Raw genomic sequence first — 109,332 nt, forward strand, 5'->3', positions numbered from 1 at the left:
GCAGGTGATCGACCAGGTTCACGGATTCGGCGCGGGCGCTTTCCTCGGCCAGTTGCGCGATGCCGCGCGTGGCGACCTGCTCAAGCAGGCGCAGGGACTGCCAGCCCATGATGGAGGCCACCACCACCGTGGACAGCCCCAGCAGCAGGGCGATGCGCAGGAACACGGACTGAAAGGCGCCGCTCAGCCTGTAACCGAGATCCGATGGTTTCATGGTATTTTCCTGCCGATCACATCAGGTGCGCGGCATCGACGCCGACGGTGATGGCGCCGATCGGCTGACCGGTCGCGGGGTCGGTCACGGTCACCGAGATCTGCGCCTGATAGGTCTGGCTGGATTCATCGAACTCAACCTCGCCGAAATGCACGGCACCGGCGCCCTTGCCGTAGGTTTCGGTGAATTTCGCCTCGTCACCCTGCCAGTAGTCCGAAGTCAGGCCGGAGGCCGCGACGTTCAGGCCCTGCGCATCCATGATGAAGATTTCCGTGATCGCCCCGGCGGAGGCGCCGACCCGTTCGCGCAGGAAATCCGCCGCGGCACCGGTCAGCACCGGGGTGATGGTCGGCATGGCCGCCGCGCCGATTTCCGCGCGCCATGCATTGTCGAGGTCGATCACCCGGGCCTGGTCGTAGCCGCCGGTGACGGCATTCTGCGCCCCGATGGCGCCGACGATGGCGGGATCCTCGGCCCAGGTGCGGATTTCGGTTTCCAGGTAGCTTTCCATCGCTGGACGGAAATCCACGGCCATGGCCGGGCCGGCAACGAGGGCGGCAAACGCCGTAGCGTAAACGAATTTCATGTCAGGATCTCCTTCAAAGCGGCCCCGTGGCCGACCATCCGGGGGCAATCTAGACCCGAATCCCTGACAGCAGGTTAAGCCGCGCCGCTGCCCGCAGGGACTGGCGGAGCCCTTCGCGCGATGCCAGACAGGGGCACCGCGTCCATGCAGGAGATCCCGTGCCCTATCTCATCCTTGCCTTCGCCGTGCTGGCCGAAACAATCGGGACATCCGCCCTGCAGGCCAGCCAGCAATTCACCCGCCCCCTGCCCGCCGCGATCACCGTGGTCGCCTACGCGCTCGCCTTCTGGCTGCCCTCGCTCGCGCTCAGGACCTTTCCGGTCGGCATCGCCTACGCGATCTGGTCGGGACTCGGGATCGTCTTCATCGCCGCAATCGGCTACCTGGTCTTCGGTCAGAGGCTCGACTGGCCCGCGGTGACGGGAATGGGGCTGATTCTTGCCGGGATCCTCGTCATTCACCTGTTTTCCGGCGCCTCACCGCATTAAGGTATGGCCTTTCCGCGCTGCGGCGGCTACCTCCGCGCGCGAAACTCCAAAAAGGCATATCCCATGGACCTTCGCAATATCGCGATCATCGCCCACGTGGACCACGGCAAGACCACGCTCGTCGACGAGCTGCTGAAACAATCGGGCGCGTTCCGCGAAAACCAGGCCGTGGCCGAGCGCGCGATGGATTCCAACGACCTCGAACGCGAGCGCGGCATCACCATCTTTGCCAAGCCCACCTCGGTCGAGTGGAAGGGCACGCGGATCAACATCGTCGACACCCCCGGCCACGCCGATTTCGGCGGCGAGGTCGAGCGCATCCTGTCCATGGTCGACGGCGTGGTGCTGCTGGTGGACGCCGCCGAAGGCCCGATGCCGCAGACCAAGTTCGTGACTTCCAAGGCGCTGGCGCTCGGCCTGCGGCCCATCGTGGTGCTGAACAAGGTCGACAAGCCCGACGCGGAACCGGACCGCGCGCTGGACGAATGTTTCGACCTCTTCGCCAACCTCGACGCCGACGAGGACCAGCTCGATTTCCCGCACATGTATGCCTCCGGGCGCAACGGCTGGGCGGATGCCGAGCTCGACGGGCCGCGCAAGGATCTTTCGGCGCTGTTCAAGCTGATCGTGAACCACGTCCCCGCCCCCCGCCAGATCAAGCGCCAGGACGAGGATTTCCGGATGCTGGCGACGACGCTCGGCTCGGACCCCTTCGTCGGCCGCCTGCTGACCGGCCGCGTCGAATCCGGCAAGGTCAAGGTCGGCCAGACGGTGCAGGCGATCAGCCGCATCGGCCAGAAGATCGAGCAGTTCCGCGTCACCCGCGTGCAGGCCTTCCGCGGCCTGTCGCAGTCCGACATCGAGGTCGGCATGGCCGGGGACATCGTGTCGCTGGCCGGGATGACCAAGGCCACCGTGGCCGACACGATCTGCGCCCTCGCCGTGGACGTGCCGCTCGACGCGCAGCCCATCGACCCGCCCACCATCACCGTGACCTTCGGCATCAATGATTCCCCCCTCGCGGGGCGGGACGGCAAGAAGGTGCAGTCGCGCGTCATCCGTGACCGCCTGATGAAGGAGGCCGAGGGCAACGTCGCGATCAAGATCAAGGACACCCCCGGCGGCGAGGCCTTCGAGGTTTCCGGGCGGGGCGAACTCCAGATGGGCGTGCTGATCGAGAACATGCGCCGCGAAGGGTTCGAACTGTCGATCTCGCGCCCGCAGGTGATCATGAAGGAGATGGACGGCGACCTCATGGAGCCGATCGAGGAAGCCACGATCGACGTCGACGACGAATATTCCGGCGCGGTGATCGAGAAGCTGACCGGCGTGCGCAAGGGCGAGCTGGTCGAGATGAAGCCCGCGGGCGCCGGCAAGACCCGGATCATCGCGCATGTGCCCTCGCGCGGCCTGATCGGCTATCACGGCGAATTCCTCACCGACACCCGCGGCACCGGCGTGCTGAACCGTGTCTTCCACGGCTGGGCCAAGCACAAGGGCCCGATCGAGGGCCGTCGCGCGGGCGTGCTGATCTCGATGGAGAACGGCGAGGCGGTGGCCTATGCGCTGTGGAACCTAGAGGATCGCGGCAAGATGTTCCTCGGTGCGCAGGCGCCGGTGTATACCGGCATGATCATCGGCGAGCATTCGCGCGACAACGATCTCGAAGTGAACCCGCTGAAGGGCAAGAAGCTGACCAACGTCCGCGCCTCGGGCACGGATGAAGCGGTGCGCCTGACGACGCCGGTCACGCTGAGCCTCGAAGAAGCCATCGCCTATATCAACGACGACGAACTGGTCGAGGTCACGCCGAACGCCATCCGCCTGCGCAAGCGCTATCTCGACCCGCACGAGCGCAAGCGGCAGTCGCGCCAGCCCTGAGGGAGAAAGGGGGCGCTGCCCCCGTCCGTCTGCGGCGGACTCCCCCGGGATATTTCGGGCCGGAAGAAACGGGGAAGGCCGGGCCATGGTGCCCGGCCTTCTGCCGTCATGCGAAGGGGCCGCGGAAGATGAAGAAGGCGCCGAGCGCGATGAAGCCGAAGCCGACCGCGTGGTTGAGGGTCAGCGGTTCCTTGAGCCAGAGCGTCGAGAAGGCCGCGAAGACCGCCAGGGTGATGACCTCCTGGATGGTCTTGAGCTCGGCGGCTGAATAGACCTGATGACCGATGCGGTTGGCCGGGACCGCGAGCCAGTATTCGACCAGGGCGATGCCCCAGCTGACCATGACCACGGTCCGCAGCGGTGCCGAGGGCCATTTCAGATGGCCGTACCAGGCCGCCGTCATGAAGACGTTCGAAGCGATCAGAAGCAGGATCGGCAGGACCCGGGCCGACACGGCAGGATCATTCGGTGATTTCGACGATCACCAGGTCGCGTTCCGACGCGCCGCGCGCATGGGACAGGGCCTCCTGGTAGTCGGGCGAATTGTAGCAGGCCTCGGCGGCTTCGACGCTCGGGAAGCGGGCGACGACGTTGCGGGCGCGGTCCCGGCCTTCAAGCTGCACGTAGCGTCCGCCGCGGGCGACGAAGCTGCCGCCATGGGCGGCGATGGCCGGACCGGCGAGCTTGGCATAACGGCCGTAGGCTTCGGCGTCGGTGACGGTCACATGAGCGATCCAGAGGGCGGGCATGTCAGACTCCTTCCACGATGACGAGATCGCGCGTGCTTGCCGCCAGCGCGATGGTCCTGAGCTGCTGGTATTCCGCCGAGTCGTACCACGCGCGGGCCGCCCCGGCAGAGGGGAATTCGATGAGCACGTGACGCTCGGGCGCCGTGCCCTCGAGGATCTCCTGGGTGCCGCCCTTGGCGCGGAACACCCCGCCGAAGGTCGCGGCGGAGGCCACGGTCCGGGCGGCATAGGCCTTGTAGGCCTCGGGGTCGGTCACGGTCACCCGGGCAATGACATAGGCGGTCATCAGCCCTCCAGCACGGCTTCCGCCGCCCTGATCGCCTCGTCCGAGCGGCTGATGTCCTTGGCCCCGCCCTGGGCGAGATCCGGCCGGCCGCCGCCGCCCTTGCCGCCGAGCGCGCCGACCGCCGCCTTGACCACGTCCACCGCCGAGACCTTGCCGGTCAGATCCTCGGTGACGCCCGCCGCCACCGCCGCCTTGCCGTCGGCATCGGCGATCAGCAGCACCACGCCGGTGCCGAGACGGCCCTTGTGCTCGTCGATCAGCGGCGGAAGATCCTTGCCGGACACGCCGCTCAGAACCTGCGCGACGAACCGGACCCCCGCCACGTCGCGCACGTCGACGCCGCCGCCCTGCCCCGCACCACCGGCCATCGCCAGTTCGCGGCGCAGCTGTGCGACCTCGTTGCTCAGCGCCTTGCGCTCGTCGAGCAGCGCCGCGACCCGCGCCACCACGTCGGCGCCGCGGGATTTGACCAGCCCCTCGACCTCGCCCAGCACCAGATCGCGCCCGCGCAGTTCGGCCATCGCCGCCTCGCCGGTCAGCGCCTCGATCCGGCGCACGCCGGCGCTCGACGCGGTTTCCGAGGTCAGCGCGAAGGTCCCGATATCGCCGGTCTGCGCCACGTGGGTGCCGCCGCAGAGTTCGAGGGAATAGGTCTGCCCGTCCGCACCCTTGCCGGAGCCCGGCAGGGCGCCCATGGACACGACGCGCACCTCGTCGCCGTATTTCTCGCCGAACAGCGCCTGGGCGCCGATCGCCCGCGCATCGTCGGGCGTCATGATCCGCGTGGTCACCGGGCTGTTCTGCCGGATGAAGGCGTTCACCTCGCGCTCGACCTGCGCGATTTCCTGCGGGCTCAATGCCTTGGCATGGGAAAAGTCGAACCGCAGACGGTCCGGCGCGTTGAGCGAGCCGCGCTGCGCCACGTGATCGCCGAGCGCGCGGCGCAGGGCCTCGTGCAGCAGGTGGGTGGCGGAGTGATTGGCGCGGATGGCGGAGCGGCGGTCGTGATCGACCTCCAGCGCCACCGCCTCGCCCCTCGCGAACCGGCCCGAGGTCACGGTGACCTGATGCGCGAAGACCTTGCCGCCGCCCATCTTCTGGGTCGCCGTCACCTCGGCCACGTCGCCCTCGTTCTCGAGCCGCCGCAGCCAGCCGGTGTCACCCACCTGGCCGCCGCTTTCGCCGTAGAACGGCGTCTGGTTCAGCACGATCCAGCCGCTCTCTCCGGCTTCGAGCGCCTCGACCGCCTTGCCGTCGCGCACCAGAGCCAGCATCTGGCCCTCGGCGGTCTCGGTGTCGTAACCGAGGAAATCCGTCGCGCCGTGGGTCTCGGCAATGTCGAACCAGATCGCCAGATCCGCCGCCTCGCCGGAGCCGGACCAGGCGGCACGCGCCTTGGCCTTCTGCTCGGCCATGGCCGCGTCGAATCCCGCCGTCTCGACCTCGCGGCCGCGCTCGCGCAGCGCATCCTGGGTGAGATCCAGCGGAAACCCGTAGGTGTCGTAGAGCTTGAAGGCCGCCTCGCCGGGCAGCTTCGCGCCGTCACCGAGGCCGGTCAGCTCGTCGTCGAGCAGCTTCAGCCCGCGATCCAGCGTCTGCTTGAAGCGGGTTTCCTCCAGCTTCAGCGTCTCCTCGATCAGCGCCTGCGCCCGCACCAGCTCCGGATAGGCCGCACCCATCTGGCGCACCAGCGCCGGAACCAGCCGGTACATCACCGGGTCCCTGGCGCCGAGCATGTGCGCATGGCGCATCGCGCGGCGCATGATCCGGCGCAACACGTAGCCGCGCCCGTCGTTCGAAGGCATCACCCCGTCGGCGATCAGGAAGGAGGTCGAGCGCAGATGATCCGCGATCACCCGGTGATGGGTCTTGCCGGGACCGTAGGGATCGGTGCTCGTCGCATCGGCCGAAGCCTCGATCAGCGCCCGGATGAGGTCGGTGGCATAGTTGTCGTTGGTGCCCTGCAACAGCGCCGCGACCCGCTCGATCCCCATGCCCGTGTCGATGCTCTGCGCATCCAGCGCGCGCATAGAGCCGTCCTCGAACTGCTCGTTCTGCATGAAGACGAGGTTCCAGATCTCGACGAAGCGATCCCCGTCCTCCTCCGGCGATCCGGGAGGGCCGCCCCAGTACTTGTCGCCGTGGTCGAAGAAGATCTCCGTGCAGGGGCCGCAGGGCCCGGTCGGCCCCATCATCCAGAAGTTGTCATTGGTCGGAATGCGGATGATCCGGTCGTCGGAAAGCCCCGCCACCTTCTTCCAGATCTCGGCCGCCTCGTCGTCGGTGTGATAGACCGTGACCAGCAGCCGGTCCTTCGGGATGTCCAGTTCCCTGGTGATCAGCTCCCAGGCAAAGGGAATCGCATCCTGCTTGAAATAGTCCCCGAACGAGAAATTTCCCAGCATTTCAAAGAAGGTATGATGCCGCGCGGTATATCCCACATTGTCGAGATCGTTGTGCTTGCCCCCGGCGCGCACGCATTTCTGCGCGGTGGTGGCGCGCTTGTAGTCGCGGGTTTCGACCCCGGTGAACAGGTTCTTGAACTGAACCATCCCGGAGTTGGTGAACATCAGCGTGGGGTCGTTGCGCGGCACCAGCGGGCTCGACGGCACGACCTTGTGGCCCTGTTTCTCGAAATAGCCCAGGAAGGTGGAGCGGATATCGTTCAGCGTCGGCATGTCTATGGTCTCTCAGCGCCTGATGGCATCGGTTCGCACCGATGTATCGCCCCGCCCGGCCCCTGTCCATAACCGCCTGACGATTCCCCGCCCCGCTTCTTCGGTTCGGCAAATATCCCGGGGGAGTCGCCGCGCATGCGGCGACGGGGGCAGAGCCCCCGGACGAAACGGGCGCCGCAATCGCGACGCCCGAACCCCTGCGCGATCTCGCCGGCCTCAGCCGTCCATCACCTCGTCGTCCGACCCGTCGCCGTCTTCCTCGGACATGTGGAAATCCAGCCCGTGCGCGGCACGGATCTTGTCCTCGATCTCCAGCGCGATGCGGGTGTTCTCCTTGAGATAGGTCTTGGCGTTCTCCCGCCCCTGCCCGATCCGCTCGTCGCCGTAGGAATACCACGACCCCGACTTGTCCACGACGCCCGCCTTCACCCCGAGATCGAGCATCTCGCCGGTCTTGGAAATGCCCTCGCCGTACATGATGTCGAATTCCACCTGCTTGAAGGGCGGTGCGACCTTGTTCTTCACCACCTTCACGCGGGTCTGGTTGCCGACCACCTCGTCGCGGTCCTTGATCGACCCGATGCGGCGGATGTCCAAGCGCACCGAGCTGTAGAATTTCAGCGCGTTGCCGCCGGTCGTGGTCTCGGGCGAGCCGAACATCACGCCGATCTTCATGCGGATCTGGTTGATGAAGACCACCATGCAGTTCGAGCGCGAGATCGAGCCGGTGAGCTTGCGCATCGCCTGGCTCATCAGGCGGGCATGAACGCCGACGGAGCTGTCGCCCATGTCGCCCTCGAGCTCGGATTTCGGTGTCAGGGCCGCGACCGAGTCGACCACCACGAGGCTGACCGCCCCGGAGCGCACCAGAGTGTCGACGATCTCCAGCGCCTGTTCGCCGGTGTCGGGCTGCGAGATCAGCAATTCGTCCAGATCGACGCCCAGCTTGCGGGCATATTGCGGGTCGAGCGCATGTTCGGCATCGACGAAGGCGCAGACGCCGCCCTTCTTCTGCTCCTCGGCCACCACGTGCAGGGTCAGCGTGGTCTTGCCCGAGCTCTCGGGGCCGTAGATCTCGATGATCCGCCCCTTGGGCAGGCCGCCGATCCCCAGCGCGATGTCGAGACCGAGCGAGCCGGTCGAGGTCGATTCGATGTCCTTGAGGACATTGTCCCCGCCCAGCTTCATGATCGAACCCTTGCCGAACTGCCGTTCGATCTGGGCCAGGGCCGAGTCGAGCGCCTTCTGGCGGTCCGCGTTGCGCTTGCTGTCCATAGTCAGAAGATCTGCCGTTGCCATGAGTTCCAATCCTTATTTCACACGCGCCCGGGCGCGGCAATGACTGCTTTCGTTCGCCTCTTGTTCTCATTTCCATATGAGACCAAAAAGAGAACATTTCAAGTCGAATATTCTGGCCCCACTTTTCCGCCTGTTGGTTAAGGAGTAGTTTACGGCAACGGCGAATATGCGGGCGGGAGGCGGGATGCTGGTATTCTGGAAGGCGCGGCTGGTCATTCTGGCGGTGCCCAAGACGGGAACCTCCGCCTACGAGGCGGCGCTGGCGCCCCATGCCTCCATGGCCGTTCTCGACCCGCCCGAGCTGAAACACGCGCCGCTCTACCGCTACAACCGCTTCTTCCGTCCGATGTTCGACAAGGTCGGCGGCGAAGAGATGGAGCTGATGGCCGTGGTCCGCGAGCCGGTGTCCTGGCTCGGCTCCTGGTTCCGCTACCGCCAGCGCGGATTTCTCGACGGGCGGCCGGTCTCGACCCGCGGCATGAGCTTCGACCGCTTCGTCGAGGCCTACCTGCAGGACGCCCGCCCCCCCTTCGCCGATGTCGGCAGCCAGGCGACCTTCGTGGAACCGCGTCCGAACGGCACCTCGGTGCGCCACCTCTTCCGCTACGAGCACCAGGAAAGGATCACCGGATTTCTCGAAGACCGCCTCGGGCTCCGGCTGGAGCTGCCGCGCTCGAATGTCTCGCCGCAGGGCGACCCGAGCCTCTCGCCCGCGATCCGCGCCCGGCTGCAGGAGGTCTGCGCGGCGGATTTCGAGGTCTGGAACCGCGCCCTCTGACGGGCGCATCCCCGCGCGGGCCGGTCCGCGGGCCTAATGGAACTGGCTGTGAACCGTTTCCGTCAACTCGTTGAGAGAAAACGGTTTCGGCAGGAAGACCGAGTTCGGTACGACCTCCTGTCCATCGCCGAAGGCATCCTCGGCATAGCCCGACACGAAGACCACGCGGGTGTTCGGTCTGACCTTCAGCGCCTGGCGCACCCAAGTCGGCCCGTCCATGCCCGGCATCACCACGTCGGTCACGAAGACGTCGACGTTCACGGCGGGATCTTCGAGCTTTTCCAGCGCATCCTCCGCCGTCTCCGCCTCGATCACGGTGTAGCCGCGCAGCCGCAGGGCGCGCGCGGCGAAGGCGCGCACCGGCGCCTCGTCCTCGACCAGGAGGACGACGCCAGCGCCCTTCTGCGGCAGCTTGCGCGGCTCGGCGGCGACCTTGGGAACGGCCATGGCCGCCTCGACCTCGTGCGAGGGGAACAGCAGGGTGAAACAGGTGCCGCTGCCCACGACGCTGTCGACGAAGATGAACCCGCCGGTCTGCTTGACGATGCCGTAGACCGTCGACAGGCCCAGCCCCGTCCCCTCGCCCGTGCGCTTGGTGGTGAAGAAGGGCTCGAACACCTTCTGAAGCTTGTCCTGCGCGATGCCGCAGCCCTCGTCGATGACCTTGACCGAGACATAGGAGCCCGGCTCGACCGAGGCGCGGTCGCGCTTCATCTCCTCGTGCAGCACGAGACGCTCGGTCTCGATCACGATCTCGCCGCCGTCGGGCATGGCATCGCGGGCGTTGACCACGAGGTTCATCATCACCTGTTCCAGTTGCCGCCGGTCGCCGCGGATCGCGGGCAGCACCGGATCGTGGCGCAGGGTGAGATGCACCTTTTCCCCCACCAGCCGGTTCAGCAGATGGGTGAGGTCGGACAGCGCGTCCCGAAGATCCAGCACTTCGGGCCGCAGGGTCTGCTTGCGCGAGAAGGCGAGCAGCTGCCCGACCAGCGCGGCGGCGCGATTGGCATTCTGGTTGATCTGCACGAGGTCTGCATAATCCGGATCGCCCTGGTCGTGCCGCAGCAGCAGCAGGTCGCAATGGCCCGAGATCGCGGTGAGCAAGTTGTTGAAATCATGCGCGACACCGCCGGCGAGCTGACCGATGGCCTGCATCTTCTGGCTTTGCACGAACTGCGCCTCGAGGGTCTTGAGCTCCGTCGCGTCGTTCAGCACCGCCACCAGTTCGGCGCGGCCCGCCTGCATCACGCGGTTGAGCGTGACCTGCACGAAGACCTCGCGGTCCGGGCGGGTCAGGCGCAGGAATTCCGAGCGGTGCAACCCGCGCCCGGCGGCCGCCTCGCTGAGCCAGTCGGTGATCGAGCGGCCCAGCCCCTCCATGTATTCGCCGACATTGCGCCCGTCCGCCGTGTCGACGTCGAGCATCGCGCAGGCGCCCGGATTGGCGCGCAGGATGCGGCCGTCCGGCGCGACGCGCAGCAGCGGGACCGGCAGGTCGTCGAAACTGGCCGTCGCGGTTTCGCCGACCTCCGGCTCCGTCACCGCCTGCAGGACGATTTCCTGGCGGCCGACGCCGGCTTCGCCGCAGCGCACGAGAAAGGTCTGCGGGCCCTCTGCCGTCGCGAATTGATGGGGCTTTCCGGGGCGCAGCGGAAGATCCTGAAGAACGTCCTCCAACCGCTTGATACGGCGACCGAAAACGGTTCTGGCCTGGGCGTTCATGTAGAGCACGGCACCGCTGCGGCCGACGGTCAGCACCGGCGGTTCGGGCATGTCCTCCTCTCCGGCGCGCTTGGGCATCGGCTCGACCCGCCAGAAGAAATGCCCCGCGTCCACCGGGCGCAGCGCCAGCCGGAACCGACCGGCATGGGTCACCACGTCCTCCCGCGCGGAGCCGTGTTCCCCCGCGCGCACGCGCAGCCGGTGCAGCACCCCTTCGGAGCTCGCGATGACATTGCCGAGAAGCTGCGCAAGGTCCTGCCCGCTCGACGCCTGGAAATTGGACCGTGCCGCGGCGTTGGCAAAGATCAGCACCCCGGACTGGTCGGTGACCATGACCGGCGCCGGATCGGTTTCGGCGAATTCGTTGAGCACCGCAAGGTCGTGGCGCTTCTGACCGCGGCGGAAGAGATGGAACAGCGTCGACAGCAGCGCCATCACCACGAAGGCGACCGCCGCCGCGAGAAAGCCGTACTGCATTTCCTGGACGGGCGAGAGGCCGGCAAGCGCCACGCAGCCCAGACCGAAGCCGAACAGCATCAGGGCCGTCTTGACCACACCGGGGGCCCATCTGGGGCGGTCATGATTGGTAAACATCGGTCCTGCCACGCTTCGCCCGTTTACGACACTCCAACTGACTGTGTCGCACATTGCGGATTAACCGGAGGTAAACCAAATCCACATTCACCCACAGGTTGATGCGAACAAGAACATCTCAAGCTTAACGCGTCAAGCGGGCGAGGAAAAAACCGTCCCCGCCGTCGCCCGGCAGGAATCTGTGGCGCGCGCCATCGCTCCAGGAGCCGTGTCGGCCGAGAAAGGCGTCGATCTGCGCGTCGTTTTCCGGTGTCAGCACCGAACAGGTGGCATAGGCCAGCGTCCCGCCGGGGCGCACCAGCGTGCTCACCTCGTCGAGAATGGCGGCCTGGGTGGCGCGCAGCACATCGAGCCGGGCGGCATCCAGCGCCCATTTCCCTTCGGGAGACCGCCGCCATGCACCGCTGCCGGAACAGGGCACGTCGCAGAGCACGAGGTCGTACTGGCCGCGCGGTGCGCTCACCGGCTCGACCACGGCACCCGCCCGCCGGGCGCGCGCGGGCAGGTCGGACATGCGGCGGGGGTCGGCGTCATGCGCCTCGACCGGGCCGCGCAGGAGGGCGGCCATGGCCAGAGCCTTGCCACCGCCGCCGGCACAGAAATCCAGCACCCGCATGCCGTGCACCAGCGGCAGCGCCGCGACCACGGCCTGGCTTGCCGCGTCCTGCAGTTCGACCAGCCCGGTCTCGTAGGCGCGCGACCGGGCGATCCCGCGCGCGCCTTCGGTGACCTCTAGCGCGGTGGCGGCCAGCGGGTGGACGCGGGCGGCGATGCCGTCCTCGGCAAGCGAGGCGATGGCGCGGGGGACATCGCCGCGCAGCAGGTTCACGCGCAGGAAGGCGGGCGCGCGGTGACGCATCGCCTCGGCCACGGCAGGCGCCTCGGGGCCGAGCGAGCTTTCGAAGAGCGGGATCAGCCAGTCGGGAAGGTCGAGCGCGTCGGGACCCGTCGCCGGAGCCCCGGCCGCCGCCTCCTCGTCGCTTTGCGGGGCGGGCGCGTGCCCCTCGCCGGAGAACAGCGCCGCGACATCCCCGCCGGTCTGGCGCAGCAATCCCAGCATCCGGCCCCGCCCGGTCGCGGCGCCCCCCGCCACGGCGGTCGACCGCCAGCGGCGCAGCACGTCGAAGACGTGATCGCGCACGGCGGCGCGGTCCTTGGACCCCGCATAGCGCGCGCCCCGCGCCCAGTTGGTGAGCGCCTGCTCGGCCGGAGCCCCCGCGCCGATGCGGTCGAGGATCTCCGCCGCCGCCTGAACCCGCGCCGCAGGGGTCATCCGATGCGGTAGTTCGGGGATTCGCGGGTGATCTGCACGTCGTGCACGTGGCTTTCCTTGAGCCCCGCGTTGGTGATCTTCACGAAGGTGCAGTTCTGCCGCATCTCCTCGACCGTGGCGCAGCCCGTGTAGCCCATCGCCGCGCGCAGACCCCCGACCAGCTGGTGGATCACCGCGCCGGCGGAGCCCTTGTAGGCCACCTGCCCCTCGATGCCTTCCGGCACCAGCTTGTCGCTGGCCGCGTCCTTCTGGAAATAGCGGTCGGCCGAGCCGCGCGCCATCGCGCCGAGCGATCCCATGCCGCGATAGGCCTTGAACGAGCGGCCCTGGTAGAGGATCACCTCGCCCGGGCTTTCGTCCGTGCCCGCGATCATGCTGCCGACCATGGCGCAGGAGGCCCCGGCCGCGATGGCCTTGGCGAAATCGCCCGAGAACTTGATGCCGCCGTCGGCGATCACCGGAACGTCGCCCGCCGCCTTCGCGCAGTCCATGATGGCGGTGAGCTGAGGCACGCCGACGCCCGCGACCATCCGCGTCGTGCAGATCGAGCCCGGCCCGATGCCGACCTTGACCGCATCCGCGCCCGCATCGATCAGCGCCCGGGTCGCCTCGGCCGTGGCGACGTTGCCGGCGATCACCTGCACCTCGTTCGACAGGCGCTTGGCGCGGGCCACCGCCTCGATCACGCCGCGCGAATGGCCGTGGGCGGTGTCGATCACCACGATGTCGACGCCCGCGTCGACCAGCGCCTCGGTCCGCTCGAAACCGCTGTCCCCGACCGAGGTCGCCGCCGCCACCCGCAGGCGTCCGAGATCGTCCTTGCAGGCGGTGGGGTTGAGAACCGCCTGCTCGGTATCCTTCAGCGTCAGCAGGCCGGTCAGCTTGCCGTTGCGGTCGGTCACCAGCAGCTTTTCGATCCGGCGTTCGCGCATCAGGCTGATCGCCATGTCGCGGTCCGCGGGCTCCTGCAGGATGGCGAGATGCTCCGAGGTCATCATCACCCGCACCGGGGTTTCGTCCTTCTGGGCGAAGCGCATGTCGCGGTTGGTCACGATCCCCACGACGCGGTGCTTTTCATCGACCACCGGGAACCCGGTGAAGCCGTAGCGTTCGGTCAGTGCCTTGGCGTCGGCCAGGGTCTGGTCCGGCGTCAGCGTCACCGGGTTGTAGACGATCCCGCTCTCGAACCGCTTCACGCGCCGCACTTCCTGCGCCTGCCGCTCCACGTCGAGGTTCTTGTGGATGACCCCGATGCCCCCCGCCTGCGCCATGGTGATCGCCATGCGCGCCTCGGTCACGGTGTCCATCGCGGAACTCAGCAGCGGAATGTTGAGCGCGATGGCGCGGGTGACGCGGGTGCGGGTGTCCGCCGTGCTGGGCAGCACGGAGGATGCGGCGGGAACGAGAAGGACGTCGTCGAAGGTGAGGGCCTCGCGAATCTCCATGGGGTCGGCTCCTTGGGAGGGGATCGGTTGGCGCGTCCCTATCGCACGGATGGCCGGGAGGGGAAAGACCCAAACCGGCGCGGCCTCATACCCCGGAATACCCCGCCACCAGCGCATCGAACACCGCACGCACGCGCGGCACCCGCCGCAGGTCGCCATGGGTGACGATCCAGACCCCGAGCCGGGCCACCGTCACCTCGGGCAGGACGCGGCTCAGGACGGGGTCGCGCTCTCCCGCCGGGACCTGGATCACCGCGATGCCGATCCCGGCGCGCGCCGCGGCGATCTGGGCGGGATGGCTGTCGGTGCGCAGAACGAAGCGCGCCGGGCCGAGATCCGGCGCGAGCCGGGCCGCCACTTCGAGGTCGGGAAGACTGCGGTCCGGGCCGATCAGATCATGCGCCGCAAGATCCGCGACCGATCCCGGCCGCCCGCGCCGGGCGAGGTAGTCGCGCGCCGCGAAAAAGCCCAGCGGGATCTCGGCGACCCGTCGCGCCACCAGCGCCTCCTGCTCCGGGGCGACGGTGCGCACCGCGAGATCGACCTCGCGCCCGAGAAGATCCGCGCGCGCATTGCTCAGCGCCAGTTCGACGACCAGTCCGGGATGGCTGTCGCGCAGCGGGCGCAGCATCGCGGGCACGACCTCGACCCCCATGAACTCCGGCACGCTGAGCCGCACCCGCCCCGCCGCCTCGCCCGCGGGGGCCGAGGCCTGGCGCAGAAACTCCTCCGAGGCCAGCGCCATGCGCCGCGCGCTGTCCCGCAGCGCCAGCGCGACATCCGTCGGGGCCAGCCCGCGCGCCGAACGGGTGAACAGGACCGTGCCGAGCGCCGCCTCCAGCGCGTCGATCCGCGCCCGAACGGTCGGATGCGAGAGGCCGAGCCGGCGCGCGGCGCCGGACAGGCTGCCTTCGTCCAGAACGGCGAGGAACAGGCGCTGATCGTCCCAGGAAATCCGGTTGTTCATAAATTTCTTTCTATCTTCTGACGGATTATTTGCAATTATCTTTCACCCTCTCCGGCGCCATCCTCTCCCCATGACATTCCCCCCCATGCAGGAGAGACCCATGACCCCCACACCCCCGCGCACGGCCCTCGTTCTCGGCGCAACAGGCGGTATCGGCGGCGCGATCGCGCTGGCGCTGCGCCGTCACGGCTGGGAGGTGCACGGCATGGCGCGGCGCCTGCCCGAGACCGGTCCGGCCGGGCTGCACTGGCACCGGGGCGATGCGCTGTCGCCCGGGGATGTCCGCGCCGCCGCCGAGGGGGCGGACGTCATCGTCCATGCGGTCAACCCGCCGGGCTACCGCGACTGGGACCGGCTGGTGCTGCCGATGCTCGACAACACCCTGCAGGCCGCGCGCGGGACCGGCGCGCGCATCGTCCTGCCCGGCACGATCTACAACTACGATCCGGCCGGGACTCCGGTGGTCCGCGACACGACACCCCAGCACCCCCGCAGCCGCAAGGGCGCGATCCGGGTCGAGATGGAGCGGCGGCTGGAAGCCGCGGCGCCGGAGGTGCGCACCCTGATCCTGCGGGCGGGCGATTTCTTCGGCCCCGGCGCGCGGTCGTCCTGGTTCGGGCAGGCCATGGTCGCGCCCGGCAAACCGCTGCGCCGCATCGTCGATCCGGCGGTGGGCGCCGGGCATTCCTGGGCCTACCTGCCCGATCTCGCCGAAACCTTTGCCCGCCTGCTCGACCTGCCGGGACTGCGCCCGTTCGAGCGGCTGCAATTCGAGGGGCTGCACGACGACACGGGCCGGGTGATGACCGACGCGCTGCGCCGCATCGCCGGGCGCGACCTGCCGGTATGGCGGTTTCCCTGGTGGCTGATCGCCGCGCTCGCCCCCGTCGCCCGCTTCCCCCGCGAGGCGGCCGAGATCGCGCCCTTCTGGCGTCACCCCATGCGGCTCGACAACACCCGGCTGCGCGCGCTTCTGGGAGAGGAGCCGCGCACCGCGACCGACACCGCGCTCCGGCGCACGCTCGAAGCCATGGGCAGCCTGCCCGCCGACGCCGCGACCCCGGCGCAGCGGGCCGCCTGAACCGGGCACGGCGGACCTTGCCCGCCCGCGCCTTTCCGGCCAGAGTCCGGCAAACCTCGCCACGTCGTCGGAAGGAAACGGATATGGGCCATGGCTATCAGGGCGGGCGGCTGGATCTGCCCTTCACCGGCATCTGCACCTTTGCCCGCAAACCCCACGTTCCGGACTGGACCGCGCTCGACTGCGACGTCGCGATCCTCGGCGCGCCCTTCGACGCGGGCACCCAGTGGCGGGCCGGGGCGCGGTTCGGCCCGCGCGCGGTCCGCGAGGCCTCGACCCTGTTTTCCTTCGGCCACGCCGGGGCCTACGACCACGAGGACGACGCGACCTATCTCGGCGAGGACGTGCGGATCTTCGACATGGGCGACGCCGACATCGTGCATACCGATACGATCAAGAGCCACGCCAACATCCGCGCCGGGGTCGAGGCGGCGCTGGCGGCCGGGGCGCTTCCGGTGGTGATCGGGGGCGATCATTCCGTCAACATCCCCTGCATCGAAGCCTTCGAGGGACAGGCGCCCTTTCACATCCTCCAGATCGACGCGCACCTGGATTTCGTCGACGAACGCCACGGGGTGACGCGCGGCCACGGCAACCCGATGCGCCGCGCGGCCGAGAAACCCGTGGTCAGCGGGCTGACGCAGGTCGGCATCCGCAACGTCTCCTCCACAGCGCGCGAGGGCTACGAGGATGCCCGGCGCATGGGGTCCGACATCCTGTCGGTACGCCAGGCCCGCCGGATAGGCCCCGGCGGCGTGGCGGCGCGCATTCCGCAGGGGGTGCCGGTCTACATCACCCTCGACATCGACGCCTTCTGCCCCTCCATCGCGCCGGGCACGGGCACGCCGTCGCACGGGGGGTTCCTGTACTACGAGGTGCTGGAACTGCTGCAGCACGTGGCGCGCGCGCATCCGGTGGTCGGCATCGACCTTGTCGAGATCGCGCCGGATCACGATCCCGCCGGCTCGACCGCGATCCTCGGGGCGCAGGTGCTTATGAACCTGCTGGGGTTCATCTTTCACGCCCGCGCCGCCGCCTGAGACCTGCCCGCGGATCGGGCATCTGCCGCAGCAAGGGCACAGGATCGGCGGAACCGGGCGCATCCGGCATTCCGCCCTTGCGAGCCCCCGGCGAGTTCTGAGACTCTGCCCCCGAGCAGCCCGACCACATGAAAGATCCGACCATGTCGCTTCCCCTCGCCGGCATCACGGTCCTCGATTTCACGCGCATCCTCGCCGGACCCTTCGCCACGATGACCCTTGCCGATCTCGGCGCGACGGTCATCAAGATCGAACGCCCGGGGCGCGGCGACGGCGCGCGCGCCATGCCGCCGCTCAAGGACGGGCGCAGCGCCTGGTTCGCCGCCGTCAACCGGGGCAAGAAATCCCTCGCGCTCGACCTCGACCTCTCCGCCGACCGCGAGATGCTCGACGCGCTGCTGGAACGATCGGACGTGCTGGTCGAGAATTTCCGCCCCGGCATCATGGCCCGCTTCGGGCTGGACTGGGCGGCGCTGCACAAGGACCATCCGGGGCTGGTCTATGCCTCGCTCACCGGCTACGGCCAGACCGGGCCGGATGCGAAGCGCCCCGCCTACGACACCGTGATCCAGGCGCGCGGCGGGCTCATGGCACTGACGGGGGCCGCCGGGCAGGCCCCGGTGCGCGCGGGTGGGTCGCCCGCCGACGTGGCCGCCGGGCTCTACCTCGCGCTCGGGGTGCTGGCGGCGCTGACCGACCGGGCCCGTACCGGGCGCGGCCGGCGGGTCGACGTGGGGATGCTCGACGCGCAGGTCGCGGTGCTGGGCGACATGCTGGCGATGACCTCGGCCGGTGCGCCGCCGACGCCCGCCAGCACCCGGCACCCCGCCTTCGCCCCGTCCGAGGCGGTCTCGGCCGCCGACGGGGCCTTCGTGCTCGCGGCGGGCAATGACGCGCTGTTCGAAAAGCTCTGCCTGACGCTGCAACTGCCGGTGTCGGGCGATCCGCGCTTTGCGGACAATGCCGCGCGGGTGGCCAATGCGCGCCTGCTGAAACGGCTGATCGAGGCGGTGACGCTGGAACATCCCCGCGCCCACTGGCTCGCGCGGCTCACCGCCGCCGGCATTCCCTGCGCCCCGGTGCAGGGGCTGGACCAGGTGCTGAAGGACCCGCAGGTGCTGGCCCGCAACATGGTGATCGACGTGCTCGACCGCTACGGGCGCACCGCGTTCAAGGCAGCGGGCAACCCCGTCAAGATGTCGGACATGGAAGACAAGCCGACCCGCACCGCCGCGCCCGATCTCGACGCCCACCGGGGCGAGATCCTGCGCTGGCTCGATGGCGCCTGACCGCCCGTCCCCGCGCAACGGCAGCCCTGCCGCCTTCGCATTCCGGACCTGTCGCGCCGCTTCCCGCCTTTCCCTCCGCGCGTCAGCCGCTATGGTCGCGCCAAAGAGCGCCACAGGACCCGACATGACCAAAGACCCCCTCGTCGTCTTCACCCCCTCCGGCAAACGCGGCCGGTTTCCCGCAGGCACGCCGGTTCTGACGGCCGCGCGCCAGCTCGGGGTGGATCTCGATTCGGTCTGCGGCGGGCGCGGCATCTGCTCGAAATGCCAGATCACCCCGGCCTGGGGCGATTTCTCCAAACACGGCATCACCTCTGCCGAGGGCGCGCTGTCGCAGTGGAACGCGGTCGAGCAGCGCTACGACGACAAGCGCGGGCTGAAGCCGGGGCGGCGGCTGGGATGCCAGGCGCAGATCCTCGCCGACGTGGTCATCGACGTGCCCCCCGAAAGTCAGGTCCACCGCCAGGTGGTGCGCAAGGCCGCCTCGGCCCGGGTGATCGAGATGGACCCGGCGACCCGCCTCTACTACATCGAGGTCGACGAGCCCGACATGCACGAGCCGACCGGCGACGTCGAACGCATCGCGCGCGCGCTGTCGGCGCAATGGGGTATCGAAAAGATATCCACAGACTTTTCCACACTTGCACTTCTGCAACCGATCCTGCGCAAGGGCGGCTGGAAGATTACCGTTGCCCTGCACAATACCGACACCGAAAGCCCGCCCCGCCTTGTCGCCGCATGGCCCGGACTGCACGAGGGCGGGCATTTCGGCCTCGCCATCGACCTCGGCTCGACCACCATCGCGGCGCATCTGACCAATCTCGAAACCGGCGTGGTGATCGCCTCCTCGGGGATCATGAACCCGCAGATCCGCTTCGGCGAGGATCTGATGTCGCGCGTCTCCTACGCCATGATGAACCCCGGCGGCGACCGCGAGATGACCGCCGCCGTGCGCGAGGCCATCGCCACCCTCGCCACCGCAATCGCGCAGGAGGCCGGGATCGACCCGTCGCTGATCCTGGAACTGACCTTCGTCTGCAACCCGGTGATGCACCACCTGCTGCTCGGGATCGACCCGGTGGAACTTGGCCAGGCGCCCTTCGCGCTTGCCACCTCCTCGGCGCTGAACCTGACGGCGGCGGATCTGCGGCTCACCACCCTGCCCGCCTCGGCGCAGGTCTACATCCTGCCCTGCATCGCGGGCCATGTCGGGGCGGATGCCGCCGCCGTGGCGCTCTCCGAACAGCCCGACAGGTCCGAAGACCTCGTGCTCGTGGTCGACGTCGGCACCAATGCCGAGATCCTGCTCGGCAACACCTCGCGCGTGCTGGCCTGTTCCTCGCCCACCGGGCCGGCCTTCGAGGGCGCGCAGATCAGTTCCGGTCAGCGCGCCGCGCCCGGTGCCATCGACGCCATCCGCATCGACCCCGCGACCAAGGAACCGCGCTTCCGCGTCATCGGCTGCGATCTCTGGTCCGACGATCCGGGCTTTGCCGAGGCGACGGCCGCGACCGGCATCACCGGGATCTGCGGCTCCGGCATCATCGAGGCGGTGGCGGAAATGCGCATCGCCGGCCTGCTCGATTCCAAGGGGCTGATCGGCTCGGCCGAACAGACCGGCACGGCGCGCAGCCGCCCCGAGGGGCGCACCCATGCCTATCTTGTGCATGACGGCAGCGCCGACGGCGGCCCCGTCATCACCGTGACCCAGGGCGACATCCGCGCCATCCAGCTTGCCAAGTCCGCGCTCTATGCAGGGGCGCGGCTGCTGATGGACGAGATGGGCGTGGACAAGGTCGACCGCGTGGTGCTGGCCGGTGCCTTCGGCGCGCATATCTCGCCGCTGCACGCGATGGTGCTGGGGATGATCCCGGACGTGCCGCTCGACAAGGTGACCTCGGCGGGGAACGCCGCGGGGACCGGCGCGCGCATCGCGCTCTGCAACCTCGCCGCCCGTCGCCAGATCGAGGCCGAGGTGCGCCGCATCACCAAGGTCGAAACCGCCATCGAGCCGCGTTTCCAGGAGCATTTCGTCGCCGCCAACGCGATTCCCCACGCCACCGACGGCTTTCCGGAGCTGGCGAAGATCGTGACCCTGCCGCAGGTCGCCTTCAACGCCGGTGGCAGCGGCGAGGACGGCGGGCGCCGCAGGCGGCGGCGGGGGTGATCAGACCTCGGCCGCGATCCGGGTGCAGAGGTCGCGCAGATCGCCGAAATAGCCCTCGGAGCGGGCCGGCTGCGTCGGGTCCGAGGTGATCGCGACGACCAGCGACCGCTCGGGCACCACCGCCAGCATCTGCCCGCCGTAGCCCCGCCCGTAGGCGGCGGGGGTGCCGTCCATCGTGGTCAGGAACCAGCCGTAGCCGTAGCGGTCGCCGGAAAACGGCGAGCGGCCGCGCGGCTCCCAGCTTGTGGCAAGCCAGCCCTCGGGCAGGACCGCCGTGCCGTTCCAGCGCCCGCCGCCCGCCGCCATCGCGCCGATCCGCGCCAGGGCGCGCGGCGACAGCGCCATCTCGTTGCCGCCGAGGTAGCGCCCCTGCGGATCGCGGACCCAGGGCGCGAAGTCGATGCCGAGCGGCGCGCCGAGCCATTGCCGGGCCAGCGTCAGCAGGTTGTCCCCGGTCACTTCGGACAGCACGGCGCCGAGCACGTGCCAGCCGCCGGTGGAATAGATGAACCGACCGCCGGGCCGGTCGACCAGATCCGCCCCGAGCGCCGCGCCGACCCAGTCCGGGCTGGAGACCCAGGCGCCGTAGCCCGCCCCCGACACGCTTTCGAGACCGGTCTGCATCGACAGCAGGTGGCCCACCGTCAACCCGTCCCGCGCATCGCCCGCGGGCCCGCGCCCGAGCAGCGGCAGAACCGGCGCGTCGATGGCGACCAGCCCGCGCCCGATGGCGATGCCCGCCAGCAGCGACACCAGCGTCTTGGAGACCGATTTCACGTTGGCGACCCGGTCGAGGCCCGGCCCCCGGAAGGCGCGGGCAAAGACCTCCTCCCCCGCGCGCAGCACGACGAGCGAATGCAACTGGTCCAGGGTCGCGGCCCGCGCGGCAAACCCCGCCTCCTGCGCCCGCAGGACGGCGGGCGCGAACAGCCCGGCGGCAGCGCCGGAAAGCAGCATCAGGCGGCGGGTCGGATGGTCGGGCATGGGCATCTCCTTTGCGCCGATCATTGCCCCGGCGGCGGCGGCCGCAACCCACGGCGCTTCACGACCGCGTGGGGCCCGCGATCCCGCTGCCATCGCGCTGCAATCCACTTGACGAGGCCCGCCAAGGCAGACTATCTCCGGTGGGCGTCGCGGCGGGTATGATGTAATGGTAGCCTGTCAGCTTCCCAAGCTGAACGCGCGGGTTCGATTCCCGCTACCCGCTCCAAAGCCGCGCCTTTCCTCTCCTATATCCTCGACCGAAGATGGCGCACGCCGTCGCGGATCCCGTCCCGGATCGGGCCGTGGCGCGGTTCGTCCCGGAGGGTGGTCAGCATCTCCGGCGCGGGACGGCCCCGGCGCGACCAGTCGAGCCCGCGCAGATGCGCCTCGGCGGTCTCCGGCAGACGGTCGGGGATCTCCTGTCCCGACAGGGTCGCCCAGACCCCGGCCCAGCAGCGCGCCACGGACCAGGGGTTGTAGCCGCCGCCGCCCGCCAGCACGAGTCGCGGCGCGAGATCGCGCAGCGCCGCGACGGCCGAGAAATGCGCGTTGTTCGACAGTGCCAACCGCGCCAGCGGATCCTCGAGCAGCGCATCGGCGCCGCATTGCAGGTAGACCGCATCGGGGCGGAAGGCTTCGACGGCGGGCAGGATCATCTCTTCCAGCACCAGCGCGAATTCGCTGTCGTTGAAGCCGCGCGGCACCGGCAGGTTGAAGGCCGCGCCGCCGGCCGTGTCGCCGAGCGCCCCGGTGAAGGGCCAGCGCCGCGCCTCGTGGACCGAGATCACCCGCACCGCCTGCGAGCCGGAAAAGGCCAGTTCCACCCCGTCGCCGTGATGCGCGTCGATATCCACGTAGACCACGCGCCGCGCCCCGAGGCGCAGAAGGTGCAGGATGGTCAGCACCGGCTCGTTGAGAAAGCAGAAGCCGCTGGCGCGGTCGGGCAGCGCGTGATGGGTGCCGCCGCCGGAATTGTAGACCGGCCCCTGCCCCGCCATCACCAGTTCCGCCGCCAGCAACCCGCCGCCGACGGCGGTGGCGGGACGGCGGAACATCTCGGGGAAGACCGGGTTCGACACGGTGCCGAGCCCGTGCTTCAGCCGCATCGCCTCGCTCACCCGGCCCTCGGCCTCGGCGCGTTGCAGCGCGTCGATGTAGGGCGCGGTGTGAAAGGCCCGCAGCGCGGCGGGGCGGGCCATGGGGCTGGTGCGGAACCGCCCGCGCGGCAGCCAGCCGAGCAGCCGCGCGAGGTCGGTCGCGGCGGGCACCCGTTCGATGGACAGCGGATGGCGCACGCCGTAGCGCGAGCCGCGATAGATCTCGGAGCCGATGAAGGTTGCCTGCCTCATGCCGCCACCCTGACGTTTCGCGCGCCGCTGTCCAGAGCCGCCATGACGCGAAAGCCCCCGCGCCCCGTTGCACCTGCCGAAAACTTCGGCTTATGTCGCGGCCATGACCCTCTCCTCCCTGTCGCTCCGGATGATCGCCACCACGGCCCTGCTGCTGGTCGCGGGCGGCGTCGGCGGATTGCTGGCGCAGTGGGCGCATCTGCCGATGCCCTTCATGCTCGGCAGCATCGCGACCTCGGGTGCCGCGGTGGCCCTGCTGCACGACCGGGCGATGACGGATTACGCCTTTCCGCTGAAATTCCGCACCTTCTTCATCGGCCTGATCGGGGTGATGATCGGCACCCAGGTGACCCCCGAGATCCTCGGCCTCGTGCCCGAGCTTCCGGCCACCCTCGGAGCGCTGGCGGTCTTCGTGGTGCTGGCGAACGGCGGCAACTACCTGATCTTCCGCCGCATCGGCGGGCTCGACACGCGCACCGCCTATTACGCTGGCGCGCCGGGCGGGCTGATGGAAAGCCTCGTCCTCGGGGAACGGGCGGGGGCCGATCTGCGGGTGCTGACGGCACAGCAGTTCCTGCGCATCATCATCGTGATCACCATCCTGCCCTCGGCGCTGTCGATCTGGCTGGGTCATCCGGTGGGCAGCGCGGGCGGACTCGCCCCCACCAGCAAGGGGCCGGTGGGCTTCGAGACGCTGCTGCTGATCGCGGGCGCGGCGGCGGTCGGGCTGCTGGCGGCACATTACACCCGCCTGCCCGCGGGACAGATCACCGGCCCGATGCTGCTGTCGGCGGCGGTGACGCTGTCGGGCTCGGTCGATCTGCACCTGCCGTTCTGGCTGATCGCCATGGCGCAGGTGGTGGTGGGCACCTCGCTCGGACTGCGGTTCGGCGGCATTTCCGCCGCGATGCTGCGCCGCTCGGTCGGGCTGAGCCTGCTGTCGGTGCTCTGGATGCTGGCGCTCGGCGGCGTCTTTGCCGTGGCGCTCGCGGCGATCACCGGCATCCCGTTCCTGCACCTGATGATTTCCTTTTCGCCCGGAGGCGTCACCGAGATGTCGGTGGTCGCGCTGTCGCTCGCGGCGAATCCGGCGCTGGTCAGCCTGCATCACGTGGTGCGCATCCTGCTGACCGTCGGACTGATGGTGCTGGTCGACCGGCGGATGCGCGCGCCCTAGGCGGCGTGGCCCACCGGCCCCCGGCCTCAGCCATCAGCCTTCAGCCCTCGGCCCGCTCCGCGAGATCCAGCCATTCCTCCTCGGCGGCGGCGAGCTTCTGCTGCCGTTCGGTCAGCGCCTCGGTCGCCTTGCGGAACTTCACCGGCTCGCGGCTGAACAGCTCCGGGTCGGCCATCAGCCCTTCGAGCTTGCCGATCTCGCCCTCGAGCCGCGCGATCACGCCGGGCAGTTCCTCGAGCCGGTGCCTTTCGGTAAAGCTGAGGCCGGGCTTGCCGGGGGCCTCCTTGTCCACCGCCGGTTTCGGGGCGGATTTCGCCGCCGCCCGGCCCGGTTTGTCGGCGGCGGTCGGCGCGGCACTTTCCTGACGCTGGGCGCGGTAGTCGCTCCAGCCGCCGGCATAGACCACGGCGCGGCCGTCCCCCTCCATCGCGATGGTCGTCGTCGCCACCCGGTCGAGAAAATCGCGGTCGTGGCTGACCAGCAGCACGGTGCCGTCATATTCGCCGAGCAGATCCTGCAACAGGTCCAGCGTTTCCACGTCGAGATCGTTGGTCGGTTCGTCGAGCACCAGCAGGTTGCTTTCCCGCGCCATGATCCGGGCCAGCAGAAGCCGCGCCTTTTCCCCGCCCGACAGGGACTTGACCGGCGCGCGCGCCTGGCGTTCGTCGAACAGGAAATCCTTGAGATAGCCGACCACGTGGCGCGGCTGTCCGCGCACCAGCACCTGGTCGGCCTTGCCCGAAACCCGCATCTCGGGATCGCCGGTCAGGCTCTCCCAGAGCGACATCTCGGGATCGAGCCGGGCACGGGCCTGGTCGAAGACCGCGATCTCGAGGTTGGTGCCGAGCTTGACCGTGCCGCTGTCGGGCGCGGTCTGGCCGGTCAGGATGTTGATGAGCGTGGTCTTGCCGGTGCCGTTCGGCCCGACCAGCGCCAGCCGGTCGCCGCGCTGCACGGTGAGCGAGAAGTCCCGGACGATGGTCTTGTCGCCGAAGGCCTTGGAGATGTCGCGGGCCTCGATCACCTTCTTGCCGGAGGCGGGGGCCGAGGCCAGATCCATCGCCGCCGTGCCCTGGCGGCGGATCATCGCGGAACGTTCCTGCCGCAGCGCCTTGAGCGCCCGCACGCGGCCCTGGTTGCGGGTGCGGCGGGCCGAGATGCCCTCGACCGCCCACTTGGCCTCGGCCTTGATCTTGCGGTCGAGCTTGTGACGCGCGTCGTCCTCGTCGGACCAGATCTTGTCGCGCCAGTCCTCGAAGGCGGCAAAGCCCTGCTCCTGGCGCCGCACCGCGCCCCGGTCGATCCAGAGCGTCGCGCGGGTCAGGGTTTCGAGGAACTTGCGGTCGTGACTGATGAGGACAAAGGCCTTGCGGGTGCCGCGCAGCTCTTCTTCGAGCCAGCCGATGGCGGAAATGTCGAGGTGGTTGGTCGGTTCGTCCAGCAGCATGACGTCGGGATCGCCCGCCATCAGCCGGGCCAGCGCCGCGCGCCGCCGCTCCCCGCCCGAGGCGGTGGCGACGGGGCGCGCCGGATCGAAGCCGAGCCCCTCGCCTGCGCGCTCGACCCGGTACATCTCGGCCGGGTCCAGACCCTCGGCGGCATAATCCCCGAGGGTGGCAAAGCCCGAGAGGTCGGGATCCTGCTCCATGTAGCCGACGCCGATGCCCGCGGGCACGGTGCGCGCGCCGGTGTCCGGCTCCACCAGTCCCGCCATGACCTTGAGCAGGGTCGATTTGCCCGAGCCGTTGCGCCCCACCAGCGCGACGCGGTCGCCGGGCTGGACGGTCAGGGAAAGGTCGGAAAACACCGGCTCTCCCCCGAAGGTGAGCGCGATGTCGGTGAGCTGGAGAAGGGGTGCCTGTGCCATGCCGCTGCGCTAGAGCGGCGCGCCGCCAGCGTCAAGGCCCCGCGCGCGGCGCCCGGGGCGGCACCGATTTTTCGACGACGGATCGCGCCTCCCCCCGGGGCGGGTTCAGGACGCGATGGCGCGCAGGGCACGGGCCCGCGCGGGGGGAATCGCCGCCGTCTCGACCCCGGTGAAGACGTGCAGCGTGTTCATCTCCCGGTCCACCACCGCATGGTCGCTGACCCAGCCGCCCATGGAGAGGTAGGTGCGCAGCAGCGGCGGCATCTGTTTCATCGCCGCCCGGCCATCCCCCGGCCCCGGCCCGAGCCGCACCACCTCCGGCGCCTTCACGCCGATCCGGCGGCGTTCGGGGGCGGCGTGGTGCGCGCCGAGCCGCGCCAGCGCATCGCCGTAGGGCGCGGGATCGGTGCCCCGGAAGCTGACGCAGCCGAACAGCATCCGCCCGGCGCGCGCATCCACCAGTGCCGTGATCGCCCCCCAGGCGATCCGCAGGACGTCCGGGTCGGTCAGCCCCGGCCGGACGCAGAATCGCCCCAGCTCGAGCAAGGGGCCGTCGAGCGCCGACAGCCGGTCGAGATCGTAGAACCGCGCGGCATAGCTGCGCCCCAGCGCCGCCCCGTCCGGCAGCCAGAGGCAGCGGAAGCAGGCGACCGGCGCCTCCTCCTCCGCCGCCTCGATCAGCACGTGGTCGCAGAGATCGTCATGGGCGTCGCGATCGGCCCGGCCGCCCGGACCGAAGAAGGCCAGCCCGCGCAGCGCCTGCGCGGCGGCGACGTCGCGCGCATCCGCGGCCAGGCGCGCCCGCAGGCGGCCACGCGACAGAAGGATGCCTCCGGCAGCCCCCGCATCCTGATCGGTCTGACGGGGGATCATCCGGCGACTCCCTAGTTTTCCAGCATGTTGCCCAGGTTGAGCCCGCCGATGTTGCCGAACAGCCGGCGGATGAAGCCGAGATCGCCATCGGTGGTCTTGGTGATCCGCCGGGTCAGCGGCACGACGTTGCCGTCCTGCAGCCCGTAGCGCGTGATGTTTTCCACCACGCCCGCGGGATCGAAGGTGATCGCCAGCACTTCGCGGTCGATCACCTCGGGTGCCTGCCAGGCAAAGGTGCGCACATCCGTCTTGATATAGTAGAAATCGCCCTCGTTCAGCACGCCCGAGGTCGAGGGCACGCCGATCACGTCCTCGACCGTGCCGCGCGTGTCGACGCCCGGAACGATCTGCTGAAGCTCTTCCTCGGACGGCGTATAGCCATGCGAGCGATACTGCGCCGTGCAGGCCGTCAGCCCGATTGCGGCGATTCCCGCCATCAGCGCGATTCTCAACCCTCTAGCCATCGCCACCCGTTCCTGCCCCGCCTTGCCTCTTGTCTTGACCTTAGCGGCCTTCTATCCCCGATTACATAACCCAAACAAGCCGTTCAAGCAAAGGAAGGTGCCAGTGGCAGACAGATCGGGCAAAGCAGGCACGCGATACCGCGTGGCAGCCCTGAAATCCGGAACGCCGACTCCCTTCGATCTGCGCCCCGATGCCGAGGTCTGCGCCGCCATCGCGCAGGATCTGGACCTGCTCGGGCTGCGCAAGCTGCGCTTTGCCGGGCAGATCGCGCCGGAGGGCCGCGAGGGCTGGCGGATCGACGCCACGCTCGGTGCGACCGTGGTGCAGGCCTGCGTCGCGACCCTCGCCCCCGTCACCACGCGCATAGAAGAGCCGGTGGCGCGCAGCTTTCTGCCGGAGGAGCGCCTGAACGAGCCCGGCGACGGTACCGAGATCGAGACCCCCGAAGACGACGTTGAGGCCCTGCCCGACGTCATCGACCTGCGCGAGATCCTGACCGAGGCGCTGAGTCTCGCCCTGCCACCCTACCCGCGCAGCCCGGATGCGCCCGAACACGAAGCGCCGCCGCCCGCGGCGGACGAGGCCGGGGAGCGCCCAAATCCCTTTGCCGCTCTGGCAGGCTTGCGCGACAAGCTGGCCGGCGATGACGACGAAACCCCCTGATCCGCGGTGAAATCCCCCTTGCGATTCGGCAATAAACTTCTATTTTCGCGCCTTCATCGGAATTCCGGGTTGCTTCACCCCCCGCCTTGCGACTATGAGGCCGGGCACGCCCGAACGAACCGGGCAAAAGGTTTGCCCCACACGCTTGATATCGAGGTTGAGACATGGCTGTCCAACAGAACAAAGTTTCCAAATCGCGCCGCAACAACCGTCGGGCGCATGACGCCCTCGTTGCGGCCAACCCCAACGAATGCAGCAACTGCGGCGAGCTCAAGCGCCCGCATCACGTCTGCCCGTCCTGCGGCCACTATGCCGACCGCGAGGTCGTGGCACAGGCCGACGAGATCGAGCTGGACGAAGACGCAGCCTGAAGACCTGAAGGCCCTGCCGCCGCATGACTTCCGCTGAAGATCAACGCAAGGCGAATGGGCCTTTGGTCCTTTCCATCGACGCCATGGGCGGCGACCGCGGACCGGCAGCCATCGTTGCCGGTCTGGCTGCGTTTGCCCGCAAGCATCGTGACGTGCGTTTCATCGTGCACGGCCCCGAGGCCGAGCTTGCCGCGCTGATCGAAAAGCGCCGCGAGCTTTCCGGCGCTTGCGAGATCCGCGATGCCGCCGGTGTCGTGTCGATGCAGGACAAGCCCAGCCACGTGATGCGCAACGGGCAGAACACCTCGATGTGGTCCGCCATCGATTCGGTGCGCGAGGGCAAGGCCGCCGTCACCGTCTCGTGCGGCAACACCGGCGCGCTGATGCTTCTGTCGATGGTGCGCCTGCGCAAGCTGCCGGGCGTCAACCGCCCCGCCATCGCCGTGCTCTGGCCCTCGCGCAATCCGCAGGGCTTCAACGTGATGCTCGACGTCGGCGCCGATATCCGCGCCGATGCCGAAGACCTGCTGAAATACGCGATGATGGGGGCGTCCTACGCCCGCAACGGTCTCGCGCTCAAGCGGCCGCGCATCGGTCTGCTGAACGTCGGCACCGAAGAGCACAAGGGCCGCCCCGAGCTCAAGGCCGCGCACGAGCTGATCGCGGCCCATGCCGACCGGGGCGAATTCGACTTCGTGGGATTCGTCGAGGGCGGCGATATCCCCGGTCAGCGCTGCGACGTGATCGTCACCGACGGCTTCACCGGCAATATTGCGCTCAAGACCGGCGAGGGCACCGCCTCGCTGATCGGCGCCCTCCTGCGCGAGGCCTTTGCCTATTCCCCGCTCTCCCGTCTCGCGTCCCTGCTGGCGCTGACCTCTCTCAAACGCCTCCAGGCCCGCATCGACCCGCGCCGCAAGAACGGCGGGGTGTTCCTCGGCCTGAACGGCACCGTGGTCAAGTCGCACGGCTCCGCGGACGCGACGGGTGTGGCAGCCGCCGTCGAACTGGCCTACGATCTCGCACAGTCGGGCTTTGCCGAAAGACTGGCCGCACGGCTGGCCGCCGCGACCGAGGCGATGGGCGCCGACGCGAGCCAAAAAGAAAAGAAAGACGGAACGGATCCATGACGATACGGGCACAGGTTGCAGGCATCGGGCACTATCTGCCCGAGCGCGTGGTCCCCAATGCCGAGTTCGAAACGAAACTCGACACCTCCGACGAATGGATTCGCACCCGCTCCGGCATCGAACGCCGCCATTTCGCGGCCGAGGGTCAGACCACGTCCGACCTTGCCACCCGCGCCGCCAATGCCGCCCTTGCCGATGCCGGGCTCACCGCCGCGGACATCGACGCGCTGATCGTCGCCACCTCGACCCCCGATCTCACCTTCCCCTCCGCCGCCACCATGGTGCAGGCGCGTCTGGGCATGAACCAGGGCTTCGCCTTCGACATCCAGGCGGTCTGCGCGGGCTTCGTCTACGGTCTCTCGACCGCAAACGCGCTGATCGTCTCGGGCCAGGCGCGGCGGGTCATGGTGATCGGGGCGGAAACCTTCTCCCGCATCCTCGACTGGAACGACCGGTCGACCTGCGTGCTTTTCGGCGACGGCGCCGGGGCGCTGATCCTCGAAGCCGGCGAAGGCGGGAACACCAAGTCCGACCGCGGCATCCTCGCCGTCGACCTGCATTCGGACGGCCAGTTCCGCGACCTGCTCTACGTCGACGGCGGCGTTTCGACCAATTCCATCGGCCACCTGCGGATGGAGGGCAAGGAAGTCTTCCGCCACGCGGTCGAGAAACTTGCCGCAACCGCCCGGACCGTCATGGAAAAGGCCGATATCACGCCGGAGGAGGTCGACTGGATCGTCCCCCACCAGGCCAATATCCGCATCATCAACGGCACCGCGAAAAAGCTCGGCCTGTCCATGGATCACGTCATCGTCACGGTCCAGGATCACGGCAACACCTCGGCCGCGTCGATTCCCCTTGCCCTGTCGGTGGGCAAATCCGAGGGCAAGATCGCGAAGGGCGATCTGGTCATCACCGAGGCAATCGGCGGCGGGCTGGCCTGGGGCGCGGTCCTGCTGCGCTGGTAGACGTGAATTTCACGCGAATTCGGGCACTTGGAGCCTGATCCCGAGCAGCAGTTGTTGACTCGGAATTTTCCGCGACCGTATGCTGCCCCAAACCGGGAGGGATGGTGATGAGCGACAAGACTCTGACGCGCATGGATCTGAGCGAGGCGGTATTCCGCGAGGTGGGCCTGTCCCGCAACGAAAGCGCCGACCTCGTCGAGTCGGTGCTTCAGCACATGTCCGATGCGCTGGTCGACGGCGAGCAGGTCAAGATTTCGTCCTTCGGCACCTTCTCTGTGCGCGACAAGGCGGCGCGCGTGGGCCGCAACCCCAAGACCGGCGAAGAAGTGCCGATCCAGCCGCGCCGCGTGCTGACCTTCCGCCCTTCGCACCTGATGAAAGAGCGGGTCGCCGACGGCAACAAGGCGTAGCGGCCATGAGCAAGTCCCGCGATGCCTTCCGCACCATCAGCGAGGTCGCGGACCTTCTGGAAACCCCGGCCCACGTGCTGCGTTTCTGGGAAAGCAAGTTCACCCAAGTGAAGCCGGTGAAGCGCGCCGGCGGGCGCCGCTACTATCGCCCCGGCGACATCGAACTTCTCGCGGGAATCAAGCAGTTGCTTCATGATGACGGCATGACCATCAAGGGCGTGCAGAAGGTCCTGCGCGAACAGGGCGTGAAGCATGTCGCCGGCCTCGTGCCGCTGCCGGGCGAAGAGGGCGACTCCGCCGCCCCGATCGAGGAAGCGCCCTTCATCGAAGTGCCGCAGGAAAGCGCCACGGTGCTGCCCTTCGCGCCGCCCGAATCCCAACAGCCCGCCCCGCCCGAGCCTGCGGCGGAAGACCTTTCCGAGCCCGAAGAAGAGACCGCGGTCGAGGCCGTCGCTCCCGATGAGGAACCCGCCTTGGAAGAGAGCGCGCCCGTCGACCTCGCCCCCCAGGACGAATCCCCGGAAGACGTCGATCCCGAGGGGACCGCGACGCCCGAAACAATTCCCGAGGACGAGGCAGCGGACGACACGCCCGAATACGCCGCCGTCGAGGACACCCCCTTCGTCCCCCTGCCAGATCCCGCCGCAGATCAGACCGCGGAGGTCGAAGACGCCGCGCAGGACGCCCCCGCAACCGTGCCGGAGCCGGACGCGCCCGAAATCGCCCTTCGGGAGGAGACACCGGAGGATCCCGTGGCGCCAACCCCGGAAGACGCCGCGACCGGGGCACCGGAGGCCGACGACGAACCGACCGATCAGCCCCCCTTTGCGCCGGACCCCGAAGAGGTCGCGGCGCAGGCCCCAGACGACGCTCCGGAGGGCGCAGACGTGACCGAAGACGCGGAACCGATCGTGCAATTCTCCCAGCCCGAGCAACCGGCGGACCTGTTTTCCTACACCACGACCCCGGATGCCAAGGATACGCCGGTCGAAGAGATCGCGCCCCCCGACGCGGCCATCTCCGACGCCGAGCCCGAGCAATCCCCGCTCGCGGAACAGGATGCGGCACCCGAGGCGGAACACGCGGACGATCGCGCCGAGGCGGCTCTCGAAACGCCGGAGCCCGCGCCGCGCCCGATTCCACCCGTGCCGGACGAATCCACGCTCCCAGATCCGATGCCGGGCGTCCTTGCCCATCTCGCCTCGGGACACAGGCCGCCAGCCGAAACGCTGCGGCGCTTCGCACCGGAATATGCCGCGCTCCGCGCCCTTGTCGCCGCGCACGGCGACGCGCCCCGAACCTGAGCGCCGCCGCGCGGTTATTCGCGAAAAAGGGGTTGCCCCTCCCCGCAAAACCGGTAAGAAGCGGTCCACAAGTCGGGCTATAGCGCAGCCTGGTAGCGCGTCCGTCTGGGGGACGGAAGGTCGCAGGTTCAAGTCCTGCTAGCCCGACCAAATCTCTTATCCCCGTTTGCGACTTGTCCCTGTTTCCATCCGCGAAACAGAGGGTTTACGGATCTCCGGGAAATTGACCGTCACCGGCATTGCAACCGGCGCGCGCAGCCGTACACTTTCTGTTAGTGTTCAGTGGGGACTGACTGCGGCGATCGCCATCTGCCATCCGACCGGATGCGTTGTGCGCCCGTCCGCCCGGCCCCGCCGTGATTGTCCGGGGCGCCGCGCCGCCCGCAGTGCGAGTGCCCGCCATGCCGACCAGCCTGTCCCAGTATTATTTCGGAAATTCCCTGGTGAACTTCGCCGAGGGAGGCTCCGCCACCAACCTTCCCGTCTGGCTCGACCTTCTGGCCGAAAGCGCCGGAAATTCCTATGCGATGAGCGGCGGTTACGGATTCCTGCGGGATTTCGCCGACCGTCCCGAACCGCTGTCGCAATGGGGATTCGAGGGCGTGCAGCCAGCCTGGGACAGCGCCATGCAGAGCTTTGCCGAGGCCCCCGTGGACATGATCCTTATCGCCCCGGCGAACTTCATCCAGGACCGGGCGCCGGATGCTGCCTATGCCGGCGACAGCCGCTCGCCCTTCGATGCGGTCATGGACATCGTGACCGGTCTCGGCTCCGACCAGCCGCAGGCCACGATCTGGATCTACGAAGGCTGGGCCGACCTTTCGGCCTTCTCCGCCTTTCCGCCGGACGACACGGCGCTGGCCGCCTATCACGACTACAACGCCGGGGCCTATCACGACTGGTACCTCTCGCTGATCGACATGGTGAACGACGCGGACCCGGACGCGCAGGTGCAACTGCTGCCGGTGGCCTCGATCCTGTCCGACCTCTACAGCTCCGTGCTCTCGGACCTGCCCGCGACCGCGCTCTACGTCGACGACGCGCCGCACGGCACCGAAACCACCTATTTCCTCGCCAGTCTCATCGTCTACAACGCCGGATACGGCACCCCCGCCCCGGCGCCGGATCAACTCCCCGACAGCATCCATCCCGCCGTGGCCGAGCGCTACGACGACATCCTCGCCACCATCGAAACCGGCCTGCAGGAGGCCGGGATACTGGCCGATGGCGGCAGCGATGCGGAGCCGGGTGTGGAGGACATGGACGACGGCGACGAGGACGGCGAGGATGACGCGCCGACCGATGACACGCCCCCCGAAACCACACCTCCGGAAACCTCAGCTCCGGACCCCGGTGAAGCTCCGACTCCCGGCGAGGACCCCACGGATATGCCCGGCACCATCACCGGCGCCCCCCCGAGTGTCACGGACCCGCTCCCCGAACCCGGCGACGAGGCCTCGACGGAGTGTGACGACACGCCGGTCGACTGTGAACCGCCCGTCCCCGCCGCCCTCTGCATCGAGGAGACCGACTGTGTCGAGCCCGAACCCGAGACCGATGCCGAGCTCGCCCCGTGCGACGAACCGGAGGACGGCGGCGGCAGCCGGCTCTACGAAACCCTGATGCGCGACACCCGCGAGCCGGATCGCGATCTGATGGAGATGATGATCGCAGAAGAAGAATGCGCCCCCCGCCCGGCCGAGGATGAAGAAATCGAGTGCTGAGCCCCTTCGCGCGAGCTAAGCCGTTCCCCTGACGTTTTCCGCTTGATAAGGAAAACCGGATACATGGGGGACGACTGACATGACCGGGGTGCTTGCTTGCCAGCAGATCGAAGGCCTCATCGCCGAGGGGGCCATCGGGCTGCAGCGTGACCTGACCGCCGGACAGGTGCAGCCGGCGAGCCTGGATTTGCGGCTGGGGACCGAGGCGATCCGCGTGCGGGCCTCGTTTCTGGCCGGAGCCGGGCGACGGGTGAGCGACCGCCTCGCCGAATTCGAGATGCATCGCGTCGACCTCACCGCCGGGGCGGTGCTGGAAAAGGGATGCGTCTATGTCGTGCCCCTGATGGAGCATCTCGACCTGCCGCGGGGGCTGTCGGCCATCACCAATGCCAAGAGTTCGACCGGGCGGCTCGACCTGCTGACCCGCACGATCACCGATGGCGGCACGGAATTCGACCGCGTGGCCGAAGGTTACAGCGGCCCGCTCTATGCCGAGATCTGCCCCCGCAGCTTTTCCGTGCTTGCCCGCGCCGGGATGCGTCTGAACCAGATCCGCTTCCGTCACGGGCAATCGGTGCTGAGCGATTCCGAACTGGCCGCGCTTCACGAAAGCGACACCCTCGTCAGCGGCGGGCCTGCGGTGATCGACCAGGGGCTGGGCTTTTCCGTGGATCTCGAGCCCGAACGCGGCACGCTCGTCGGGTGGCGGGCGAAGCCGCATACCGGGGTGATCGACCTCGACCGCATCGGCCACTATGCGCCGGAGGAGTTCTGGGACCGGCTCGACACGGATCGCGGACAGCTCATCCTCGACCCCGACGCCTTCTACATCCTGATGAGCCGCGAAGCGGTGCACATCCCTCCCTCCTACGCTGCCGAGATGGCGCCCTACCTCGCCATGGTCGGCGAGTTCCGGGTGCATTATGCCGGGTTCTTCGATCCGGGCTTCGGCCATGCCGGAGCGGGCGGCAGCGGGTCGCGCGGCGTGCTCGAAGTGCGCTGCCACGAAGCGCCCTTCGTGCTCGAACACGGGCAGATCGTCGGGCGGCTGGTCTACGAACGGATGGAGCATGTCCCGGACCTGGTCTACGGCGCGGGCATCGCGTCGAACTACCAGGGTCAGGGGCTCAAGCTTTCCAAGCATTTCCGCGGCTGAGCCGCCGCTCCGCCCCCGGCGGGGCCGGGCATCGCGCGGTTCCGCGGAACCGACGGATCGCGGCCGGGCGGCAGCGATGGGATCAGGCGACCGCGATCAGGTGGCCTTTGGCGCCGCCCTTTTCCTCGCGCAGGCTCCGGTTGGCACGGTCCACGGCCGGGGCGAGGCTGCGATCGCCGGGACGGGAACAGGCCGAGCTTGCGAGCGCGAGGATGCTCTTCACCTCGCCCTCCGGGTCGCGAATGGCGCCGAGCTGGTCCCTGAGCGCCGTGGCGCGGGCTTCGAGCACCTGCGCCTCGATCCCGTGACTGAGCAGCAGGAACTGCGCGCCGCCCCAGCGCACCAGCAGTTCCGTGGGTTCGAGTTGATTGCGCAGCAGCTTGCCCGCATCGGCGAGAATGCCGTCGCCGACCGCGTAGCCGTGGGATTCGTTGACCTGCTTCAGCGGAGCGATCTCGAACAGGATGACCCCGACGCGGGACATCGGGCCGAAGGCGGCGAAATAGACCTCGGCCGCGGCGCGGGTATGCGCCTTGGTCAGCGGATCGCACATCACCGCCTCGAACAGGCGGCGTTCGATGCGGCGCTGGTTCGCCGCCGTTTCGTCATGCTTGCTGGCGAGATAGACGATGCAGCCCAGCATGGCGAGCGCGCTGACCACGGTGAGCACGATTTCGGCGAGGCCGCTCGATTCGGGCAGCCAGCGCACCACAATCGCCGCCACGACCAGCCAGCCCATCCAGAAAATCAGCTGCGTGCGCGCCACGCGGCCCACCGGTGAGGAACTGACGAGCGGCCGCATCGACCGGCGCCGCGCGAAACGGACGGAGTTGGCGCCGCTGAGCGCCAGAAGCAGGATGGCGGTGGGCAGCGACATCGCCCCGACGAGGAACATCTCCCAGTTGAGATAGCCGAGCAGGCCGAGAAACGGAGGCCCGAACGACATGATGTAGACCGGAAAGGCAAAGCGGCCCAGCCTGCGGTAGCCGAACTGGCTGACCGCCAGAAGCAGGAAGCCGAGCGCGGTGTTGGACCCCATCGTTCCCGACCCGATCCGGACGCCCCGCGCCTGCAGCATCTGGGCGCCGAGGCAGACGCAGATCACCGCGAACCACATGAGCCATTCGACATATTCCGGCTGTCTGAGCGGCCGCTGCATCAATGTCGCCATCATGGCGAAGAATCCGGCCGCCAGCGTCGGCAGCGACAGGACGCTCGATCCGACCACGGAGTAGAGCGCCGGGATGTGGTAGAGATGCCCTTCCAGCGTGATCAGCAGGATCAGTCCCGCCACCAGAAGGCAGGCGGAACGTGCGCGGGCGAGCGGGCGCAGATTGGGGAAATCGGCCATCGGGAAAACGGATTCCGCGGCGGCGGCCCGCATCTCGGATCGTTGGTGCGCTTTCACGGGATGGCTCACTCCAATGGACGGCGCGGCACGGGGGTGCCCCGGCGCGCGCGATGTCCTGGAGATGTTAGGGACGGTGGCTTAAGAAACCGTTACGGGGTGCCGAAGCCGTTCAGAAGCGCCCCGCGCGGCGGGCCATGCGCGCCGCCTGTTTCGCCCGGCGGGCCGCCTGCCGCTGCGCCTTGGCCTGGCGGCGTTCCTCGGGCGTCATGTCCTGCAGGTCAGCCCCGCGACCGGCGCCGGTGCCGAGGGTCCGGTCGATCCCGGCCTTCACGCCGCGATTGACCAACCGGCGCAGGACCATGCGGCCGATCATGTTCAGAATCTGGTTCGCATTCATGTCGCGGTTCCCTTGCTGCTCACGGAGAGTATAGCGCAGAAAGCGGCGGATTTCAGGCCCCGCCCCGACCCTTTTCGCGGCCTGCGAAATAACATGAACACCGCACCACAAGACCCTGACAAGGTTCGATTTTCCGGAAAATCAATCCTCGAACAACTCGCTCTGGCCGGGGGCTTCGTCCTCGTCGTCTCCGGACGGCTCGCCCAGGCCCGTGCTTCCCGGCGGCGGGCGGTTGTCGAGCAGGCCCGCGGCGCGCAGCTCCTTCAGCCCCGGCAGGTCCCGGGCGCTTTCCAGACCGAACTGGTCGAGAAAATCCTGCGTGACCACGAAGGTGACGGGGCGCCCCGGCGTCATCTTGCGACGGCCGAAGCGGATCCACTCCATCTCCAGCAACTGATCCACGGTCCCGCGCGAGACGCTGACGCCGCGGATCTCCTCGATCTCGGCGCGGGTCACGGGCTGGTGATAGGCGATGATGGCCAGGGTCTCGATCGCGGCGCGCGACAGCTTGCGGGTCTCCACGGTCTCCTTCTGCATCAGGAAGCCGAGGTCGGGCGCCGTGCGGATCGCCCAGGCGTCGCCCACCCGGACCACGCGCACGCCGCGCCCCTCGTAGCGCCGGCGCAGGTGCGCCAGCGCTTCGGCGGGATCGCAGCCGTGCGGCATCCGGTCGGAAAGCTCGCGCACGGTCACCGGCTCGGCGGAGGCAAAGAGAATGGCCTCGACCATGCGCTCCTGCTCGCCCATCACGGGCGCTTCGAACAGGCTGTCGCGCGGCGCGGCGGCCTCGGGCGCGGGCTCGGCCTCGGGCGCGAGGCGGTCTTCGGACTCAGTCATGGCGGCCCTCCCTCCGGCGCAGCTGGATCGGGGCGAAACTTTCGGACTGGCGGATCTCGGCCTTGCCTTCCTTGACCAGTTCCAGCGAGGCGGCAAAGGTCGCGGCAGTGGCCGAGCGCCACATCACCGGGTCCTCGGACCAACCGTCGGGCATCCAGGACACGATGTCGGTCCATTGCCCGGCAAAGCCCAGCATCCCGCGCATCCGCTCCAGCGCCTGTTCCATGGTGAAGACCTTTTCGCGGTCCATCACGAAGGGGCGGAATTCGTCGCGCGTGCGGATGCGCGCATAGCCCTGCATCAGGTCGAGCAGCGTCGCGGTGTAGCGCACGGTCCGCACCCGCTCCATGCCTTCGGGCAGACCGCGGGCAAAGAAATCCCGGCCCAGACGGTCGCGCCCCATCAGCCGCGCCGCCATTTCGCGCATCGCCTGCAGCCGTTCGAGCTGAAACGCCAGGTGCGCGGCAAGTTCCTCGCCCGAGGGGCCCTCTTCGGTGGGATCGGGGGGCAGCAGCAGGCGGGACTTGAGATAGGCAAGCCAGGCCGCCATCACCAGGTAATCCGCCGCCAGTTCCAGCCGCAGCGCCTTGGCCCTTTCGACGAAGGCCAGGTATTGCCGCGCCAGTTGCAGCACCGAAACCCGGCGCAGGTCGACCTTCTGGGTGCGCGACAGCATCAGCAGCAGGTCCAGCGGGCCTTCGAAGCCTTCGACATCGACGATCAGCGCCTCGGCGGCGAGACGGTCGGCGACGCTCAGCGTCTCGATACTGTCGAAATCGTCATCCATTCACCGGGCCCCGGGCAGAAGCGCCTCAAGGTCCGCCGCGAGCCCTGCAATGTCAACCTCCGCGACCGTCGGGCGGGAGGCGAGAGCCGCCTCCGCACGGCCCTGCGCGGCCTCGGTCATGCTGCCGGCGCGGCGCATGATGGCCAGCATCTCGGTGATGTCGCCGTTGCAATGCAGGATGCAGTCGCAGCCCGCCGCAAGCGAGGCCTCGGCGCGTTCGGACACGCTGCCGGACAGTGCCTCCATCGAGATGTCGTCGGTCATCAGCAGCCCGTTGAAGCCGAGATCCTCGCGGATGAGGGCGATCATCTCGGGCGAGGTCGTCGCCGGTTCGGGCGCGATCCGTTCGAAGACCAGATGCGCGGTCATGCCGAAGGCCATGTCGCGGAACGGTCGGAAGGCGGCGAAATCCACGGTCTCCAGCGTGTCGCGAGAGGCCGTGATGCGCGGCAGGTCGCGGTGGCTGTCAAGCTGCGCGAGGCCGTGACCGGGGATATGCTTCACGACCGGAAACACCCCGCCCTGCATCAGCCCCTGCGCCACCGAAATGCCGATTTCCGCAACGCTTTCAACGCTGTCCCCGTAGCAGCGATTGCGCAGGAAAGGATGGGTTTCGGGCCGCGCCACGTCGAGCATGGGGGCGCAATTGCCGTCGATGCCGAGCGCCATGAGTTCCGCCGCGATGATGCGGTAGCGCAGGAACATCGCCCGCGCCGCGTGGCTGCCGTAGCGTGCGACGTCGTCGAGCGGCGGCAGCCAGTCGCGGGCCAGCGGCGGGCGCAGGCGCTGCACCCGGCCGCCCTCCTGGTCGATGAAGATCGGGGCCTCGCGCCCGACGCTGTCGCGCAGCTCGGCGGTGAGGGCGCGGATCTGGTCGGCGTGTTCGAGGTTGCGCGCGAACAGGATGAAGCCGAGCGGGTCCGCATCTGCGAAAAACCGCCGCTCCGCCCCGGTCAGGCGGGTCCCGAGCGGTGCGAGGATGGCCGCGCCGAAGGTGTCGCTCACCGGGTCGTCACCGGGATGCAGTCGGCGTTCTCGGCCACGAAGGCGGCGCAGAAGCGGCGTGCGTCGGACAGGTCGGCAAAGCCGTGGGCGCGCAGGCGGTAGAAGACGCGGCCGCCCGAGGTGGCGCGTTCGATCACCATGTCCTTGCCCTCCATGAAATCGCCGAACCGGGTCGAGAAGCGGCCCCATTCCTTGCGGGCGGTATCGGCGCTGTCATAGGCGCCGAGCTGGGCAAGACGGGTGCCAGCGGACAGGCTGGCGGGGTCGATCTCGGTCGGACCGGCCGGGGCGGCGGGCGCCTCCGGGGTGGCCAGCGTGTGCTGCTTGAGCTCGTTCGGGCGGTTCAGCGGGCGCAGGCTGCGGATCAGCGCGCCGGCGGGCGCGGGGCTGAGCGAGGCGACGTCCACCTCTTCCCCCTCCTCGTCCGGCTCGGGCAGGACGGTGCCGTCGGCCTCGTCGCCCTCGAGTTCGGTCACGACCGGCGCATCCGCTCCGGGGGCCAGATCGCTGAACGGCTTGGTGTCGGCGGCGATCTGGTTGGCCAGCGCCTGGATCGGATCGGAGCCGTCATCGGGCAGCGCCGGCGGCGCCGTGGCCGCGGCCGGTGCCTGTTCGGCGCCGAGGGCGGGCGCATCGGTCGGCGCGACGATGGCGGGGCGGGCGCGGTCGGCGTTGCGGCGGGTGTCCTGGCCCTTGGCGACGGGCACGTCCTCGTCCGAAAGGCCGGTCACCTTCGGCGCGAGCAGGAGCCGGTCGGGCACCGGCGCGGCCAGCCCGGTGCCGAGCACGTCGTTCACCGCAAGCCCCTGGTGGTCGGCCAGCGTGCCGCCCGGATCTTCGGGCGCGATGCGCATCGGACCTTCCATGGCACGTACGATCGGGATGCCGGTGACATCCCGCATCAGCAGCTTGTACCCCCAGACCCCGACGCCCCCGATGAGCGACAGCGATACCAGCGCCCCCACCCAATTGGTTGCGGTCGCCAGTTTACGCCCTGTCGGGGCCCCCGGGGGCCCGTCGTAGGTGAAATCCGCCATGTCTGCCTCGCTGCCCCGCGGCGTGTCCGCGCCGTCGGGCTGTCTGCTCTGCCACTGGTTCCCGGGGCGGCGCGGCTTGCTGCCTCAGCGCATTTCTTCCGCGGGAAACACGCCAAGGATACCAAGACCTGCGGAAATGACAACCGCGACGGATCGGGCCAGCGCAATTTTGCTCTGGCTGGTCGCGGCGTCATCCTCGTGCAGGAAGCGGAGCGCGGGAACGTCGTGCCCCTTGTTCCAGAGCCCGTGCAGATCCGACGCCAGTTCGTTGAGCCAGATCGCCACCTTGTGCGGCTCGTGCCCCTTGGCGGCGATCTCGACGATGCGCGGCCATTCCGCCACTTTCTTCAGCAGACCGAGTTCCGCCTCGTGATCGAGACGGCCCGTGTCGGCCCCCGCCAGCGCGGCGTCGGACACGTCGATCCCCGCCGCCTGCGCCTTGCGCAGCACCGAACAGATGCGCGCATGGGCATATTGCACGTAGAAGACGGGGTTTTCCTTGGACTGCTCCACCGCCTTGGCAAAGTCGAAATCCAGCGGAGCGTCGTTCTTGCGGGTGAGCATGACGAAGCGGGTCACGTCGGGGCCGACCTCCTCGACCACGTCGCGCAGGGTGACGAAGGTCCCTGCCCGCTTGGACATCTTGAAGGGCTCGCCGTTCTTGTAGAGCTTCACGAGCTGGATCAGCTTGATGTCGAGCGGCGTACGGCCGTCCGACAGCGCCGAAACCGCCGCCTTCATCCGCTTGACATAGCCGCCGTGATCGGCGCCGAAGACGTCGATCAGCTGGTCGTAGCCGCGCCGCACCTTGTCGAAGTGATAGGCGATGTCGGGGGCGAAATAGGTCCAGGCCCCGTCCGACTTCATGATCGGCCGGTCGACGTCGTCGCCATGGGCGGTGGATTTGAACAGGGTCTGCTCGCGCGGCTCCCAATCCTCGGGCGTCTTGCCTTTCGGCGGCTCCAGCGTGCCGCGGTAGATCAGGTCCTTGCCGCGCAGGTCCTCGATCGCCGCCTCGATCAGCCCGGTGCCGTAGAGCGACTTTTCCGAAAAGAAGTGATCCATCTCGACGTTGAGAAGCCGCAGATCCTCCCGGATCAGGTCCATCATCGCATTGGTCGAGAAATCGCGGATCTCCTCGAGCCAGACCTGCTCTCCCTGGCCGACGAACCTGTCGCCCACCAGCGCCTTCAGCGCCTCGCCCACCGGGATGAGATAGTCGCCGGGATAGGTGCCCTCGGCGAACTCGACCTCCTCGCCATGGGCTTCGAGGTAGCGCAGGTAGACCGAGCGCGCCAGCACGTCGACCTGCGCGCCGCCGTCGTTGATGTAGTATTCCCGCGTGACGTCATAGCCGGCGTAATCCAGCAGGCTCGCCAGCGCATCGCCGAAGACCGCGCCCCGGGTGTGGCCCACGTGCAGCGGGCCGGTGGGGTTGGCCGAGACATATTCGACGTTGATCTTCTGCCCCTGCCCCATGTCGGAGCGCCCGAAGGCCTTGCCCTGCGCCAGCACCTTGGCGGGCAGCGCCTGCCAGACCGACGGCGCGAGCCGCAGGTTGAGGAACCCCGGCCCGGCGACCCGGGTTTCGGTGACGCGGGCATCCTCGCCGATCTTCGCGGCCAGCGCATCGGCGATGTCGCGGGGCTTCATCCCGGCGGGCTTGGCCAGCACCATCGCGGCATTGGTCGCCATGTCGCCATGCAGCGGATCGCGCGGCGGCTCCACGGTGACGGCGGCGGTCTCCAGCCCCTCGGGCAGCGCGCCTTCGGCCTGCAACGCGGCAATGGCGTCGAGCACGAGCGAGCGGATATCGGTGAAGAGGTTCATTGCGTCAACTCCGGAAGGTCGGCGTTTCCTCTATCACTTTGTCGCGCGGGGTCAAACGGGGCGCGGCACGGGGCCACCCGAGATCCCGCGCGCGGGCGCATCCCGCCAAGGGGTGCCGGCAAGCCCCCCACGCCCCGGCCGAATGGTCCGGACCGTCCCCGACAACCTTTCGCGACAAGGGGCAGACCCGGAGCTTGACGTCCCGACATTTCCGGACGACGCTGTTTTTATGTAAAGTTTCAAAAGGTTATCTCTGCATGAAATCCATTCTTCTCGCGGCGGGACTGTCCCTGGCCGGAACGCTGACAAGCGCCGAAACGGTCATCGACACGATCAGCGGCCAGAACAGCGGTTTTTACTGTCTCGGCGTCGACACCGGCTGCGGGCAGACATTCGGACAGAGTTTCACCGTCGGGGCCGACACCCGGCTCGACAGCTTCAGCTTCCTGACCGCTCCGGTCACGGGCGGCGCAATCGACGTGGTGCTGCGCCTGTATGAATGGAGCGGGTCGTCCCGCATCGGCGCAGAGCTTTACGCAAGCGCGGCGACCGCCTTGTCGAACCTCGACTGGGACGAGACGACATGGAACGTGGGGCTCACCCTGACCTCGGGATCTCGATACATGGCCTATCTGGACGCCAGCGGCCTGGGCAATCCCACGACCAGCAGCACCGGATTTTCCTACATCTCCGGCGCGACTTACGACGGCGGAGGATTCTTCTGGGAACGCACGGCAGGGGACGAAAGCTGGAACGCCACATCGGCGGATTCGGAGTTCAGGGCCGTTTTCAACGCGGCCACCGTCCCGTTGCCGGCCACGCTGCCGCTTCTGGCCGGCGCGATCGGCGGGGCCGTCGCCCTGCGCCGCCGCCGCAAACCGGCCTGACACACCGGGGGCCGGGCCTTTCGGCCCGGACCGCCCGCCGCACCCGGCCGCTCGGCCTACATCGAGAAACTCGTCCCGCAGCCGCAGGAGGACGAAGCGTTCGGGTTCTCGATCACGAAGCGCGCGCCGATCAGTTCCTCGGAAAAGTCGATGGTGGCATCGGCCAGGAACGGCAGCGACACGGAATCCACCACGACCTTTTCCCCGGCACCTTCGAGGACGAGATCGTCCTCGGCCGGATCGTCGAGCTTGATCTCGTACTGGAAGCCCGAGCAACCGCCGCCCTCGACGGCGATGCGCAGCACCTTGCCCTGCGCGCCCGCGCCGATCTCGGACAGGCGGGCGAAGGCGCGGTCGGTGACTTTGGGGGGGATCTGCATCGGCTCTCTCCGACAGTTTATCTCTTGCGTCTTCCGTAATATATGGGCGCGAAGGACAGGCGGCAACCGGGCGGCAGACCCGATCCGCGAAAACACGGCAAGAACAAGGGGCCAGGCGATGGCGATCTATGCATGTGACCCTTCCGGGGCACGCCCGCGGCGCGTGGCCGAAGAGGAAAGCGCCTTCCGCTCCTGCTTTCAGCGGGACCGGGACCGGATCATCCATTCCTCGGCCTTCCGGCGGCTCAAGCACAAGACCCAGGTCTTCGTCGAACACGAGGGCGATTTCTACCGCACCCGCCTTACCCACAGCATCGAGGTCGCGCAGGTCGCGCGCACCATTTCCGGGGCGCTCGGCCTCGGCGCCGACCTGACCGAGGCGGTGGCCCTCGCGCATGACCTCGGCCACACGCCCTTCGGCCATACCGGAGAGGATGCGCTCTCCGAGCTGATGGCGCCCTACGGCGGGTTCGATCACAATGCCCAGACCCTGCGCATCGTCACGCTGCTGGAAAAGCACTATGCCGAATTCGACGGGCTGAACCTGACCTGGGACACGCTCGAGGGCATCGCCAAGCACAACGGCCCCGTCACCGGCACGGTGCCGGTGGCGCTGGCGGAATACAACGCCTGCCACGATCTCGAACTCGACACCCATGCCGGCGGCGAGGCGCAGGTCGCGGCCATTGCCGACGACGTGGCCTACAACAACCACGACCTTCAGGACGGGCTGCGCGCCGGGCTGTTCACCGAGGACGAGATCGCCGAACTGCCGCTCATCGCCCCGGCCTATGCCGAGGTCGACCGGCTCTATCCGGCGCTCGACCCCTACCGCCGCCGCCACGAGGCGCTGCGGCGGGTGTTCGGCTACATGGTCTCGGACGTGATCGACGAAAGCCGCCGCCGTCTTGCCGCGGCCGATCCGCGATCGGTCGACGACATCCGCCGCCTAGGCGCCCCGGTCATCGCCTTTTCCGACCCGATCTTCCGCGACCTCAGGCAGATCCGCGATTTCCTGTTCACCCGGATGTACCGCGCGCCCTCGGTGATGGAGATCCGCGAGAAGGTCACGCAGGCGCTGATGGAGCTGTTCCCCGCCTACATGAACGACCCCTCGCTGCTGCCGCAACGCTGGCGGCGCGAGATCGACGCGGCCGAGGACGAGGCGCAGCTTGCCCGTCTCGTCGCCGATTACATCGCGGGCATGACGGACCGTTTCGCGCTGCAAAGCCATGCGGCGCTGACCGGGCGGGACGTTCTGCACGACCTGCCCTAGGCTGGACACTGGACAGCGCGCGACCCCGCGCCATGTCATGCGCAACTCCGGCCCGGGTGGCCGCAACCGGAAACAGGGGACAGGTCGACATGGCAACGGTGACGGAGGGTCTGGACCCGGTACTCGGCTTCGCGATGGTGGGTGCGCTGGGGGTCGGCTCGCAATGGCTGGCGTGGAAGCTGCGGATGCCCGCCATCGTGCTGATGCTGGTGGCCGGGCTGGTCATCGGCCCGCTCACCGGCGTTCTGAACCCCGCGCGGGATTTCGGCGCGCTGATGCAGCCGATGGTCGCCATCGCCGTCGCCATCATCCTTTTCGAGGGGGGGCTGTCGCTCAGCTTCCAGTCGCTCGCGGACGCGGCGGTCGGGGTGCGGCGGCTGGTGTTCATCGGCGCGCCGCTGGGCTGGGCCGCCTCGGCCGCCGCGCTGCACTGGGCGGCGGGGCTGTCCTGGGAAACCGCCGCGGTCTTCGGCGGCATCATGATCGTCACCGGCCCCACCGTCATCGCGCCGCTGCTGCGCCATGCCCGGCTGCAGAAACGCCCCGCGCAACTGCTGCAATGGGAGGCCATCGTCAACGACCCCGTGGGCGCGCTGGCGGCGGTTCTCGCCTACGAACTGGTCGTCGTGCTGCAGACCGCCACCTCGGTCGGTCACGCCATCGGCACGCTTGCGGTCGGCATCGCCGTGGCCTCGGCCCTCGGAGGGGCGGCGGGCTGGGGTCTGTCGCGCGCCTTCCGCAACGGCTGGGTGCCGGAATACATGAAGGTGCCGGTACTCTTCGTCCTCGTCCTCGGGATCTTCGCGCTGGCCGATTACGTGCTGCACGAAAGCGGCCTGCTGGCGGTCACCATCATGGGCCTGTTCATCGCCAATGCCGACCTTCCGAGCTATGTCGAACTGCGCCGCTTCAAGGAACATGCAACCGTTCTGCTGGTCTCGGGCGTGTTCATCCTGCTGGCCGCCAACATGACCCCCGAAACCCTGATGTCGCTCGACTGGCGGGCCCTGGCCTTCGTGCTGGCTGTGATCCTCGTGGCGCGGCCGCTGCCGGTGCTGGCGGCGCTGGCCTTTTCCAACATCCCCTGGCGCGAGCGCCTGCTCGTCGCCTTCACCGGCCCGCGCGGCGTGGTGCTGGTGGCGGTCGCGGGGCTGTTCGGAGAGCGGCTTGCCGCGCTCGGGATCGAGGACGGCGCCCGCGTCGCCCCGCTCGCCTTCGCGCTGGTGGCGGCGACGGTGGTGCTGCACGGATTCACCCTGACCCCGATGGCGCGCAAGCTGGGCGTCACCGCATCGGAAACGCCCGGCGTGCTGATCGTCGGCGGCTCCCGCTGGGCGGCGGCGCTGGCCATGGCCCTGAAAAAGCTCGAACTTCCGGTCCTCGTGGCCGATCCCAACCACGCCCACCTGCGCCAGGCCCGCGAGGCCGGGCTCGACACCTTCTGGGGTGACATCCTGTCCGAGACCGCCGAGCACAAGCTCGACTTCGTCTCCTACGAAAAGGTCATCGTGAGCACCGACAACGATGCCTACAACACCCTCGTCGCCACCGACCTCGCGCCGGAATTCGGGCGCGAACACGTGTTCCAGCTGAAGCGCGTGCGCCAGGCCTCGGCCCGCCACGCGCTGCCGTCGACATTGGGCGGGCGGCCGCTGGCGATCGACGAGACCTTTTTCGAGGCCAATGCCCGCCTCGCCGACGACTGGGAATTCCGCGTCACCAGGCTGACCGAGGAATTCAAGCTCGACCAGTGGCGCGAACGCACCCCCGAGGGCATCGTGATCGCCGATCTCGGCCCGAACGGCACCTTCCGCCTGCTCGGGCCCGAGGACGACCCCAAGGACAGCACCGGCACCCGCCTGCTGATCCTTGCCCCCAAGCGCGAGGAACGGCGCGAGGACCGCCGCGAGACCTCCGGCGACGACACGGCAGCCGGCACCGCCCCGACCCCCGGCATGTCCGATTCCGGAAACTGAGTGTTTCCGGAATCGGCGCGCAGCGCCACGATCCCGCCTTGATTTCCCGTCCCCCGGCCGGGACAACATGATCCATGATCTGCCGGGACATCTCCGCCCCGGCCCCCTCCCGTTCCGGATCGAGTGTCATTCATGAAACCTGCCCTCTGCACCGCCTTCGCCGCCTGTCTCCTTGCCGGAACGGCAGGCGCCACCACCGTCACCGGGGGCGCGCTGCTCGACACCGCGGGCGCCGACCGGCTCGAAGCCTGGCTCGGCGACGGCGACCTCGACTTCACCAACCTCTGGACCGGAACCGGGGGCGTTTCCACCGCCTCGGAGTTTCACACCGCCGTAGACGGCGCCGGCCCGACCTTTTCGCTCTACGGGATCAGCTTTGCCGGCGGCGGGACGGCGGTCGTCGGCGGGTATACGTCGCTCGACTGGGGCGGCGCGGGCGGCTACTTCGCCGATGCGGCGGCCTTCATCTTCAACCTGACCTCGGACGAAGTGCAGACGAGCCAGGCCAACCCGCAATACGCCATCTACCGCAGCGCGGCCTACTTCCCGACCTTCGGCGGCGGGCATGACCTGTTCGGGGGCTACGGCACCCTGGCCACCTACGGCGGCACGGCGTCGGCCAACGGCGACGGCTATGCCTACGCCCATTCCTACGACCTCGCGCAGGGGGCGATCACCACGTCGGGTGCCCCCGGTGCGACTTTCGACAACAGCTGGTCGGTCAGCTCGCTCGAAGTCTATGCCATCGCGCCCGCCTCGCCGGTGCCCCTGCCCGCCACGCTGACGCTGCTCATGGCCGGGCTCGGCGGGCTGGTGGCGCTGCGCCGCCGGTCGCGCGACGCCTGACCCCATTCCGCCGACACGATGCGAAACCGCCCGGAGGACGGCATCCTCCGGGCGCTTGTCGTCATATCGCTCAGGCGCGCGCCAGTCGGCGGGACGGCAGCGCCTCGTCCGCCACGAGCCAGAAGCCCGACCCGACCACCATGGCGACCCCCAGAACCGTACCCATGCCCGGAAGCTCTCCGAAGGCGAACCAGCCGATGAGCACCATCCAGACGAATTGCAGGTTCATCAGCGGCGTTGCGACATAGGCCGGCAGCAGGCGAAGCGCCTCGGCCGAAACGTAGCGGGCCCCGAACAGCAGCAGCGCATAGCCCGCGACCCAGACCAGGTCCATCAGTGCCATGGGCTGCCAGACGAAGGGCAGCGCCAGGCCCATGGTGAGCATCAGCGCGAGGTTCGGCCAGAACACCTGCGCCAGCGGCACCCGTTCCATCCGTGCGATGCGGCGGGCCAGAACCATCGAGGCGGTGCCGGTCACCGTGCCGAACAGCGCCCAGAGATGCCCCGGATCCAGCGCAAGCCGTCCCTCGGGCAGCAGGAACAGGATGCCCCCGGCCCCGAAGGCAAGCGCGGTCCAGGCCGCCGGGCGCAGGGGTTCGTCCAGCACCGGCCCCGACATCGCCGCCGCGATCAGCGGCACGAGCCCGATGAACAGGAAGACATCCGCGAAGGGCAGCAGCCGGAAGGCCTGGAAATAGCCGATGGCCGCCAGCACGGTGAACAGCGACCGAAGCGCCATCTCCCCCCGGCCCCGCCGCAACCGCAGGCTTTCGCCGCGCCGGCGTCCCTCGGCCAGCGCCACGAGGATGACCAGCGCCGAGGACAGCGCGAACAACTGGGGCGCCGCGTAGCCGCCGGCGATCAGCTTGGTGATGCCGTCGGCCCCGGAAATCATCGCGGTATAGATTGCCACCAGCCCGGCCCCGACCAGGGCGGAGCGGGCGATGCGCCGCTCGGACTGACGGGACTGCGCGACCGCCACGGCGGAGAGGTGCGACGCCTTCATGCGCGTCCTGCCCGGGCGAAGCCCTCGAAGAAGGCGTCGAAATGCGCCGACTGGTGGGCCAGCGTATCGACGATGTCGCGGGTCTGCGGCGACAGCGTGTCACCGAGCCGCGCACGCACCAGCTGCCAGTCCGACACCCGCTGCGCATCGAGGTGGAACAAGGCCTCGGACAGCTCCCTCAGGGGGGCCCCCCGCAGCGTCCGCCCGAACCGCATCCGGCCCGCCACCAGCGGCTTGCGGAACGCCTCCTCGCCGATCACCGCGGCATGCCAGTTGCACACGAGAAAGTCGTGGTAATCATCCGCGATCGACACCCCGTCCCCCGCCTCGACGTCAAAGAGATGGGTCTCCCGCTCGACCCAGGCCGTCCACAGAACGGGCGGTTCTTCGCCTGCAAAGCGCATCGCGATGCAGATTTCCGCCAACAAATCAGAGTTCTGGTCGAGAAAGGCAAGATTTCCGGCAAAATGCAGGCTGGTCTTTGCCGCCTCGTTCAGAGCAGGATCGACCCTGCCGTATTCGCTGAGGTAGAAGATGATGTGGGTCAGCTCGTATGCGGCTTTCTTGTTGGGAAGCGCAAAGGTTCCGGAGCGCGACAGGAAGCGGCGAAGCCGATCCTCGAGCCCGGTATCATGCGCCAGGGCGTCCTGACCGCGGCGAGCAAACAGACGGCGCGCCTCCATGCGCTGCAGATCCGAAAGTTCAGCTTCCGGCAGGGCCTGACGCGTGGCAGCCTCGACCAGGCGTTCCCCCGTGTCGCCCTCGAGCCCGAGGTCTTCCAGATCGAGCGCGATGGACAACAGGAAGCGGTAGTATTGCGGAAAGAACGCCAGGCGCTTTTCCACGTTGCGGTAGAAATCGGCATGGGCGGCGAAGGCGCTGTCGGTCAGCGCCGCCCCCGAACATTCCAGGATGTTCAGCAGTTCGGCATTTTCCTTGAGCCAGAAGACATCGTCCTCGCGGCGGCGGTGTCGGGCCATGCAGGTCAGCAGGGCTTCGGCGCGGGTCTGGGGCGCGGCGATCCGGGGCGCCGGGCGGAGGGCGATAACATTGGTCATGGTCTGCCTCGTCTGGTCTGGTTTGGCGGGCGCCTCATCCCCAAGGCGCCCGCAACAACATGGCTGCGATCACGCGCCGGAGGTGAAGAGGCCGGTCGCGTCGCCGGAAGCCGCCTTGGAGCCGCGCGGTGCCGCGCCCGAGGTGAACATCTCGACCGCATCACCGGAGGAGAGTTCCGAACGGGTCGGTGCGGCGCCCGAGGTGAACATCTCGACCGCGTCGCCGGAGGAGAGCTCCGAACGGGTCGGTGCGGCGCCGGACGTGAACATCTCGACCGCATCGCCGGAGGACAGCTCCGAACGGGTCGGTGCGGCGCCCGAGGTGAACATCTCGACCGCATCGCCGGAGGACAGCTCCGAGCGGGTCGGTGCGGCACCGGAGGTGAACATCTCGACCGCATCGCCGGAGGACAGCTCCGAACGGGTCGGTGCGGCACCGGAGGTGAACATCTCGACCGCATCGCCGGAGGACAGCTCCGAGCGGGTCGGTGCGGCACCGGAGGTGAACATCTCGACCGCGTCGCCGGAGGAGAGCTCCGAGCGGGTCGGTGCGGCGCCCGAGGTGAACATCTCGACCGCGTCGCCGGAGGACAGCTCCGAGCGGGTCGGTGCGGCACCGGAGGTGAACATCTCGACCGCGTCGCCGGAGGACAGTTCCGAACGGGTCGGTGCGGCACCGGAGGTGAACATCTCGACCGCGTCGCCGGAGGAGAGCTCCGAGCGGGTCGGTGCGGCGCCCGAGGTGAACATCTCGACCGCTTCGCCGGTCATCGACAGGCTGCCGCGGGGGGCTGCGCCGGAGGTGTAGAGACCGGTGGCGGCACCGTCCCAGGACAGGCCGGACAGCGGTGCGGCGCCGGAGGTGAACATCTCGACCGCATCGCCTGCGGAGATGTCCGAGGTCACGGGAGCGGCGCCGGACGTGAACATCGAGCAGCCCTCGCCGCCGAACAGATCAGCCTCGGGTGCGGCAACGAAATCTTCAGAAATGTGGTGCTTGAGTTGAGCGTTCATCGGGAAATCCCCTGTTCTGGTTAGGCCGGATTGGCGAGATCAGCCTTTCCCGTTAACGCTGTATTTGCCAATCCACTTTCTTGCATAGGTTGTTTGTCCACAAGTTTACTCACATCAAGGTCACAAGACAGTGATCCGGGATCGCGCCGGAATCGGCGGTATCCACAGGCAAATCTTTTCTGGGGATAAGTTTCGGGGAGGCAAAGAAAAACCGTTCGCTGCGGAACGAACCGCGCGAATCACCCTGCCCGAGTCGGCAGGTGGCTTGCCCATACCCGTGGCATGCGCGATACCGGGACCAGCTTCCGGAGGTCCCCCAATGAAACTCGCGACGTTCAACATCAACGGCGTCAAGGCGCGACAGGAGGCCCTGTGCGCCTGGCTGGACGAGGCGCAGCCGGACGTCGTGCTGCTTCAGGAAATCAAGTCCGTGGACGAGGGGTTCCCGCGCGAGCTCATCGAGGACAAGGGCTACAACGTCGAGACCCATGGCCAGAAGGGCTTCAATGGTGTCGCCATCCTGTCGAAACTGCCGCTGGAAGACGTCACACGCGGTCTTCCCGGTGACGACGGGGACGAACAGGCGCGCTGGATCGAGGCAACTGTCGCCAATGAGCGTCAGGCGCTGCGCATCTGCGGTCTCTATCTGCCCAACGGCAACCCGGTCCCGGGTCCGAAATACGATTACAAGCTGTCATGGATGACCAGGCTCGAAGCGCGTGCGCGTCAGTTGATGGCCGACGAGATGCCGGCGCTCATGGCCGGGGACTACAACGTCATTCCCCAGGCCGAGGATGCCGCCCGCCCCGAAGCCTGGACCGAGGATGCGCTGTTCCTGCCGCAGACCCGCGACGCCTTTCGCCGGATCCTCAACCTCGGCTTCACCGAGGCGATCCGCGCCCGCCACCCCGGGCCCGGCGTCTATACCTTCTGGGATTACCAGGCCGGAGCCTGGCAGAAGAACAACGGCATCCGCATCGACCACGTGCTGATGACGCCGGCCTGCGCCGACCTGATGGTCGACTGCGGCATCGACCGCGACATCCGCGGCCGCGAAAAGCCGTCGGACCACGTGCCGGTCTGGGTGGAACTGGCATTCTGAGCCTCCCGCCTCCGCTTGCAGAGCCGGTCGCGGCGGCTTACATCTTGGGGCAGACCGGGACAACGCAAGGGAGTCTGCCACATGGCCATGGAAGCGACGGAGATCGAGCAGCTCATTCGGGCCGCCTTTCCGCAGGCGAAGGTCACCATCACCGACATGGCCGGAGACGGCAATCACTATGCCGCCGAGGTGATCGACGAGAGCTTTCGCGGCATGAACCGTGTCCAGCAGCAACGCGCGGTCTATGCCGCGCTGAAGGGCAAGATGGACGGTGCGCAGGGCGAATTGCATGCGCTGGCACTGACCACCAAGGCTCCGGACTGAGCGATGTCGCGACGCTGCGGCCGGGAACGGCGGCGGGTCGCGGAACCAGAAACCCGGGGTCCCGAAGACGGCGGCCCCGCCGCGCCGGGGGCGGCGCGCACAGGAGAGCAAGATGAGCGACGCGAAGACCAGGATCGAAGAAACGGTGAAGGCCAATCCCGTGGTGCTGTACATGAAGGGCACCAAGGCCATGCCGCAATGCGGGTTTTCCTCCCGCGTGGCCGGGGTGCTGAACTACATGGGGGTCGATTTCCTCGATGTGAACGTGCTGGCGGATGACGGCATCCGGCAGGGCATCAAGGATTACTCCGACTGGCCGACCATCCCCCAGCTCTACGTCAAGGGCGAGTTCGTGGGCGGCTGCGACATCATCACCGAAATGACCCTCTCGGGCGAGCTCGACACCCTGTTCGAGCAGAGCGGCGTGAGCTACAACAAGGATGCCGCCGAGAAGATCCGCGAAGCCAACGGCTGATCCGTCGGCACGATGCTGACGATCGAGGACGCGAGGGATGCGGCGGACCTGTCCGCCGTGTCCGACCTCTGCCGACAGTACCGCAGGCTTCTGCTGGAGCACGATCCCGACATGCGCCCTACGATGGCGCATCTCTACCCCGAGGCGGCCTACGGCGCGATGCTCGCCGCCCTGCCCGGCGAACACGACATCCTCCTGCTGGCGCGGCTGGACGGAACTGCGGTCGGATGCGCCATGGCCCACCCCCTGCCGGACGGAAGCTGCGAGGCAAAGCGGGTCTTTGTCAGCGATGCCGCGCGCGGCAGGGGCGTGGCACGGGCGCTTATGACGGCGCTGATCGCGCGGGCGCGGGAGCTTGGCTACGGGGTCCTGAGGCTCGACACCGCGACCACGCTGGTGGCGGCGCAGCGGCTCTACGAGTCGCTGGGCTTCGCGCGCCGCGGCCCCTATGCGCCGGTGCCGCCCATCGCCGAGGGGCGGCTGTGCTTTTTCGAACTGGCGCTCGGGGCGCGGGCGGATCAGCTGCCGGTGCCGCCGGTGTCCTTGTAGACCCCCTGCTCCTTCAGCGCGTCGATGACCTCCTTGGGCATGTAGGTCTCGTCATGCTTGGCGAGGATCTCGGAGGCGCGGAAGACGCCGTCGACATATTTGCCGGTGCCCACCATGCCCTGGTTCTCGTCGAAGAGATCGGGCAGCACGCCGGCAAAGACCACGGGAACCGTCGCGCCGCCGTCGGTGACGTTGAAACGGATCTCGTGCCCCTCGCCCCGGATCAGCGAGCCGACCTCGACCAGGCCGCCGATGCGGAAGGTCTCGTTCGGAGCGGGCGGCTGTTCCATCACCTGGCTGGGAGATCGGAAGAAGTTGATGCCGTCGCGCATGGCATACCCGATGAGCGCGGTCGACAGGACCAGCGCCACGGCGGCGAGCGCGATCACCTGGATGCGGCGCTGCTTCTTGAGCGATCTGAGCGACATCGGTTCCCTCCCGCGCCGGGTCGCGGCGCCACCTCTTGCGGTTCGTGACTATATATGCGGGTCGGGCAGCGCTTTGAAGGGAGACCTTCCGGTTGCGTCGCCGGGTCGCGGAACCGTGCCGCCCCCTGCGGGGCCGGCCGGTGCGAGGGGCGCTGCCCCTCGCACTCCCCGGGATATTTCCGGCCAGAAGAAGGACCGGGACGGTGCCGGGGATCAGGCCGAGGTGAAGGTGATCGGGTGGCGCAGGAACTGGGTGGCGTGGACCGAGACCTTGCGCGGATCGCCGGTGGTCAGGAAGGCGGAGTCCTTGCCGGGGCCGTACATGTCGGGATGCCGCGCCAGGTAGTCCGAGAGCGAGGCGGCGACGAGGGAGGCCTGGGAATAGACCGTGACCTCCGGGCCGAGGGCGTCCTGGAAAATGTCCTGCATCAGGGGATAGTGCGTGCAGCCGAGGATGGCGGCCTGGGGCATGGGCATCTTGCGCTTCAGCGCGTCCACATGGGAGCGCACGAGGGCTTCGGCGAGGATCATGTCGCCCTCCTCGATCGCGTCGACGAGGCCGCCGCAGGCCTGCGCCTCGACGTCGACGCCGATGGCGCGGAAGGCCAGTTCGCGCTGGAAGGCGCGGGAGCGCACGGTGGCCGGGGTGGCGAAGAGCGCAACGTGCTGCACGGCGACTTCGCGCGGGGGGGAGTTGTCGCCCCACTGGCGTTCGGTCAGCGCCTCGATCAGCGGCACGAAGACGCCGAGCACGCGCTTGTCGCGGGGCACGAAGCTTTCCTGCATGCGGCGCAGCGCGGCGGCGGAGGCGGTGTTGCAGGCGAGGATCACCAGGTCGCAGCCCGCGGCCCAGAGACGTTCGGTGGCGGCGGTGGTGAGGTCGAAGATGTCGTTGGCGTCGCGCACGCCGTAGGGCGCGTGCTTGCTGTCGGCGAAATAGACGAAGGGCACCTCGGGAAGCGTCTTTCGCACCGCTTCCAGCACCGTGAGCCCGCCGAGCCCCGAATCGAACACGCCTACTGCCATCTGCCCGTCCTCTGCTGCCCGGTTGTCAGACCCGGTGCTTGTGCTTTTCCTCGAATTCGAAGCCGTAGTCGAGCGAGTCGAACGGCTGTGGGGACAAGTGATACGTCGCTTCGCGCAGGAAATCCATCAGGGCGCGCGCATCCCCGGCGCGCCGGGCGATTTCGGCGGGCGGGACCGGCTGTCCGATCACGACGCGCACCGGACGGTCGGTGCGCCTGCGGAATTCCTGCATCAGGAGCCCCATGCGCAGGGTCGGGTGCAGGTGGCTGGCAATCTGGAACAGGCGCGAATTGCTGCCGTCGAAATAGACCGGCACCACGGTCGCGCCGGATTTCGCCACCATCCGCGCGGTGAAACTGCGCCAGCCGGGGTCCATGGGCCGGGAGAAGGGCCGCGCCGCGGTCGAGACGGTGCCGCCGGGAAACACGCCGATGCAGCCGCCTCCGGCGAGCCGGTCGAGCGCCCTGCGCCTCGTGTCGAGATTTTCCCGCACCGCCGCGCGCGTGCCGTCGAAATTCACCGGCAGGATCACCCGCTCGAGGTCCGGGGCATGTCCGAAGATCCGGTGGGCGAGGATGCGGAAATCGCCCCGCCTCGCAGAAAGGATATGGCCCAGCATGATTCCGTCGAGAATGCCGAAGGGGTGATTGGCGATCACGATCAGCGGGCCGTCGCCGGGCAGATCCGAAAGCGCGCCGCCGACCACGTCGAGGCTGAGCCCGAAGCGGTCGAGGATCACCTCCCAGAAATCGCGGCCACGCGCGACCTCCTCCCGGTAGCCCGCCGCGCGCCGGATGAGACCGATGCGGCCGGTGGCGTTCTCCATCACGCGGATGACGGCGCGGCCGCCGCGCGACCGGGCGGAACGGGAATAGGAAATGTCGCGCGCGACATCGCCCTGCTGGGGCATCTGCGGTCTCCGGGTCGAACCGCCACGCGGTGTGGCGGTTCGTGCCTTGTGACGCGGCCCTGTAACGGTTTTGCGACGGCCGCCCGGCGTAGCGGCGCCTATTCCGCCGCCTGCGACACCGTCGGGCCGCCTGCGCGCAGAGTGTCCAGGAGCTCTTCGCGGCGTTTCGCTGCCTCGCGCTCCGCCGCCATCTTGACCGGGCCGAAGCCCTTGATGCGCAGGGGCAATTCCGCCAGAGCGACAAGCGCGTCGCGGGTCTGCGGCGTCAGCAAGGGCAACCACTCCGCCATGTCGGCTTCGTATTGCGCGATGAGCGCGCGTTCCATCCGGCGCTCCTCGGTGCGTCCGAAGGGGTCGAAGGGGGTGCCGCGCAGGATCTTCAGCGGGGCAAGCAGGCGGAAGGCGGTCAGCATCCGCTCGCCGAAGGCCTTCTTGACCGGACGACCTTCGCTGCCCTCCTTCGACAGCACCGGCGGGGCCAGGTGGAAGGTCATCGAGAAATCACCGTCAAAGGCCGCGCGGGCCTTTTTCCGGGTGTCGAGATGCAGCCGCGCGACCTCGTATTCGTCCTTGTAACTCAGTAGCTTGTGATAGCCTCTTGCCACCGCGTCGCGCAGCTGCGGATCCTCGATGCCGTCGACCAGCCTGCGGTACTTGCGGGCAAGGCGCGCGGATTGGTAGGCGGTCAGGTGTTCGGCGCGGAAGGCGATCCTGTCCTCCGGCGTCTTCGGCAGCGAGACCACCGAGCGGCGCGACAGCCGCGTGACCTCGCCGGGATGCAGCGCGGCCCAGCGGCCGATCTCGAAGGCGCGCAGGTTCCGGTCGACCGCCGCCCCGTTCAGGGTCACGGCGCGGGCGATGGCATCGTGCGGCAGCGGGATCAGCCCGTTCTGCCAGGCGGCACCAAGGATCATCATGTTGGAATAGATCGAATCCCCCATCGTCGCCTGCGCCAGCTCCGTGGCGTCGAACAGTGCGACGCGCTCTTTCAGCCTTGCTTCAATAGCAAGCTGCAACCTGTCGTTGGGAATGGAGAAATCGGTATTCCGGGTGAACTCTCCGGTGACGATGTCGTGGCTGTTGACCACCGCGCCGGTGCGGCCGGTGCGCAGCAGGCCCAGGGTCTTGCCCGCGGCGCTGACCACCAGATCGCCGCCGATGAGGGCATGCGCCTCGCCGGTCGCGACGCGCACGGCGCTGATGTCCTCGGGACGGTTGGCGAGCCGCAGGTGGATGTGCACCGCGCCGCCCTTCTGGGCGAGGCCGGCCATCTCCATCATGCCGGCGCCGAGCCCGGCGATCTGCGCCGCCTGCGCCAGCACCGCGCCGACCGTGACCACCCCGGTGCCGCCGACGCCGGTGATGACGATGTTATGGGTGCCGTCGATCACGGGCAGGACGGGCTCGGGCATGTCGGGCAGGTCGAGCTTGGTGGTCTCGCCCTTCTTCACCGTTGCGCCGGAGAGGGTTACGAACGACGGGCAAAACCCTTTGAGACAAGAGAAATCCTTGTTGCAGGCCGATTGGTCGATGGCGCGTTTGCGCCCCAGTTCGGTTTCGGAGGGCACGATGGCGACGCAGTTCGACTGAACCCCGCAATCGCCGCAGCCCTCGCAGACGTCGGTGTTGATGAACACCCGCGTGTCCGGGTCCGGGAACTGGCCGCGCTTGCGGCGGCGGCGCTTTTCGGCGGCACAGGTCTGGATGTAGAGGATGACGCTGACGCCCTCCTTCTCCGCGAAGGCCTTCTGCACGGCCTCCATGTCGGAGCGTTCATGCTTTTCAATGCCTTGCGGGAAGAGGCCGAAGTCCGGCTCCTCCTTGTCGTCATAGACCACGGCAAGGTGCTTCACGCCCATCGCGGTGACTTCGCGGGCGATGCGGTCGGCGGTCAGGCCGCCTTCGTTCTTCTGCCCGCCGGTCATGGCGACGGCATCGTTGAACAGGATCTTGTAGGTGATGTTCACCCCGGCGGCCAGCGCCGCCCGGATCGCCAGAGATCCGGAATGGTTGTAGGTTCCGTCCCCAAGGTTCTGGAAAACATGGGGAGTTTTCGAAAACGGCGCCTCGCCGATCCAGTTCGCACCCTCGCCGCCCATATGGGTGAAACCGTCGGTGTTGCGGTCCATCCACTGCACCATGTAGTGACAGCCGATCCCGGCATAGGCGCGATGCCCCTCGGGCACCTTGGTCGAGGTGTTGTGCGGGCAGCCCGCGCAATAATAGGGAAGCCGTGCGGCAAGGTCCTGCGCATTGTCGGCTTTCCGTGCGTCATCAAGACGTTGCAGCGCGGCGTTGAGGGAATCCGTGCCGCGCCCTTCCTCGATCAGGATCTTGCCGAGGCGCTCCGCGATCATGATCGGGTCGAGCGCGCCCTGCGTCGGGAACAGTTCGGCCCCGTGCATCGAGCCGGCGCCACCCCCCTTGTGCCAGCCATAGACGCGGCGGCCGCGACGGTCGTCGAAGATCGCCTCCTTGACCTGCACCTCGATCAGCTTGCGCTTTTCCTCGACGATGACGATGAGGTCGAGCCCCTCGGCCCAGTCGTGAAAGCCGCGCATGTCCAGCGGCCAGGTCTGCCCGACCTTGTAGGTGGTGATCCCCAGCCGTTCGGCCCCGGCGTCGTCGATGCCGAGCAGCGACATGGCATGAACCAGGTCGAGCCAGTTCTTGCCAGCCGCGACAAGGCCGATCCTGGCGCCCGGCTTGCCCCAGACGCGCTTGTCCATGCGGTTGGCATGGGAAAACGCCTCGGCCGCAAAGCGCTTGTGGTCGATGATCCGCGCTTCCTGCGCATGGGGCGTGTCACCGAGGCGGATGTTGAGCCCGCCCTTCGGCATGTCGAACTCCGGCATCACCAGCGAGACGCGGTCCGGGCGGCCGTCGACCACCGCCGTCGCCTCGACCGTGTCCTTCATCGTCTTGAGACCGACCCAGACCCCGGCGAAGCGCGACAGCGCCAGGCCGTAGATGCCGTAATCCAGCACCTCCTGCACGCCGGCGGGCGACACCACCGGCATGTAGGCATCGACCAGCGCCCATTCCGACTGGTGCAGCACGGTCGAGCTTTCGCCGGTGTGGTCGTCGCCCATCGCCATCAGCACCCCGCCGCGCGGCGAGGTCCCGGCCATGTTGGCATGGCGCATCACGTCGCCGGAGCGGTCCACCCCCGGCCCCTTGCCGTACCAGAGACCGAACACGCCGTCGAAACGGCCCTCGCCGCGCAGCTCGGCCTGCTGCGTACCCCAGAGCGCGGTCGCGGCAAGATCCTCGTTCAGGCCCTCCTGAAACGTGATGTCCGCCGCCCGCAGGAGCTTTTCCGCCCGCGCCATCTGCAGATCGACCGCCCCGAGGGGCGAGCCGCGATAGCCGGTGACATACCCGGCGGTGTTCAGCCCCGCGGCCCGGTCGCGGGCCTTCTGCATCAGCATCAGACGCACGAGCGCCTGCGTGCCGTTCAGAAGAACGGAGTGTTTTTCAAGATCGAAACGGTCATTCAGGGTGATAAGCTGCTCGGCCATGTGCGCCTCCCAACGCTCACTGCTTAAAGCTAGTGCATATGACGGGGATGTTAGGTCATAAAAGCTGACCTTAACAGGGATTTTTTCGTGATTTTGCCGACTGCCGGTAAGATGGGTTCCAATTAACCGATTGTGTCGTATAGACGGGCGACGAGCCGGGAAAGTGACGGGTATGGACTGGGACAAGCTAAGAATATTTCACGCGGTCGCCGACGCGGGCAGCCTGACCCACGCCGGGGATTCCCTGCATCTTTCGCAATCCGCCGTCTCCCGCCAGATCCGGTCGCTGGAGGAATCGCTCAACACCACCCTGTTCCACCGCCATGCGCGGGGCCTGATTCTCACCGAGCAGGGGGAACTGCTGTTCGACGCCACCGCCGCGATGATCAAGCGGATCGACGCCGCCACCGCCCGCATCCGCGACAGCGAGGAGGAGGTGTTCGGCGAACTCAAGGTCACCACGACCCACGGCTTCGGCGTGCTCTGGCTCGCCCCGCGGCTTGCCAAGCTCTACGAGAAATTCCCCGACCTGCGCGTCGACCTCATGCTCGAGGAACGCGTGCTCGACCTGCCCATGCGCGAGGCCGACGTCGCCATCCGCATGAAGGAGCCGTCCCAGGCCGACCTGATCCGCAAGCGGCTGATGTCGGTGCGGATGCGCCTCTACGCCTCGCCGACCTATCTCGCCGAACACGGCATGCCGGAATCGCTGCACGATCTCGCCAAGCACCGCCTGATCTGCCAGAACCCCTCTTCGGCGCAGGTGAGCGCGGGCAAGCTCATGGTGCAGGAGCTGCTGACCTACGACATCCAGACCTCGCTCACCGTGAACAACTATTTCGGTGTCCTGCAGGCGGTGATCGCCAATCTCGGAATCGGCGTGCTGCCAGATTACATCATCGAGGATTTCCCCTCGGTCATCCGCGTTCTGCCGGATGTCGAATCGAACGAAGTGCCGGTCTTCCTCGCCTATCCCGAGGAACTGCGCCACTCCAAGCGCGTCTCCGCCTTCCGCGATTTCGTCCAGGACGAGATCTTTGCCCACCGTCGCCAGCTCAAGGCGATGGGAGCGGACTGAACTGCCCGAAATTCTCGCGGTATGCAAGGAACGCATAACGGGAATGCCGCGCCTGCGGCATTCTGCGTCTTGATCGACTCATTCCCGATAACATATTCGGCAGATGAAGCTTGAAGCGCCTCACGGTGCATCATCTTCATACCTCCCTGTTGGACTTCGGCCGAGCTTTGTGCTCGGCCTTTTTTTTGCCGTCACGAAATTCCGCCCCCGCCCCGGTCGAAAAGCGTTAGCCTGAGGATCTGGGGGACAGAATCATGACCGAGCCGCAGACCGACCCGAACGAGGACCAGCGCCGGTTCTGGAGCGACGGGCCCGGACGCACCTGGGCGGCCATCGCCGATACCCTCGACGCCGTGCACGTCAACGTCGATCGTGCGCTGATCGCCGCCGCGGCCCCATCCCCCGGAGAGCGTGTCATCGACATCGGCAGCGGCGCCGGAGCCACCTCGATGGCGCTGGCCGCGCTTGTGGGCAGGACCGGCTCCGTCACCGGGCTCGACATCTCCGAATCCCTCGTCACCGAGGCGCGCCGCCGCGTCGCCGACCGCACCCCGCCCGTGCCCGAATTCCGGCTGGCCGATGCCCAGACCGGACGCCCGGACGGTCCGCCCGCCGACCTTGTCGTCTCGCGCATGGGGGTGATGTTCTTTGCCGACCCGGTCGCGGCCTTTGCCAACATCCGCGACATGCTGCGCCCCGGCGGCCGCCTGGCGTTCATCTGCTGGCGCACCATGGAGGAAAATCCCTGGTTCGCGCTTCCCTTCCGCGCCGTCGCCGACCGGCTCGGCGCGCCGGATACGCCCGCCGATCCCCATGCCCCCGGCCCCATGGCCTTTGCGGATATCGAGCGTGTCACCGGCATTCTGCGCGAGGCCGGGTTCGGCACCGTCACCGCCCGGACCGTCGAACCGGAGATCGTGATCGCCGGCGGCGCCGATGCGGCGGCACGGCTCTGCACACGGATCGGCCCGGTTGCCCACATGCTGCGCATATCCAACGGCACCGACGCGGACCGCGCCGCCATCGTCGCCCGCCTGCGCGAGGATCTCGCCCCCTTCGAGCGGGACGGCACCTGCCGGGTGCCCGCGCGGATGAACCTTTTCACCGCGGCACGGCCCTGAAACCGGCGCGACCTCTTTCCCCCGCCCGTCCCATGCAATAAACACCGGCGCATCAGCACCAAGAGGATGTGAGATGCAGGAACCGGCCATCACCGAAGAGCTCATCGCCGCGCACGGGATCAAGCCCGACGAATACGCGCGCATCCTGCAGATTCTGAACCGCGAGCCGACCTTCACCGAACTCGGCATCTTTTCGGCCATGTGGAACGAGCACTGCTCCTACAAGTCGTCCAAGATCCACCTCAAGGGTCTGCCGACCTCCGGCCCGCAGGTGATCTGCGGCCCCGGCGAGAATGCCGGCGTGGTCGACATCGGCGACGGCCAGGCGGTGGTCTTCAAGATGGAAAGCCACAACCACCCCTCCTATATCGAGCCCTACCAGGGTGCGGCGACCGGCGTCGGCGGCATCCTGCGCGACGTCTTCACCATGGGCGCGCGGCCGATCGCGGCGATGAACTCGCTGTCCTTCGGGGTCAAGGAGCATCCCAAGACCCGCCGCCTCGTGCATGGCGTGGTCGAGGGCGTGGGCGGCTACGGCAACTGCTTCGGCGTGCCGACCGTGGGCGGCGAGGTCCGCTTCCACCCTGCCTACAACGGCAACTGCCTGGTCAACGCCTTCGCGGCGGGCCTCGCGGACACCGACAAGATCTTCTACTCCGCCGCCAGCGGCGTCGGCCGCCCGGTGGTCTATCTCGGCGCCAAGACCGGCCGCGACGGCGTCGGCGGCGCGACCATGGCCTCGGCCGAATTCGACGAGAGCATCGAGGAAAAGCGCCCCACCGTGCAGGTCGGCGACCCCTTCACCGAAAAGCGCCTGATGGAGGCGACGCTGGAACTCATGCTCACCGGCGCGGTGATCTCGATCCAGGACATGGGCGCGGCGGGCCTCACCTGCTCGGCGGTGGAAATGGGCGACAAGGGCGGACTCGGCATCCGTCTCGACCTCGAAAAGGTGCCGCAGCGCGAAAAGAACATGACCGCCTACGAGATGATGCTGTCGGAATCCCAGGAACGGATGCTGATGGTGCTCGACCCCGCGAAGGAGGCCGAGGCCAAGGCGGTCTTCGTCAAATGGGATCTCGACTTCGCCATCGTCGGCGAAACCATCCCCGAGGACCGCTTCCTCATCGTCCACCACGGCGAGGTCAAGGCCGACATGCCGCTGTCCCGCCTCAGCTCCTCGGCGCCCGAATACGACCGACCCTGGACCCCCTCGCCCGAGGCCGCCCCGATGGAGGACGTGCCCGGCGTCGATGCCATCGACGCGCTGAAGGCGCTGCTCGCCTCGCCCAACTACTGCTCGCGGGAATGGGTCTACCAGCAATACGACAGCCAGGTGATGGCCGACACCATGCGCATCCCCGGCTTCGGCGCCGGCGTGATCCGCGTGCACGGCACCGACAAGAAGCTCGCCTTCACCTCCGACGTGACCCCGCGCTACGTCAAGGCCAACCCGGTGCAGGGCGGCCGCCAGGCCGTGGCCGAGGCCTACCGCAACCTCTCCGCCGTCGGCGCGCTGCCGCTGGCCACCACCGACAACCTCAATTTCGGCAATCCGGAAAAGCCCGAAATCATGGGCCAGTTCGTCGAGGCCCTGCGCGGCATCGGCGAGGCCTGCCTCGCCCTCGACATGCCCATCGTCTCGGGCAACGTCTCGCTCTACAACGAGACCGACGGCGTCGGCATCCTGCCCACCCCCACCATCGGCGCGGTCGGGCTGATCGCCGCGGGCGAAGAGCCGATCCTCGGCCTCGCAAACGACGGCGACGTGGCCTTGCTGATCGGCGACACCGCCGGCCACCTCGGCCAGTCCGCCCTGCTGGCCGAAGTCTTCAACCGCGAAGACGGCGACGCCCCGCATGTCGACCTCGCCGCCGAAAAGCGCAACGGCACCTTCATCCGCGACAACCGCGCGCTGATCTCCTGCTGCACCGACCTGTCGGACGGCGGCCTCGCGCTCGCCGCCTTCGAAATGGCCGAAGCCTCGGGCCTCGGCCTGACCCTCGACACCGGCGACACGCCGACCCTGTTCGGCGAGGACCAGGCCCGCTACCTCGTCGCCGCCACCTTCGACGCGGCAGAGGCGCTGATGACCGCCGCCGCGCAGGTGGGCGTCAGCATCGTCACGGTCGGTCGCTTCGGCGGCGACAGCCTGCGCATCGCGGGCTCCGAGGCCCCGATGGCCGAACTCGCAACCCTCTACCGCTCCGGCTTCGCCACGCATTTCGGCTGATCCCGAAGACCCGAAACGTCCGGGGGGACGGCTGACCGCCGCCCCCCCTTCTTCGGTTCGAAAAATATCCCGGGGGAGTCCGCAACGCGGACGGGGGCAGCGCCCCCCGCGACCCCGGACGCCCGCGCCACACTCGGCCCCGGCATCCGCATCAACCGCGACCCCACCCCCTGAACCTGCCCGCCTCAGAGCCCGTAGAGCGCCCCGAATTTCCCCTCCAGATAGTCGAGCAACGGCGCTTCCGTCGGCTCGCTCCCGCCGCAGGCACGCGCGATCACCGCGCGCGGCGCCAGAAGCCCGCCGTGCTGCTGCACGTTGTCCCGCAGCCAGCCCGTCGCCCCCGATGTCTCGCCCCGCGCCAGCGCCGCGTCGAGATCCGGCACCGCCGCGCTCAGGGCCTTCAGCAGGCAGCCGGCATAGACGTTGCCCAGCGAATAGGTCGGGAAATAGCCGAACAACCCCGCCGACCAGTGCACGTCCTGCAGCACCCCGTTCGAAGGCCGGTCCACCGCAAAGCCGAAATCGGACAGGAAGCGGTCGTTCCACGCCGCCTCCAGATCGCCCACGCCCAGATCCCCGGAGATCAGCGCCTGTTCCAGGTCGAAGCGCAGCAGCACGTGCAGGTTGTACTGCACCTCGTCGGCCTCGGTGCGGATATAGCCGTTCTGCACCCGGTTGACCGCGGCATAGAAGCCGTCCGCGCCGTCCAGTCCCAGATCGCCGAAACTCTCGGTCATGCGCTCGAACAGCCATCCGCAGAACGCCCGCGAGCGGCCGAGCTGGTTCTCGTAGATCCGCGACTGGCTCTCGTGCACCCCCATGGAGACGCCCTGCCCCAACGGCGTGAAACGGAAATCCGGCCGCACCGCCTGCTCGTAACAGGCGTGGCCGACCTCGTGGATCGTCGAATAGGCGCAGTTGAACGGGTCCAGCGGATTGGTCCGCGTGGTGATGCGCACATCGTCCCCCGAACCCGAGCTGAACGGATGCACCGCCTTGTCGACCCGCCCCCGCGCCATGTCGTACCCGAAAGTCTTCGCCAGCAGCCGCGACAGCTTCATCTGCGCCGCCTCGTCGAAACTGCCCTCCAGGGGTTTCGGTGCGGGCCGCTCCAGGATCGCCGCCCGCAGCGCCACCAGCCGGGGCCGCAACGCCCCGAACATCGCCGTCAGCTGCGCCGCGGTCGCGCCCGGCTCGTAGTCGTCCAGCATCGCGTCGTAGAGATCGCCCCCCGCCGCCAGCGCCGCGGCCTCCTCGCGCTTCAGCGCGACCACCTCTGCCAGCACCGGGGCAAAGGCCGCGACATCGTCATCCGCCCGCGCCTCGGCCCAGATCCGGTGCGCCCGCGAGGTCAGCCGCGCGAGATCCGCCGCCAGCTTGGCCGGAACCTTGCCGGCGCGCTCGAAACTGCGGGTGATCTCGCGGATCTGCGCCCGGCCGACCTCGTCCAGCGTGGCCGGGTCGATGGCGGCAAGCCACTCGCCCACCCGCGGATCGGTGCGCCGCGCATGCAGAACCCCCTCCATCGCGGCCATCTCCTCGGCACGCTGGTCGCCCGCGCCGCGCGGCATGGTGGTTTCCTGATCCCAGCCGAGCCGGCCGGCGATCTGCCCCAGCGCACCGGTCTCGCGCTGAAAGGTCATGAGGTCTTCATAGGCGCTCATCGCGGCCCCCTGATGGATTGTTCCGTCGGAAATTGCGCGCCGAACCGGGCGCGCAGGATCAGCACCCAAAGCACCACGGCGCCGACCTGGTGGGTGATCGCAAGATGCAGCGGCGCGATGTAGAGCACCGTGAGAATGCCCAGGACCACCTGCACGCAGAGCATCGCCATCACCGCGTTGAAGCGGAACCGCGTGTCCCGGTTGGGCGACCTGCGCGCCCGCAGCCAGACCACGATGCCGAAGACGAACAGCAGGTAGCCGGCGATCCGGTGCATGAACTGCACGAGGCCCGGATCCTCGAAGAAGTTCCGCCACAGCGGCACGAGGTCGAAGGGCTGCGGCGGAAAGATCCCTCCCGCCATCAGCGGCCAGTCGGTATAGGAGCGCCCGGCGTCGATCCCCGCCACCAGCGCGCCCAGCAGGATCTGCAGGAAGGCGAAATGCATCAGCCCCGTTCCCATCGAGAACAGCTTGGCCTCGCGCAGCCGCCGCGCCTGCATCAGCGCCCGCTCGCTGCGCCCCAGCAAGAAGATGTCCCAGGCGATGAAGCCGAAGATGACGAAGGCCAGCCCGAGGTGGATCGCCAGCCGGTAGGAGGCGACGTCCAGCATCTCGCCGCCGAGCCCCGAGGACACCATCCACCAGCCCACCGCGCCCTGCAGCCCGCCGAGCGCGCCCAGCAGCAGCAGCCGCCCGGTCCAGCCCGCGGGGATCTTCCGCGCCGCGAGAAAGCCGAGGAAACCGACCGCCCAGACCAGTCCGATGACACGGCCAAGCTGGCGATGCCCCCATTCCCACCAGTAGATCGACTGGAAGGCGGCCAGGTCCATCTGGTTGTTCTGCAACTGGAATTCCGGGATCTGCTGATAGAGCTCGAACTCGGCCTGCCAGTCTGCGGCGTTCATCGGCGGCAGCGCCCCGGTCAGCGGCTTCCACTCGGTGATCGACAGGCCCGAATCGGTGAGGCGGGTCAGCCCGCCCACCGCAATCATCACCGCCACCAGCGCGAACAGCACCATCAGCCAGATTCGGATCGCACCCCGCGCGCCGCCGCGCCCCCGGTCGATCATTCCGCCGGCGGGCGCGGCCTTCGACGGCGCCGCCCCCACCTCCTCGAACAGCTTGCGCTTCTCGGCCATGGTCTTCTCCTGCAATCTGGCGCGGACGATACGGGCGCTGGCAGGCAGCTTCAAGCCGGGCGCGACGTTACGACCGATCCTTCCAGCGCACCATCTGCCGCATCACCCCGTGCAGGGTCTTCACGTCCTCGCGGGTAAAGGGCATCCGGCTCCAGAGATTGCGCAGCGTCAGCTTCATCGCCGGGGCCTTGTGGTCGGGAAAGAAGAACCCCGCCTCCTCGAGCCGCTGCTCGTAGTGCTCGGCCAGCTTCTCGACCTCGATGGCGCTGGCCCAGTCCGCGCCCGCCATCTCCACCGTGACATCCGCCACCTCCTGCGTCGCCCGCCGCCACTCGTAGGCACAGAGCAGCACGCATTGCGCGAGGTTCAGCGACGGAAACTCCGGGTTCACCGGGACCGAGATGATGCCGTTCGCCTGCGCCACGTCGGTGTTCTCGAGTCCGGCGCGTTCCGGCCCGAACAGCACCGCCACCCGGCCGCCCGCCGCGATCCTGTCGCGTGCGAGGCGCATCGCGGCCTCGGGCGAATATACCGGCTTGGTCAGCCCGCGCACCCGCGCCGTCGTCGCCAGCACCAGATCGCAATCGCCGATCGCGCCGGGCAGGTCGTCGGACAGCACCGCCCCGTCCAGCAACCGTCCCGCCCCCGAGGCCATCGCCACCGAGGCCGGGTTCGGCCAGCCGTCGCGCGGCGCGACAAGGCGCATCCGGTCCAGCCCGAAATTCCACATCGCCCGCGCCGCCGCCCCGATGTTCTCGCCCATCTGCGGACGGACCAGCACGAAGGCCGGCTGTCTTGCCTCACTGACCACGCTTGCCTCACTGACCATGCGATATCCCCTTTCAGCCGCCCTCCTAAGCATCCCGCCCCCATGCCGCAAGCAGGCATCTTCCGGCCGGAAATATCCCCGCCGGAGGCATTCGGCCGCTACACTGGGCGAAACCCCGTGACAGGAGCGCCCATGCCCCATGACGAAGGACTGGCCGAGACCGTCCGCGCCGATCTCAACCACCTGCCCGACCTGCGCGAGATCCGCATGTTCGGCGGGCTCTGCTTCACCACCGCGGGCCACATGGTCTGCGGGCTGACCGGCGACGGCGGGCTCTACCGCGTCGGCAAGGACGGTCAGGAGGCGGCGCTTGCGCTGCCCGACGTCACCCCCGCGATCATGGGCGGGCGGCGCATGGGGTCCTATGTCCGCGCCGGGCCCGAGGCGATGGCCGACGACGACACCCGCGCCACGCTCACCGCCATGGCGCTGCGCCTCGTCGCCGCGCTGCCGCCGAAATGACAGCTCCCCCCTTGGCATCGCGCCACCGCGCAAGATATAGGGGCCGGAACGACAAAGGACCCGCGCCATGGCCGAGACCGACCGACCCCAGCTCTACCTCGTCACACCGCCGGACTTCGATCTCGGCAGCTTCCCGGACACCCTCGACCGGGTGCTGGATGCCGAGGAGATCGCCTGCATCCGCCTCGCGCTCGCCACGCGGGACGAGGACCGTCTGCTGCGCGCCTCGGACGCGGTCCGCGAGATCGCCCATCGCCACGACATCGCCCTGGTGATCGAAACCCACGTGGTGCTCGCGCAGCGGCTCGGCCTCGACGGCGTGCACCTGCTCGACGGCGCCCGCACCGTGCGCCATGCCCGCAAGGAGCTCGGCCCCGATGCCATCGTCGGCGCCTTCTGCGGCGCCACCCGGCACGACGGCATGACGGCGGGGGAAACCGGCGCGGATTACGTCTCCTTCGGGCCCGTCGGCGGCGCCGCGCTCGGCGACGGGACATTGGCCGAGGCCGACCTCTTTGCCTGGTGGTCCGAGATGATCGAACTGCCGGTGGTCGCCGAGGGCGGGCTCACCCCCGAACTGGTGCGCGCGCTTACCCCGGTCACCGATTTCTTCGCCATCGGCGAGGAGATCTGGACCGCCGACGATCCGGTGACCGCGCTCAAGGCGCTGGTCGCGGAAATGCAGTAGGCTCAGACCCGCCGGTCGAGACGGCTCTGCACCCGGCGCGGCGCGTGGCCCCGGCGGACCTGCTCCTCGACGTGGCGGGCCAGCGACTTGCGGTTGGGGAAGTCGTCCACCCGCACCGGCGCATGATAGATCAGCTCGACCGTGCCCTGACGCGGCGCGGCGAGCACCTGCAGCAGATGCGGCCCGAACCCCATGTCCCCCCACCAGCCGTAAAAGCGCGGATCGGCGCCCGGCGGCGCGCGATAGATCACGCTGACCGCCTGAACCTGCGCCAGATGCCTCAGGCGCGGCTCGAACAACGCCGCGAAAAGCGTTGATTTGAAAGGGAGAACCTGCAGCCCGTCGGTCGAGGTCCCCTCCGGGAAGAACAGCAGGCGATGACCGTGCAGCAGGCGTTCCTCGAACAGCCGCTTCTGCCGCGCCGCGTCGCGCGGATCGCGCGAGATGAACAGCGTCCCCGTCGCCCGCGCCATCCAGCCGATGAAGGGCCAGCGCGCGACCTCGGCCTTGGAGACGAAATAGACGTTCTTGCGGGCGTTCAGCGCAAAGATGTCGAGCCAGGAGGTATGGTTCGCCACCACCGCCCCGGCGCCGGTCATCGGCGGCCCCTTCACGTGCAGCCCGATCCCGAGAATACCGAAGGCCGCGCGCGACACCGCCTGCGTGATCCACGGCGACCAGGGCCGGTCCTCGCCGTGCAGCGGCCGCTCGACCAGCCGCACCAGCGCCTTGGCCCCGAGCCCCAGCAGGATCGCCCCGCCTAGCAGACCGCCGCGCAGGACCACCCGCACCCAGCCCGCAGGGCCCGGCGGCCGGGCCTCGGGCGCGGGCTCTCCCATCCAGGTCGGATCGCTCATCGCCGCGCCCGCGTGTAGATGCCCGCCGCCTTGGCATTGAGCCGCCCGGTGTCCATCACCAGGCAGACATCGGTGGTGTTGAAGGCGTGATCGACAAAGGCACCGTCGCCCACCATGCCGCCCAGCCGCAGGTAGCCCTTGATGAGGGCCGGCACCGCAAGCATGGCGCTGCGCCGGTCGATCTCCTCTTCCGGCAGGAGGTCCATCGGCTGGTAGGCGCGCGACCGAACCCGCAACTCCGGCGGCGCGAGGTGCTGGGCATGCAGCAGCGACAAAGGCCCGGCCAGCGGCGCGACCTCGGTGCCGTGAAACGACGCGGTGCCGAACAGCACCTCGATCCGGTGCAGGTTCACGTATTCCGCCAGCCCCTGCCAGAGGTGCATCATCGCCATGCCGCCGCGATAGGCCGGATGCACGCACGAGCGGCCGAGCTCGAGCAGCCGCCGCCCCGATGCGTGCAGGGGCGCGAGATCATATTCATCCTCGGAATAGAACTGCCCCGCCGCGCGCGCCTGGTCCTCGCGCAGCAGGCGGTAGACGCCGACCACGGCGCCGCCGCGGGCGGTGTCCGACAGCAGAAGGTGGTCGAAGAACGGATCGAACCGGTCGCATTCGAGCTGGCGGTCGTGATCCACCAGCGCGCCGCCGCCGCCCAGTTCCTTGACGAAGACCTCGTAGCGCAGCCGCTGGGCCGCCTCGACATCCTTCGTGTCACGGGCCAGCCTGACCTCGAAATTCGCCTCGTCGAGCGCCATTGCGTCCCTCGCTGATCCAGTGGGCCGGTTCTAGAGCGGCGCAGCACAAAGGAAAACAGCTATTCGCCCCCTGCGACCTTCCGGCGGCGGGTTAACCTTTCCTAAACCACTCGCTCCGTAATTTAGGTTTCGGTAACCACGTCACTCATCGAACACAGGCAGGAGCGATACCCGGTTGCCGTCAAGAACAACCTTGCCTTGCTCGCGGAAGTTGACTGTGATGCGACCACCGATGTTGGATTGCACCTGCCCCAGCCCCCAATCGGGTCGTTCGGGATGGCGCACCAGCATTCCCGGCTCCAACAATGCGTTCAATTCGCTCATGACGACCTCTGAAAGGATGACCCATGCGGGACGATAGCGCCAAACTTGCCACGTTGGTAGGCTCGCGGCTGTGCCATGACCTGGTGAGCCCGGTCGGCGCGATCAGCAACGGGCTCGAACTGATCGCCCTCGCGGGAAAACCGGGCACCGAGGAGATGAACCTGATCGAGGCAAGCTGCGCCTCGGCCACGGCGCGGATCAACTTCTTCCGCGTCGCCTTCGGCCGGGCCTCCGGCGAACAGATGATCGGCCCGCGCGAGGCCCGCAAGGTGCTCGAACAATATTGCGGCGCGGGACGCCTTTCGGCGGACTGGCAGATCGGCGACGACAAGGCGCGCCCCGAGGTGCAGCTCGCGTTTCTCGCCTTCCTGTGCTGCGAAAGCGCGCTGCCCCAGGGCGGCCGGGTGCAGATTTCCAACGGCGAGCAGAGCTGGCGGATCAGCGCCACCGGCCCGCGTGTCAATGTCGAAAAGGCGATCTGGGCGCAGCTTTCCTCCGACCGCCTGATCGAGGACCTGCCGCCGTCGCGGGTGCATTTCGCCTGCCTTGCCGATCTGGCGACACAGCGGAACCGCCGGATGAAGGCCAGCGCCGGAGAGGCCGCCGTCACCATCGAACTGACCTGATCCGGGCCTCGCTTCCCCCGCCGTGACGGGGGAAGGACGCAGGTCTCAGCCGCGCACGGCGCCGTCGGCGCGCACCACGTATTTGAAGCTCGTCAGTTGCTCGGCCCCGACCGGACCGCGCGCGTGCATCTTGCCGGTGGCGATGCCGATCTCGGCCCCCATGCCGAATTCGCCGCCATCGGCGAATTGGGTCGAGGCGTTGACCATGACGATGGCGCTGTCCACCTGCTCGACGAAGGTGTCGATGGCGCCCTGGTCCTCGGCAAGGATGCAGTCGGTGTGGTTCGAGCCGTAGCGCCGGATGTGGGCGATGGCGGCGGCCTCGTCCTCGACCACCCGGGCCGCGATGATGCTGTCGAGATATTCGCGGCCCCAGTCATCCTCGCCCGCCGCGGCGGTCCCGGCCACGGCCCGGAGCGCCTCGTCGGCGCGCACCTCGACCCCGGCGTCGATCAGCGCGCGGATCACGCCCTGCCCGATGGTGTCGACCGCGTCGCGATGGATCAGCAGGCATTCCGCCGCGCCGCAGATTCCGGTGCGCCGGGTCTTGGCATTGAGCACGACGCTCAGCGCCTTCACCGGGTCGGCGCTGGGGTCGATGTAGATGTGCACGATGCCTTCGAGATGGGCAAAGACCGGCACCCGCGCCTCGCGCTGGACGAGGCTGACGAGGCCCTTGCCGCCGCGCGGGACGATGACGTCCACATGATCGGTCATGGTCAGCAATTCGCTCACCGCCGCGCGGTCGCGCGTCGGGACGAGCTGGATCGCATCCTCGGGCAGACCGGCGCTGCGCAGCCCCTCGACCAGGCAGGCATGGATCGCCTGGCTGGAATGGAAGCTCTCCGAGCCGCCGCGCAGGATCACCGCGTTGCCCGACTTGAGGCAGAGCGCGCCCGCATCGGCGGTCACGTTGGGGCGGGATTCGTAGATCACGCCGATCACGCCCAGAGGTGTGCGCACCCGGCGGATGCCGAGCCCCGAGGGCTGCTCCCATTCGGCGATGACCTCGCCCACGGGATCCTTCTGCGCGGCGATGGCCAGCAGGCTGTCGGCGATGGCGTCGATGCGCGCCCCCGTCAGTTCCAGCCGGTCCATCATGGCGGGGCCGAGCCCCTTTTCACGTCCGAAGGCGAGGTCCTTCGCATTGGCCGCGATGATCGCGTCCCGTTGCGCGCGGATCGCCGTTGCGGCGGCCGTCAGCGCCTCGGTCTTGCGGGCTGGCGGGGTGAAGGCAAGCACCGCCGCGGCCGTCCTGGCGCGGGTTCCGATGTCGGTCATCAGGGCGTGGATGTCGGTGAGATCTTTCATGGGCTTGCTTCCCCGCGTGTCGGTGAAGCACCCTTATAGCCGAGCCCCGCCGGTTGTGACAGGGGCAAAGGGGGCGCTGCCCCCGTCGCCGATGGCGACTCCCCCGGGATATTTCGGGCCAGAAGAAACCGGGGGCCGGTCAGAGGGCCATGTCGTCGCGGTGGATGAGCACGGCGCGTCCGGGGTAGCCGAGAAGGGTCTCGAATTCCGCAGACTGGTGGCCGGCGATGGCGCGGGCTTCGGTCGCGGTGTAGCGGGTCAGGCCCTGGCCGAGGCTGACGCCGCGCGGGTCGCGGATCACCACCGGATCGCCGCGCCCGAAATCCCCTGAGGCCGCCGTGACCCCGACCGGGAGCAGCGAGCGCCCGAGGGCCAGCGCGCGGGCGGCGCCGGTGTCGATGTCGAGGATCCCGCAGGGTTTCATCGCCGCGATCCAGCGCTTGCGCGCGGCGTGCGGGTCCAGATGCGGGGTGAACCAGGTGGCGTTGGCGCCGTTTTCCAGCGCCGAGAGCGGTCGCATCACCGAGCCTTCGCTGATCGCCATGGCACAGCCCGCCGCGATGGCGGTTTTCGCCGCCATGAGCTTGGTCTTCATGCCGCCCTTGGAGAGGCCCGATCCCGCATCCCCGGCCATCGCCTCGATCTCGGGGGTGATGTCGGAGATGGTGTCGTAGCGGCGGGCGGTCGGGTCGGTGGCCGGGTTGGCGGTGTAGAACCCGTCCACGTCCGACAGCAGCACGAGCTGGTCCGCGCCGACCGTCACCGCCACCTGCGCGGCGAGGCGGTCGTTGTCTCCATAGCGGATCTCGTCCGTCGCCACGGTGTCGTTCTCGTTGACGATGGGCACGGCGCCGAAGCCCAGCAGCGTCTCCATCGTGGCGCGCTGGTTGAGGTAGCGCCGGCGGTCGGCGCTGTCCTCGAGCGTCACGAGAACCTGGGCCGTGGTGATCCCGTGCGGGGCGAGCGCCTCTTCCCAGGCGCGGGCAAGCCGGATCTGCCCGACGGCGGCGGCGGCCTGGGATTGCTCGAGCGGCAGCGCCGTGGCGGGCAGCTTGAGGATGCCGCGCCCGAGCGCGATGGACCCCGAGGACACCAGCACCACGTCCGTGCCCCGTGCCTTGATCCGGGCCACGTCCTCGGCGATCGAGGTCAGCCAGTCGGTGCGCAGGGCGCCGGCGTGCCGGTCGACCAGCAGCGCGGAGCCGATCTTGACGACCAGCCGTTTCGCCGCGCTCAGGGCCGCCAAGATGCGTCTTCCACGGTGTCGTCGCCGCCGCGCAGGCGCCCCTCGTCGATATGCGAGCGCAGCGCGCGCAGCACCTCGGTCACCCCTTCGCCGGTGGCGCCGGACATCATCATGACCTCGCCGCCGGTGACGGCCGCAAGCTCGTCACGCAGAAAGGCCCGCTCCTCGTCGTCCATCGTGTCGATCTTGTTCAACACCGTGACCCGCGGCTTGTCGGCCAGTCCCGCGCCATAGGCCTCGATCTCGTCGATGATCGTCCGCCAATCCTCCAGCAGCGTCCCCGAGGAGCCGTCCACCAGATGCAGCAGGACCGCGCAACGCTCCACGTGGCCGAGGAAGAGATCCCCGAGCCCCCGCCCCTCGTGCGCGCCCTCGATCAGGCCGGGAATGTCCGCGACCACGAATTCGCGCCCGTCCACGCCCACCACCCCGAGGTTGGGATGCAGCGTGGTGAAGGGATAGTCGGCGATCTTCGGCCGCGCGTTCGAGGTCGCGGCAAGAAAGGTCGACTTCCCCGCGTTCGGCAGCCCCAGCAGGCCCACATCGGCGATCAGCTTCAGCCGCAGCCAGATCGTGCGCTCCACCCCCGGCTGGCCCGGATTGGCCCGTCGCGGACCCTGGTTGGTCGAGGTCTTGAACCTCAGGTTGCCCCAGCCGCCGTTGCCGCCCTTCGCCAGAAGCACGCTCTGACCGAGCTCGGCCAGATCCGCCAGCACCGTCTCCTCGTCCTCGTCGAGAATTTCCGTCCCCACGGGGACCCGCAGGAGAATGTCCTCGCCATCCTTGCCGGTGCGCTGGCGCCCCATGCCACCCTGCCCGTTCTGGGCAAAGAAATGCTGCTGGTAGCGGAAATCGATCAGCGTGTTGAGCCCGTCCACCGCCTCGACCCGGACATCGCCGCCGCGCCCGCCGTCGCCGCCGTCCGGACCGCCGAACTCGATGAACTTCTCCCGCCGGAACGAGACGGAGCCGTTCCCGCCGCTGCCGGAACGGATGTAGACCTTGGCGAGATCGAGAAACTTCATGTCATGGACTTTCAGGGCGGCCTGCGTGGCGCGGTGAGGAAGGCGGCCCGTTCGGGCGATCCGGCGCCGTTTACCGCGTCCGGCACCGCATCTCAAGCACAGACCTGCCCCGGCCCCGCGCCCCGCCCGGCTTCTTCGGTTCCGAAATATCCCGGGAGGTGAACGGCCCGGCACGGGCCGGAGGAGGGCAGCGCCCTCCTGAACACGCTTGCGGCCGGCAAAGACGGCCGCAAGCAGGGGATGCGCGCGTCAGCGCACCGCTATGCGGATCACCCGATCAGTTGGTGACCTTCACGCTCACCATCTGGTCGGGCTGGCCGATCACCGCGCCGTTGCGCCCGGTGCCGCGCTTGATCGCGTCGACCACATCCATGCCCGAGGTCACCTCGCCCACGACGGTATATTGGCCGTTCAGATGCGGCGCCGGGGCGAACATGATGAAGAACTGCGAATTGGCGGAATTCGGATCCTGCGAACGTGCCATGCCGACCGCTCCGCGACCGAAGGACCTGTCCGAGAACTCGGCCTTGAGGTCGGGCATGTCCGACCCGCCGGTTCCGGCCAGGCGCATGTCCCCGCCCGACTTGCCGAATTCCACATCGCCGGTCTGGGCCATGAAGCCGTCGATCACCCGGTGAAAGACCACGCCGTCATAGGCGCCGGCCTTGGCCAGGGCCTCGATCCGGGCCGCGTGCTGGGGGGCGACATCGTCGAACAGCTCGATGTGGAAGGTGCCGTTGGCGCCCTCCCCCGAGACCGTGACGTCGAGACCGTCCGCGAGGACGGGCGATCCTGCCAGGGCAAGGATCAGGGCGAGTTTACGCATCGGAGGCGACCTTTACCGAAATCATGCGGTCCGGCGTCGAGGGCGGCTCGCCGCGCGTGATCGAGTCCACATGCTCCATCCCCGAGATCACGCGGCCGTAGACCGTGTACTGGCGGTTCAGGAAATGGTTGTCCTTGAAGTTGATGAAGAACTGCGAGTTGGCCGAGTTCGGGTTCTGCGACCGGGCCGCGCCCAGGGTGCCGCGGTCGTGCGGGATGCCCGAGAACTCCGCCGGGAGGTCCGGCAGGTCCGATCCGCCCGTGCCGGCGCGGCGCAGGTTGAAGTCGTTTTCCATGTTGCCGTGCTCGACATCGCCGGTCTGGGCCATGAAGCCGTCGATCACGCGGTGAAAGCAGACGTTGTCATAGGCTCCGGCGCGGGCCAGCTCCTTCATGCGCTCCGCGTGCTTGGGCGCGATGTCGGGCAGCAGTTCGATGGTGACGGTGCCGTCCTTCAGCTCCATCACGATGGTGTTCTCGGGGTCCTTGATCTCGGCCATGTCGCATCGCTCCCTCAGGCATGTGTGTTTGCGGCTTCAGATAGCCTTCCGTCGCGCGATTGCCAAGAGAGGGACGCCATCGCATTGACGCGCGCGTGAGCCCGGGGCAGACCGGGACCGAAGATGACGGGAGATGGGAATGACCTGGAAAACCCTCGACGACATGGACCTGGACGGCAAACGGGTGCTGCTGCGCGTCGATATCAACGTGCCGGTGGAAGACGGCGTGGTGACCGATGCGACCCGCATCGAACGGATCGCCCCGACCGTGCAGGACATCCTGTCGCGCGGCGCAAGGCCGGTGCTGCTGGCGCATTTCGGCCGCCCCAAGGGCAAGGTGGTGCCGGAGATGTCGCTGGAGATGCTGGTGCCCGCGCTCGAGGCGGCCTTCGGAACCAAGGTGCATTTCACCCCGCTGGACGGCGCCGACGCGGTGATCGCGGCCTGCGGCGAGGGCGAGGTGGTGCTGTTGGAGAACACCCGCTTCGAACCCGGCGAGGAACGCAACGACGAGGATCTGGCACGGCGCTACGCGGCGCTCGGCGACATCTATTGCAACGACGCCTTTTCCGCCGCGCATCGCGCGCACAGTTCCACCGCCGCGCTGGCGCACCTGCTGCCCTCCTGCGCCGGCCGCCTGATGCAGGCCGAGCTCGAGGCGCTGGACGCCGCGCTCGGGTCGCCGAAACGGCCGGTGCTGGCGGTGGTCGGCGGCGCCAAGGTGTCGTCAAAGCTCGAACTGCTGGGCAATCTGGTGGAAAAGGTCGACATGCTGGTGATCGGCGGCGGCATGGCCAACACCTTTCTCGCGGCGCAGGGACTGGACGTCGGCAAATCGCTCTGCGAGCACGAGATGGCCGACACCGCCCGCGAGATCCTCGGCAAGGCCGCCGCGGCGGGCTGCGAGATCCTGCTGCCCGCGGACGTGGTCGTGGCCCGCGAATTCCGCGAGAACGCGCCCTCGGAAACCGTGGCCGCGGATGCCTGCCCGTCGGATGCCATGATCCTCGACGCCGGACCCGAGTCGGTCGAGGCGGTCAATGCCGCCATCGACCGGGCCGAAACACTGATCTGGAACGGCCCGCTCGGCGCCTTCGAGATCGCGCCCTTCGACGCCGCCACCAATGCCGCCGCCGCCCATGCGGCGAAGGCGACGCTGAACGGCGGGCTGGTTTCGGTCGCCGGGGGCGGCGACACGGTTGCCGCGCTGAACAAGGCCGGTGCGGCGGAGGATTTCACCTATATCTCGACCGCGGGCGGCGCCTTCCTCGAATGGATGGAAGGCAAGGAGCTGCCGGGGGTCGCGGCGCTCGGCTGAGGGCGGCGCCGGGGCCGGCGCGCCCCGGCTGCGATCACATTCGGGCGAATCCCCCGTTCGGGGGATTCCCTTTGCGAATCACTTGTGCCATAGTCATCGGACGTCCCCGCGAAGAGGGGCGGTTCCGAGGCAGATCACGAGCGAGTTTCCAAATGAGCGCGCGGCGCAAACCGGCCTTCGGCGTGCTGATCTACGCCGGCATCACCCTCAGCCTGTCGGCCTATTTCACCTTTGCCGCCGTGCAGGGGGATTTCGGCGTGTTCCGTCGCGCCGAGATCGTGATCGAGGGCGAGCGTCTGGCCGCGGAGCTTGCCGGTATCGAGCGCGACGTGGACCGCATGGAAAATCTCACCCGGCGGCTGTCGGACGACTATCTCGACCTGGACCTGCTCGACGAACAGGCGCGCGATGTCCTGGGTCTGATGCGGTCGGACGAGATCGTGGTGCGCTGAATCCGCGTTCCGGCGGACCCGTTTTCTCTTTCGGTTGGCTGATCTTCAGGAACGCTGCGCGTGCCTGTCGTGCCGCCGTCCGCCTTTGGCGGCCCGCGGCGGATCGGGAGGGCGCTGCCCTCCCCCGGCCCGTGCCGGGCCATTCCCCACCCGGGATATTTTCGAACCGAAGAAGCCCGTTGCCCGGCGGCAGCGGTGTCGCGGCGGCATGGCGGTGGGGCCCCCGAGGCGAAGAAATATGGCGAATGCCTGCGGGAGGGCTTTGACACGCGGGCTGGCTGGCACTAGTGTGAGGGAAAGTTTAACACTAAACTATCTACCTGGAGGAGATGACATGGCCGCACGCAAACCAGCCGCCAAGCCCAATGTCTCGCCCGAGGAGCTCAAGCAGTATTATCATGACATGCTTCTGATCCGGCGCTTCGAAGAGAAGGCCGGCCAGCTGTATGGCATGGGGCTCATCGGCGGGTTCTGTCACCTGTACATCGGCCAGGAGGCCGTCGTCGTCGGGCTCGAAGCGGCGGCGGAAGAGGGTGACAAGCGCATCACCTCGTACCGCGACCACGGTCACATGCTGGCCTGCGGCATGGATCCGAACGGCGTCATGGCCGAGCTCACCGGCCGCGAGGGCGGTTATTCCAAGGGCAAGGGCGGCTCCATGCACATGTTCAGCCGGGAGAAGCATTTCTACGGCGGGCACGGCATCGTGGGTGCGCAGGTGCCGCTGGGCGCGGGCCTTGCCTTTGCCGACAAGTATCTCGACAACAAGCGCGTGACCTTCACCTATTTCGGCGACGGCGCCGCGAACCAGGGCCAGGTCTACGAGACCTTCAACATGGCGGCGCTCTGGAAGCTTCCGGTGGTTTTCGTGATCGAGAACAACCAGTACGCCATGGGCACCTCGCAGAAGCGCTCGACCTCGACCGAGGACATCCACACCCGCGGCACCCCCTTCGGCATTCCCGGCGAGATCGTCGACGGCATGGACGTGCTGGCGGTCAAGGCGGCGGGCGAGAAGGCGGTGGCGCATTGCCGCGCCGGCGACGGTCCCTACATCCTCGAGATCAAGACCTACCGCTATCGCGGCCATTCCATGTCGGACCCGGCCAAGTACCGGACCCGCGAGGAGGTGCAGAAGATGCGCGAGGAGCGCGACCCGATCGAGAACGTGCGCAGCATGCTGATCGAGGGCAAGCACGCCACCGAGGACGACCTCAAGGCGATCGACAAGAACATCAAGGACATCGTCAACAAGTCCGCCGATTTCGCGAAGGAAAGCCCCGAGCCCGCGCTCGAGGAGCTCTGGACCGACATCTACGCCTCTGCGATCCCGCAGGGCGACGCGGTGAAAAGCTGAGGGGGAGCAGACCAGATGGCTACACAGATTCTCATGCCCGCGCTGTCTCCGACCATGGAGGAAGGCACGCTGGCCAAATGGCTGGTGAAAGAGGGCGACACGGTGTCGTCGGGCGATATCCTCGCCGAGATCGAGACCGACAAGGCGACGATGGAGTTCGAGGCGGTCGATGAGGGCATCGTCGGCAAGCTCCTCGTGGCCGAGGGCTCCGAGGGGGTGAAGGTGAACACGCCCATCGCGGTGCTGGTCGAAGAGGGCGAGAGCGTCGAGGATGCCGCCGCCCCGGCCCCGGCCGCCGCCGAGGAGGCCCCGAAGGCGGAGGCCAGGGCCGCCGCGCCCGAACCCGAGAGCAAGGTTCCAGCGGCCGCGGCCTCTCCCGACTGGCCCGAGGGCACGGAGATGAAGACCCAGACCGTGCGCGAGGCGCTGCGGGACGCGATGGCCGAGGAGATGCGCTCGGACCCCGGCGTCTTCGTCATGGGCGAGGAAGTGGCGGAGTACCAGGGCGCCTACAAGGTGACCCAGGGCCTGCTGGCGGAATTCGGCGACAAGCGCGTGATCGACACGCCGATCACCGAGCACGGCTTTGCCGGGATCGGCGTCGGCGCGGCCTTCGGCGGGTTGAAGCCGGTCGTGGAATTCATGACCTTCAACTTCGCGATGCAGGCCATCGACCACATCATCAACTCGGCGGCCAAGACGCTGTACATGTCCGGCGGGCAGATGGGGGCGCCGATGGTGTTCCGCGGCCCGAACGGCGCGGCGGCGCGCGTGGGCGCGCAGCACAGCCAGGATTACGCGGCATGGTACGCGATGATCCCCGGCCTCAAGGTCGCCATGCCCTATTCGGCGGCGGATGCGAAGGGCCTGCTGAAGTCGGCCATCCGCGATCCGAACCCGGTGATCTTCCTCGAGAACGAGATCCTCTACGGGCGCACCTTCGACGTGCCGGTGATGGACGATTTCACCGTGCCCTTCGGCAAGGCGAAGATCTGGCGCGAGGGCAAGGACGTCACCCTCGTCAGCTTCGGCATCGGCATGCAGTACGCGCTGGAAGCGGCTGAAAAGCTTGCGGAAGACGGGATCGACGCCGAGGTCATCGACCTGCGCACGCTGCGTCCCATCGACTACGGGACGCTGATCGCTTCGGTGAAGAAGACCAACCGCTGCGTGACCGTCGAGGAGGGCTTCCCGGTGGGTGCCATCGGCAACCACCTGTCGTCCTACATCATGATGAACGCCTTCGACTATCTCGATGCTCCGGTGATCAACTGCACCGGGAAGGATGTGCCGATGCCCTATGCGGCCAACCTCGAGAAGCATGCGCTCATCACCACCGCCGAGGTGATCGAGGCGGTGAAGCAGGTGACCTACCGGTGAGCCCGGTCGAGGTCATCGGGCGCGACGTGGCGCGCGGGGCCTACCGTGTCCGGGTGGACACGGGGGGCCGCGCGGTCACGGCCTTCGTTCCCGAATGCCTCATGGAGAGCCTGCGGCCCGGGCAGCGCCCGAGCCATCAGGAGGCCTACGAATGGATCGCCGCCCATCGCGGCAAACTGGAGAAAGCCGTGATCGCACTGGCCGGGGCGCGGAAACCGCGCCCGCCCTGTGATCTCGTGACCCTCGCCGAGGAGAGCTAGAGACATGCCCACCGAAATCCTGATGCCCGCCCTGTCGCCGACCATGGAGGAAGGCACGCTGGCCAAATGGCTGGTCAAGGAAGGCGATACCGTGAGTTCCGGCGACATCCTCGCCGAGATCGAGACCGACAAGGCCACGATGGAATTCGAGGCCGTCGACGAAGGCACCATCGGAAAGATCCTGATCGCCGAGGGGTCCGAGGGGGTCAAGGTCAACACCCCCATCGCCATCCTCCTCGAAGAGGGCGAAAGCGCCGACGACATCGCCTCCGCTCCGGCGTCGACACCTGCTCCGGAGGCGCCGAAGGCGTCCGACGCGGGCGCCGAGGCGGCCCCCTCCGGGGGCTCCGAGAAGCCCGCCACCCCTGCCCCGGCCGCGCCCGCCTCGGCGGACGGCACGCGCATCTTCGCCTCGCCCCTGGCACGGCGGATCGCGGCCGAAAAGGGTCTCGACCTGGCCGGGGTCAAGGGCTCGGGTCCGCATGGACGCATCGTGAAGGCCGACGTGGAGAGCGCGACGCCGGGCGCCGCAGCCGCCCCGGCTGCCGCCACCGAAGCCCCCGCCGCCAAGGCCGCCGCACCCGCCGCCGCGATGCCGCAGAGCGCCGGGGCCGATCAGGTCAAGCGCATGTACGAGGGCCGCGACTACGAGGAGGTCAAGCTCGACGGGATGCGCAAGACCGTGGCTGCCCGCCTCACCGAGGCCAAGCAGACCATTCCGCATTTCTACCTGCGCCGCGACATCCGGCTCGACGCGCTGCTGAAGTTCCGCGGCCAGCTCAACAAGCAGCTCGAAGGACGCGGCGTGAAGCTGTCGGTGAACGACTTCGTCATCAAGGCCTGCGCCAACGCGCTGCAGGCCGTGCCCGATGCCAATGCCGTCTGGGCGGGCGACCGGATGCTGAAGCTGAAGCCCTCGGACGTGGCGGTTGCGGTTGCCGTGGACGGCGGGCTGTTCACCCCGGTGCTGAAGGATGCCGAGATGAAGTCGCTCTCGGCGCTTTCCGCCGAGATGAAGGACCTTGCGGGCCGCGCCCGCAACAAGAAGCTCGCGCCGCATGAATATGTCGGCGGCACCTTCGCAATCTCCAACCTCGGGATGTTCGGGATCGACAATTTCGACGCCGTCATCAACCCGCCGCACGGGGCGATCCTCGCCGTGGGCGCGGGGGTGAAGAAGCCGGTCGTCGGCGCCGACGGCGAACTGACCGTGGCCACGGTGATGTCGGTGACGCTCTCGGTCGATCACCGGGTCATCGACGGCGCACTGGGGGCCGAGTTGCTCAAGGCCATCGTCGACAACCTCGAGAACCCGATGCTGATGCTCGCCTGATCCGCACCGGATCCGACAGGATCAGGCCCGCCCCCGTCCCGGGGCGGGCCTTTTCACGCCAGCCATGCAAGGGCCTCATGCCGACCTTGCAGAGGCGGCCCTTGCGATTGCGCGACCAAACCATAACATCCGTGAAAACGTTCCTTGCCGCATTGCAGCATCCGCTGCCACGGCATGGCCCCCGAACATCGGAGCTTTTCATGGCTTACCTCGACCGTCAGGCGCGTCTGACGATTCTCTCCCTCGCGCTCGGCGCCTTCGCCATCGGCGTCGCGGAGTTCGCGGCCATGGGGTTGCTGCCCTACTACGCCACCGATCTGGGCGTGTCCGAACCGCGGGCCGCCCATGCGGTCAGCGCCTATGCCATCGGCGTGGTGGTCGGCGCACCCGTGCTGGCGGTGCTGGGAAGCTACCTGCCGCGCAAGCTGCTGCTGATCCTGCTGATCGCGGTCTTCGGCTTGGCCAATGTGGCCTCGGCCCTGTCGACCGGCCTCGGCGCTTTGGTCGCCTCGCGCTTTCTCGCCGGGCTGCCGCACGGCGCCTTCCTGGGGATCTCGATGCTGACGGCAGCGGCGCTGGCACCCGAAGGCCGCAAGGCCTCGGGCGTGGCGCAGATCCTCATGGGGCTGACGGTGGCCAACGTGATCGGCGTGCCGATCGCCGGCGCCATCGGGCAGAGCTTCGGCTGGCGCTGGTGTTTCGTCATCGTGGCGGTGCTGGCCGCCGCATCGGCGGCGATGATCGCCCGCGTCGCGCCGGCCACGCAGACCGGCCCCGCCGCCAATCCGCTGAGAGAGCTTTCGGCGCTGTCCAACCGGGCGGTCTGGCTGACGCTGGCCGTGGGGGCCGTCGGCTTCGGCGCGGTCTTCGCGGTCTATTCCTACCTCTCCGCCGCGATGATCGCCGCCGCGCAGGCGCCGGGCTGGGCGATCCCGCTGGCCCTGTCGGCCTTCGGATTGGGCGCGACGCTCGGCAACGTGATCGCCGGACGGCTGGCCAACTGGTCGCATTTCGGCGGCGCACTGGTGCTGCTGATCGGGATGGTCGCAACGTCGATCCTCTACGCCGCGGTCATGGGGAACTGGATCGCGATGACCGCCACGATCTTCATCCTGGGGACGACCGCGGGCCTGGTGATCCCGCTGCAGATGCGTCTGATGGACGTTGCGGGAGATGCACAGACCCTCGCCGCCGCGCTCAATCATGCGGCATTCAACGCGGCCAATGCTCTGGGTCCCTGGCTGGCGGGCCTTGCCCTGGCCGCGGGCCACGGATGGGCCTCGACCGGCCATGTCGGCGCGGCGCTGGCCGTCGGCGGAATCGCGGTGCTGGGGGTGGCGTGGTACGAATCCCGCCACGTCATCCGCATGCGCAACATCATACCGGCCGCGTGAAGGCCGAGGTCTGCGCCGCAAATTCCTTCAAGGAATTTGCAAAAGTTTTGAAAAACTTTTGCCCCTTGGCCGGCCTCACTCGTCGCAGCGGCAGCCGGTGAGCCTCTGGTTCATGTCGCGCGACGGCTGATCGCAGCCGGCTTCGCCGACGATCTTGGCGGGCACACCCGCCACGGTCTTGCAGGGCGGCACATCCGTCAGCACGACCGAGCCCGCCGCGATCCGGGATCGCGCGCCGACCCGGATATTGCCGAGCACCTTCGCCCCGGCGCCGATCAGCACGCCATCGCCGATCTTTGGGTGCCGGTCCTCGTCCTCCTTGCCGGTGCCGCCCAGGGTCACCGAATGCAGGATCGAGACGTCGTTTCCGACCACCGCGGTTTCGCCGATGACGATGGAATGGGCATGGTCGATCATGATCCCCTGACCGATCCTGGCCGCCGGATGAATGTCGACGCCGAAGACTTCGGACGAGCGCATCTGGAAGAAGTAGGCCAGGTCCTTGCGTCCCTGCCCCCAGAGCCAATGGGCCACGCGCTGGCTCTGCACCGCCTGGAAGCCCTTGAAGAACAGCAGCGGCTGCAGGTAGCGGTGGCAGGCCGGATCGCGTTCGTAGATCGCCCGGATGTCGGCCCGCGCAGACATCGCCAGCGAGGCATCGGAGCCGTAGGCCTGATCGCAGATCTCGCGCAGGATCTGTTCGGACATCTCGCCGTTGGTGAGCTTCATCGAGATGCGGAAGGCCAGAGCGCCCTCGATGCTGGAATGATGCAGCACGGAGGTATGGACCAACCCGCCGAGCAGCGGTTCCCCGCCCACGGCCTCTTCCGCCTCGCGCATGATGCGGGTCCAGACCGGATCCAGTTCGGCGATCTTGGCGCGCGTTTCAGCCATCACTGTTCCTCCGTTCGACGCCGTAGTCATAGCAGATAGGGTTCCGCCTTTGAAACGCAAATGCTTGATGGACGCAATCGGAGAGACTTATGGATCGGGTCACGGTCCCGTGCAGCACGGCGATCGCTCCCGAAAATCACCGGCCGCGAGGCCCGCGCCGGGGCGTTGCTCAACGGGACCGTCTTCCAAAGGGAGTGCGCCGCCGGGAAGGCGCCGCGCACGCAGCGCCTCGAGCACGAGGATCATGCAGTCGGCATAGACGGGCTGGTCGATGCGAGGTTCCGGCGCCAGCGGCAGGACCAGCGCCGCCGCCATGAGCGTTCCGTTGCCCCACTCCGGGTGAACGCGGCCGTGACGGTCGAGAAATCGGTCCGCCGCATCCGCGCGGGCCACGAGATCCCGTGCCAACCGCCACCGCGCGCCCGGCGCGGCCGCCAGAAGGGCGCGCGCGGCGGCGACCAGGTCGCCGTGCATCACGGGCTTCATGCCTCGAGCTCCAGCCTGGCAAAGGGACCCGCGCCGAACCGGGCCGAGAGCTGGGCGACCTGCACTTCGTAGGGGCCCGTCAGCCCGTCCGCGCCGGGATCGTAGGTCCAGGCAGACTGCGACACCGTGGCTTCACGGATGGGCGCGCCAGCCTGCATGATCCGCAGCAGGTAGCTTTCGCTGTCCTCGCCCAGCGGGACCTCGGTCGTGTCCCAACTGTCGGCGTCGATGCGGCTGCGGCGAATCCAGGACAGGGACTGCGTTCCCCCCGATGCCACCGCGCGCAGATGGGCCGGGCGGTAGGGCCGCAGCCCATTGCCGTCGAAGGCATGGACTTGGTGCCTGTAGGACGGATCGTCGTAACCCCGTTGCGCCGGTCCGATCCGGTAGTGGCGGGATAGACGCCGTGCCATGGCGGCCAGCGCTATCTGCTGCGGTGCCCCGTCGAGCGCCACGACCAGCGATCCTGTGGGCCAGACCTCGGGCATGATGCCGTCGCTGCCGAACTGCCCGCGCAGCCTGTGGGTCAGGGTCCAGGTGCGGGTTCCGACAAGCTGCGCGTCGCGGAACTGGAACAGCTCCCAGGCACCGGGGCTGCCGTCCCCGATCGCGACGAGGTTGCCGCCCGCCAGAAGCGCGGTGTCCGAAATCGACTCCATCATGCCCGAGAACAACTTCACCTGCACAAGGGGGCCCCGGTCGATCCGCCCCGGCGGCGCGGCAAACAGCGGCGTCTCCGTGACGCCGATCACCGACTGCGCGGCGATGATCTCGTTCAGCGCATAGTCCGCATCCTCGGCCGAGTCGTAGATCGCCACACTCCCCGGCCAGGGCTCGGCCGTGATCGCGATATGGGGGGCATGTTCCACCTCCCCCCCCGTCATGAGCGGCAGGTCCATGAACACCGGCATGACCGGAACCGCGGGCGTGAAGGGACGCAGGCCCGGCACATCCTCGGGGAAATCCGCAGGGTGGTAGACATCCGGCTCGATGCGCACCGCTTCGAGGATCTGATGCTGGCCGATCTCGACACGGTCGATCCGCGCCAGCGTCCGCCCCGAGGCCGCCGGCAGCGAAACCACATCGCCCGCGCGAAGGTCCAGCCGCGACGGGGGCAGCGCAAAGCGCAGCGTCTCGCGCGCCACCCGCGCCTCGGCCAGCCAGCGCTCCACCGTCATCCGACCCTCGCGGCGGGTCAGGGTCATCGGCAGATCGGTTTCGGCCACCGCATGGGTTTCCTCGTCCGGCAGGACGGTCTCCTCGGCGGCGATGGCGTGATCGCCGTCGGCCTCCACGAAACGGACCCGGACCCGCCCGGCCATCTCGGCCTCGCTCACCCTGGTCTCGACCATGGGGCTGCCGATCTCGTCGCTGACGGCAAACTCCGCCGGGTCGATATCCACCGCACCGGTGCCGCGCCGCATGACGAAGCACAGCACACCGTCGCGTTCGACCGCGTCGAAGCCGTGCGCCAGCATCAGCGACTGCAGCGCACGGCGCGCATTGCCGGTGCTGTCGACCACATAGCCCCGCACCCAGCCGTGAAGGCCGCTCACGTCGTGGTCGTCCAGCCCCGCGCGGACACAGATCTCGGAAACCACCGAGGCCAGCGTCCGCGCCGACGCCCGTCCCGTCAGCCAATGTCCCCGCCGGTAGTTGCCGCCGTCGGACCAGAGGCTGTCCAGCCCCGGAAACCAGGGATAGGGACGTGCATCCCAGGCCCAGACAAAGGTGCGCGCCATGTCGACCATCGGCGCCCCGTAGACCTCCGAAACCGGGTTGTTGGCGGGGTCGTTCCAATAGGCATGGATCGCGCGAAGATACTGGCGCTGCATGAGATCATCGCGCAAGCCGTTGGAATAATGAGGAAGATCGCTTTCCGAAGATTTCGGATCCAAGAACGTGTTGGGCTGGTTCGCGCCCTTGTCCACCGCCGCGCAGCCGACCTCGGTGAACCAGACCGGCTTCGAGCCCGGTTCCCAGGCGGTCGGTTCCGGCTGGCGCACACCGCCGATGCGGTCGTGGTGCAGGTTGCTCCACCAGCCTCGGATATCCTTGTAGCGGAACACCCAATGCTCGCCATCCGCGCCGTCCTCGATGGGATCGCGCCGCTGGGCCTCCCGTGCTTCGGGGGTGGGATAGTACCAATCGAACCCCTCTCCTCCGGCCACGTTGGCCATGAGGTAGTCGGCATTGTGGATCGCCCCCCAATGCTGATCCGCGTGGCCCTCCTCGTCCCGCCAGTCGGCGAGCGGCATGTAGTTGTCGATACCGATGAAGTCGATCTCGGGGTCGGACCAGAGCGGATCGAGGTGGAAGTACACGTCCCCCGATCCGTCCTGAGGATGGTAGCCGAAATATTCCGTCCAGTCGGCGGCATAGCCGATCCTGACACCGGCCCCCAGCAACACCCGGCAATCCGCCGCAAGGGCCCGCAGGGCGGCGACCGCCGGGAAGCCGCTGTCATCCCGGATCCGGGTGAGCGACCGCATCTCGGACCCGATGCAAAAGGCATCCACCCCGCCCGCGGCCGCGCAAAGCGCCGCCTGATGCAGGATGAACCGGCGATAGGACCATTCGGCCGGGCCGCTGTAGGTGACGACCCCGTCCGCCACGGCAAAATCCGCAGGCGCGGCCGTACCGAAGAAGGCGGCAACCTCGACGGCCGCCACCGCCGTGCCGTCCGGTGAATTCGCGCGCCCCGGCGCCGCGCTCAGGGTAACCCGTCCGCGCCAGGGCAGCGCCGGCTGATCCGCCGCGCCGCTCCAGGGATCGCTCAAACCGTTTCCGTCGAGCTGATCCATCAGGATGAACGGGTAGAAGGTGACGGCCAGACCCTGATCCGTCATCCGCCGGATCGCCTGCACCACGCTCGCATCGGCGGGGGTTCCGCCATAGATGGGCCGGTCGTCCTGACGGGGCACCAACTCCGCCTCCGCCCGCGACAGGCCGGAAACGCGCCATGGCATCCGCTCGGCGTCGAACTCGGCCTGCTCGATCTTCGGCTTGATCTCGCAACTGCCGCAGCGCAGATCGCTGCCGAACCAGCTTACCACGAGGGAGGCAGCCCCGCAGTCCGGCAACTCGTCGGTCAACTGGTCCAGCGCGGTGTTGAAATCCGGCTGCTCCGAAGGAGAGTTGACGTTGACCACCCCGCTTGCGCCACCTCCGTATGAAAGATGCACGGGCTCCGTAGCCAGCGCATATTCCCCGGTGCCTGGGATCAGCGCGACGCCCCGCACGCAATGGGGCACGTCATCCGTATCGGTCTGTTCGGGCCGGGTCACCTCGAAGGAAAACTGCGGAACACGATTGCCGAACCGCTCCAGCATCAGATCCTCGATCACCACGTAGGCGGTGCCGCGATAGGCCGGAACGAACCCGGTGCCCTCGACCGCTTCCATCTTCGGATCCGGCTCCTGATCGGCGGACCCGGCATAGACACGCATGTTCAGATCCGAAAGCGGAATCTCCGCCCCATCCGCCCAGACTCGGTTGACGGCGGTGATCTCGCCTTCGCACAGAGCGAGGGCCAGGCTCACCGAATAGCTGAAGGACTTGACCGTCGGACCGGAAGGCGCCCCCTTGCCGCCGCCGGTCTTTTTCTTCTTCACGTGTTCCTTGAACTCGGTCGCCCAGATCACGTGACCGCCCACGCGCATCCGCCCGTAGACCTGTGCGATGGCAACACCCTCACCGGCCCCGGTCAGGCGGAAGCGTTCCACCTTGCCGGTCTCGACCGTATCCGCACCCTGCCCCATCAGCCGCTGGTCGATGGCCCGCCCGAGGCTGGCACCGACAAAGCGTCCGACCGCCGTCATGGAAAGCCCGAGAACGGTGCCGCCGAAGGCGCTGCCAACAGCCGCGCCCACCGCGGAAAGTACGATCGTGGCCATGTCTCAATTCTCCGTTGGTAGGGCAAACCGCGCGGCGATGCGCCTGCGCCAGGGGGGGCTCAGCGGGCTTTCGATCACGCCGTGCCCGCTATAGGCATGGACGAAGCTCGCCCCCTCGCCCGCGCGGGCCTGCAGCCCCACGTGTTTCGCCACGGCGTCGCTTCTCATGCGGAACAGCAGCACGTCCCCCGGCGCCTCGTCATGCCGGTCCTTCAGCCGCATGTGTCGAAGCCCCGCGCGCAGCAGCGCCTCGTCACCCTGGGGTTCGGACCAGTCCATGCTGTAGGGCGGCACCGACTCCGGCTCGGCGCCCAGAAGCTCGCGCCACACGCCCCGCAGAAGGCCGAGGCAATCGCAGCCCGCCCCCCGGACCGAGGCCTGGTGCACGTAGGGCGTCCCGATCCAGTGGCGCGCGGTCAGCACGATGTCGTCGCTGCGGCTCATCTCCGGCTCCCCCCGCTCCGGGTCTTCGCGAGGGTCGGATGCACCATGATCCAGTCCTCCTCGGGTATGTCCGGAAAACCCTGAAAGTTCAGAATGTTGTTGAACTTCAGCCGGCAGGTGTCGAAGCGCTTGTCGCAGCCCGCGGTGATCCGAACCACGTCGCCCGCTGCGACCGGGGCCCTCAGGGGTTCCCAGAGGTCGATCCCGCGCCCGCCGGTCAAGAGGCGATCCCGCTTGATGGTGCCCGAAAGCCCCGCCGCATCACCACTCAGCACCGTCAACCTGCCGCGCTGGAACCAGCCCTGATCGAAGCCGCCCAATGCGCCGAACCCGAAACTGCGATTGTCCTCGACGGTCAGGATCGCCCCCTCGTGGAAATATCCCGGCTCGCTCAGATCCATGCGGCAGATGGCGTCGCCCAGGACCGCCGAGCAGGGTTTCTGGAAGGCCCGCCCGACCGGACGGTTCAGGGCTTCGGTCAGGCCGCGCAATTCCGCGTGGAACGCTCCGCCGGAGCGGCGGATCTCCCCGATCGTGCCCCGGAACATGAGCCTGCGCTGCGCGACGTCCGCCCAGTTGACCAGCCAGGATTCCACCCCGGCCCCGTCATAGCGGCCCGCCTCGATATCGGCCTCGGAAATCGCCGCATCCGACAGGGCGCCCGTCGCCTCGGTATTGTCGACCGACAGACCCGTCGCCTGCTGCAGCGCCGCAGCCGACAACCCGGTGTCGGCGCGGAACGCGAGCCCGGCAAAACTCAGCGTCCGGTCATGGTCGGTAAAGCCGAAACGGACCCCGTCGCGGCGGGTGATCGCCCAGCAGCGTGCAACGGTCGTCAACCCGGTCGCAAGATGCGCGTGAAGCTCCGGCGCGCCCATCAGACCCGAACCTCCACCACCGGAACGTCGGGCACCTGACCCGCCTTGAAGCTGGCGACCGAGACATTGATCCGGTCCGTGTCGAACCTCACCGGCACGTCGAATTCGAACCCGGCCGAGATTTCGACCCCGGACAGCGGTGCCTCGACAAAGGTGATGAGCCCGGTCGCGAGGTCGACGCCGAAATGCACGCCCTCCAGCATCTCGTCGTCCTGCACCGCCGCTACAACGGTGCCGAGCACCGGCTTGGTGATCGGGCGTTGGTAGCTGGCAACGCCGGAGCGGTAGGATTTCACAAGCTGAAAGGTCCGCGTCGCGCCGTCGCCATGGGCGATCACCTGATCGTTGCGGCCGGGCTGCGCGGACGGCTTGCAGGATTTGTAATCCGCCCAGTCCTTCCAGCGGAAGCCGTAAAGCTGCCCGCGCCGCGCCTCGTAGAAATCCAGCAGGGCCGCGATATCGTCGAGACCCCGCAGCCCCAACCCCGCATCGTAGCGTCGCCGCGAATGCGCCCAGGGGGTGTTGCGTTCTTCGAACCCGCTGGTCAGTTCGACCACATCGGTCCTGCGCTCCGGCCCGCCCAGCGCGCCAAAGCTCAGATCGGCGGGAAATCTCACCTCGTGAAACGACATCTCGGCTCTCCCTCACTCAACGATTGCGCGAACCCTGCCCCAGAGCCCGGCCCATCTGCGCCGCGATCTGCGACTGGCTGCGGCGGAAGCTCTGGGCATCCGGCGTCGATATGTTCATCACGATGTTCACCGCCTGCCGGTCGCCGCCCTGCGCGCGCACGCCGAGCTTGCCGTCGGCGCCGCGCGTCAGCGGCATGATAGCCTCCGGTCCCGCCTCGCCCATCAGCCCGCTGCCGCCCCGCATGGGGAAACTGACCGGGCCGGTGACCACACCGCCGGTGGCGAAGGGCATCACCCGCCCCTGGCTGAACGAACCGCCCTTCTCGAAGAAGGAAAAGCCGCCGAACATGCTCGACAAACCACCCGCGAGCAGTCCGCCGAAATGCTGCGTCACCGGCTGGACGGCTGCCTTGTAGGCCGCGTCGACCATCGAACGCGCCACTTGCTCCAGCGCCTCGGACAGCTTCATCCCGTCCAGCACCACCCCGTCGATGGCCCGTCCCAACCCCTTGGTCAGTGCGCCCTCCAGCCGGGTCACGTTGCGCCCGGTGTCCGAAAACGTCTGGTGGATGCGCTTCATCTCGGCATCGAAACCGGCGGCCATGCTCGCCGCGCTCCCGAGGCTTTCCTCGAGCAGCGCGATTTCGGATTCCAGTTCGTCCAGGTTGTCGATCTCGCTCATCGAGCGTCTCCTTTCACCTCGTCCGGGAAGGCCGCCAGCAGCTCGTCGAGCCGCGCGCGTCCCATGGGCCGCTGACCGGCGTCCTCGCCCAGCATCAGGCGCAGCTCCACCGGCGTGAGGTCCCAGAAATCACGGGGCCGCAATCTCAGGCCGCGCAGACCCGCGCGCATCAGGCTCGGCCAGTCGAAGCCCTCCACCTCAGCTCTCCCCCGGCAGCATGAAGGCGCGGGCAAGAAGCTCCGCCGCCGCCTTCGCCGCCGCCATCGGACCGCCCGCGATCTCGGCACTCAGCAGATCCCGCGCGGTGCCGCTCCAGCCGCCGCCGCGCAGACCCGCGACGATCAGCGCCAGCACGTCCCGCGTGCTGCAGCGGCCGGTCTCGAAACGGCGCACCAGGTCGACCAGCGCGCCGGTCTCCAGCCCCGCTTCGAGTTCGGCAAGCGCCCCGAGGGTCAGCCGCATCAGGTGGCGCTCGCCATCCACGACGATCTCCACCTCTCCCCGCCACGCATTCGCCATCAGAGCGGCGCCGGCACGAAGTCCAGAGCTCCCGCCGACGCCATCGAGACCTCGTAGGTCGCCTCGCCGTTGTGCGAGCCGGCATATTCGATGGAGGTCACCTGAAAGCGCCCCTCGACCGTGCCGAAATCCGGGATGATGACCTGGAACTCCGGCGTCTCCCCGTCAAAGAAGATCTGCCGCGCCCGTTCGTCGGTCGAGGCGTCCTTGAACACGCCCGAGCCCGAGATATTCGCCGATTTCACCCCGGCGCCGCCCAGCAGCTCGCGCCACCCGCCCTGGCTTTCCAGCGTGGTGACATCGACGCTTTCGGCGTTGAAGCTGATGCGCGAGGCGCGCAGCCCCGCCATGGTCTCGAACTGACCGTCGCCGGTCAGATCCACCTTGATAAGAAGATCCTTGCCGTTCTGGGCACCCATCTGCCGTACTCCTTGCTCTGTGCGGGTCCGCCCCGCCTGTGTCGGTCATGTGCCGGTCCGGAGCGGCCCATCGCCCGCCCCGGCCCGGCGTTCAGTCATCCTCGACCCGCGCGCGAAAGATCATCTCCACGCGCCGCAGCCCCCGCCGTTCCCGCCGCGCCTCCGCCTTGATGAAGCGCAGGCTCACCAGCCGTCCCCGGCTCAGCGTCAGGTCCGCGCCGTTCAGGGCATCGCTGGCGGCGGCGGCCACCTCCTTGGCCGAGCGGAACCCGGCGGTCCCGGTCACCACCGCCACGACAAGATCGTGCCAGGCGCCATGGCCGCTCCCGTCGGAGGCATCCCGCACCCGTTCCGCGCCGAGCGTCAGGAACAGCTCCGGCAGTGGCCCCGCGGGCGGCGCGTCGAACACCGCGTCTCCGACCAACCCGGTCAGGACAGGATCGGTGGTCAGCCGCTCGTAGACCGCCTGCTGCAGGGCGGCGGACATCGCATAGCTCATGCCGCCACCTCCTCGCGTGCGTCGCAGGCCAGGTACATGCCCGCGGGATCCGACTCGCTCACCGCGAGGATCGAGAACATCCGGTCTCCCAGGCGGAACCGCTGCCCCGCCACGGGCCGGTTGCTTGCTCCGGAAGGGGCAGCCCGTACCGTGATGCGGAAGGTCCCGACCGCCAGAGGACCGGCCTCTCCGGTGATCTCGCGCCCGCTGCGGGGAGTGATCTCCGCCCAGAGCGTCCCGAGCTTGTGCCAGGTCTCGACGACCCCGCCCGCGCCGTCCGGCGTCGGCAGGATGGTCTCCAGCCAGAGGATGCGGTTCAGGTTGGGCCGTTTCATGCGCCGAACCCCAGCCGCATCGGGCGATAGCGCGCCACGAGCGAGGTCACGCCGAACGGCATGCAGCCCTGGCCCAGCGCGGTCTCGTGGCGATATTCGTAGTAATGCGCCGCAAGCAGCAGCACCGCCTGCGCCAGGTCCGCCGGAAGCCCGTCGAAGCTGCCGCTGTAACCCGCGACAAAGCGCAGCTCCGCGGCGCCGCCCGTGGGGATGGTCGGCAGGGACGCCCCCTGCGGACGCAGCCGCGGCGCATGGGGATCGGCCTCCAGCCTGTAACGGTTCGGCTCGACCGTCTCCGCCGCACCGAAGCGGTCGACGACGGAAAGCTGCGTCAGGCTCTCGACCGGGGCGATGGGCAGCGCGACGCCCTCGGGATCGCGCCAGTCATGGACCGTCCAGACAAAATTGCGGGACAGCAGCGCCTTGCCGGTGCGCGCCTCGATCGCGGCCATTGCGGCGCGCAGGAACGACTGGAGCATCTCGTCCTGGACGTCGTCCTCGTCGAACCCGCTGCCCATCCGGAGATGCCGCTTCATTGTTGCCATCGGCAAGGCACCCGAGGGCACCACAGTTTCTTCGATCAACATCATGCTTTCTCTCCGCAATCCTCTCCCGCTCTCCCGGATCCGTACAACCAGGGTGGGCGCGTGCCGCCCACGTTGCTCGGACGGAGGGGAGCAGCTGGACAACGCGAGCTTTCTCGGCACGCGCCCCACGAGGGCGGGTCACCCCGCCCCCATGTCTGCTGTCGCGTTACGCCGTGGCGCAGCGCAGCAGCTTGATCGCGGCAAAGTCGCTCACATCCCCGCCCACGCGCTTGGTGGCGTAGAACAGCACATGCGGCTTGGCGCTGAACGGGTCGCGCAGGACGCGCAGATCCGGACGTTCGGCGATGGTGTAGCCGGCCGAGAAGTTGCCGAAGGCGATGGCATCCGCCCCGGCGGCGATATCGGGCATGTCCTCCGCGATCAGCACCGGATAGCCGAGCAGGCGCGCCGGTTCGGCGGCGGCCAGACCGTCGGACCACAGGTGACGGCCATCCGCGTCCTTGAGCTTGCGCAGCGCGCCCGCGGTCTTGGAGTTCAGCACGAAACAGGCCTTGGCGCGGTACTCGGCGCCCAGCGCATAGACGAGGTCGATGATCGCATCGCCATCCCCGAGCCCGCCGTCGACGCCCGTCGGCACGTAGCCGAGATTGCCCCAGGTCCAGACGTCGTTGTCGACCGCATCGTGATCCAGAAAACCGCGCGGCTTGTCATTGCCGTCGCCATTGATGAAGGCCGCGGCCTCGGCACGAGAGAACTTGTCGGCGACGCGCCCGGCCAGCCAGGTCTCGATGTCGAAGGCGCTGTCGTCGAGCAGACGCTGCGAGGCCTTGGGCATCGCGGACAGCTCGTGCAGCTTGATCGAGATGCGGTCGATGGTGGGGGTCGCCGTCTCGGACGAGCCCGAAATCTCGTCGGACCAGCCCGCGCCGGTTTCGCCCTGATCGATCAGAACGTCGAAGGACGAGGCCTCGACCGTGACCACCGCCGCGATGGCCCGGATCGACGCGGTGCTGTCCAGAACCGACTTCACCGCCTCCGAAGTGATCGGATCGACCAGGAAGCCGCCGTCGCCGTTGACGGCGGTCGACATGGACTTGCCCTCCGGCACCAGGCCACGCAGACCGTCGTCGTCGCCCGAGCGCAGGTAGGCGTTGAACGCCTTGCGGTGGGGCACTTCGATCTCGGCCGAGGTGGCAAGGGCCGGGCGCACCGCGGCATGGGTCATCTTCGTGTCAAGCATGGTCAATCGCTCTTCCTGTTGCTGAAGCTTCTGTTCAAGATCGGCCTGCATGGCCCTGAAATCCCCGACGAGTCCCGCCATTGCGGCGCTCACCCGGGCGACCGGAGACACGTCTCCTCCGGTCCGAGACCTGGTCTCGGATGTGCTCATTCGCTCATTCCCGTTTCCGATGCGGCGTGCGTCAGCCGCCCGCCAGGTTCAGGCGCGCGCCCTCCAGCGCCATCGCCAACTCACGCAAGCAAGCGTCGTCCGGGCTGTCGCCCTTGGCCGCCACACGCGCACTGGGCAGCATCGGGAAGGTCACCAGCGACACCTCCCAAAGCTCCAGTTCCTTGAGGAGCCTGCGCCCCCGTTCGTCCTTTGCGACCTTCACCGTGCGATAGCCGATCGACAGCCCGTCGATCGCGCCCGCCGCGATCAGCGCCGCCGCCTCGCGGCCCTTTTCGACGGTGTCGAGAATCCGGCCCTTGACCCACAGGCCGCGCGCATCCTCGCGCACTTCGTCCCAGACGCCGATGGGCTGGGCCGGGTCGTGCTGCCACAGCATCCTGACCGCGCGCCCCTCCGCAAGCAGCGACTTCAGCGACGCGGCATAGGCACCCGGCTGCACCACGTCGCCGCCCTGGTCGCAGGCGCCGAAGAACGACGCATAGCCCTCGATCCGCGTGCCGTCCCGCACCGTCACATCGGCGCCGAGGCGGCAGAACTTGTGCTCCAGATCCATTCCCGTTCCTTTCGTCATCGCCCGTCAGGGCAGCTTGTGGAGAAGGCTCTGAAAGCCCTCCGCGAGGATCATGCCCGCGACCCCGTAGACCGTGAGCCAGAGCCGCCGCTCGAGCCGCTCCATCAGCACCTCCAACCGGTCCAGCCGGTCGTTCAGTGCCGCCACCTGCAGGCTGCTCACCCGCTCGTGGGCCTCCAGCTTCAGCGCCGGAGCGCAGGCGAAGGGTTCATATGCCACATGACGCTCACTCACCCTCGCCCTCCTCCGGCACTGCCGGCAGGCCCAGCATGCGCCGCTTCTCGGCCGCCGACAGGAAATCGGCCTGCGCGATCCGCCGCCATTGCGCCTCGCGCTCCGTGGCCAGCGCCGGCACCTGGTCGAGGTCGGGCTTCAGTTCGACCTGCTCGCCGGCAAAGGCCGACAGCCACCGCCCCACCGCCGCCGTGACCCGCGTCGCCAGCGGCAGCACGGTCAGGCGATAGAAGGCCCGGTGCGCCTCCTGGTAATTGGCATAGGTCGCCTCGCCGGGAATCCCGAGCAGCATCGGCGGCACGCCGAAGGCGACCGCGATCTCCCGCGCGGCGGCTTCCTTGGTCTGGTGGAATTCCATGTCGGACGGAGAGAACCCCATCGGTTTCCAGTCCAGCCCGCCCTCCAGCAGCATCGGCCGTCCGGCATTGCGCGCGCCCTGGTGATTGCTCTCCATCTCCGCGACCAGCCGTTCGTACTGATCCTGCGCGAGCGTGCCCTGACCCTCGGCACCCTTCCACACGATCGCCCCGGACGGGCGCGCGGCATTGTCGAGCAGCCCCTTGGACCAGCGCGACGCCGCGTTGTGGACATCCACCGCCTGCGCCGCCGCCTGGATCGGGGACAGCCCGTAGTGATCGTCCTGCGGGTGGAAACTCTTGATGTGGCAGATCGGCGATACCGGCCCCGTCACGTCAAAGCGGTGCTTGCGCGCGTCCACCATGTAGTCGTAGGCCACCGGCCAGCCATCCGCCCCCGGCACCAGCCGCATCCGGTCCGGGCGCAGCACGTGCAGCTCCATCGGCACCCCCTCGCCGGAATGCACCGCCTCGAGATAGGCATCCCCCGACAGCAGCAGGAAACCGTAGAGCGCCTCGAACAGTTCGGCCTTGCCCTGCGCCTGGTTCGGCGCGGTGATGAGCGACAGCAGCGGATGCGCGGCAAAGCGTTGTTCGTGATCCTGCAGGACCAGCGGCAGGGCCGCCGCGGCCTCTGCGATCAGCTTCACCGCGCGGAACCCCACCGGGTTCCCGGCAAAGGCGGCACGGGTCAGCGACATGGTATCGCGCGGCGACCAGGCCACCCGGCCCGAGGAATGATAGGCAATAACCGGACCCGTGGCCGATGCCTTCTCCTCGATGACGGGCGCCTTGGTCCCATCCCGGTCCCGCCAGAGAAAATCGAATACCATCGGTCGACGCTCCTTCATTCGTTCCGGTCCGTTTCGCGTTGAAAAGGACCATATGAACGGAAGATTAAGACCCTCTCCCACCACCGCACGCCCATCGCGCAACGGGAGGCAGATATGCACGCGGAGGCCTACCTCGCCTCACCGACGCAAGCTAATTTCATCTGAAAAACCGAGGAGAGAGACCATGACGACCGTCCAAGCACTTCGCTCCCCCGACGCAGCCGGGACATGCGCCGGAAAATGAAGGACATGTCTGCGGACCTGACCGACCTCACCCTGCGCCCGCTCCTGATCGACGATGCCGATACCGTGGCCGAGATCTTTTTCGACGCGGTGCTGAACGGCACCTCGCGCTTCTATTCGCAGGACGAGCGCGAAGCCTGGGCCGGACCCCACCCCGATCCCAAGCGCTGGCGCGGCAGGATCGGCAGCGCGGTCGGGCTGATGGCCGACTGGCAGGGCAAGGCCGCCGGCTTCATGACCCTGATGACGCCCGGCCTGATCGACCTCGCCTTCGTCCGCCCCGCCCTCGCCGGTCGCGGCATCGGCGCGGCCCTGCTCGGCCAGCTCGAACCCATCGCCCGCGCCACCGGGGCGCACAACCTCGAAACACAGGCCAGCAAGGCGGCCGAGCCGTTCTTTGCCCGCCACGGGTTCGAGACGCTGGAGCCGGTCACGTCCTTCCGGCGCGGCGTCACCCTGCACGCCCTGCACATGCGCAAACGACTGCGCCCGGGCGTCTGAAACGACCCGGGCGCTCGGCTACCGAAGGGTGACGGACAGGCGACGGCGCTCAGAGCATCCGCACCTGCGGACGCTTCCAGCTCGACATCGGTTCGGTGACCAGCTCGGTCAGCGCCCAGACCAGCGCATCCACGCGGTCGGGCGATCCCTGGCCCTCGAAACCATGGGCCGTCATCAGGCCCATCTCTTCCTCCAGCGCCCCGAACAACCCGGCGTGACCGACACGCCCCTGTTCGTAAAGCCCGGCGACCGGCTCGGCCCGCGCCGACTTGCCGCGCGTGGCATGGACCTTTCGCAGCGGCACGTTCGGCCCGACCTGCCGCAGCATGGCCTCGACCATGGCACCGCCCTGGTTGACCTCGGCGACGATGCGGTCTGCCTTCCAGCGGGTGAAGGCCGACACCGCCGCCTCGGCCCAGCCGGTGGGTGAAACGCCCTGCACGGTCGCATCCTCCAGCACCCAGGCCCGCCAGCTCTGCGGCGGCCCCTCGCACAGAACGCCTGCGACGACGATCCCGCAGGCATCCGCCGTCCGGGCATCGCCGGCGGGCGGGTCCACCGCCACGACGATGCGGTCGTAGCCGTCGGGCTTCGGCATCAGCCGCGCCCGTTCCAGCATCTCCTGCGTCCAGAAGGCCCCGTCCACATCCGTGACCATCACGCCGTCCAGTTCCTGCCGGGCCAGCCGCGTCGTGCCGTAGCGCGCCCGCACCTCTTCCAGAAAGGATTTGGCGAGGTTGGCCCGGTTTGCCTCGGTCCGCGCATGGGTCACGACCGTCGAGACGAGTTCCAGCAATTCCTTCAGCACCCCCACGTTGCGCGGGGTCGTGGTCACGCAGACCTGCGGATGCGTGCCAAGCCGCAGCGCGAACTGCAGCATGTCCCAAGTCTCCCGCGCCTTCTTCCACTTGGCAAGCTCATCCACCCAGGCCGCATCGAACTGCGGCCCCCGCAGCCCCTCCGGATCGTGGGCGGAATAGACCATCGCCTCCGCCCCGTTCGGCCAGACCAGGCAGCGCCGCGTCGCCTGCCACTCCGGCCGGCGGTCGGGCGGCGAACAGGCCAGGATGCCGGAATCCCCGAACACCATGACCTCGCGCACCTGATCCATCGTCTCGCCGATCAGCGCCACCCGCTTGCAGCGCCCCGCATCCAGCGGCTTGGCGCCCTCGACGCAGGCGCGCACCCACTCGGCCCCGGCGCGTGTCTTGCCCGCGCCGCGCCCGCCCATGACGACCCAGGTCCGCCAGTCGCCACCGGGCGGCAACTGGTGCTCCATCGCCCAGAACTCGAAAAGGTAGGGGAGAGCCAGGCTCTCCCCCTCCGTGATCTCAGTCAGGAACTTCTCCTGCACCGCAGCACCGGCGGAGGCGAGCCATGCGGCACCCGATCTCATCGCGCGCGCGTTCGAGATCCAGAGCCCAGTCTCCGGCAAGGCCTTTCTGTTTTCGTCTGACATTGGCGATCTGAGCCTCCGTTTCATGCGATGCCCTCAGCCAGTACCGGACATCGCCGAGCAGCTTGCCCGCCTCGGTCCGGTTGATGCCTTCCCCGTCTTCGACCTGCGCCTTGAGGCGTCTCATGTCTTCCCCGAGGTCCCTCAGAACCGCGGCCACGTCATCCCGCTCGTTTTCGAGTCGCGACAACTCCTCTTCCAGATGAATGAGGATCATTGCTCGATACCTTTCTTGCCTGTTTGCTCTATGGCCCCTCCAGGCGAGCAGGACTGAAAACGACCCTTGGAGTTCTCTCCGAGGCCGCCTGCCTCTTCCGTCCAGCATGGGAAAAAGCTACCGCCAAGGGACTGAAAAGTCAAGATTGCCGGACCGAGCGCCGACCCATAAACCATTGTTCAGATTGGTATATTTACCGTTAACCCTGAGAACGGGCGCGGTAACGCTTGCCCCCTCGCGCGGGCTCTGTCAGGAATATTCCCAACCATTGCAGGAGCTTTCCCATGCCGCCCCTCTCGACCCGGATCACCACGCTCAACGGCGACGGCGACGACGGATGGGGAGTCTTCTACAAGGCCCGCCGCCTGATCGCCTCCGGGGTCGAGGTCACCGAACTCACCATCGGTGAACACGACGAGCGGACCGATCCCGCCATTCTCGACGCGCTGCACGCGGCGGCGGCGGGCGGTCACACCGGCTACGCGATGGTGCCCGGCATCGCCGCCCTGCGCGACCGGGTGGCCGCGCGGATCGCCGAGCGGACCGGCGTGGCGACGAGTCGCGACAACATCCTGGTGACGCCCGGCGGCCAGGCGGCGCTCTTCGCCGCGCATATGGCGGCCTGCGATCCCGGCGACACCGCGCTGATGATCGACCCCTATTATGCCACCTACCCCGGCACGATCCGCGCCGCCTCCGCCCGGCCCCATGCCGTCCCGACCGAGGCCGCCGCCAGCTTCCTGCCCGATCCCGCACGCATCGCCCGTGCGGCGCTCGAAACCGGCGCGCGCACGCTGCTGATCAACTCTCCCAACAATCCCACCGGGGCGATTTACCCGCGCGCAACCCTCGACGGCCTTGCCGGGGTCTGCCGGGACCAGGATCTCTGGCTGATCTCGGACGAGGTCTACGACACCCAGATCTGGGAGGGCGAACATCTCTCGCCCCGCGCCCTGCCGGGGATGACCGCGCGCACGCTGGTCGTCGGCTCCATGTCCAAGAGCCACGCCATGACCGGCAGCCGCATCGGCTGGCTCGCCGGTCCCCCCGACGCCATCGGCCCCCTGATCGACCTTGCCACCAACACCACCTACGGCGTGCCCGGCTACATCCAGGACGCCGCCCTCTTCGCGCTCGATAGCGGGCCCGAGGCCGAAGCCCGCGTCGCCGCGCCCTTCCGGCGCCGCCGCGACATCGCCCGCCGCATCCTTTCCGGGCAGGGCACGCTCGGGCTCATCCCCTCCGGCGGGGCGATGTACCTGTTCCTCGACGTCCGCGCGACCGGGATGAGCGGCGATGCCTTTGCCCACGCCCTGCTCGACGCCCATCGTATCGCGGTCATGCCGGGCGAAAGCTTCGGCAGGTCCGCCGCCGGCTTCGTGCGGGTCGCGATGACCGTACCCGACGACACCTTCGCCGCCGCGCTCTCGACCCTCTGTACCTTTGCAAAAGGCCACGCCAATGCCGCATGATCCCGGTTCCGCCTTCCGCGCCCTGCACCGGCCCGGAGATCCCTTCATCCTCGCGAACGCCTGGGATGCCGGCTCCGCCCGGATGCTGGCCTCCCTCGGGGCCGAGGCCATCGGCACCTCCTCTGCCGCCCATGCCTTCACACTGGGGCGCCCCGACATGGGCAATGTCAGCCGCGACGAAGCGCTTGCCCATGCCGAATCCCTCGTCGCGGCGGTCTCCGTGCCGGTGTCCGGCGATTTCGAGAACGGATACGGAGAGGCACCGGAGACCTGCGCCGAAACCGTTCGCCTTGCGGCCGGGGTCGGGCTGGCGGGCATCTCCATCGAGGACACCGCCCTGCCCGCCGACGCACCCTATGCGGCCGATCTCGCCATCGAACGCATCCGCGCCGCCGCGGCCGCCGCCCGCGCCCTGCCGCGCGATTTCGTGCTCTGCGCCCGGGCGGACGGGGTGATGACCGGCCATTACGACCTGGCCGAGGCGATCCGCAGGATCGAAGGCTACGAGGCGGCAGGCGCCGATTGCGTCTACATCCCGCTGCCACCCCGGCCCGAGGATCTGGCAACGATCTGCGCCGCGACCTCCCTGCCGGTGAACGCGCTCGTCGCGGGACGATACGCCGGGATGCCGAAAGCGGCCTTTGCAGAGGCCGGCGTGGCGCGGCTGTCGCTCGGCGGTGCCCTCGCCCGCGCGACGCACCGCCTGATCTTCGACGCGGCGCAGGAGATGTTCCGCGACGGCGACTTCAGCCGCCTCACCCACACCATCCCCGGCCGCAGCGTGGACGACCTGCTGCGATGAGCACGCCGGTCTCGTCCATCCGCAACCTCGGGCCGGCGATGGAGCAGGCCTGCCATCGCGCGGGCATCCCCGATGCCGAGACCCTGCGCGCCCTCGGCGCAGATGAAACCTACCGCCGCCTGCTCGCCACCGGCGGCAGGCCGCATTTCATCGGCTACTACGTGCTGCACATGGCGTTGCAGGGCCGGCCCTGGAACGACTGCCGCGGCAAGGAAAAGGAGGCTCTGCGCCAACGCTTCGACGCCCTCGTCGCCGAGGGGCGCGGCCCGACGCTTTCGGCGCTGGAAAGGGCGCTGGACGAGATCGGGGTGCGTCCGAAATCCGCGCCGACCGCACCGGCGGGAAAACCACGGCGGGAACAAGCGGACGGGTGACGGTGTTGTCCCTTCAACGTGACAAGGACGTGAAGGAGCTTCACATGGACATCATCCGCATCATCGTCGCCATCATCCTGCCCCCGCTCGGGGTGTTTCTGCAGGAAGGTCTCGGCAAGCATTTCTGGATCAACATCCTGCTGACCATTCTCGGCTACATCCCCGGCATCGTGCATGCCGTCTACATCATCGCCCGCGAACCGCGGTACGCCTGACCCATGCTGACCGAGCATCATTTCCGCAGGCTCGAACGGGTCGAACGCACGGCCCGCACCATGGACCGGGCCTTCCGCATCCCGTTTACCGGCATCCGCATGGGCTGGGACAGCCTGCTCGGGCTCGTGCCCGGCGTGGGCGACACGCTGGCGCTGCTTCCGGCGGCCTGGATTCTCAAGGAAAGCCATGCCCTCGGCGCGCCCGGAGTGGTGCTGGGGAGAATGGCGGGAAACCTCGCGGTGGACTGGGTGATCGGCCTCGTGCCGCTCATCGGTGACGTGTTCGACATCGGCTTCCGCGCCAATGTCCGTAACGCCGCCCTGCTGCGCGGCTGGATGGAGACGCAGGGCCGCGTGCCGCAGGACGGCCCGCGCGCACCGCGCGACCTCGCCGCCTGAGGACGGCACGGCTCCCGGCAATCAACGGCCGGTGCCGAACGGAAACGGGGCGCCCGATGGGGCGCCCCGTCTGCTGTTCGCAAGGGATCGAAAGGTCAGCCGACCAGTTCGAGACCCGAGAAGTAATAGGCGATCTCGATCGCCGCGGTTTCCGGAGCGTCGGACCCGTGAACCGAGTTCTCGCCGACGGATTCGGCGAATTCCGCGCGGATCGTGCCTTCGGCGGCATCGGCGGGGTTGGTGGCGCCCATGACTTCGCGGTTCTTCGCGATGGCGTTCTCGCCTTCGAGAACCTGCACGACCACCGGCTCGGACGCCATGAAGTCGCAGAGTTCGTCGTAGAAGGGGCGCTCGGCGTGCACCTTGTAGAATTCGCCGGCCTGCGCCTTGGTCAGCTGGATGCGCTTCTGCGCGACGATGCGCAGGCCTGCCTCCTCGAACTTGGCGTTGATCTTGCCGGTCAGGTTGCGGCGGGTGGCATCGGGCTTGATGATCGAAAGGGTGCGTTCGACGGCCATGGGTCTCTCCGTAAAATGGCCGGACAAAGCGCCCGGCCGTAGTGTGTTGCGGGGGCGTTAGCATGGGAGGCGGACTTTGGGAAGCCCCCGCACCGGCGCGGGGACGGCGCAGGCGCCGGCGAGAGGCGCTGCCTCTCGCGCTCTCCGGGATATTTCGGCCAGAAGAAGGGGGATTTAGTCTGCCCGAAGGCTCTGCTAGAGGGCAGCCATGCTGAAGCTCACAGATATCTCCTATTCCGTCGAAGGCCGCCCGTTGTTCGAGGGCGCCTCGGCCGTGATTCCCGCCGGTCACAAGGTCGGCCTCGTCGGCCCCAACGGGGCGGGCAAGACCACGCTGTTCCGCCTGATCCGGGGGGAGCTGACGCTGGACGGCGGGGCGATCGAACTGCCCCAGCGGGCGCGGATCGGCGGCGTGGCGCAGGAGGCGCGGGCCTCGGACGTCAACCTTGTGGACACGGTGCTGGCCGCGGATACCGAGCGGGCGTCGCTGATGGCCGAGGCCGAGACCGCCACCGACCCGCACCGCATCGCCGAGGTGCAGACCCGTCTGGCCGATATCGACGCATGGTCGGCGGAGGCGCGGGCGGCGACGATCCTCAAGGGGCTCGGTTTCGACGAGGAGGCACAGAAGCGCCCCTGTTCGGATTTTTCGGGCGGCTGGCGGATGCGGGTGGCGCTGGCCGGGGTGCTGTTCGCCCAGCCCGACCTGCTGCTGCTCGACGAACCGACCAACTATCTCGACCTCGAAGGGGCGCTTTGGCTCGAGAGCTACCTCGCGCGCTATCCCCACACGGTCATCATCATTTCCCACGACCGCGGCCTGCTGAACCGGGCCGTCGGCGCGATTCTGCACCTGGAGGAGCGCAAGCTGACGCTCTACCAGGGCCCCTACGATACCTTTGCGCGCACCCGCGCCGAGCGGCGCGCGGTGCAGGCGGCGGCGGCGCGCAAGCAGGACGAGCGCAAGGCGCATCTGCAGAGCTTCGTCGACCGGTTCCGCGCCAAGGCGAGCAAGGCCAAGCAGGCCCAGGCCCGTCTGAAGATGATCGCGCGCATGGACACGATCACCGCCCCGGAAGAGGCCGCCAAGCGGGTCTTCACCTTTCCGCAGCCGGACGAGCTGTCGCCCCCCATCGTCGCCATCGAAGGCGGCGCCACCGGCTACGGCGATGTGCAGATCCTCAACCGGCTGAACCTGCGCATCGACCAGGACGACCGCATCGCCCTGCTCGGGCGCAACGGCCAGGGCAAATCCACCCTGTCGAAGCTTCTGGCCGACCGGTTGCCGATGATGGGCGGGCAGATGGTGCGCAGTTCGAAGCTGCGGATCGGCTATTTCGCCCAGCATCAGGTGGACGAACTGCATCTCGACGAAACGCCGCTGCAGCACATCCAGCGCGAGCGCCCGGGGGTGATGCCCTCGAAGCTGCGCGCCCAGCTTGCGGGCTTCGGCCTCGGCGCGGCGCAGGCCGAAACCGAGGTCGGGCGGCTGTCGGGCGGGCAGAAGGCGCGGCTGTCGCTGCTGCTGGCCACGCTCGACGCGCCGCACATGCTGATCCTCGACGAACCGACCAACCACCTCGACATCGAGAGCCGCGAGGCGCTGGTCGAGGCGCTCACCGCCTATTCCGGCGCGGTGATCCTGGTCAGCCACGACATGCACCTCCTGGGCATGGTGGCGGACCGGCTCTGGCTGGTGAAGGACGGCACGGTGACGCCCTACGAGGAGGATCTCGACACCTACCGCGCCATGCTGCTGACCCAGGAAAAGCCGGTCAAGCCCGAGGCCCCCGCCGCGCCCAAGCCGAAGAAGCCGTCGCGGGACGAGATCCTGCTGCTGCGCTCGGAGGTCCGCAAATGCGAGGCGCGCGTCGAGAAGATCGAGGAGATGCGCGAGAAGCTGGCGAAGAAGCTGGCCGACCCCGCCCTCTACGAGGACGGGCGCGCGGGCGAACTTGCGACATGGAACAAGAAATACGCCGAGGTCATGGACGGGTTGCGGCGCGCCGAAACCCTCTGGGAATCGGCGCTCGAAAAGCTCGAGGGGGCGGAAACGGCCTGACGCCGTCCCGCCCCGTCCGGTCAGCCGAAGCGGCTCATGAAACCCCGGAAGCCTTCGGTAAAGGCCGCAAGGCCGTGCGATCCGCCGTTGACCAGCTTGCGCGCGGTCTTGAGATCGTCCCCTGACAGGGCGTTGCGGATCTTGTCCTCCTTGTTCTTCAGAAAACGGGCGAGGATGGCCGAGGCCAGTTCGGGATCGTTGGCAAGCTCCGGGTCGGACAGCAGATCGCGGCCGATCTGCTTGCCGATATTGGCATAGTTGAAGCGCCCGGTGAGCTGCACGAAGCCGCGCCCCTTGAACCGCGGACCATCCCCCGCGTGTGTATTGCCCAGCCGCTTGCCGATCGAGGTGCCCGCGTCGTAGAGGTCGAAGGGCGTGGTCTTGGTATTGAACTTGCTGCGGAATTCGCTGATCGGGACAAAGCCCGCGGTTTCCGCCCGGATCGTGCCCACGGCCATCGCGCCCATCGCCGTATCGTCGAGGTCGAGCGCGGCCAGCGCCGCGCGCACCACGCTCCAGTGACGCCGGACATTCGACGCGGCGGAGGAATCGAACAGCGGCACTACGTCATCGGCCGCGATGGCAGCGAGTTTGCCGGTGACGGTCACGGCGATCATGGGGGGCGGCGCCGCACCCGCGGGGGCAAGGAAGGCGCCATGCACGAAGCCGTCGGGAATGCCGTCGTTCTTGAGCGAAACCATGACCCAATCGCCGCTCCGGCCGAGTTCATGCACCACGGTGCCGCGGTCCAGCAGCGCGAGGACGGCATGATCCGTTCCCGGTCCGCCGCGCAGGTTGAGACCGCTGCGCGCCGTGACCTCCAGCCCGCCCGAGGTCGCCGGGCTTTCCTCCGTCAGGGCGGCAAGCGCGGGGGCGCGGTTCACGCTCGCCGTCTCGATGCCCCTGGCCAGTTGACCGGGCGAGAGATCCAGTTCGAAATGCATCGCATCCTTGACGCCGTTCCAGGTGCCGCCCCATTCGAAGACGGGGATGCCCTCGACCGTGCGGATGGCGAGGATGTCGGCGATCATCCCGGGGGTCATGTCGGTATCGGCGCCCCCCCCGGCCACGTCGGCGGCCCGCGCCTGCTGCGTCGGCTTGTCGGAAAACACCACCTCGCGGATGCCGGCATGATCCTTGAAGGGGTTGGTGTCCCAGTTGACGTCGAGGGCGATCCCGAAGGCGTGCAGGCTCTTGCGGGTCGTCCCGGCGATGGTCCGGCAGTTGTAGGCGCCGGTATCGCGGCTGCGCACCTCGTAGCCATGCGCGGTGAGAACGTCCTGCAGGGCCTCCCAGGCCGAAGCGGTGCCGGGCGCAACCCGGACCGTCGTGCCGCAGAACGGCACGGATTCCATCGCGGTTTCATTGCAGTCGAAAGCACGCCACCAATGGCGCAGTTGATCGGCGCTAGCCATATCGACTCTCCTTGAGAAATGACTTGTCGTTAAACTTGAATGACGGAATCATAACACAATCTAAGCGCGTTTTCATCCGGATTCCGCGCCCCGGCGCCGCGTCCGCCCGGCTCTTGACCCCGGGGGGCCGGGCCGCGCACAACGGGTCGGGACATCGCAGAGGACGCCGCCCGCCTTGGATCCCGCCTTTCTCATCTCGGCCTTCGCCACGCTGTTCGTGGTGATCGACCCGATCGGTCTGACGCCGCTGTTCATCGCGCTCACGCCCGGGGCCTCGGCGGCACACCGCCGCGCGGTGGCGTTCCGCGCCTGCCTGATCGCGCTGCTGGTGCTGACCCTCTTCACCTTCCTCGGCGAGGCGGTGCTCGGCTTCATCGGCATCTCCATGCCCGCCTTCCGCATCTCGGGCGGCATCCTGCTGTTCCTCACCGCGCTCGACATGCTGTTCGAGCGGCGCACCCAGCGCCGCAAGGGCACGGCGGACGAGGACAGTTCGCCCGACCCCTCGGTCTTTCCCATCGCCATTCCGCTGATCGCCGGGCCGGGGGCGATCGCCTCGATGATCCTGCTGGCGGGACAGACCTCCGACCTCGTGGGGACCTTCGCGGTGCTCGGGGTTCTGCTGGTCGTGCTCGGCTGCGTGATCCTGCTCTTCCTGGCCGCCGGGATCGTGGAGCGGGCGCTCGGCAAGACCGGGATCGTGGTCATAACCCGCCTGCTCGGCATGCTTCTGGCCGCGCTTTCCGTGCAATTCGTCATCGACGGGCTGCGCGATGTCGGTGCGCTCGGCTAGGCCCCTACCCCGGGCGCCATACCGCCCCTACATTGTACCAAGGGCACCAGAAGGAAACGGCAGGGTGAGCGGCAACGACTACGGACAACTGATCTATCTCGTGCTGCTGCTGGGCGTCCTGGTGGTCTGGTTCTTCGTCTGGAACCGGGCGCGGATCGGGCGCAAGCTGCAGTACCTCGCGGCCTGGGGGCTGATCTTTCTCGGCGTCATCGCCGCCGTCGGGCTGTGGGACGACATCCGGGACACGGTGATCCCGCGTCAGGCGGTGTTCACCGACGGCAGCGGCAGCGGTCACGTGGAAATCCCGCGCGGCGCAGACGGGCATTACTACGCGACCCTGCTCATCAACGGCAAACCGACGATCTTCGTCGTCGACACCGGCGCCACCGGCATGGTCCTGTCGCAGCGCGATGCCGAGCGCGTGGGCCTGAGCCCCGCGGACATCACCTTTCATTCCGAAGCGCAGACCGCCAACGGCGCCGTCGCCACCGCGCCCGTGCGGCTCGATACCGTGGAATTCGGCCCCTTCACCGACCATGACGTGCGGGCCTACGTGAACGGCGGACAGATGGATTCCTCGCTGCTGGGCATGACCTATCTGCAACGCTTCGCGCGGGTCGAGATTTCGGGCGGCAGGATGATCCTCGAACGCTGAGCGCGCGCCCGGAACACGCCGCAGGGACCGATCCTATCCGGATTCCGTCTTCATCTGCCAGCGGCCCGATTCCTCGGACCAGTATTCGGCCTTGCAGCCCGCCCCGGTCAGCGCCTTCCACTGGCCGCGCGCCAGGATCATCGCGCGCTCGTCATGGCCGTCGAACAGGATCCAGACCCGTTCCAGCGCCTCGACCTCCTCGGGCGAAACCTCGGCCCCGTCGATCGCCATGAGTCCGGAGGGATCGTTGGGTTTGTCGCCGCTCACCGTCAGCAGCACCGGCTGACGCGCATCATGCGGCCCCCCGGCAAGGCCGTGCGGCAGGAACTCGTCCTCCGGCCCCTGCCAGAGCTTGCGGTCGAGCCAGTCCATGCGCTCCGGATCGGTGCCGCGCACGACCACGCTCCAGCCCTGCCCGACGGCGCGACGCAGCAGCACCGGGGCGGTCGCCTCCAGCGGTCCCTGCGTGAGATGGTAGAACTTCGCGACCCCCATGGCTCAGCCGTGATCGGCCGAGGGGTGATAGTCGCCGAAGGTGAACAGATGCCCCTCCGGGTCGCGCACGGAATAGCTCTGGCCGCCGTAGGGCTGCTCTTCCAGCGGCAGGATGATCTCGGCCCCGGCGGCGGCCGCGCGGGCGTGGTGCCCGGCGACATTGCCGACAACCACGTAGGTCGAGGTCGTCTCGCCCCCCGCCTGCCCCGGCGACACCATGTGCCGCCCGAAGGGCGTGGCCCGGTCTTCGGGGCCAAACATGAAGATCCCGTCCCCCATGGCAAGCTGCGCATGCAGGATGGTGCCGTCGGCATCCCGGTAGACCGCATGTTCCCGGAACCCCAGCGCGCCGGTCAGAAAGGCAAGCGCCGCCTCCGGGTCACGGTAGCGGGTGGCGGGGATGATCACGCGGCATCCTCCGGCGTTTCGAAACGGTCGCGGATCAGCCGGTCGAGCGCGAGAACCCCCCAGCCCGTCGCCCCCTTGGGTGCGAGATCGTTGCCTGCCTTGAGATGCGCGACCCCCGCGATGTCGAGATGCACCCAGGGCACGTCGTCGGACACGAAGCGGCGCAGGAACTGCGCGGCCGTGACCGCGCCGCCGGGGCGCCCGCCGATGTTCTTCATGTCCGCCACCGGGGATTTCAGCAGGTCGTCATAGCCCTTGCCCATCGGCATCCGCCAGGCACCCTCGCCCTCGGTCTCCGCCGCCTTGAGAAAGGCGCCGGCAAAGCCGTCGTCATTGGAAAAGACCGCCGCGTTCTCGTGACCGAGCGCCACGACGCAGGCCCCGGTCAGCGTCGCCAGATCGACCATCGCCGCGGGTTTTTCGGTCTGCTGCGCGTACCAGAGCACGTCGCAGAGCACGAGCCGCCCCTCGGCATCGGTGTTGACCACCT

General features: G+C 68.4%; 112 protein-coding genes and 2 tRNA genes (2 of these 114 cut by a window edge). 48 read left to right on the forward strand and 66 right to left on the reverse strand.

Annotated elements, in window-relative coordinates:
- Together ACN0RJ_RS05300 and ACN0RJ_RS05305 are read right to left on the reverse strand one after the other, a co-directional pair.
- Positions 1-214: the start of a methyl-accepting chemotaxis protein gene (locus ACN0RJ_RS05300; protein WP_417723619.1), read on the reverse strand. It extends 1,517 nt beyond the left edge of the window; 214 of the gene's 1,731 nt are visible here — the first part of the coding sequence; its start codon is at positions 212-214; its stop codon lies off the left edge, out of view.
- Between the two features lie 16 nt (positions 215-230).
- Positions 231-800, reverse strand: a complete 570-nt coding sequence (locus tag ACN0RJ_RS05305; protein ID WP_417723620.1) for a hypothetical protein — start codon at positions 798-800, stop codon at positions 231-233.
- Positions 801-958: 158 nt separating this feature from the next.
- On the opposite strand from ACN0RJ_RS05305, the gene ACN0RJ_RS05310 reads away from it, so the two are divergent.
- The gene (locus ACN0RJ_RS05310) at positions 959-1,288 is read left to right on the forward strand and encodes a DMT family transporter (protein WP_417723621.1); all 330 of its coding nucleotides are present in this window, start codon (positions 959-961) and stop codon (positions 1,286-1,288) included.
- Positions 1,289-1,351: 63 nt separating this feature from the next.
- The gene (gene typA / locus ACN0RJ_RS05315; RefSeq protein ID WP_417722542.1) at positions 1,352-3,169 is read left to right on the forward strand and encodes a translational GTPase TypA; all 1,818 of its coding nucleotides are present in this window, start codon (positions 1,352-1,354) and stop codon (positions 3,167-3,169) included.
- Between the two features lie 106 nt (positions 3,170-3,275).
- On the opposite strand, the gene ACN0RJ_RS05320 is transcribed toward typA, so the two are convergent.
- The 5 genes from ACN0RJ_RS05320 to recA all read right to left on the reverse strand — a co-directional run bounded on the left by ACN0RJ_RS05320 (position 3,276) and on the right by recA (position 8,181).
- Positions 3,276-3,623, reverse strand: a complete 348-nt coding sequence (locus tag ACN0RJ_RS05320) for a DMT family protein (RefSeq protein ID WP_417722541.1) — start codon at positions 3,621-3,623, stop codon at positions 3,276-3,278.
- A 7-nt stretch (positions 3,624-3,630) separates the two neighbouring features.
- Positions 3,631-3,918, reverse strand: a complete 288-nt coding sequence (locus ACN0RJ_RS05325; protein ID WP_417722540.1) for a DUF1330 domain-containing protein — start codon at positions 3,916-3,918, stop codon at positions 3,631-3,633.
- Position 3,919: 1 nt separating this feature from the next.
- Complete coding sequence (locus ACN0RJ_RS05330; protein ID WP_417722539.1) at positions 3,920-4,204, reverse strand: DUF1330 domain-containing protein; 285 nt, start codon at positions 4,202-4,204, stop codon at positions 3,920-3,922.
- Entirely contained in the window at positions 4,204-6,882 is a 2,679-nt protein-coding gene (alaS, locus tag ACN0RJ_RS05335; RefSeq protein WP_417723622.1) for an alanine--tRNA ligase, read from the reverse strand. Before alaS ends, ACN0RJ_RS05330 begins: the two co-directional genes overlap by 1 nt.
- A 216-nt stretch (positions 6,883-7,098) precedes the next feature.
- A complete protein-coding gene (recA, locus tag ACN0RJ_RS05340) occupies positions 7,099-8,181 on the reverse strand; it encodes a recombinase RecA (protein WP_417722537.1) in 1,083 nt (360 codons plus the stop codon).
- 184 nt (positions 8,182-8,365) lie between these two features.
- On the opposite strand from recA, the gene ACN0RJ_RS05345 reads away from it, so the two are divergent.
- The gene (locus tag ACN0RJ_RS05345) at positions 8,366-8,959 is read left to right on the forward strand and encodes a gamma-glutamyl kinase (protein WP_417723623.1); all 594 of its coding nucleotides are present in this window, start codon (positions 8,366-8,368) and stop codon (positions 8,957-8,959) included.
- Positions 8,960-8,992: 33 nt separating this feature from the next.
- Here ACN0RJ_RS05345 and ACN0RJ_RS05350 read toward each other — a convergent pair whose 3' ends face one another.
- The 4 genes from ACN0RJ_RS05350 to ACN0RJ_RS05365 form a co-directional block, all read right to left on the reverse strand.
- On the reverse strand, positions 8,993-11,221 hold the full coding sequence (locus ACN0RJ_RS05350) for an ATP-binding protein (protein WP_417722588.1): 2,229 nt from the start codon (positions 11,219-11,221) through the stop codon (positions 8,993-8,995).
- Between the two features lie 181 nt (positions 11,222-11,402).
- On the reverse strand, positions 11,403-12,551 hold the full coding sequence (locus tag ACN0RJ_RS05355) for an RsmB/NOP family class I SAM-dependent RNA methyltransferase (protein WP_417723624.1): 1,149 nt from the start codon (positions 12,549-12,551) through the stop codon (positions 11,403-11,405).
- Positions 12,548-13,996 (reverse strand): IMP dehydrogenase, encoded by a 1,449-nt coding sequence (gene guaB, locus ACN0RJ_RS05360; protein WP_417723625.1) that lies wholly within the window; start codon positions 13,994-13,996, stop codon positions 12,548-12,550. The genes ACN0RJ_RS05355 and guaB overlap by 4 nt, the downstream gene beginning before the upstream one ends.
- An 85-nt stretch (positions 13,997-14,081) precedes the next feature.
- Complete coding sequence (locus ACN0RJ_RS05365) at positions 14,082-14,963, reverse strand: LysR family transcriptional regulator (RefSeq protein WP_417723626.1); 882 nt, start codon at positions 14,961-14,963, stop codon at positions 14,082-14,084.
- Between the two features lie 100 nt (positions 14,964-15,063).
- Between ACN0RJ_RS05365 and ACN0RJ_RS05370 the strand changes: the two genes are divergently transcribed.
- The 4 genes from ACN0RJ_RS05370 (at position 15,064) to ACN0RJ_RS05385 (ending at position 20,540) form a co-directional block, all read left to right on the forward strand.
- Positions 15,064-16,044, forward strand: coding sequence for an NAD-dependent epimerase/dehydratase family protein (locus ACN0RJ_RS05370; protein ID WP_417723627.1), 981 nt, complete (start codon positions 15,064-15,066; stop codon positions 16,042-16,044).
- A gap of 83 nt (positions 16,045-16,127) precedes the next feature.
- Positions 16,128-17,084 carry an agmatinase gene (locus tag ACN0RJ_RS05375; RefSeq protein ID WP_417723628.1) on the forward strand — a complete coding sequence of 319 codons (957 nt, stop codon included), beginning with the start codon at positions 16,128-16,130 and terminating at the stop codon, positions 17,082-17,084.
- A 143-nt stretch (positions 17,085-17,227) separates the two neighbouring features.
- Positions 17,228-18,373, forward strand: a complete 1,146-nt coding sequence (locus ACN0RJ_RS05380) for a CaiB/BaiF CoA transferase family protein (RefSeq protein ID WP_417721285.1) — start codon at positions 17,228-17,230, stop codon at positions 18,371-18,373.
- Between the two features lie 124 nt (positions 18,374-18,497).
- Positions 18,498-20,540 carry an ASKHA domain-containing protein gene (locus tag ACN0RJ_RS05385; RefSeq protein ID WP_417723629.1) on the forward strand — a complete coding sequence of 681 codons (2,043 nt, stop codon included), beginning with the start codon at positions 18,498-18,500 and terminating at the stop codon, positions 20,538-20,540.
- Here the strand turns inward: ACN0RJ_RS05385 and ACN0RJ_RS05390 are convergent, their stop codons facing one another.
- On the reverse strand, positions 20,541-21,524 hold the full coding sequence (locus tag ACN0RJ_RS05390; protein ID WP_417721283.1) for a serine hydrolase domain-containing protein: 984 nt from the start codon (positions 21,522-21,524) through the stop codon (positions 20,541-20,543).
- A 152-nt stretch (positions 21,525-21,676) separates the two neighbouring features.
- On the opposite strand from ACN0RJ_RS05390, the gene ACN0RJ_RS05395 reads away from it, so the two are divergent.
- Positions 21,677-21,750 (forward strand) — tRNA-Gly (locus ACN0RJ_RS05395).
- A gap of 19 nt (positions 21,751-21,769) precedes the next feature.
- Here the strand turns inward: ACN0RJ_RS05395 and ACN0RJ_RS05400 are convergent.
- Entirely contained in the window at positions 21,770-22,873 is a 1,104-nt protein-coding gene (locus ACN0RJ_RS05400; RefSeq protein ID WP_417723630.1) for an acetoin utilization protein AcuC, read from the reverse strand.
- 103 nt (positions 22,874-22,976) lie between these two features.
- On the opposite strand from ACN0RJ_RS05400, the gene ACN0RJ_RS05405 reads away from it, so the two are divergent.
- On the forward strand, positions 22,977-24,050 hold the full coding sequence (locus ACN0RJ_RS05405; RefSeq protein WP_417721281.1) for an AbrB family transcriptional regulator: 1,074 nt from the start codon (positions 22,977-22,979) through the stop codon (positions 24,048-24,050).
- 40 nt (positions 24,051-24,090) lie between these two features.
- Here the strand turns inward: ACN0RJ_RS05405 and ACN0RJ_RS05410 are convergent, their stop codons facing one another.
- From ACN0RJ_RS05410 to ACN0RJ_RS05420, 3 genes are all read right to left on the reverse strand, one after another.
- Positions 24,091-25,917: an ABC-F family ATP-binding cassette domain-containing protein gene (locus ACN0RJ_RS05410; RefSeq protein ID WP_417723631.1), complete on the reverse strand. Its 1,827-nt coding sequence runs from the start codon at positions 25,915-25,917 to the stop codon at positions 24,091-24,093.
- A 105-nt stretch (positions 25,918-26,022) separates the two neighbouring features.
- On the reverse strand, positions 26,023-26,790 hold the full coding sequence (locus ACN0RJ_RS05415) for a GNAT family N-acetyltransferase (RefSeq protein WP_417723632.1): 768 nt from the start codon (positions 26,788-26,790) through the stop codon (positions 26,023-26,025).
- An 11-nt stretch (positions 26,791-26,801) separates the two neighbouring features.
- The gene (locus ACN0RJ_RS05420; RefSeq protein ID WP_417721278.1) at positions 26,802-27,254 is read right to left on the reverse strand and encodes an outer membrane protein assembly factor BamE; all 453 of its coding nucleotides are present in this window, start codon (positions 27,252-27,254) and stop codon (positions 26,802-26,804) included.
- Between the two features lie 103 nt (positions 27,255-27,357).
- On the opposite strand from ACN0RJ_RS05420, the gene ACN0RJ_RS05425 reads away from it, so the two are divergent.
- The 9 genes from ACN0RJ_RS05425 to ACN0RJ_RS05465 all read left to right on the forward strand — a co-directional run bounded on the left by ACN0RJ_RS05425 (position 27,358) and on the right by ACN0RJ_RS05465 (position 34,981).
- On the forward strand, positions 27,358-27,918 hold the full coding sequence (locus ACN0RJ_RS05425) for a YceD family protein (protein WP_417723633.1): 561 nt from the start codon (positions 27,358-27,360) through the stop codon (positions 27,916-27,918).
- Positions 27,919-28,082: 164 nt separating this feature from the next.
- Positions 28,083-28,289: a 50S ribosomal protein L32 gene (gene rpmF / locus ACN0RJ_RS05430; protein ID WP_417721276.1), complete on the forward strand. Its 207-nt coding sequence runs from the start codon at positions 28,083-28,085 to the stop codon at positions 28,287-28,289.
- Positions 28,290-28,312: 23 nt separating this feature from the next.
- On the forward strand, positions 28,313-29,419 hold the full coding sequence (plsX, locus tag ACN0RJ_RS05435) for a phosphate acyltransferase PlsX (RefSeq protein ID WP_417721275.1): 1,107 nt from the start codon (positions 28,313-28,315) through the stop codon (positions 29,417-29,419).
- Positions 29,416-30,387, forward strand: a complete 972-nt coding sequence (locus tag ACN0RJ_RS05440) for a beta-ketoacyl-ACP synthase III (RefSeq protein WP_417723634.1) — start codon at positions 29,416-29,418, stop codon at positions 30,385-30,387. Before plsX ends, ACN0RJ_RS05440 begins: the two co-directional genes overlap by 4 nt.
- 107 nt (positions 30,388-30,494) lie before the next feature.
- Complete coding sequence (ihfA, locus tag ACN0RJ_RS05445; protein WP_417721273.1) at positions 30,495-30,797, forward strand: integration host factor subunit alpha; 303 nt, start codon at positions 30,495-30,497, stop codon at positions 30,795-30,797.
- Between the two features lie 5 nt (positions 30,798-30,802).
- Positions 30,803-32,101 (forward strand): MerR family transcriptional regulator, encoded by a 1,299-nt coding sequence (locus ACN0RJ_RS05450; protein WP_417723635.1) that lies wholly within the window; start codon positions 30,803-30,805, stop codon positions 32,099-32,101.
- A gap of 73 nt (positions 32,102-32,174) precedes the next feature.
- Positions 32,175-32,251, forward strand: a tRNA-Pro gene (locus tag ACN0RJ_RS05455).
- A 251-nt stretch (positions 32,252-32,502) separates the two neighbouring features.
- Complete coding sequence (locus ACN0RJ_RS05460; protein WP_417723636.1) at positions 32,503-33,825, forward strand: hypothetical protein; 1,323 nt, start codon at positions 32,503-32,505, stop codon at positions 33,823-33,825.
- A 79-nt stretch (positions 33,826-33,904) separates the two neighbouring features.
- Positions 33,905-34,981, forward strand: a complete 1,077-nt coding sequence (locus tag ACN0RJ_RS05465; protein WP_417721270.1) for a 2'-deoxycytidine 5'-triphosphate deaminase — start codon at positions 33,905-33,907, stop codon at positions 34,979-34,981.
- An 82-nt stretch (positions 34,982-35,063) separates the two neighbouring features.
- On the opposite strand, the gene ACN0RJ_RS05470 is transcribed toward ACN0RJ_RS05465, so the two are convergent.
- From ACN0RJ_RS05470 to argS, 7 genes are all read right to left on the reverse strand, one after another.
- Positions 35,064-36,332 (reverse strand): GGDEF domain-containing protein, encoded by a 1,269-nt coding sequence (locus ACN0RJ_RS05470; RefSeq protein ID WP_417723637.1) that lies wholly within the window; start codon positions 36,330-36,332, stop codon positions 35,064-35,066.
- A 169-nt stretch (positions 36,333-36,501) separates the two neighbouring features.
- Positions 36,502-36,729: a hypothetical protein gene (locus ACN0RJ_RS05475; protein WP_417723638.1), complete on the reverse strand. Its 228-nt coding sequence runs from the start codon at positions 36,727-36,729 to the stop codon at positions 36,502-36,504.
- A 141-nt stretch (positions 36,730-36,870) separates the two neighbouring features.
- On the reverse strand, positions 36,871-37,476 hold the full coding sequence (scpB, locus tag ACN0RJ_RS05480) for an SMC-Scp complex subunit ScpB (RefSeq protein ID WP_417721294.1): 606 nt from the start codon (positions 37,474-37,476) through the stop codon (positions 36,871-36,873).
- An 82-nt stretch (positions 37,477-37,558) separates the two neighbouring features.
- Positions 37,559-38,353, reverse strand: a complete 795-nt coding sequence (locus tag ACN0RJ_RS05485) for a segregation and condensation protein A (RefSeq protein ID WP_417721267.1) — start codon at positions 38,351-38,353, stop codon at positions 37,559-37,561.
- On the reverse strand, positions 38,354-39,358 hold the full coding sequence (locus ACN0RJ_RS05490; RefSeq protein WP_417723639.1) for a glycoside hydrolase family 3 N-terminal domain-containing protein: 1,005 nt from the start codon (positions 39,356-39,358) through the stop codon (positions 38,354-38,356).
- Positions 39,355-40,395 (reverse strand): SPOR domain-containing protein, encoded by a 1,041-nt coding sequence (locus ACN0RJ_RS05495; protein ID WP_417723640.1) that lies wholly within the window; start codon positions 40,393-40,395, stop codon positions 39,355-39,357. The genes ACN0RJ_RS05490 and ACN0RJ_RS05495 overlap by 4 nt, the downstream gene beginning before the upstream one ends.
- Positions 40,396-40,479: 84 nt before the next feature.
- Entirely contained in the window at positions 40,480-42,225 is a 1,746-nt protein-coding gene (gene argS, locus ACN0RJ_RS05500) for an arginine--tRNA ligase (RefSeq protein WP_417721264.1), read from the reverse strand.
- A 257-nt stretch (positions 42,226-42,482) separates the two neighbouring features.
- On the opposite strand from argS, the gene ACN0RJ_RS05505 reads away from it, so the two are divergent.
- On the forward strand, positions 42,483-43,112 hold the full coding sequence (locus ACN0RJ_RS05505) for a VPLPA-CTERM sorting domain-containing protein (protein ID WP_417723641.1): 630 nt from the start codon (positions 42,483-42,485) through the stop codon (positions 43,110-43,112).
- A 56-nt stretch (positions 43,113-43,168) separates the two neighbouring features.
- Here ACN0RJ_RS05505 and ACN0RJ_RS05510 read toward each other — a convergent pair whose 3' ends face one another.
- Positions 43,169-43,492 (reverse strand): HesB/IscA family protein, encoded by a 324-nt coding sequence (locus ACN0RJ_RS05510; protein ID WP_417721262.1) that lies wholly within the window; start codon positions 43,490-43,492, stop codon positions 43,169-43,171.
- Between the two features lie 118 nt (positions 43,493-43,610).
- On the opposite strand from ACN0RJ_RS05510, the gene ACN0RJ_RS05515 reads away from it, so the two are divergent.
- The 3 genes from ACN0RJ_RS05515 to ACN0RJ_RS05525 all read left to right on the forward strand — a co-directional run bounded on the left by ACN0RJ_RS05515 (position 43,611) and on the right by ACN0RJ_RS05525 (position 47,590).
- Complete coding sequence (locus ACN0RJ_RS05515; RefSeq protein ID WP_417721261.1) at positions 43,611-44,768, forward strand: deoxyguanosinetriphosphate triphosphohydrolase; 1,158 nt, start codon at positions 43,611-43,613, stop codon at positions 44,766-44,768.
- Positions 44,769-44,857: 89 nt separating this feature from the next.
- Positions 44,858-46,744: a cation:proton antiporter gene (locus ACN0RJ_RS05520; RefSeq protein ID WP_417723642.1), complete on the forward strand. Its 1,887-nt coding sequence runs from the start codon at positions 44,858-44,860 to the stop codon at positions 46,742-46,744.
- 132 nt (positions 46,745-46,876) lie between these two features.
- Complete coding sequence (locus ACN0RJ_RS05525; RefSeq protein ID WP_417721259.1) at positions 46,877-47,590, forward strand: PEP_CTERM-anchored TLD domain-containing protein; 714 nt, start codon at positions 46,877-46,879, stop codon at positions 47,588-47,590.
- A gap of 70 nt (positions 47,591-47,660) precedes the next feature.
- On the opposite strand, the gene ACN0RJ_RS05530 is transcribed toward ACN0RJ_RS05525, so the two are convergent.
- The 3 genes from ACN0RJ_RS05530 to ACN0RJ_RS05540 form a co-directional block, all read right to left on the reverse strand.
- Positions 47,661-48,596 (reverse strand): DMT family transporter, encoded by a 936-nt coding sequence (locus tag ACN0RJ_RS05530; RefSeq protein WP_417721258.1) that lies wholly within the window; start codon positions 48,594-48,596, stop codon positions 47,661-47,663.
- A complete protein-coding gene (locus ACN0RJ_RS05535; protein ID WP_417721257.1) occupies positions 48,593-49,654 on the reverse strand; it encodes a DUF6902 family protein in 1,062 nt (353 codons plus the stop codon). Before ACN0RJ_RS05535 ends, ACN0RJ_RS05530 begins: the two co-directional genes overlap by 4 nt.
- A 69-nt stretch (positions 49,655-49,723) precedes the next feature.
- Positions 49,724-50,668 (reverse strand): hypothetical protein, encoded by a 945-nt coding sequence (locus ACN0RJ_RS05540; RefSeq protein ID WP_417723643.1) that lies wholly within the window; start codon positions 50,666-50,668, stop codon positions 49,724-49,726.
- A gap of 319 nt (positions 50,669-50,987) precedes the next feature.
- On the opposite strand from ACN0RJ_RS05540, the gene xth reads away from it, so the two are divergent.
- The 4 genes from xth to ACN0RJ_RS05560 all read left to right on the forward strand — a co-directional run bounded on the left by xth (position 50,988) and on the right by ACN0RJ_RS05560 (position 53,118).
- Positions 50,988-51,770: an exodeoxyribonuclease III gene (xth, locus tag ACN0RJ_RS05545; RefSeq protein ID WP_417721255.1), complete on the forward strand. Its 783-nt coding sequence runs from the start codon at positions 50,988-50,990 to the stop codon at positions 51,768-51,770.
- Between the two features lie 81 nt (positions 51,771-51,851).
- Entirely contained in the window at positions 51,852-52,094 is a 243-nt protein-coding gene (locus ACN0RJ_RS05550; RefSeq protein ID WP_417721254.1) for a BolA/IbaG family iron-sulfur metabolism protein, read from the forward strand.
- A gap of 112 nt (positions 52,095-52,206) precedes the next feature.
- Positions 52,207-52,569, forward strand: a complete 363-nt coding sequence (grxD, locus tag ACN0RJ_RS05555; RefSeq protein ID WP_417721253.1) for a Grx4 family monothiol glutaredoxin — start codon at positions 52,207-52,209, stop codon at positions 52,567-52,569.
- Between the two features lie 12 nt (positions 52,570-52,581).
- Positions 52,582-53,118, forward strand: a complete 537-nt coding sequence (locus ACN0RJ_RS05560; protein ID WP_417723644.1) for a GNAT family N-acetyltransferase — start codon at positions 52,582-52,584, stop codon at positions 53,116-53,118.
- Here ACN0RJ_RS05560 and ccmE read toward each other — a convergent pair.
- The 4 genes from ccmE to ACN0RJ_RS05580 form a co-directional block, all read right to left on the reverse strand.
- The gene (gene ccmE / locus ACN0RJ_RS05565; RefSeq protein ID WP_417723645.1) at positions 53,088-53,546 is read right to left on the reverse strand and encodes a cytochrome c maturation protein CcmE; all 459 of its coding nucleotides are present in this window, start codon (positions 53,544-53,546) and stop codon (positions 53,088-53,090) included. The genes ACN0RJ_RS05560 and ccmE overlap by 31 nt on opposite strands.
- 213 nt (positions 53,547-53,759) lie before the next feature.
- Positions 53,760-54,572 (reverse strand): glutamate racemase, encoded by an 813-nt coding sequence (gene murI / locus ACN0RJ_RS05570; RefSeq protein ID WP_417723646.1) that lies wholly within the window; start codon positions 54,570-54,572, stop codon positions 53,760-53,762.
- A 25-nt stretch (positions 54,573-54,597) separates the two neighbouring features.
- A complete protein-coding gene (locus ACN0RJ_RS05575) occupies positions 54,598-55,482 on the reverse strand; it encodes a lysophospholipid acyltransferase family protein (RefSeq protein WP_417723647.1) in 885 nt (294 codons plus the stop codon).
- A 98-nt stretch (positions 55,483-55,580) separates the two neighbouring features.
- Complete coding sequence (locus tag ACN0RJ_RS05580; protein WP_417723648.1) at positions 55,581-59,003, reverse strand: indolepyruvate ferredoxin oxidoreductase family protein; 3,423 nt, start codon at positions 59,001-59,003, stop codon at positions 55,581-55,583.
- Between the two features lie 172 nt (positions 59,004-59,175).
- On the opposite strand from ACN0RJ_RS05580, the gene ACN0RJ_RS05585 reads away from it, so the two are divergent.
- The 3 genes from ACN0RJ_RS05585 to purL all read left to right on the forward strand — a co-directional run bounded on the left by ACN0RJ_RS05585 (position 59,176) and on the right by purL (position 63,435).
- Entirely contained in the window at positions 59,176-60,081 is a 906-nt protein-coding gene (locus ACN0RJ_RS05585) for a LysR family transcriptional regulator (protein WP_417721247.1), read from the forward strand.
- Positions 60,082-60,335: 254 nt separating this feature from the next.
- Entirely contained in the window at positions 60,336-61,202 is an 867-nt protein-coding gene (locus ACN0RJ_RS05590) for a class I SAM-dependent methyltransferase (protein ID WP_417723649.1), read from the forward strand.
- A gap of 73 nt (positions 61,203-61,275) precedes the next feature.
- Entirely contained in the window at positions 61,276-63,435 is a 2,160-nt protein-coding gene (purL, locus tag ACN0RJ_RS05595) for a phosphoribosylformylglycinamidine synthase subunit PurL (protein WP_417723650.1), read from the forward strand.
- 185 nt (positions 63,436-63,620) lie between these two features.
- Here the strand turns inward: purL and ACN0RJ_RS05600 are convergent, their stop codons facing one another.
- The 3 genes from ACN0RJ_RS05600 to ACN0RJ_RS05610 all read right to left on the reverse strand — a co-directional run bounded on the left by ACN0RJ_RS05600 (position 63,621) and on the right by ACN0RJ_RS05610 (position 67,067).
- Complete coding sequence (locus ACN0RJ_RS05600; RefSeq protein ID WP_417723651.1) at positions 63,621-65,099, reverse strand: carboxypeptidase M32; 1,479 nt, start codon at positions 65,097-65,099, stop codon at positions 63,621-63,623.
- The gene (gene ctaA / locus ACN0RJ_RS05605; RefSeq protein WP_417723652.1) at positions 65,096-66,238 is read right to left on the reverse strand and encodes a heme A synthase; all 1,143 of its coding nucleotides are present in this window, start codon (positions 66,236-66,238) and stop codon (positions 65,096-65,098) included. The genes ACN0RJ_RS05600 and ctaA overlap by 4 nt, the downstream gene beginning before the upstream one ends.
- Positions 66,239-66,305: 67 nt before the next feature.
- Positions 66,306-67,067: an RNA methyltransferase gene (locus ACN0RJ_RS05610; RefSeq protein ID WP_417721242.1), complete on the reverse strand. Its 762-nt coding sequence runs from the start codon at positions 67,065-67,067 to the stop codon at positions 66,306-66,308.
- A 132-nt stretch (positions 67,068-67,199) separates the two neighbouring features.
- On the opposite strand from ACN0RJ_RS05610, the gene ACN0RJ_RS05615 reads away from it, so the two are divergent.
- On the forward strand, positions 67,200-67,529 hold the full coding sequence (locus ACN0RJ_RS05615; RefSeq protein ID WP_417723653.1) for a TfoX/Sxy family protein: 330 nt from the start codon (positions 67,200-67,202) through the stop codon (positions 67,527-67,529).
- A 67-nt stretch (positions 67,530-67,596) separates the two neighbouring features.
- The gene (locus ACN0RJ_RS05620) at positions 67,597-68,217 is read left to right on the forward strand and encodes a thiamine phosphate synthase (protein ID WP_417721240.1); all 621 of its coding nucleotides are present in this window, start codon (positions 67,597-67,599) and stop codon (positions 68,215-68,217) included.
- A 2-nt stretch (positions 68,218-68,219) separates the two neighbouring features.
- Here the strand turns inward: ACN0RJ_RS05620 and ACN0RJ_RS05625 are convergent, their stop codons facing one another.
- The 3 genes from ACN0RJ_RS05625 to ACN0RJ_RS05635 all read right to left on the reverse strand — a co-directional run bounded on the left by ACN0RJ_RS05625 (position 68,220) and on the right by ACN0RJ_RS05635 (position 70,153).
- Positions 68,220-69,074, reverse strand: coding sequence for a lysophospholipid acyltransferase family protein (locus tag ACN0RJ_RS05625; protein WP_417723654.1), 855 nt, complete (start codon positions 69,072-69,074; stop codon positions 68,220-68,222).
- On the reverse strand, positions 69,071-69,829 hold the full coding sequence (locus tag ACN0RJ_RS05630; protein WP_417721238.1) for a GNAT family N-acetyltransferase: 759 nt from the start codon (positions 69,827-69,829) through the stop codon (positions 69,071-69,073). Before ACN0RJ_RS05630 ends, ACN0RJ_RS05625 begins: the two co-directional genes overlap by 4 nt.
- Before the next feature lie 141 nt (positions 69,830-69,970).
- Positions 69,971-70,153, reverse strand: coding sequence for a DUF3553 domain-containing protein (locus ACN0RJ_RS05635; protein ID WP_417721237.1), 183 nt, complete (start codon positions 70,151-70,153; stop codon positions 69,971-69,973).
- A 23-nt stretch (positions 70,154-70,176) separates the two neighbouring features.
- Here ACN0RJ_RS05635 and ACN0RJ_RS05640 point away from each other — a divergent pair, with 23 nt between their 5' ends.
- Positions 70,177-70,779, forward strand: a complete 603-nt coding sequence (locus ACN0RJ_RS05640) for a histidine phosphotransferase family protein (RefSeq protein WP_417723655.1) — start codon at positions 70,177-70,179, stop codon at positions 70,777-70,779.
- A 45-nt stretch (positions 70,780-70,824) separates the two neighbouring features.
- Here the strand turns inward: ACN0RJ_RS05640 and ACN0RJ_RS05645 are convergent, their stop codons facing one another.
- The 5 genes from ACN0RJ_RS05645 to ACN0RJ_RS05665 all read right to left on the reverse strand — a co-directional run bounded on the left by ACN0RJ_RS05645 (position 70,825) and on the right by ACN0RJ_RS05665 (position 75,686).
- Positions 70,825-72,090 (reverse strand): glutamate-5-semialdehyde dehydrogenase, encoded by a 1,266-nt coding sequence (locus tag ACN0RJ_RS05645; RefSeq protein WP_417721235.1) that lies wholly within the window; start codon positions 72,088-72,090, stop codon positions 70,825-70,827.
- A gap of 139 nt (positions 72,091-72,229) precedes the next feature.
- On the reverse strand, positions 72,230-73,336 hold the full coding sequence (gene proB / locus ACN0RJ_RS05650) for a glutamate 5-kinase (protein ID WP_417723656.1): 1,107 nt from the start codon (positions 73,334-73,336) through the stop codon (positions 72,230-72,232).
- Entirely contained in the window at positions 73,324-74,361 is a 1,038-nt protein-coding gene (gene obgE / locus ACN0RJ_RS05655; RefSeq protein WP_417723657.1) for a GTPase ObgE, read from the reverse strand. The genes proB and obgE overlap by 13 nt, the downstream gene beginning before the upstream one ends.
- A 277-nt stretch (positions 74,362-74,638) precedes the next feature.
- Positions 74,639-75,187, reverse strand: a complete 549-nt coding sequence (locus ACN0RJ_RS05660) for a peptidylprolyl isomerase (protein ID WP_417723658.1) — start codon at positions 75,185-75,187, stop codon at positions 74,639-74,641.
- The gene (locus tag ACN0RJ_RS05665; protein ID WP_417723659.1) at positions 75,180-75,686 is read right to left on the reverse strand and encodes a peptidylprolyl isomerase; all 507 of its coding nucleotides are present in this window, start codon (positions 75,684-75,686) and stop codon (positions 75,180-75,182) included. Before ACN0RJ_RS05665 ends, ACN0RJ_RS05660 begins: the two co-directional genes overlap by 8 nt.
- 139 nt (positions 75,687-75,825) lie before the next feature.
- On the opposite strand from ACN0RJ_RS05665, the gene ACN0RJ_RS05670 reads away from it, so the two are divergent.
- From ACN0RJ_RS05670 to ACN0RJ_RS05700, 7 genes are all read left to right on the forward strand, one after another.
- A complete protein-coding gene (locus tag ACN0RJ_RS05670; RefSeq protein ID WP_417721230.1) occupies positions 75,826-77,004 on the forward strand; it encodes a phosphoglycerate kinase in 1,179 nt (392 codons plus the stop codon).
- 152 nt (positions 77,005-77,156) lie between these two features.
- The gene (locus ACN0RJ_RS05675; RefSeq protein WP_417723660.1) at positions 77,157-77,456 is read left to right on the forward strand and encodes an FtsB family cell division protein; all 300 of its coding nucleotides are present in this window, start codon (positions 77,157-77,159) and stop codon (positions 77,454-77,456) included.
- A gap of 334 nt (positions 77,457-77,790) precedes the next feature.
- Entirely contained in the window at positions 77,791-78,813 is a 1,023-nt protein-coding gene (gene pdhA / locus ACN0RJ_RS05680) for a pyruvate dehydrogenase (acetyl-transferring) E1 component subunit alpha (protein ID WP_417721228.1), read from the forward strand.
- Positions 78,814-78,828: 15 nt separating this feature from the next.
- The gene (locus ACN0RJ_RS05685) at positions 78,829-80,193 is read left to right on the forward strand and encodes a pyruvate dehydrogenase complex E1 component subunit beta (RefSeq protein WP_417721227.1); all 1,365 of its coding nucleotides are present in this window, start codon (positions 78,829-78,831) and stop codon (positions 80,191-80,193) included.
- On the forward strand, positions 80,190-80,453 hold the full coding sequence (locus tag ACN0RJ_RS05690; protein WP_417721226.1) for a hypothetical protein: 264 nt from the start codon (positions 80,190-80,192) through the stop codon (positions 80,451-80,453). Before ACN0RJ_RS05685 ends, ACN0RJ_RS05690 begins: the two co-directional genes overlap by 4 nt.
- 4 nt (positions 80,454-80,457) lie before the next feature.
- Complete coding sequence (locus tag ACN0RJ_RS05695) at positions 80,458-81,786, forward strand: pyruvate dehydrogenase complex dihydrolipoamide acetyltransferase (protein ID WP_417723661.1); 1,329 nt, start codon at positions 80,458-80,460, stop codon at positions 81,784-81,786.
- Positions 81,787-81,986: 200 nt separating this feature from the next.
- Complete coding sequence (locus ACN0RJ_RS05700) at positions 81,987-83,180, forward strand: MFS transporter (protein ID WP_417721224.1); 1,194 nt, start codon at positions 81,987-81,989, stop codon at positions 83,178-83,180.
- 75 nt (positions 83,181-83,255) lie between these two features.
- On the opposite strand, the gene cysE is transcribed toward ACN0RJ_RS05700, so the two are convergent.
- The 17 genes from cysE to ACN0RJ_RS05785 form a co-directional block, all read right to left on the reverse strand.
- Complete coding sequence (cysE, locus tag ACN0RJ_RS05705) at positions 83,256-84,074, reverse strand: serine O-acetyltransferase (RefSeq protein WP_417721223.1); 819 nt, start codon at positions 84,072-84,074, stop codon at positions 83,256-83,258.
- Between the two features lie 99 nt (positions 84,075-84,173).
- Positions 84,174-84,560, reverse strand: a complete 387-nt coding sequence (locus ACN0RJ_RS05710; protein WP_417723662.1) for a hypothetical protein — start codon at positions 84,558-84,560, stop codon at positions 84,174-84,176.
- Positions 84,557-88,456: a baseplate multidomain protein megatron gene (locus tag ACN0RJ_RS05715; RefSeq protein ID WP_417723663.1), complete on the reverse strand. Its 3,900-nt coding sequence runs from the start codon at positions 88,454-88,456 to the stop codon at positions 84,557-84,559. Before ACN0RJ_RS05715 ends, ACN0RJ_RS05710 begins: the two co-directional genes overlap by 4 nt.
- A gap of 3 nt (positions 88,457-88,459) precedes the next feature.
- Complete coding sequence (locus ACN0RJ_RS05720) at positions 88,460-88,900, reverse strand: peptidase (protein WP_417723664.1); 441 nt, start codon at positions 88,898-88,900, stop codon at positions 88,460-88,462.
- Positions 88,897-89,778, reverse strand: coding sequence for a DUF2163 domain-containing protein (locus tag ACN0RJ_RS05725; protein WP_417723665.1), 882 nt, complete (start codon positions 89,776-89,778; stop codon positions 88,897-88,899). The genes ACN0RJ_RS05720 and ACN0RJ_RS05725 overlap by 4 nt, the downstream gene beginning before the upstream one ends.
- The gene (locus ACN0RJ_RS05730) at positions 89,778-90,410 is read right to left on the reverse strand and encodes a TIGR02217 family protein (RefSeq protein WP_417723666.1); all 633 of its coding nucleotides are present in this window, start codon (positions 90,408-90,410) and stop codon (positions 89,778-89,780) included. The genes ACN0RJ_RS05725 and ACN0RJ_RS05730 overlap by 1 nt, the downstream gene beginning before the upstream one ends.
- A 16-nt stretch (positions 90,411-90,426) precedes the next feature.
- Positions 90,427-91,092, reverse strand: coding sequence for a phage tail tape measure protein (locus tag ACN0RJ_RS05735; RefSeq protein WP_417721217.1), 666 nt, complete (start codon positions 91,090-91,092; stop codon positions 90,427-90,429).
- Entirely contained in the window at positions 91,089-91,289 is a 201-nt protein-coding gene (locus ACN0RJ_RS05740) for a rcc01693 family protein (RefSeq protein WP_417721216.1), read from the reverse strand. The genes ACN0RJ_RS05735 and ACN0RJ_RS05740 overlap by 4 nt, the downstream gene beginning before the upstream one ends.
- 1 nt (position 91,290) lies before the next feature.
- Complete coding sequence (locus ACN0RJ_RS05745; protein WP_417721215.1) at positions 91,291-91,611, reverse strand: gene transfer agent family protein; 321 nt, start codon at positions 91,609-91,611, stop codon at positions 91,291-91,293.
- On the reverse strand, positions 91,611-92,030 hold the full coding sequence (locus tag ACN0RJ_RS05750; protein WP_417721214.1) for a phage major tail protein, TP901-1 family: 420 nt from the start codon (positions 92,028-92,030) through the stop codon (positions 91,611-91,613). Before ACN0RJ_RS05750 ends, ACN0RJ_RS05745 begins: the two co-directional genes overlap by 1 nt.
- A 91-nt stretch (positions 92,031-92,121) precedes the next feature.
- Positions 92,122-92,529, reverse strand: coding sequence for a DUF3168 domain-containing protein (locus ACN0RJ_RS05755; protein ID WP_417723667.1), 408 nt, complete (start codon positions 92,527-92,529; stop codon positions 92,122-92,124).
- Complete coding sequence (locus tag ACN0RJ_RS05760) at positions 92,526-92,864, reverse strand: head-tail adaptor protein (RefSeq protein ID WP_417721212.1); 339 nt, start codon at positions 92,862-92,864, stop codon at positions 92,526-92,528. The genes ACN0RJ_RS05755 and ACN0RJ_RS05760 overlap by 4 nt, the downstream gene beginning before the upstream one ends.
- Positions 92,861-93,454 (reverse strand): head-tail connector protein, encoded by a 594-nt coding sequence (locus ACN0RJ_RS05765; RefSeq protein WP_417721211.1) that lies wholly within the window; start codon positions 93,452-93,454, stop codon positions 92,861-92,863. The genes ACN0RJ_RS05760 and ACN0RJ_RS05765 overlap by 4 nt, the downstream gene beginning before the upstream one ends.
- A 163-nt stretch (positions 93,455-93,617) precedes the next feature.
- Positions 93,618-94,802: a phage major capsid protein gene (locus ACN0RJ_RS05770; protein ID WP_417723668.1), complete on the reverse strand. Its 1,185-nt coding sequence runs from the start codon at positions 94,800-94,802 to the stop codon at positions 93,618-93,620.
- Between the two features lie 31 nt (positions 94,803-94,833).
- A complete protein-coding gene (locus tag ACN0RJ_RS05775; protein ID WP_417723767.1) occupies positions 94,834-95,376 on the reverse strand; it encodes an HK97 family phage prohead protease in 543 nt (180 codons plus the stop codon).
- Between the two features lie 24 nt (positions 95,377-95,400).
- Positions 95,401-95,628, reverse strand: coding sequence for a GTA head formation protein, RCAP_rcc01685 family (locus ACN0RJ_RS05780; protein WP_417721208.1), 228 nt, complete (start codon positions 95,626-95,628; stop codon positions 95,401-95,403).
- Positions 95,621-96,817: a phage portal protein gene (locus ACN0RJ_RS05785; RefSeq protein WP_417723669.1), complete on the reverse strand. Its 1,197-nt coding sequence runs from the start codon at positions 96,815-96,817 to the stop codon at positions 95,621-95,623. The genes ACN0RJ_RS05780 and ACN0RJ_RS05785 overlap by 8 nt, the downstream gene beginning before the upstream one ends.
- A 240-nt stretch (positions 96,818-97,057) precedes the next feature.
- On the opposite strand from ACN0RJ_RS05785, the gene ACN0RJ_RS05790 reads away from it, so the two are divergent.
- Complete coding sequence (locus ACN0RJ_RS05790; RefSeq protein WP_417723670.1) at positions 97,058-97,561, forward strand: GNAT family N-acetyltransferase; 504 nt, start codon at positions 97,058-97,060, stop codon at positions 97,559-97,561.
- 49 nt (positions 97,562-97,610) lie between these two features.
- Here ACN0RJ_RS05790 and ACN0RJ_RS05795 read toward each other — a convergent pair whose 3' ends face one another.
- Positions 97,611-98,957, reverse strand: coding sequence for a DNA-packaging protein (locus ACN0RJ_RS05795; protein ID WP_417723671.1), 1,347 nt, complete (start codon positions 98,955-98,957; stop codon positions 97,611-97,613).
- The gene (locus ACN0RJ_RS05800; RefSeq protein ID WP_417721204.1) at positions 98,893-99,234 is read right to left on the reverse strand and encodes a hypothetical protein; all 342 of its coding nucleotides are present in this window, start codon (positions 99,232-99,234) and stop codon (positions 98,893-98,895) included. Before ACN0RJ_RS05800 ends, ACN0RJ_RS05795 begins: the two co-directional genes overlap by 65 nt.
- A gap of 284 nt (positions 99,235-99,518) precedes the next feature.
- Here ACN0RJ_RS05800 and ACN0RJ_RS05805 point away from each other — a divergent pair, with 284 nt between their 5' ends.
- The 5 genes from ACN0RJ_RS05805 to ACN0RJ_RS05825 are packed head-to-tail and all read left to right on the forward strand — an operon-like array spanning position 99,519 to position 102,496.
- Positions 99,519-100,706: a pyridoxal phosphate-dependent aminotransferase gene (locus ACN0RJ_RS05805; RefSeq protein WP_417723672.1), complete on the forward strand. Its 1,188-nt coding sequence runs from the start codon at positions 99,519-99,521 to the stop codon at positions 100,704-100,706.
- Positions 100,696-101,508: an isocitrate lyase/PEP mutase family protein gene (locus ACN0RJ_RS05810; protein WP_417723673.1), complete on the forward strand. Its 813-nt coding sequence runs from the start codon at positions 100,696-100,698 to the stop codon at positions 101,506-101,508. Before ACN0RJ_RS05805 ends, ACN0RJ_RS05810 begins: the two co-directional genes overlap by 11 nt.
- A complete protein-coding gene (locus ACN0RJ_RS05815) occupies positions 101,505-101,882 on the forward strand; it encodes a TfoX/Sxy family protein (RefSeq protein WP_417723674.1) in 378 nt (125 codons plus the stop codon). The genes ACN0RJ_RS05810 and ACN0RJ_RS05815 overlap by 4 nt, the downstream gene beginning before the upstream one ends.
- 44 nt (positions 101,883-101,926) lie before the next feature.
- Positions 101,927-102,097 carry a YqaE/Pmp3 family membrane protein gene (locus ACN0RJ_RS05820; protein WP_417721293.1) on the forward strand — a complete coding sequence of 57 codons (171 nt, stop codon included), beginning with the start codon at positions 101,927-101,929 and terminating at the stop codon, positions 102,095-102,097.
- A 3-nt stretch (positions 102,098-102,100) separates the two neighbouring features.
- Positions 102,101-102,496 carry a DUF4112 domain-containing protein gene (locus tag ACN0RJ_RS05825; RefSeq protein ID WP_417723675.1) on the forward strand — a complete coding sequence of 132 codons (396 nt, stop codon included), beginning with the start codon at positions 102,101-102,103 and terminating at the stop codon, positions 102,494-102,496.
- A gap of 95 nt (positions 102,497-102,591) precedes the next feature.
- Here the strand turns inward: ACN0RJ_RS05825 and ndk are convergent, their stop codons facing one another.
- Complete coding sequence (gene ndk / locus ACN0RJ_RS05830) at positions 102,592-103,014, reverse strand: nucleoside-diphosphate kinase (protein WP_417721199.1); 423 nt, start codon at positions 103,012-103,014, stop codon at positions 102,592-102,594.
- A 208-nt stretch (positions 103,015-103,222) separates the two neighbouring features.
- Here ndk and ACN0RJ_RS05835 point away from each other — a divergent pair, with 208 nt between their 5' ends.
- Positions 103,223-105,076 carry an ABC-F family ATP-binding cassette domain-containing protein gene (locus ACN0RJ_RS05835; RefSeq protein WP_417723676.1) on the forward strand — a complete coding sequence of 618 codons (1,854 nt, stop codon included), beginning with the start codon at positions 103,223-103,225 and terminating at the stop codon, positions 105,074-105,076.
- Between the two features lie 20 nt (positions 105,077-105,096).
- Here ACN0RJ_RS05835 and ACN0RJ_RS05840 read toward each other — a convergent pair whose 3' ends face one another.
- Positions 105,097-106,491, reverse strand: a complete 1,395-nt coding sequence (locus tag ACN0RJ_RS05840; protein WP_417723677.1) for a M15 family metallopeptidase — start codon at positions 106,489-106,491, stop codon at positions 105,097-105,099.
- A gap of 175 nt (positions 106,492-106,666) precedes the next feature.
- Here ACN0RJ_RS05840 and ACN0RJ_RS05845 point away from each other — a divergent pair, with 175 nt between their 5' ends.
- Both ACN0RJ_RS05845 and ACN0RJ_RS05850 read left to right on the forward strand, forming a co-directional pair.
- Positions 106,667-107,284, forward strand: coding sequence for a MarC family protein (locus ACN0RJ_RS05845; protein WP_417723678.1), 618 nt, complete (start codon positions 106,667-106,669; stop codon positions 107,282-107,284).
- A gap of 64 nt (positions 107,285-107,348) precedes the next feature.
- Positions 107,349-107,939, forward strand: coding sequence for a retropepsin-like aspartic protease family protein (locus ACN0RJ_RS05850; protein ID WP_417721195.1), 591 nt, complete (start codon positions 107,349-107,351; stop codon positions 107,937-107,939).
- 33 nt (positions 107,940-107,972) lie between these two features.
- Here the strand turns inward: ACN0RJ_RS05850 and ACN0RJ_RS05855 are convergent, their stop codons facing one another.
- The 3 genes in view from ACN0RJ_RS05855 to ACN0RJ_RS05865 are tightly spaced (at most 3 nt apart) and all read right to left on the reverse strand, a layout consistent with a single transcriptional unit that may run on beyond the window.
- Positions 107,973-108,434 (reverse strand): DNA polymerase III subunit chi, encoded by a 462-nt coding sequence (locus ACN0RJ_RS05855; protein WP_417721194.1) that lies wholly within the window; start codon positions 108,432-108,434, stop codon positions 107,973-107,975.
- Between the two features lie 3 nt (positions 108,435-108,437).
- Positions 108,438-108,842 carry a VOC family protein gene (locus ACN0RJ_RS05860; RefSeq protein WP_417721193.1) on the reverse strand — a complete coding sequence of 135 codons (405 nt, stop codon included), beginning with the start codon at positions 108,840-108,842 and terminating at the stop codon, positions 108,438-108,440.
- Positions 108,839-109,332 carry the end of a leucyl aminopeptidase gene (locus ACN0RJ_RS05865; RefSeq protein WP_417723679.1) on the reverse strand. The gene runs 985 nt beyond the window's last position, so only the last 494 of its 1,479 coding nucleotides appear in the window; its start codon lies off the right edge, out of view — the gene reads right to left on this strand; the stop codon is at positions 108,839-108,841. Before ACN0RJ_RS05865 ends, ACN0RJ_RS05860 begins: the two co-directional genes overlap by 4 nt.

Origin of the sequence: Salipiger sp. (assembly GCF_048261495.1) — a bacterium.
Classification (GTDB): domain Bacteria; phylum Pseudomonadota; class Alphaproteobacteria; order Rhodobacterales; family Rhodobacteraceae; genus Salipiger.

What these genes read in the sequence shown, in the direction of transcription:
- ACN0RJ_RS05305 (WP_417723620.1), bottom strand. Translation starts at nt 800, where the DNA reads ATGAAATTCGTTTACGCTACGGCGTTTGCCGCCCTCGTTGCCGGCCCG.
- typA (WP_417722542.1), top strand. Translation starts at nt 1,352, where the DNA reads ATGGACCTTCGCAATATCGCGATCATCGCCCACGTGGACCACGGCAAG.
- ACN0RJ_RS05325 (WP_417722540.1), bottom strand. Translation starts at nt 3,918, where the DNA reads ATGCCCGCCCTCTGGATCGCTCATGTGACCGTCACCGACGCCGAAGCC.
- ACN0RJ_RS05330 (WP_417722539.1), bottom strand. Translation starts at nt 4,204, where the DNA reads ATGACCGCCTATGTCATTGCCCGGGTGACCGTGACCGACCCCGAGGCC.
- alaS (WP_417723622.1), bottom strand. Translation starts at nt 6,882, where the DNA reads ATGCCGACGCTGAACGATATCCGCTCCACCTTCCTGGGCTATTTCGAG.
- recA (WP_417722537.1), bottom strand. Translation starts at nt 8,181, where the DNA reads ATGGCAACGGCAGATCTTCTGACTATGGACAGCAAGCGCAACGCGGAC.
- ACN0RJ_RS05345 (WP_417723623.1), top strand. Translation starts at nt 8,366, where the DNA reads ATGCTGGTATTCTGGAAGGCGCGGCTGGTCATTCTGGCGGTGCCCAAG.
- ACN0RJ_RS05350 (WP_417722588.1), bottom strand. Translation starts at nt 11,221, where the DNA reads ATGCTGTTCGGCTTCGGTCTGGGCTGCGTGGCGCTTGCCGGCCTCTCG.
- ACN0RJ_RS05355 (WP_417723624.1), bottom strand. Translation starts at nt 12,551, where the DNA reads ATGACCCCTGCGGCGCGGGTTCAGGCGGCGGCGGAGATCCTCGACCGC.
- guaB (WP_417723625.1), bottom strand. Translation starts at nt 13,996, where the DNA reads ATGGAGATTCGCGAGGCCCTCACCTTCGACGACGTCCTTCTCGTTCCC.
- ACN0RJ_RS05365 (WP_417723626.1), bottom strand. Translation starts at nt 14,963, where the DNA reads ATGAACAACCGGATTTCCTGGGACGATCAGCGCCTGTTCCTCGCCGTT.
- ACN0RJ_RS05370 (WP_417723627.1), top strand. Translation starts at nt 15,064, where the DNA reads ATGACCCCCACACCCCCGCGCACGGCCCTCGTTCTCGGCGCAACAGGC.
- ACN0RJ_RS05375 (WP_417723628.1), top strand. Translation starts at nt 16,128, where the DNA reads ATGGGCCATGGCTATCAGGGCGGGCGGCTGGATCTGCCCTTCACCGGC.
- ACN0RJ_RS05380 (WP_417721285.1), top strand. Translation starts at nt 17,228, where the DNA reads ATGTCGCTTCCCCTCGCCGGCATCACGGTCCTCGATTTCACGCGCATC.
- ACN0RJ_RS05385 (WP_417723629.1), top strand. Translation starts at nt 18,498, where the DNA reads ATGACCAAAGACCCCCTCGTCGTCTTCACCCCCTCCGGCAAACGCGGC.
- ACN0RJ_RS05390 (WP_417721283.1), bottom strand. Translation starts at nt 21,524, where the DNA reads ATGCCCGACCATCCGACCCGCCGCCTGATGCTGCTTTCCGGCGCTGCC.
- ACN0RJ_RS05400 (WP_417723630.1), bottom strand. Translation starts at nt 22,873, where the DNA reads ATGAGGCAGGCAACCTTCATCGGCTCCGAGATCTATCGCGGCTCGCGC.
- ACN0RJ_RS05405 (WP_417721281.1), top strand. Translation starts at nt 22,977, where the DNA reads ATGACCCTCTCCTCCCTGTCGCTCCGGATGATCGCCACCACGGCCCTG.
- ACN0RJ_RS05410 (WP_417723631.1), bottom strand. Translation starts at nt 25,917, where the DNA reads ATGGCACAGGCACCCCTTCTCCAGCTCACCGACATCGCGCTCACCTTC.
- ACN0RJ_RS05415 (WP_417723632.1), bottom strand. Translation starts at nt 26,790, where the DNA reads ATGATCCCCCGTCAGACCGATCAGGATGCGGGGGCTGCCGGAGGCATC.
- ACN0RJ_RS05420 (WP_417721278.1), bottom strand. Translation starts at nt 27,254, where the DNA reads ATGGCTAGAGGGTTGAGAATCGCGCTGATGGCGGGAATCGCCGCAATC.
- rpmF (WP_417721276.1), top strand. Translation starts at nt 28,083, where the DNA reads ATGGCTGTCCAACAGAACAAAGTTTCCAAATCGCGCCGCAACAACCGT.
- plsX (WP_417721275.1), top strand. Translation starts at nt 28,313, where the DNA reads ATGACTTCCGCTGAAGATCAACGCAAGGCGAATGGGCCTTTGGTCCTT.
- ACN0RJ_RS05440 (WP_417723634.1), top strand. Translation starts at nt 29,416, where the DNA reads ATGACGATACGGGCACAGGTTGCAGGCATCGGGCACTATCTGCCCGAG.
- ihfA (WP_417721273.1), top strand. Translation starts at nt 30,495, where the DNA reads ATGAGCGACAAGACTCTGACGCGCATGGATCTGAGCGAGGCGGTATTC.
- ACN0RJ_RS05450 (WP_417723635.1), top strand. Translation starts at nt 30,803, where the DNA reads ATGAGCAAGTCCCGCGATGCCTTCCGCACCATCAGCGAGGTCGCGGAC.
- ACN0RJ_RS05460 (WP_417723636.1), top strand. Translation starts at nt 32,503, where the DNA reads ATGCCGACCAGCCTGTCCCAGTATTATTTCGGAAATTCCCTGGTGAAC.
- ACN0RJ_RS05465 (WP_417721270.1), top strand. Translation starts at nt 33,905, where the DNA reads ATGACCGGGGTGCTTGCTTGCCAGCAGATCGAAGGCCTCATCGCCGAG.
- ACN0RJ_RS05470 (WP_417723637.1), bottom strand. Translation starts at nt 36,332, where the DNA reads ATGGCCGATTTCCCCAATCTGCGCCCGCTCGCCCGCGCACGTTCCGCC.
- ACN0RJ_RS05475 (WP_417723638.1), bottom strand. Translation starts at nt 36,729, where the DNA reads ATGAATGCGAACCAGATTCTGAACATGATCGGCCGCATGGTCCTGCGC.
- scpB (WP_417721294.1), bottom strand. Translation starts at nt 37,476, where the DNA reads ATGGGCGAGCAGGAGCGCATGGTCGAGGCCATTCTCTTTGCCTCCGCC.
- ACN0RJ_RS05485 (WP_417721267.1), bottom strand. Translation starts at nt 38,353, where the DNA reads ATGGATGACGATTTCGACAGTATCGAGACGCTGAGCGTCGCCGACCGT.
- ACN0RJ_RS05495 (WP_417723640.1), bottom strand. Translation starts at nt 40,395, where the DNA reads ATGGCGGATTTCACCTACGACGGGCCCCCGGGGGCCCCGACAGGGCGT.
- argS (WP_417721264.1), bottom strand. Translation starts at nt 42,225, where the DNA reads ATGAACCTCTTCACCGATATCCGCTCGCTCGTGCTCGACGCCATTGCC.
- ACN0RJ_RS05505 (WP_417723641.1), top strand. Translation starts at nt 42,483, where the DNA reads ATGAAATCCATTCTTCTCGCGGCGGGACTGTCCCTGGCCGGAACGCTG.
- ACN0RJ_RS05510 (WP_417721262.1), bottom strand. Translation starts at nt 43,492, where the DNA reads ATGCAGATCCCCCCCAAAGTCACCGACCGCGCCTTCGCCCGCCTGTCC.
- ACN0RJ_RS05515 (WP_417721261.1), top strand. Translation starts at nt 43,611, where the DNA reads ATGGCGATCTATGCATGTGACCCTTCCGGGGCACGCCCGCGGCGCGTG.
- ACN0RJ_RS05520 (WP_417723642.1), top strand. Translation starts at nt 44,858, where the DNA reads ATGGCAACGGTGACGGAGGGTCTGGACCCGGTACTCGGCTTCGCGATG.
- ACN0RJ_RS05525 (WP_417721259.1), top strand. Translation starts at nt 46,877, where the DNA reads ATGAAACCTGCCCTCTGCACCGCCTTCGCCGCCTGTCTCCTTGCCGGA.
- ACN0RJ_RS05530 (WP_417721258.1), bottom strand. Translation starts at nt 48,596, where the DNA reads ATGAAGGCGTCGCACCTCTCCGCCGTGGCGGTCGCGCAGTCCCGTCAG.
- ACN0RJ_RS05535 (WP_417721257.1), bottom strand. Translation starts at nt 49,654, where the DNA reads ATGACCAATGTTATCGCCCTCCGCCCGGCGCCCCGGATCGCCGCGCCC.
- ACN0RJ_RS05540 (WP_417723643.1), bottom strand. Translation starts at nt 50,668, where the DNA reads ATGAACGCTCAACTCAAGCACCACATTTCTGAAGATTTCGTTGCCGCA.
- xth (WP_417721255.1), top strand. Translation starts at nt 50,988, where the DNA reads ATGAAACTCGCGACGTTCAACATCAACGGCGTCAAGGCGCGACAGGAG.
- ACN0RJ_RS05550 (WP_417721254.1), top strand. Translation starts at nt 51,852, where the DNA reads ATGGCCATGGAAGCGACGGAGATCGAGCAGCTCATTCGGGCCGCCTTT.
- grxD (WP_417721253.1), top strand. Translation starts at nt 52,207, where the DNA reads ATGAGCGACGCGAAGACCAGGATCGAAGAAACGGTGAAGGCCAATCCC.
- ACN0RJ_RS05560 (WP_417723644.1), top strand. Translation starts at nt 52,582, where the DNA reads ATGCTGACGATCGAGGACGCGAGGGATGCGGCGGACCTGTCCGCCGTG.
- ccmE (WP_417723645.1), bottom strand. Translation starts at nt 53,546, where the DNA reads ATGTCGCTCAGATCGCTCAAGAAGCAGCGCCGCATCCAGGTGATCGCG.
- murI (WP_417723646.1), bottom strand. Translation starts at nt 54,572, where the DNA reads ATGGCAGTAGGCGTGTTCGATTCGGGGCTCGGCGGGCTCACGGTGCTG.
- ACN0RJ_RS05575 (WP_417723647.1), bottom strand. Translation starts at nt 55,482, where the DNA reads ATGCCCCAGCAGGGCGATGTCGCGCGCGACATTTCCTATTCCCGTTCC.
- ACN0RJ_RS05580 (WP_417723648.1), bottom strand. Translation starts at nt 59,003, where the DNA reads ATGGCCGAGCAGCTTATCACCCTGAATGACCGTTTCGATCTTGAAAAA.
- ACN0RJ_RS05585 (WP_417721247.1), top strand. Translation starts at nt 59,176, where the DNA reads ATGGACTGGGACAAGCTAAGAATATTTCACGCGGTCGCCGACGCGGGC.
- ACN0RJ_RS05590 (WP_417723649.1), top strand. Translation starts at nt 60,336, where the DNA reads ATGACCGAGCCGCAGACCGACCCGAACGAGGACCAGCGCCGGTTCTGG.
- purL (WP_417723650.1), top strand. Translation starts at nt 61,276, where the DNA reads ATGCAGGAACCGGCCATCACCGAAGAGCTCATCGCCGCGCACGGGATC.
- ACN0RJ_RS05600 (WP_417723651.1), bottom strand. Translation starts at nt 65,099, where the DNA reads ATGAGCGCCTATGAAGACCTCATGACCTTTCAGCGCGAGACCGGTGCG.
- ctaA (WP_417723652.1), bottom strand. Translation starts at nt 66,238, where the DNA reads ATGGCCGAGAAGCGCAAGCTGTTCGAGGAGGTGGGGGCGGCGCCGTCG.
- ACN0RJ_RS05610 (WP_417721242.1), bottom strand. Translation starts at nt 67,067, where the DNA reads ATGGTCAGTGAGGCAAGCGTGGTCAGTGAGGCAAGACAGCCGGCCTTC.
- ACN0RJ_RS05615 (WP_417723653.1), top strand. Translation starts at nt 67,200, where the DNA reads ATGCCCCATGACGAAGGACTGGCCGAGACCGTCCGCGCCGATCTCAAC.
- ACN0RJ_RS05620 (WP_417721240.1), top strand. Translation starts at nt 67,597, where the DNA reads ATGGCCGAGACCGACCGACCCCAGCTCTACCTCGTCACACCGCCGGAC.
- ACN0RJ_RS05625 (WP_417723654.1), bottom strand. Translation starts at nt 69,074, where the DNA reads ATGAGCGATCCGACCTGGATGGGAGAGCCCGCGCCCGAGGCCCGGCCG.
- ACN0RJ_RS05630 (WP_417721238.1), bottom strand. Translation starts at nt 69,829, where the DNA reads ATGGCGCTCGACGAGGCGAATTTCGAGGTCAGGCTGGCCCGTGACACG.
- ACN0RJ_RS05635 (WP_417721237.1), bottom strand. Translation starts at nt 70,153, where the DNA reads ATGAGCGAATTGAACGCATTGTTGGAGCCGGGAATGCTGGTGCGCCAT.
- ACN0RJ_RS05640 (WP_417723655.1), top strand. Translation starts at nt 70,177, where the DNA reads ATGCGGGACGATAGCGCCAAACTTGCCACGTTGGTAGGCTCGCGGCTG.
- ACN0RJ_RS05645 (WP_417721235.1), bottom strand. Translation starts at nt 72,090, where the DNA reads ATGAAAGATCTCACCGACATCCACGCCCTGATGACCGACATCGGAACC.
- obgE (WP_417723657.1), bottom strand. Translation starts at nt 74,361, where the DNA reads ATGAAGTTTCTCGATCTCGCCAAGGTCTACATCCGTTCCGGCAGCGGC.
- ACN0RJ_RS05660 (WP_417723658.1), bottom strand. Translation starts at nt 75,187, where the DNA reads ATGCGTAAACTCGCCCTGATCCTTGCCCTGGCAGGATCGCCCGTCCTC.
- ACN0RJ_RS05665 (WP_417723659.1), bottom strand. Translation starts at nt 75,686, where the DNA reads ATGGCCGAGATCAAGGACCCCGAGAACACCATCGTGATGGAGCTGAAG.
- ACN0RJ_RS05670 (WP_417721230.1), top strand. Translation starts at nt 75,826, where the DNA reads ATGACCTGGAAAACCCTCGACGACATGGACCTGGACGGCAAACGGGTG.
- ACN0RJ_RS05675 (WP_417723660.1), top strand. Translation starts at nt 77,157, where the DNA reads ATGAGCGCGCGGCGCAAACCGGCCTTCGGCGTGCTGATCTACGCCGGC.
- pdhA (WP_417721228.1), top strand. Translation starts at nt 77,791, where the DNA reads ATGGCCGCACGCAAACCAGCCGCCAAGCCCAATGTCTCGCCCGAGGAG.
- ACN0RJ_RS05685 (WP_417721227.1), top strand. Translation starts at nt 78,829, where the DNA reads ATGGCTACACAGATTCTCATGCCCGCGCTGTCTCCGACCATGGAGGAA.
- ACN0RJ_RS05695 (WP_417723661.1), top strand. Translation starts at nt 80,458, where the DNA reads ATGCCCACCGAAATCCTGATGCCCGCCCTGTCGCCGACCATGGAGGAA.
- ACN0RJ_RS05700 (WP_417721224.1), top strand. Translation starts at nt 81,987, where the DNA reads ATGGCTTACCTCGACCGTCAGGCGCGTCTGACGATTCTCTCCCTCGCG.
- cysE (WP_417721223.1), bottom strand. Translation starts at nt 84,074, where the DNA reads ATGGCTGAAACGCGCGCCAAGATCGCCGAACTGGATCCGGTCTGGACC.
- ACN0RJ_RS05710 (WP_417723662.1), bottom strand. Translation starts at nt 84,560, where the DNA reads ATGAAGCCCGTGATGCACGGCGACCTGGTCGCCGCCGCGCGCGCCCTT.
- ACN0RJ_RS05715 (WP_417723663.1), bottom strand. Translation starts at nt 88,456, where the DNA reads ATGGCCACGATCGTACTTTCCGCGGTGGGCGCGGCTGTTGGCAGCGCC.
- ACN0RJ_RS05720 (WP_417723664.1), bottom strand. Translation starts at nt 88,900, where the DNA reads ATGAGCCGCAGCGACGACATCGTGCTGACCGCGCGCCACTGGATCGGG.
- ACN0RJ_RS05725 (WP_417723665.1), bottom strand. Translation starts at nt 89,778, where the DNA reads ATGGGCGCGCCGGAGCTTCACGCGCATCTTGCGACCGGGTTGACGACC.
- ACN0RJ_RS05730 (WP_417723666.1), bottom strand. Translation starts at nt 90,410, where the DNA reads ATGTCGTTTCACGAGGTGAGATTTCCCGCCGATCTGAGCTTTGGCGCG.
- ACN0RJ_RS05735 (WP_417721217.1), bottom strand. Translation starts at nt 91,092, where the DNA reads ATGAGCGAGATCGACAACCTGGACGAACTGGAATCCGAAATCGCGCTG.
- ACN0RJ_RS05745 (WP_417721215.1), bottom strand. Translation starts at nt 91,611, where the DNA reads ATGGCGAATGCGTGGCGGGGAGAGGTGGAGATCGTCGTGGATGGCGAG.
- ACN0RJ_RS05750 (WP_417721214.1), bottom strand. Translation starts at nt 92,030, where the DNA reads ATGGGTGCCCAGAACGGCAAGGATCTTCTTATCAAGGTGGATCTGACC.
- ACN0RJ_RS05755 (WP_417723667.1), bottom strand. Translation starts at nt 92,529, where the DNA reads ATGAGCTATGCGATGTCCGCCGCCCTGCAGCAGGCGGTCTACGAGCGG.
- ACN0RJ_RS05760 (WP_417721212.1), bottom strand. Translation starts at nt 92,864, where the DNA reads ATGAAACGGCCCAACCTGAACCGCATCCTCTGGCTGGAGACCATCCTG.
- ACN0RJ_RS05765 (WP_417721211.1), bottom strand. Translation starts at nt 93,454, where the DNA reads ATGATGTTGATCGAAGAAACTGTGGTGCCCTCGGGTGCCTTGCCGATG.
- ACN0RJ_RS05770 (WP_417723668.1), bottom strand. Translation starts at nt 94,802, where the DNA reads ATGAGCACATCCGAGACCAGGTCTCGGACCGGAGGAGACGTGTCTCCG.
- ACN0RJ_RS05775 (WP_417723767.1), bottom strand. Translation starts at nt 95,376, where the DNA reads ATGGATCTGGAGCACAAGTTCTGCCGCCTCGGCGCCGATGTGACGGTG.
- ACN0RJ_RS05785 (WP_417723669.1), bottom strand. Translation starts at nt 96,817, where the DNA reads ATGGTATTCGATTTTCTCTGGCGGGACCGGGATGGGACCAAGGCGCCC.
- ACN0RJ_RS05790 (WP_417723670.1), top strand. Translation starts at nt 97,058, where the DNA reads ATGAAGGACATGTCTGCGGACCTGACCGACCTCACCCTGCGCCCGCTC.
- ACN0RJ_RS05795 (WP_417723671.1), bottom strand. Translation starts at nt 98,957, where the DNA reads ATGAGATCGGGTGCCGCATGGCTCGCCTCCGCCGGTGCTGCGGTGCAG.
- ACN0RJ_RS05800 (WP_417721204.1), bottom strand. Translation starts at nt 99,234, where the DNA reads ATGATCCTCATTCATCTGGAAGAGGAGTTGTCGCGACTCGAAAACGAG.
- ACN0RJ_RS05805 (WP_417723672.1), top strand. Translation starts at nt 99,519, where the DNA reads ATGCCGCCCCTCTCGACCCGGATCACCACGCTCAACGGCGACGGCGAC.
- ACN0RJ_RS05810 (WP_417723673.1), top strand. Translation starts at nt 100,696, where the DNA reads ATGCCGCATGATCCCGGTTCCGCCTTCCGCGCCCTGCACCGGCCCGGA.
- ACN0RJ_RS05815 (WP_417723674.1), top strand. Translation starts at nt 101,505, where the DNA reads ATGAGCACGCCGGTCTCGTCCATCCGCAACCTCGGGCCGGCGATGGAG.
- ACN0RJ_RS05820 (WP_417721293.1), top strand. Translation starts at nt 101,927, where the DNA reads ATGGACATCATCCGCATCATCGTCGCCATCATCCTGCCCCCGCTCGGG.
- ACN0RJ_RS05825 (WP_417723675.1), top strand. Translation starts at nt 102,101, where the DNA reads ATGCTGACCGAGCATCATTTCCGCAGGCTCGAACGGGTCGAACGCACG.
- ndk (WP_417721199.1), bottom strand. Translation starts at nt 103,014, where the DNA reads ATGGCCGTCGAACGCACCCTTTCGATCATCAAGCCCGATGCCACCCGC.
- ACN0RJ_RS05835 (WP_417723676.1), top strand. Translation starts at nt 103,223, where the DNA reads ATGCTGAAGCTCACAGATATCTCCTATTCCGTCGAAGGCCGCCCGTTG.
- ACN0RJ_RS05840 (WP_417723677.1), bottom strand. Translation starts at nt 106,491, where the DNA reads ATGGCTAGCGCCGATCAACTGCGCCATTGGTGGCGTGCTTTCGACTGC.
- ACN0RJ_RS05855 (WP_417721194.1), bottom strand. Translation starts at nt 108,434, where the DNA reads ATGGGGGTCGCGAAGTTCTACCATCTCACGCAGGGACCGCTGGAGGCG.